Source organism: Burkholderia sp. CCA53 (assembly GCF_001685525.1).
GTDB lineage: Bacteria > Pseudomonadota > Gammaproteobacteria > Burkholderiales > Burkholderiaceae > Burkholderia > Burkholderia multivorans.
Window position 1 is genome coordinate 1249671 of the sequence record NZ_BDDJ01000001.1, and the last position, 107146, is coordinate 1356816.

Below are 107146 nucleotides of genomic sequence, written 5' to 3' on the forward strand. Positions count from 1 at the left end.
AGGCCGACCTGAAACGGCAGTTCCTGCCGGCGTACGACGCGTGGGTCGCCGGCGTCCTGGACGGCGCCGCGGGCGTGCCGGACGACGTGCTGATGACGGTCATGATCTGGCGCGTCGACGTCGGCGACTTCCGCGGTGCGCTGGAGATCGGCTCGTACGCGCTGCGGCACGGGCTGCCGCTTCCGGACCAGTACAAGCGCAGCACACCGTGCCTACTCGTCGAGGAATTCGCCGAGGCCGCGCTGCGCGCGCATCGCGCAGGCGAGCCGATCCAGGTCGAGCCGCTGCTCGAAATCGAGCAGCTGACGACGGGCGCCGACATGCCCGATGAAGTGCGCGCGAAGCTGCACAAAGCAATCGGCTACGGGCTCACCGCCGCCGAGCCGTCGCGTGCCCTTGACCACCTGCGCCGCGCGCTGCAGCTCTTCGCGAACGTCGGCGTGAAGAAAGACATCGAGCGGCTCGAGCGCGAGCTGAAAAACTCTGCCAGCGGGGGCCAGCGCGGCCCCGATGGCTGACACCGAGCGTACCCCGCGCACCAGGCGGCACGGGGCCGTAGCCGGCGCTGCGCGCGCGAAAGCCCCGTCCACCGCCTCATATTTTCAACGTGACGAACACGACCATGTCCTTTGTCTCGACCCCGCCGCTGGCGCAGTCGCCGCAAACGGCGGCGCCGCCGATTGCGAACGACGCGTTCTACCCGGCCGTGTCACTCGAACACGCACGCGACACGATGCGCCTCGACGGATCTGTGACCGATGCCCGTTTGCGGCACGAGCTGCTCGCGGCAATCGCCAGCGTCAATGACGAATTGCGCGCGGCGCGCGCGGCGTGGCGCGATGCCGGCTTCGTGCGGCTCGCCGATGTACCGGCCGACCAGCTCGACGGCGAAAGCGTGCTGCTGCAGCACTACCGGCGCGCCGTGTACTGCCTCGCGAAGGCGACCCTCATCGAGCGGTACCGCGATTACGACACGACCGGCGACGGCGCACGCCGCGCCGACGACCTGGAGCCTCAGAGCGACGAACTACGCCGCGATGCGCGCTGGGCGATCAGCGACATCGTCGGCCGGCCGCGCGTGACCGTGGAGCTCATCTGATGCAAGCAACGTACCGAATCCGTCGCCTGCCGCAGGACCGCGTCATTGATGGCCGACACGTCGCGGCACCGTTTCAAGTTCAGCGCCGCATCGCGGGACTCTTCTGGCGCGAAATCGCTCTGTGCTCCGACCTCGACACTGCGTCGTTGATGGTGCGGGCCGCAGTACGCGCGCGTCAGCTGGCGTCATTGAAACCGCGGCTCGTCGCCCATTACGGTGCGGATGGTCAGGAGCTGTCCTGATGTGGGTGCGCGCGCTCCAGGGCGAAACCGTCGACGCACTGTGCTGGCGCGTGCTCGGCCGCACGCGCGGTGTCGTCGAGGCGGTGCTCGAGCTGAACCGGGATCTCGCGCAGTACGGCCCGATCCTGCCTCACGGGCTGCTCGTCGAGCTGCCCGACGAACCACCGCAAGCGGCGCAATCGGGCGCCGAGCGGCTCCAGTTATGGGACTGAGAATGGCTGAACCTATTTCCACGTCGTCCGCGACGACCGCGGCGCTCGGTGTCGCGACGCTGTCGCTGTTTCCCGGCGTCGACGCCAATGTCGTCATGGGTGCCTTCGCCGGCTCGCTGCTGTTCGTGATGACCGCGGCCGACCCGTCGATCCCGAAACGCGTCGCGTTCTTCGTGATCTCGTTCGTGGCGGGGTGCCTGACCGCAGACCTGTTCGCAGCCGGTCTCCACGCCGTGCTGCCCGCGCGCATCGACGTCCACGCCGGCATCGGCGCGCTGATCTCCTCGGCGCTCGTCGTGAAATTGCTGCTGTGGCTCATCGCGCAGGCTGACGCGCCCGACCGGTTGCTGAACGTGTTCAAGGGGAGGGAAAAGTGATGCTCACGGCCGTCTACGTGCTGTTGTGCGCCGCGCTCGCGCTGCGCCTGGTGATTTTTCGCCGCGGCACGAGCGCCCACCGACCGCTCGCGTCGTGTCTCGCCTACGCACTCGCGGTTGCCGCCGGCGCCGCGCCCATTCGCGCCGCGTTCGGCATGCTGCCGCCGGCAAATGTGGCTGACACCGTCCTCGTCGGCGTCTTGTGCCTGGCCGTGTACGGCGTGCGCGGCAACGTCGTCGAGCTGTTCCACCGCGGCAATCCGCGCGACTCGCTGATCGCGCGTGTGCTGCAGTTCAAACCGTGGGGGCGCCATGTATAAAACCCTGCGCCTAGGCGACCGCGGCGCCGACGTTGCCTACCTGCAGCGCCAGCTCATCGCGGCCGGCGCGCGCATCAACACCGACGCAATCTACGGCAGCGCGACGCGCGTCGCCGTGGTGGCATTCCAGGCGTCGCACGGCCTGGTCGCCGACGGCATCACCGGCCCGAAGACGTGGGCGGCACTGGCAGCCGGCCGGCGCGATCCGCGGCACCTGACTGATGCGGATCTGCAGCGCGCGGCCGATCGGCTGCAGGTCGATCTCGCGGCTGTGCGCGCAGTCAACGAAGTCGAATCGCGCGGCGCCGGCTTTCTGCCGGACGGCCGTCCTGTGATCCTGTTCGAGCGGCACATCATGTATCGGCAGCTCGCGGCCGCCGGCCTGGACGCCGACGCGCTCGCGGCAAAGTATCCGGGCGTCGTCAACTCGAAGCCCGGTGGCTACGCCGGCGGCACGGCGGAATACGCGCGCCTGGCGACCGCGTCGCAAATTTCCGCCGCATGCGCACTCGAAGCGGCGAGCTGGGGCGGGTTCCAAATCATGGGCTTTCACTGGAACCTGCTCGGCTATCCGGACGTATTCGCGTTCGTCGAAGCGATGAAGGTAAGCGAAGCCGAGCACCTCGAGGCGTTCGTGCGCTTCATCCTCGCTGACAAGGCGCTGCTCGCCGCTCTGCGCGGCCGGAAATGGGCGAAGTTCGCCGAGCTGTACAACGGCCGCGATTACGCGGATCACCTGTACGACGTGAAGCTCGAACGGGCCTTCGAGCGCTACAGCCGGGCAGTCGCATGACCGGCGGCGCTCGCATTCTCGTCGCCGGCGCGATCGCGCTCGCCGCGGCCGTCGTCATCGCGATCCAGCATGCGCTCCTGGTCAGCGCCGGCCAGCACGCCGACGATCTCGCGCGCGACGTGCGCGAACGGACAGCCGAGCGCGACGCGGCGCGTCGCGACGTGAAGATCGTTACGCAGTACGTCGACCGTGTCCGCGTTGTCCGCGAAAAGGGCGACACCATCATCAAAGAGGTACCCGTTTATGTGGATCGCGAAGCTGATCGCGCCTGTGTTGTTCCTCTCGGGTTTGTGCGCGTGCACGACGCGGCCGCCGCCAATGTGCCGCTGGGACATCCCGGAAGCACTGATGCGGCCGCCACGGGCGTTGCACTCTCTGCCGTCGCCGCGACCGTCGCCGATAACTACACCACCTGCCACGAAAACGCCGAACAGCTGATCGCCCTGCAGGCACGCGTGCGTGACATCGAGAAGGAGGCGCCGTGAACAAACCGAACAGCCTGCGCGCAGCGCTGACGGCCGCCCTGCCCGAGTTCGCGCGCGATCCGGACCGGCTGCACATCTTCATCGAACACGGGTCGATTGCCGTCACCGCAGCGAATTCGCTGTCGTTCGAGTATGCGTACACTCTTGACATCATCGTGACGGATTACGCCGGACATTCGGATCAGCTGATGGTGCCGATCATCGCGTGGCTGAAGGTTCACCAGCCCGAGCTGCTGCTGAACCGCGACCTCTGCCGCGATGGGTTCAAGTTCCAGGCCGAGTTGCTCGACAATGGGAAGTCCGATGTCGAAATCCTGCTGAAGCTGACGGAGCGCGTCGGTGTCGCCGAGCGGCCGGACGGATTCGAGATCCGCCACTTTGGCGAGCCGCCGATCGCGGGAACGTGATGGCCGATCGTCTCTCGCGCGCTGAGGAATGGGCGTCCGGCCTACTGGGCCAGCTCACGAGTGCGCAGCGTGCGCGCCTAGCGAAGGAACTCGCGGCCGAACTGCGCCGGCGCCAGTCGCGACGCATCGCAGAAGCCCGCAACCCGGACGGCAGCAGATACGCACCGCGCAAGCCGCAGGCGCGGCGCAAGAAGGGCCGCATCCGGCGCGCGATGTTCTCCAAGCTGCGCACTGCCCGCTTCCTGAAAACCGCCTCGAGCGCCGATGCATCGGTGCTGCATTTCACGCGCGACGTCGAGCGCATCGCACGCGTGCATCAGGAGGGCCTGCGCGATCGGGTGCAGCGCGACGGGCCGATCGTGCAGTATCCGGCGCGCGAGCTGCTGGGTCTCGCGGACGCCGACGTCGAGCGAATCGCGGACATCGTCCTCGATTTTCTCTCGCAGTAGAACAAACCATCGGTAGGTATTTAGATGACGGCATGAGTTGGTGGATCCGTTACTCCCGCTCCGTGACTCGATTGTCGGCCGCAATGGCGTCCATCGTTGAAACCAGGCTCGTAAGCAAGTCGGCGTGGTGACGACGCAAGTGAGCCTGGATATTGCCGTTTCGAAGCAGGCGCGCCATGAAGCTTTTTGCAACTACCAACGAAAGCATCGTGTCGCCCATCTCGTCCTCGACGGCTTGACAATCTTGGCGAAGTCTCTCCATTTCGCTTTCCATCTTCGCAAGGTCTTCAGGTGATATTTCGTCTTTTCTCTTCGGTTTCACCGAGTCCATCAGCGCCTCGGTACGCGTCGCAACCAGAATCATTTCGGCATAAGCGGCTGTGAATTTATTGGCCGCGACCATCATTTCGGCTGCCTCTATTTGCCTGTAGGGCTTCATTTTCTTTAAGGTTGAAAAAACCTTCGGGGCAACCTGTCGATTCTTTAAAATCGAGGCAGCCTCCGGGGCAACGCCGTCCAGCAAGGTTGCCCGCTCCCGAATATTTCGAACATCCATTCGTAGCACTTCGGCAATCCTCTGCTCCGACGCCCCCTTAGCCAACGCAGCGCGAATCATCTTATGCTCCTGCACTGCAGATAAACGCGTAACGTGTCTATTAAAGGTGAAGCCCTCATCATCAGTCGAAACCATGCAGGGAGCGGTGTCGTGGCCGAGTTCCTTCAGTGCTTCAAGCCGCAATCTTCCGTCAAGCAGATCGTAATCCCCCAACCGTCGCACGGATCGGAATACCGCTAATGGCTCAACGATACCCAACTCAGCAATGGAGCTGAGTATCGTTTTGTATTTAGAAGATTCAACAGCGCCTTTTTTTAGCAAATCTTCGACGATAATTTTGTTGAGCGGGATATAAACAACCTGAGATTCGAACCCATGTTTCACATTGCTCATGGCATAAGCTCCGCGGGGATACGAGAGGCAACGGCCTCAGGGATATCATTTATGCCCTCTGCCCTCAAAAGCGTCCTGAAATGCTCATCAGCCAGAAAGTGCCGTAACGCCGATGTGATCAGAAGTAACCTCTGCTCTTGTAAGTTAGCGTTCTGCACGATCAGTTTTTGCCGACGTACTTCGTTCTTGTAGGTGCGCAGTAGCTTTTGGGGAGTCGGTCTATCGCCCGGCGCGGGGCGACCATGAAGCTTCTTGCCAGCGACCTCTCGCTTGCTGAGAAGGCGGCGAACCCGCAGCAATTGGTCGCCGGTCAATGTTTTGGATTCGTAAGCGGCGACCATAGCGGCCTGAACCTCATCATTCGACGCGCGTGCGACCTCGACCGCGAGCCAAAGTGGCATAACGCGTTTCTCCACCGCCTGTATTAACCGCTGCTCCCCCTTCTCCAGTAGTTGCAAAATACCGTTGATATAGGATTGGTCTAAGTTCGTTTTTGTTGCAATCTCCTCTGTGCTATAACCTTTTGCGCGCAGCGTCTGTAAGGCACTCAAAAGTTCGGCGTTGGAATGGCGCCTTCGCGCAATATTCTCCGTCAATGTAATGAGGTAACGATCAATCTCACTTGCCTCAATAATGCAGCACGGAATCATCGTCTCGCCGAGAGCCTTGAGAGCCTCCAGGCGGCCTTGTCCACACAACACCTCATACCATTCCCCCTCTGCATCGCACCCACCATGCGCGACCGTGATAGGCCGTTTGAGCCCCACCGACGCTATGTTCTCGACCAGTTGCGAGAAAAAATATGCGTTCCGTGTCCGAGGGTTGAGTACGCGAAGCCGCGCAATTTGAATCAAGGTGATTTCGTCGCTGCGCGACAGCGCCGAATATAACTTGTCAACTCGATCATTCATAGCTGAATCCCTTCAATGGGACACGGCGAGCCAAGTGGCACAGCATGCTGAGGTCGTCGTATCTATATGCCTCAAATCCGAAGTCGTTGTAGTCGTTCAATCGAATGATCTCCGGCGACGTGTCGATAGCTGGCAAGAGGTAATAGTCGCGGATCGTTCTTGCGTCGAACTCCATACGAACTCCAACCGTAATGTCGGGGCACAGTACATTATCGAAGCGAATGATCCATCGATTTGATCCGGCAGCGGTCGGTCTGCAACGCGACAGAGCAAGCGATACTTTGAACTCTTCGTTGACCCACAAAAGACCAGACACGGTGTCTCTTCGGATTCGGGCCCCCGCATCAATCATGGCGTGCTCGGCCTGCGAAACGATTTGTGGATAAAGTTCCCGGAGACGGCGATTGCTCTCCACATAGCTGTAATCTCGACCCGGTCTATAGTCGATCAGATCGTATGTCCGCAGCAAACTACCGAAGCGATTTGCATAAGCACTACTAGACGGGCAACATGGCGCTTCATCGATTATGATTCCGGTAAGGTAGCCAGTGCGCAGCAGAAGCTTACGTAGCGCATCCAGCATGTCTCTATCACTCAGGCGATAAGAGCGCGCCAGAATTATTTGCCGAGCCGCCTGAAACATAATTCGATCAACTATGGGCGCAAACGCATTGTCAGCCCTAATCCATGAGGCTGGCGGATTACGGATTCGCTCCTGCTTGAGCCTAAACGACACACGGTTCCATACGTTGTCGCCCACGTATTTATCGTTGATCAGGATTTGGTGAACGGTTCCCCTAGTCCACTGGGTGCCACGGTCTGTTCGAACGCCTGCCTCATTCAGTGCTACGGCAATCTCCGACTCAGAACACCCATCCTCGACGAACCTCCGATAGATGTCCTGGACGATCGCCACTTCCTCGGCGGGTCCGGGAGCCAAAATGACCCGGTCCGTCTGAATGGCCTTGTGCTCGCCGCGATTCAGCTCACCTTTGATGTTGCCTGCTTCATCCACTCGAACGCGACGCAGCCCGTATCCCGCCGGGCCGCCTTGTCGAAAGCCGTTTCGGATGAGGCGACACTGGCCGGCATGCACTTTCACACTGAGCTCGCGACTATATTCGCCCGCCATCGTCCGCTTAACGCTCTTGATGATGCTGGAGACCGGGCTGCCATCATTCTCAAATTGCTCAGCGCAGTAAAGCACCTTCACACCCGCGTGCTTGCAACGGATTTCGTAGCTAGCGCTCTCATCTGGATCTTGAAATCGTCCCCAGCGGCTGACGTCATACACTAGGATCACCGAGAAGTCCGCCGAACGAGACTCTACATCCTGCAGCAGCGCTTTCAGCGCGTCACGGCCGTCAAGACGCAGCCCGCTTTTTCCTTCATCGGCATAGATGCGAACGACCTCCATGTTTCTGTCTTCCGCAAACGCAAGAATGACATCTTTCTGATTCTCGGTTGAGTATTGTTGATGCTCCGTCGACATCCGTACGTACGCTGCCGCCCGGCTTCGGACGTAAGATCCGCACGTAGCTTCGTTGCGTGATGCCTGTTCCACTCTGCCTCCGTGAATCGCGGGAAATCAGTCCTTGCCACAGGCCGTCAAAGGGGAACGAATCGAACCGAGCCCCTTTTCAGTGCACGCGTTCAGTGAATATAGTTTTGGAGGCGCGAAAAATGTTGCCGACAACACGCAAAAAGTTGCGCGCGAAAAAAGAAGATATTGGCGCTGAGTATCCTTTGGTGATCGCTCTGGCGCTCAAAGAAGAGTTCGGTGGCTCGCGGCAGACGATAAAACGACTTGCCCGTTGGACCGGCGCGAGTGAGCGAACTGTTCAGAACTGGCTCGGCGGTGTTCGCGGCCCAAGCGGGCCTCACTTGGTGGCGCTGGCTAGGCATTCAGATGGGATTCATTTTGCTTACCTGTCCTTGACAGGTAGGGTGGGCGCACCGGATTCAAATGTCAGTACCTCTGTGGAGCTGTTGCGAGAAGCGCTGTCCTTATTGACTGCGCGTCGCACCTCATAACTGAGTCGATCTAGCGACCGACGACCGCCAGCTAGCTCGTCGCACTTGTGGCGCTATAACGTCCAGTTGGACTTTCGATCTTTTGTCGAAATGGGGCTGCGCCTACTGACTTTGCGTTGTGGAGCGGCTCCGTACAACCATTTCCGCGTGATCCCCCTCCCGCGCGCGCGGCATCCTTGCCGCATGGATGATTTTGCTGACCTGAACCGCCGACTCGAAAGCCTGTTGCGCGAGGGCACCGTGATCGACGTCGACCACGGTGCCCGCCGCGTGCGCGTGGAATCGGGCGGACTGCAAACCGACTGGATTCGTTGGCTCGCGCAGCGCACCGGCGACAGCATCGTGTGGGACCCACCGTCGATCGGCGAACCCGGACTGCTGCTGTGTCCGTCGGGTGAACCAACCACCGGTCTGTTCCTGTCTGGCGTGTACTGCGACGGTCACGACGCGCCCAGCTCGAATCCGCACGAACACGTGCGCATGTACGGCGACGGCGCACGTATCGCATACGACTTCGCGGCGCACGCGCTCACCGCCACGCTGCCCGCCGGCGCGACCGTGCATGTCGTCGCGCCGGGCAGCGTCACGGTCGAAACCAACAGCGCAACCGTCAAGGCAAAGACTGTCACCCTCGACGCCGACGATACGACCGTGACGGGCGCGTTGCTTGTGAAGGGACCACTCACATTCGAGTCCGGCGCCACAGGTAAGAACGGAGGCGGCACGGGCTCGCGCGCCGTGATCGAGATCGAGGGCAGCGCCCACTTCACCGGCGTCGTATCAGCAGACGTCGACGTGCAGTCGAATAACGTGAGCCTCGTGAAGCACCCGCACCAGGCGCAAGGCGAATTCGCGCAGACCTCGAAACCGATCGCGGGTGGCGCATGATCGGCATGAACGCACGCACTGGCCGCGCGATCGCCGGCCAGGCCCACATTGAGCAATCCGCCGCGGACATCCTGTTCACGCCGCTCGGCACGCGCGTCATGCGGCGCGACTACGGTTCGCTCCTGCCCGCGCTGATCGACGGGCCGGTCAATCCGCTGATGCGCATGCGGGTGATGGCGGCATCCGTCATGGCGCTGGCACGCTGGGAGCCGCGAATTCAGGTCAATCAGGTGGATTTCACCACCACCGGCGTCGACGGCGGTGCCGTGCTCGAGCTGCATGGCGAGCGCACCGACGGCCCGCGCGCCGGCACGCCGTTCTCCATGCGCCTGCCGACGTCGAGTGGCCGCATTGCAGGTCGAGGTGTGGCATGAGAACGACGCCAATCGACCTGTCGCAGCTCCCCGCGCCGGACATCGTCGAAGAGCTGGACTACGAGACTATCTTCGCCGAGAAGAAGGCCCGGCTCATTTCCCTGTACCCGAAGGAACAGCAGGACGAGATCGCCGCCGCGCTCGAGCTCGAATCCGAGCCGATGGTCAAGCTGCTGCAGGAAGGTGCCTACGAAAAGATGCTGCTGCTCGCGCTGGTGAACGAGAAGGCGCGTGGCTTGCTGCTCGCGTACGCGAAGGGCACGACGCTGGAGCATCTCGGCGCCCTGTTCGATGTCGAGCGTCTGCTGATCTCGGCCGGCGACCCGGACAACGGCATCGATCCGGTCTACGAGGACGATGACAGCCTGCGCGAGCGCATCCAGCTCGCGCCGCGCGGCTTTTCGGTGGCCGGCCCCGACGATGCGTACGTGTTCCACGCACGCGCGGCGGATGGACGTGTGAAGGCGGCGACCGCGTACAGCCCGTCGCCGTGCGTGATGGTCGTCACGATCCTATCGCGCGAAGGCGACGGCACCGCCAGCGAGGAACTGCTCGACATCGTCCGGAAGAACCTCGAAAAGAAGCGCCCGCAGGCCGACGAGGTCATTGTCCAGAGCGCGAAGATCGTGCCGTACGCGATCCGCGCGACGCTGCGCTTCTTCAACGGACCGGACCGCGCCGTTGCGATCGCTGCGTCGCGGAAGAACGCCCAGCAGTTCGCAGATGCCATGCACCGTCCTGGTTCCGAGATCACGCTGGACGGCCTGTATGCATCAATGCGCGTGGCCGGCGTCCAGAAGGTGCTGCTCGACACGCCGGCCAACGGCGTGCCGATCGCGATCGACGAGGCGCCGTACTGCACCGGTATCGAGCTGATCGACGGCGGGGTAGCCGATGAATAAACCGACCCGTTCACTGTTGCCGCCGAACGCGACGGCGCTCGAGCGACGCCTGGCCGAAGCCAATGCGGACCTGCTCGACATCCCGGTCGAGCTCGACACGCTGATGGACCCGGACCGGATCCCGCTGCGCTTTCTGCCGTGGCTCGCGTGGCACATGGGCGTGGACACGTGGCGCGACGAATGGCCCGAGCAGGTCAAGCGCGCGCGTGTGAAATCGGCAATTCGCATCGCCCGCAAAAAGGGCACGGCCGACGCCGTGCGCGACGTCTGCGCGTCGTTCGGCGCGAACGTCGTGATGCGCGAATGGTTCGAGATGACGCCGCGCGGCGTGCCGGGCACGTTCGAGATCGTGATGACGGTAGGCAGTCGTGAAGGCGTGCCGGCCACCGCGCAGTACGTCGCCGACATTCGCGCCGAAGTCGATCGGGCGAAGCGGGGAACCGCGCACTACATCTTCAAGCAAGGCTACAGCGCGATCGGCACGCAGCACGTCGGCGCGGGTGCACGCGCCGCGGTCTATCGCCGGCTGTCCCTCTCGGAAACCTGAACATGGCTGGAAACCTCATCAACATTACCGACGCCGGACGCGCGGCGCTCGTCGCAGCTGGCAATACCGGCACGGTTGCCCGCCGCGTGACCGAAGTCGGTCTCGGCACCGCGGCATTCACCTTCGACAAGGGCATGAAAACCATGCCCGCCGAGCGCAAACGCGTGACCACGTTCGGCGGCGAAAACGTCGCGCCCGATACAGTGCATGTCGTCATCCAGGACGACACCGACGATCAGTATTCGCTGTTCGCGTACGGTCTGTACCTCGACAACGGTGTGCTCTTCGGCGTCTACGTTCAGGACACGCCCATTCTGGAAAAGTCTCCGGCGGCGATGATGCTGCTTGCGAGCGACATCGTATTCAAGTCGATCGACGCATCGCAGCTCCAGTTCGGCCCCGCCACGTTCCTGAACCCACCGGCGACGATGGACCGCAAGGGCGTCGTCGAGCTCGCGACGACGGAAGAGGTCGCCGCAGGCACTGACGCGACGCGCGCCGTGACGCCGGCTACGCTCAAGCCACGGCTCGACGCGAAGGCCAATCTTTCGGGCGCAGACTTCACGGGCCGCGTCAGCACACGGGACGTCGTGCATCTCGCGTCGGCACCGGGCGGAACCGGCGCGATTCTCGGCGCCGGCAATGGTGATGGCGCATCCGCCTCGACGACCAACGTCGCGTTGCGTTCGTGGTATGGCATCGGGTTCGCGCCAACGATCGACGGCATGCCCGTACCGCGAACGGAATTTTCGCACTGGTTCGATACGCGTACCGGCAATACCGGCTTTCGCGGCACGCTCGACGTCGGCGGCCTCATCACGGCTCAAACGCCTCCATCGGGCGACGCATCGAAGCGCGTGCCAACGACCGAATGGGTTGTCGCAGCGATCGCGTCGGCCGGCATCGGCACGATCGTGTTCGAGCCGCGCACCAGCGTGCGCGCCGGCTTTCTGAAATTGAACGGCGCGCTCGTCAACCGCAGCGACTATCCCGCGCTGTGGGCGTACGCACAGGCGAGCGGCGCGCTCGTCGCCGAGTCGGCGTGGGGGCAGAACAATTGGGGATGTTTCTCGACGGGCGACGGCGCGACGACGTTCCGTCTGCCGGAGCTGCGCGGCGAATTCTTGCGCTGCTGGGACGACGGCCGCGGCGCGGATTCTGCGCGCGGGATTGGCACTTTCCAGAGCTTCCAGAACGCATGGCATGCGCACGGGGCATCGTCGGCAGCCGTCGGCGACCATACGCACGGCGCCTGGACGGACGCGCAAGGCTGGCATGGTCACCACGGCTGGACCGGCGGCGGCGGCGGACACAATCACAACAACGGGATTTTCAGCCGCTTACTGCGGCCGCCTTACGGTGGGTCGCTAACCGGTTCCGACCAGGCCGGTAGCGGCTCCGAGCAGGCGGTCGGTGCAGGCGATTCGGCCGACATCGCGTGGTCCGGCGATCACGCACACGAGTTCAATACCGAAGGCTCCGGCACGCACAGCCATAACGTCGGGATCGGCGGCGCCGGCGCACACGCGCATGCCATTACCGTGAACGGGGACGGCGGCAACGAGGCCCGTCCCCGGAACATCGCCATGCTCGCCATGATTCGCGCTTACTGAAACGACACCTATGCTCATCCATCAATACGACGCCGAAACCGGACAGTACATTTCCAGCCATCTCGCCGACGTGGATCCGAAGAACCCGAATCGCTGGCTCGTGCCAGCGTTCAGTACGCTCGATCCACTGCCGGAGCGCACGCCGCGCACCTGGCCGTTTTACCGTAACGGTGCATGGACGCTCCTGCCTGATCACCGCGGACAGGTTCTGTATCGACAGGACACCGGCGAGCCGGCCGAAATCCTCGCGGCCGGCACGACGCCCGAAGCACAGGGGCTCACCGAAATTCCACGTCCGTCGCCGGAGCACGTGTGGCGCGACGGCGGCTGGGTCCTCGATCCCGCGCTCGTGGCTCAACGAGCACGGGAAGCAGCGATGGTCGAGTTCGAATCACGTATGGCGCGCGCGCGTCAGATGAACGCCGGCAAGGCGGACGCGTATGCGGCAGGGCTGTTGTCGATGGAGGAGGTGTATTACTTCCGCGCATGGTCGGCCTATCAACTCGATCTGGTGCGCGCGATTCAGTCGGACGGCTTCCCCGACACCGTGCATTGGCCCGACGATCCGGTCCCCTTCGAAGTCGCGTGCGAACCGGCGCTTGCGGAATTCGAGGCGCGAATGGCGAAGGCAAAGAGCTTTATCGACGGGAAAGCCGACGCGTATGCGGCAGGCGAGCTGTCGGACGAAGAGCAGTACAACTATCGCGCATGGTCTGCGTATGCCGATCGGCTCACGCATACGCTGAATCGCGAAACGTTCCCGAATGTGGTGTGGCCGAAGGAGCCGGCGCCGTATGTTGCGCCGTCGGTGCCGAGTGCGACTGCTGATGATGAAGGCGTGGCGTAAGCGCTCTGGAAGAGAGGCGGTCGGCGAGTGACGCCCCAAGTCGTTATTTGCCGTTCTTCTCCCACAAGCTTGCCCAGGCACGCATCTCTTCGAGGTTTACGCAAACATCGCGCAGCACGCCGTCGGCTCCCCCGGGATGCAACTGATGCTTGCGCACACTGTAGAAGTCGTTGGCGAGGGAAATAATTTTTGTCGTTCGTTCAAAGCAGTAGCCGCAGTGAAGACGCATGCGGCTATGCAGTACCTCGAGCTGAGCCAAAGCGAGAGGATTGGGCTCTGCCAACTCATTGTTGCGAAAAACATTTTCTATTTCGTTTGCGATTTCACGGATAACTTTCGATGTTTTCATTTCCCCTTCCGTTTATTGCGGAACGCTAAGTTTGTGGCCAAATAGCAGGCAATGTCACGGCACGTCGAGCCGACAGTGATTGTACGTTTCGTTAAGGCTCAGCGCATATGTGTCTTAATTCGCAATCGTTTTACGGACACGTTTTTTTTTAACTTTCTATCCCTTTATCTAACGACGACGTCACCACGCAGTAACAACCGCCGCTGGGAGCACATCCAGACTTGCCAGATGGTCAATCGAAGCGCGTGCCCCATACAGGACATCCATTGCGGAAGCTGTAACCGAAAACTCGGAGCCGGCGAGTACATCCGGCTCACCATCAAATGCCCGCGCTGTCGGGCTATGAACGTGTTGAGGGCCGAGCGCCGCTTACCCGCAGGCCGCCGAGTCTCCGCTACGAGGGGTTCGCTCCATGCAACTACTCATTTCCGCTGACCTGATCAACCGCATTCACCAAGCCGACGCACCGAACGTGCTCGCGCGCTACCTGATAGTTGTGTCGATCTGACCTCCACGGATCCGCCCTACTCGTCCGGCGGCACGACCGGCGCCTCGCGCGGCCAGTCGCTGTCGAGCAAGTACATCTGCGGGGCGTGAAGACGATCTACCCGGAGTTCCAGTACGACAGCAAGGTTCAACGGTCGTGGTCGTTCTGGTGCATGACCCGGCCCGCCGAGGTCTATCGCGTCAGTCGCAATGAAACAGAACTGGATCGGATGTGAGCTGGAGCCCACCTACCACCAGGTCGCGACGCCACGCCTTGCCGGGCTCAACAAACCCACCGTCGCTGCATAACGTCATCCCGCTGCGGTTTCGGTTGTGGCCGACCGCTGCACAACCACGCGGGCGTGATCTGCGCGCGCGCGAACGGCAATCTTTTCGGGAGCCTCACTTCCGGGAGATTGCATGCCCTCTGATTACCACCACGGCGTACGCGTCATTGAGATCAATGACGGTACGCGCCCCATCCGCACGGTCAGCACGGCCGTGATCGGTATGGTCTGCACCGGCGACGACGCCGATCCGACCACCTTCCCCGAAAACCGTCCCACCCTCATCACGGACGTGCAGGCCGCGATCGGCAAGGCCGGCACCAAGGGCACGCTCGCGCGCGCGCTCGATGCGATCGCCGCGCAAACTTCGCCGATGATCGTCGCCGTGCGGGTGCCGACCGGCAAGGATGCAGACGCGACGACCAGCAACGTGATCGGCACCACGACGACCGACGGCCAGTACACCGGCATGAAGGCGCTGCTGGCCGCGAAGAGCCGCCTCGGGGTAAAGCCGCGCGTGCTCGGCTGTCCCGGCCTCGACACGCTGCCGGTTGCCGCCGAGCTCGCCACGATCGCACAGAAGCTGCGCGGCTTCGCATACGTCAGCGCGTTCGGCGCGCAGACCAAGGAAGAGGCGGTCGCCCACCGGGCCAATTTCGGTCAGCGCGAGTTGATGACGATCTGGCCGGACTTCGTGAACTGGAACACCGCAACCAACGCCGAGGACATCACGTGGGCGACGGCGCGCGCGCTCGGCATGCGCGCGAAGATCGACGAGGAAATGGGCTGGCACAAGACGATCTCGAACGTCGTCGTGAACGGCGTCACCGGCATCAGCCGCGACGTGTTCTGGGATCTGCAGGATCCGAATACCGATGCCGGCTACTTGAACAGCCACGACGTCACCACGCTCGTGAACTCGGACGGTTACCGTCTATGGGGATCGCGTACCTGTTCCCAGGACAAGCTATGGGCCTTCGAGAACTACGTGCGCACCGCGCAGGTGATCGCCGACACGATGGCCGAGGCGCATATGTGGGCGGTCGACCAGCCGATGAGCCGCACGCTGATCAAAGAGATCGTGGACGGTGTGAACGCGAAGTTCCGCGCATGGAAGACGGCGGGCTACCTCATCGATGGCGAGTGCTGGTTTGATCCCGCCGCCAACGAGAAGGATTCGCTGAAGGCAGGCCAGGGCTTCCTCGACTACGACTTCTGCCCGACCCCTCCGCTCGAAGACCTGACGTTCCGCCAGCGCATCACGGACCGCTACCTGCTCAAGTTCGCGCAAAGCATCGCGGTCTGACGTCACCGCACTCACCATAGGGAAACGCAATGGCTCTGCCATCCAAACTGAAGAATTTCAACGTGTTCGAAGACGGCGTCTCGTTCGTCGGCGAAGTGCCCGAAATCCAGCTGCCGAAGCTGTCTCGCAAGATGGAAGCGTATCGCGGCGGCGGCATGAACGCCGAAGTCGACGTCGACCTCGGCATGGAGAAGATGGAGCTCGGCCTCACGATGGGCGGCTTCATGAAGGAGATGTTCAAGACGTGGGGCACGTCGAAGATCGACGGCGTCACCGTGCGCTTCGCCGGTTCCTACCAGCGCGACGACACCGAAGAAACGGACGCGGTCGAAGTGTATGTGCGCGGCCGCTACAAGGAAATCGACCCCGGTAAGGCCAAGGCCGGCGACAACGCCGACCAGACCGGCACGATGTCGCTGTCGTACTACCGCCTCGTCTGCAACGGCGAGACGCTGATCGAGATCGACATCCCGAACTTCGTCGAGATCGTCGGCGGTGTCGATCGACTCGCGCAGCAGCGCCGCGACATCGGCCTGTAATCCCAATCCATTCCCTCTCTCAGGAAACACACCATGCAATCCAAGCAATCCGCCGTCATTACGCTCGATACGCCGATCAAACGCGGCGAGCAGGAAATCACTGCCGTCACGCTGATAAAGCCGGTCGCCGGCGCGCTGCGCGGCGTCGCGCTCACCGACGTGCTGCAGCTGGACGTGATCGCGTTGTCGAAAGTGTTGCCGCGCATCAGCGATCCTGTTTTGACCACGCAGGATGTGCTGCGCCTGGACCCGGCCGATCTGGTGCAGCTCGGCACGGAGGTGGCTGGTTTTTTGGTGCCGAACTCGTCGAAGGCGGACGTCTCCCTCGAACCGTCGACGACGTGATGGCCGACATCGCGCTCGTGTTCCACTGGTCGCCCGACGTGATGGCCGCCATGCCGCTGTCGGAGCTGATGGACTGGCGCGAGCGCGCACGTGAACGCTACGAGCAGGGTAACGAATGAGCGATCGTTCGCTGCGCCTCGAGGTCGTGCTCAAGGCGCTCGACCAAGCGAGCCGCCCAATTCGCGAGATCACCGGGCGCAACCGCGCGCTGGTGAAAGACCTGCGCGACACGCGCACGCGGCTCAAGGAACTCGGCGACACCCAGAAGCGTATCGGCGAGTTCCGGGAGTTGCGTCGCGGCATGCAGGAAACCGAGGCGAAGGCGCGCGCTGCGCAGGAGCGCGTGCGCCAGCTCGCGCAGCAGATGAAAGCGGCCGAGCCGCCAACACGCGCGCTCACTCGCGAACACCAGCAGGCCGTACGCGCGGCGAAGGCGCTTGCCGGCCAGCTCGATCAGGAACGTCAGCGACTCGACGGCGTGCGCTCGAGTCTCGCCGCGAGCGGCGTCAGTACACGCAATCTTGTCGAACACCAGCGGGCGCTACGCTCGAGCATCGCCGAAACGAACGCGGTGCTGACGGAACATGCGCGGCGCCTGGACGCCATGAACAACCAACAGCAGCGCATCGCGGCCGCACGCACGAAGATGGGCGTCATGCGTGGCGCCGCGGCTGAGATGGCAATCGGCGGGTATGCTGCGCGCGCGACGGGCCAGCACATTCTTGCCGACCTGCGTGAGCCGCTGGCCGAGGCGAAGAAAATCCAGAATGAGCGCGGCCGCATCCTCGGGCTCGGCCTCGGCGAACGTGCGACGCAGGATGCGGAGCGCTACGTACGCGCGATGAAAACGCCGGGCGTGACGATCGCCGACAACATGACGCTGATGCGCGACGCGATGTCGATCTTCGCGGACGAGCATCACGCGCAGATGGTCATGCCAACGCTCGCGAAGATGAAGTTCGCGAACGAGGCGATGTTCGGCGCCGACCAGGGGCACGAGAACGAAGAGAAGTTCATGAACATGCTGAAGGTGATCGAGCTGCGCGGGGGCACGAAATCCGAGGCAGCGTTCATCAAAGAAGCGAACATGGTCCAGCAGGTGCTGACCGCGACGGGCGGGCGTGTCGGCGGCGACGAATGGCGCAACTTCATCCAGACCGGCAAGGTCGCTGCGAAGCAGATGCGCCAGGACGCGTTCTATTACCAGATGGAGCCGCTCATCCAGGAAATGGGCGGTCACGCGGCCGGCACCGGCGTGCAGGCGGCGTACAGCAACCTGATGCAAGGCAAGACGACCGTGCGCGCGGCAAAGCGCCTGGTCGAGCTCGGCCTCGTCGACAAGAAGTCGGTCGAGTACAACGCGATCGGCAATGTGAAGCGGATCAAGCCCGGCGCGCTGATTGGCGGCGACCTCTTCAACGCCTCGCCATTCGAGTGGATGGAGAAGGTACTGCTGCCGAAGCTGAAGGCCAAGGGCATCACGTCGGACGCCAAGATTCTGGAGGAATTCTCCACGATCATGACGAACGGCAACGGCGCGAACCTGTTCGCCACGATGTTCATGCAGCGCGAGCAGATTCACAAGAACGAGCGGCTGAATCGCGGCGCGTACGGGATCGACCAGCTGCATGCACTCGGGCAGCAGCAAACCGAAGGGAAAGAGCTGATCGCGCTGGAGAAGGTCCGCAACCTGCGCACCGTGATCGGCGAGCAGGTTCTGCCCGTGTACAACCGAGCGCTCGAGTTGACCACCAGTGTGCTCGAGCGGCTGCTCGGCTTCGCGAAGGAATATCCGAACTTCACGCGTGCGGTTGCAATCGGCGCGGCCGGCCTCGGCGTGCTGCTCGCCGTGCTCGGCACGCTGACGATCACGCTCGCGGCCGTGCTCGGGCCGCTCGCGATCGTGCGCTTCAGCATGTCGATGCTCGGCATCCAGGGCAGTGTCCTGGTGCGCGCGCTCGGCGCCATCGCGCGGACGTTGCTGTTCGTAGGCCGCGTCGCGCTGACGAGTCCCATCGGCATCGTGATCGCCGGCATCGCGCTTGCCGCGCTGCTCATCGTCAGGTACTGGGAGCCGATCAAGGCGTTTTTCTCGGGCTTCTGGCAAGGGCTCGCAGACGGCCTGAAGCCGCTCGCGCCGCTCGTCAGCCGAGCCTTCGGGATACTCGGCGCCGCGTTCGCACCGCTCAAACCGCTGTTCGTCTGGCTGATGGGCGCTGCGAAGGGTGTGCGGGACTGGCTCACACGACTACTGCCGCCCGTCGACGCAAGCAAGGAAAGCCTCGACGCCGCAACGGGCGCCGGCCGAGCCTTCGGCGCCTGGCTGGCCGACATCATCCGCGGCCTCGCTGATGCGTCGACGCGCTTCGCTGAGTTCGGATCGAACCTTATGTCCGGGCTCGTCGACGGGATCACTAACGGCCTGGGCGCCGTGAAGACCGCGATCCAGCGCGCTGGCGACAGCGTTGTCAGCTGGTTCAAGGAGCGGCTCGGCATCCACTCGCCGAGCCGCGTGTTCGCCGCACTCGGCGGCTTCACGATGGCCGGCCTCGAGCAGGGGCTGCGCAACGGCCAGGACGGGCCGCTCGCGACGGTGCGCGAGCTCGGCAAGCGGATCGTCGCGGCCGGCGCCGGCATCGGCCTCACGGGAGCAGCAATCGCGGGCAGCGCACCGCTTTCCGTCGACAACCGGCCGCCGCTGATCGCCGCAACGGCCGCGCGCTCGCCGGCATCGGCGCCCGCGCCGATCACGATCAACGTTTACGCGTCGCCGGGCATGGACGCGAATGCGCTCGCGCAGAAGGTGCTGCAGGTGATGCGACAGGCGCAAGCGGCGCAGGCCGCGCGCGAGCGCTCGCGCCTGCGCGATCGGGATTGAAGGGGGATTGTCATGATGATGGCGCTCGGGCTGTTCGTGTTCAGCCTGTCGACGCTGCCCTACCAGGAGTTGAAGCGCCGGCGCGGCTGGCGCTACGCGAGCAACAACCGTGTCGGCCGGAAGCCGGCGCGGCAGTACGTTGGCGAAGTTGACGAAACGATCGTCCTCTCCGGCGTGCTGCTGCCCGAACTGACCGGCGGCGATCTGTCGCTGTCGGTGCTCGAGGCGATGGCCGAGCAACACACCGCGTGGCCGCTGATCGAGGGCACCGGCCACATCTACGGCATGTTCACGATCGACGACATCGATACGGCGCGCACGCTGTTCTTCCCGGATGGCGCGGCGCGCCGCATCGACTTCACGGTGGCGCTCACGCGCAACGACGACATCAACATGCTGGGAATTGTCACCGATGCGATCAAGGAGGCGATCTCGCTATGAACCTGGCCGACTTGCCGGGCGCCGAGTTGATGCAGAAAACCGCGCTGGCCGACGATCGCGTGCCGCGCGCGATCTACTCGATCACGCTGGCCGGCAAGGACATTACGCACAAGTTCGACGGTCGGCTGATCTCGATGACGCTGCAGGACAACCGCGGCTTCGAGGCCGACCAACTCGACATCAGCCTGGACGACTCGGACGGCGCGCTGGAGATCCCGAGCCGCGGCGTGAGACTGAAGGTGGCGATCGGCTGGGCCGGCGCTGCGAACGGGCTCGTCGATAAAGGCGAGTTCGTTGTCGACGAGGTGCGGCACACCGGCACACCAGATGTGCTCACCATTCGCGCGCGCAGCGTCGATCTGCGCGCGGGCCTCTCTATCAAGAAGGAGCGGTCCTGGCACCGGCAAACGGTCGGCGCGATCGTGCGCGCGATCGCGAGCCAGAACAAGGTAGAGGCGCGTGTCAGCCGTGCGCTCGACGGCCAGCTCGTCGACCATATCGACCAGACTGCCGAATCGGACGCCAATTTGCTCACGCGCTTGGCCAAAATGTTCGACGCAATCGCAACCGTGAAGAACGGGAAGCTACTGTTCATCAAGGCTGGCGAAGCGACCACGGCGAGCGGCAAGCCGTTGCCGCCCGTCACAATCGCCCGCGACGTCGGCGACCGCCACGAGTTCGGTGTCGCCGATCGCGACGCGTATTCCGGCGTGCAGGCGTTCTACCTGAACACGCGCACCGCAAAGAAGCAGTCGACCACCGTCAAGCGGCGCCGGCGGCGCACCACGAAGAAGAAGCCCATCGATAAGAGCGGCGACGTGCTGTTTGGCACGGCGGAGAACGTGAAGGTGCTGCGGCACACGTACGCGAACAAAAGCAACGCGACGCGCGCGGCGAAGGCGGAATGGGAGAAGCTGCAGCGCGGCGTCGCGGAGTTCAGCATCGTGCTCGCGCTCGGCCGGCCCGAACTCATGACCGAGCTGCCTGTAACCGTGCGCGGTTACAAACGCGTCATCGACGACTGCAAGTGGATCGTCGCCCGTGTTACACATACGCTCGACGGCAACGGCGGATTTACATCAGACCTCGACCTAGAGGTCAAGGCGACCGAGGTGCCGGAGTTCGACACCTCGGATGGAGCATGAACTACTGCATCAGCATGCGGTGGATAGCGGACAGGCTCGCGAGTGAGCTTGTGACGAGCTGCACGAGATCAGCATGCTCGGCAGGGGACAGCGTTCGCAGTCGGCGCCCTGCGCGCTTCTTCCTGGGCGGATCAGCGGAACGCATCCTTTGTGTAGTCGGGTTCGCTTCCGCGCAGCGATCGATGGCCCCGTCGATCGTTGTTTCAATGGCATCGAGTTGGTCTTGCTTCGTGTTACGCACTACGGATACCTCTTCGGATATTGTGAACCACGTTACCGCGTGAAACGACATTCACGCGTCAAATAACGCGGCCCTATTTTCGTGCGTTACGAATGAAAATGAAACGTAGGGAAAAGGCTTTCGAAAGTTAGGTAAAAGCCTACGTCTGCCTCGGTCCCGGCGGCCAGATTGAGCGGTGTTCGCGACACGCTGCTAGATTGCGTCATGCCCACATTGCGCAATCGTATGAATCCGTCCACGAGGCCGATACAATTCAACTGGAACCTTCTCAGGGCCTTTGCGGAGATCGCCCGTTACCGCAGCATCACGGAGGCCGCGCACGCGCTTGGCGTGCAACGGCCGACGGTCAGCCAGAAGATCACCGAGCTCGAAAAGATATTGGGCCTCCCGTTGATGGAGCGGCGTTCCGGTAGCGATGGATTCCGCCTCACTCAGTACGGGAGACGACTGCGCATGATCGTGTCCCGCTTCGATCAGGAGTTAGCGGCGCTGCGCGGGCAGCCGGAGTGCTCGCCATCCATGTTGGATGCGGCAGACATCCTGGGGCACGTGGAAGACGCGATGGAGGCGCTCAAGCGCGCCGCGGATACCCTGCGCCGGTCCTAAGTAAGTCAGTCTTGACTGATCTGACCGCGTTTACGAGATACGCGTTGTCGCTTGGTCTGCTCCACACTGGCTTGTGCCGCCTTCACTTCCTCCTCAACGAACGCGTCCAGCTTCGCCATGCGATTCGCCGCGATTCGTGGAATCCGCTTTGAAGGTTGGCCAGACACGGTCATCTCGCCAATGTGCAGGTAACCGTTGATCGCGCCTTGCACAGCGGCGCGTCCGATGTCGTTCAGTTGCAAAAAGCTGTCTACCAGGTCAGCTACGTCAGGCGGCAATTTCGATTGCGTCGCACGCTCGCCAGTAATCACGTACAGCACGTCAACGCCGATCTTGGCGAGCGCCGCCAGGTAGTTCGCGTCTGGTGATCGCGTACCGGATTCGTAGTTCAGTTGCGCCTGCTTTCCCAGCCCACCCAGCGCAGCGAACTCTGCCTGGCTTAGTCCGATGCGCATCCGTTCCTCCTTCAAACGGTCGCCAATCGTTTTCTCTACCATCTTGAAGTTTCGTTTTGAGTACCCTAAACTTCACTCATCCCTAGTGAAGCACTGTCCAAACTGAGTATAACCGCCATGACAACCCCCCAAGGCCCCCGGCGCGCACCGGCCGGCGTCATGTCCAGCAAGCCGGTTTCCCTGCGCCTTCTGCCCGCCGAGCGCAGCCAGCTCGAACAGCTCGCCAGACGTGAGCCTCGCTCTCTTGCGAGCCTCACGCGCCTGATCTATCTCGAAGGGCTGCCGCACTACCTCGCCAAGGTGTCCTCGTTCGAGGACACGTCCGCCAAAGTTTCCGCCAGCTGACCGGAGGTGATCATCATGTATCCCGATCCCAAGCGCGTCCGCGACAACCGCCTGATGCTGCGGTTCGACGACTACGAATACGCGCTCATCACCGCGCTTGCTAACTATCAGGGCGAGCAAACCGCCACGCTGATTCGCCAGATGGTTCTGCGAGAAGCCGCCGAAGCCCTGTTGCCATCGAGCAATGTAGCTCGCGACCAGGCCCGATAGCAGCAGCCTTGGAGCAGCCGATTCAATGCCCGAACTCGAAATCACCTTCACCGAGCAGGACGCCGAGATTCTCGAGCGCGTACGGCAACAGCAAGGCCTCGCGTCGATTCAGCAAGCGGCGGAATGGCTCGTGAAGCGACGGCTGCGCCTCGGCGCACGTCGCCTCACCGGACGAGACCGGGCGCTCTACGTCGTCCATAACAACAGCCGTAATTGACGCGGCCATTTCCGACAGGAAGTCACGATGAAATTGAAGTGCCATCACTGCGGCAGCCGCGCCGTCATTCGGACCAGCCGTCCGCTGTCCGTCCTCGTCCGGGAGGCGTACTGCCAATGCACCAACATCGAGTGCGCGACGACGTACAAGATCCATATTGCCGCAGTCCACACGATCGCGCCGAGCCTCAATCCGAACCCGATGGTCTACCTGCCCGTCGGCAAGGTTGACCGGCTACCCCAGGATCCGCGCCAGCTCTCGCTGATCGACGCCTAACCCGTAACCGCAGCTAGTTGTTTCACACCCATCGCACCCGCCTCGCGCGGGCGCGGGGGACTCCTTTTGCCTGAAATTCTGGAGAAACCTCATGCAAACGCCGACTTCCGCCCACGTCACCACTCTCAGCTCGTCGCTGGATTTCAACCAGCGCGTCGCCTATCTGCAGAAGCTCTGCGCGACTGACGTCCGTGCCGACGTGTTTGTCGCATCCGCACGCGCACTCGGATTCACCGTGTCGTGGGATCTCTCGCGCGGCACGCCGCTGCTCGCCTGGCTGCACTGAGCCGATGCGCGCGCCGCTCACCGACGTCGACCTGCGCGCGGCATGGCATCGCCTGCGCATGGTCGGCGATTTCGACACGTCGATCCGCCATCGCGCCGTGCGCCTGGTCGTGGAATCCGCGGCGCGCGCGATGCAGGACCGAGAACAAGCCCGGTTGCGGCGCAGCTCCGACGCGAAGCGATGCGCTGCGAATGACTTCGACGAATGACGAATCCGCGCCGACTGCCGGCGCACTCACCTGGAGCCAAACCATGAAACCATACGTTTTCGGCATCAGTGTGCTGCTGATGCTCTCGCTCTCCCTCACCGGCGCCTACTACCTCACCACCGACGTCCTGCGCCTATTCGACGTCCGATACGCACGCCCGATCGCCTTCGTCGGCGGCGTCGCGGTGATGGTTGCGCTCGTCGTCGCGCTCGGATGGTCCGTTCCGCCTCGGGGGTGATGTGATAACGATCGAATCCGCCATCCGCTATGAGCTGCTAACCTCGGCCGGTCTGCGCACCGTCACCGGCGAGCATGTCGTCATTCCGAACGACGTCGGCGCGACTTTCGGCATCCACGCCGAGCCCTATCTTGCCGACGGGCACCCGGAAAAGTGGGTCGTCACGCACCTGGCCTCGGGCATGCAAGCCGGGACGGGCACATCCCGCACCGCAGCCATCACAAACGCGACGACGAACGTCGAACGCAATCGGCCCCGGCTGCGCACCATGCTCGACGAGGCGACTGCGGCCCGCACCGATCTGCAGTTCGCCACCTATCAGCTCGCGCGCAATCGGCTCGCGATCCTGGGGGAAGCCGCATGACCCGCCTCGATGCTTCGTCGCACGATGCGACGCTCCGGGCTGCGATCGCCGCGGCCGCAAATCCTCTGCACTTCAACAACCGCCCCGGCAGCGTCGCTCGCCAGTGCGCGCTCGGCCTGTTCGTCGCGGCGTTGAGCGATCGCCTCGCGCTCGAGTTCCCCGAGTCCGCCGACGCGCTGCGCGCGCTCGTCTTCTCTCCCGCGACGCCGGCCAACCCGGCTGTCAACGCCCCGCAGCAACCTGAACAACAGCAATAACGATGGCCTCGATCGACGAACTGAAACAACGCATCGACCTGCACGACCTCGCCGATCGCCTCGGTCTCAAGCGCGGCCGCGGCGGCAACAAGGCGCTCTACCATTCGCCGCAGCACGAGGACAAAAATCCGTCCCTGTCGATCTACGTGAATCACCCGAAGCATGGCACCGGCTGGCGCGATCACAGCGCCGGCGTCGGCGGCTCGTGCATCGATCTGGTCATATATGCGCGCGGCGGCACCGTCGCGGACGCTGTACGTTACCTGCACGATGCGTACGGCATTCCGCTCGACCGGTCGGCGCCGACCGAGCGCCGTGAGAAAACGACCGTCGAATACATCGCCGACCGGTGCTTCGCGGAGCGGGACCAGGTCCGCGAATACCTCGGCGGCCGCGGCATTTCGGCCGCGGCGATCGACGCCGCGATCGCCGCACGTACGCTAGGGTTCAACACGTGGACGAGCACGAAAGTTGCCGCCGGCGAAGTCGGGCACGGCGGGCCGGCCGCCGCGTTCATCGTGCGGGCGCCGGCCGACGGCGGCGTCGTCGCCGTCGACATGCGCTACGTGGATCCCGCACTGAACGGCGGCGTCAAAACGCAGACGCAGGGCGACAAGGCGGGCTACGGCTGGACCGCGGATCCCCGGCGGCTGGAGAAGGCGAAGCGCGTATTCCTCGTCGAAAGCGCGATCAATGCGCTGTCGATCGACACGTGTGCGCTGCCCGGCGCGGCCGCGCTCGCGCTGCGCGGCCTCGGCAACGTTGACACGCTGGACTTCACGCCGCTGCGAGGCAAGCAGGTTGTGATCTGCTTGGACAACGACGAGCCATTCGCTGACGGCCATCCACGCGCCGGCCACCGTCCCGGCCCCGAAGCAGCGTGGGCGCTCTACGAACGGCTCACCGCCTTGAACATCAGCGCCGTGCTCGTCGACCAGGCTGACTGGCTCGCCGACCTCGCGGACGGGGAGAAGCAGCAGAAGCCCATCAACGACGTCAACGACTACCTGCAGCTGCGCGGCCCGCTCGAACTCGCGCGTGCGCTCGAGCAGCTGGAGCCGTGGCTGATCGCCGGCCTCGCCGGCGACGCCACACGCCGCGGCCGGCCGCGCATCTCTCTGCCGCCGCACGACTTCGCACAGTACTGGCGCTTCCGCGTGCGGCCCGACTTCACCAGCTATATCACGAAGATGGACCGCAACGAGGAATCGGGCGTCGAGACACCGGTGATGACGGATCTGTGCGGTTTCCGCATCGCCGGCATGAGCCGCGTGTCGGTCGCGAGCGCGACATCGACGATGACGGGCGACGCCGACCAGGCGCCGACTGTGTACTTCGCCGTGTCGGTGCAGGCGCCGCGCCACGGCGCGCAGCTCATTCGCCGCGTGATGCTCGACGACCAACTGCACAACGTCGACCAGTGGGGCAAGTTCGGCCCGATCTGGGCGCCGGCGCCGTTCAAGCGCATGGTCAATATCCTCGAACGCGGCGCCGACCTCGGCGCGCGGCAGGCCGCGAACTTCGTGGGGCTCGCGTGGCGCGACGGCCGGCTCATCGTCAACGAAGGCCCGGATTGCTACTTCACCGAAGCGGACAAGCAGTGTCCGTATCACAACCTCACATTCCCGAGCGGCCCGATCAGCGACGCGCGCTGCGTCATCAGGGCCTACCAGACAACGTTCAAACAGAACGCCGCGACGATCCCGCTCGTCTGGGCGCTCGGCGGCCACCTGAAGGCGCTACTCGGCTTCTGGCCGCACATCACGATTCAGGCGAACAAGGGCGCCGGCAAATCGACGCTCATCAAGCGTCTCGAACGGTCGCTCGCGTTCACTATGTTCTCCGGCCAGTCGCTGCAGACCGAGTTCCGCCTGCTGACCAGCATCAGTCACACGAGCCATCCGGTCGGCTGGGAGGAGCTGTCGGCACGCCGGCAGGACGTGATCGACAAGGCGGTCGGCCTGCTGCAGGAGAACTATCAGTACACCGTCACGCGCCGCGGCGCCGACATGACCGAATACCTGCTGTGCGCGCCGGTGATGCTCGCCGGCGAGGACGTGCCCGTGCGCAGTCTGCTCGGCAAGCTCGTACGCACGACGCTCACCGGCAAGCGCGGCCCGCTGCTGCCCGACGACCTGCCGCGCTTCCCGGTACGGCAGTGGCTCGAATTTCTCACCGGGCTCGACAAGCGCGCCGTGCTCGACCAGTACGCGACGCTGCGCGACAAGGCGCTGGCCAACTGCCGCGCGAGCGGCGAGGACGACGGCGCGAAACGCATGGCCGGCAACTACGCGGCCGTCGCGCTCGCGTGGCGCTACCTGTGCGAGTTCGCCGGCATGGATCCGACGGAAGGCGACTTCCCGCGCGATCTGCTCGCTGAAATGAACGGCCACATCGCCGAGACGAGCGCCGATCGGGAACCGTGGGTCTGGATCATGGAAACCGTGCTGTCGGAAATCGACGGCGGCAACTACAAGCACCCGTACACGTTCGACATGGTCGACGGCGAGTTCTGCCTACTGCTGCGCACCGGGCACGTGATGGACCACATCGCGCACACGAGCGCGCTGCGCGACAAATGGAACGCCCTGCCGGTGAAGTCGGACCGCGTGTTCAAGGCGCAACTCAAGCACGCCGGCGTCGTGGTTGGCGAGAAGGAAGTCGAGCGGCGCATCTATACCCGTCGCGTGCCGTACCTCACGCCGATCTCGCTCGAGTGCCTGGCCGGCTACGGGCTGCACGTGTCGGTTCGCGAAGATCTGGCGACCGACGCGGCCGAGCAGCGAGGCCGCGCATGATGCCCTCCCAGCCAATGCGGCCGCCGTGCTGCACGCTGCTCCCCGTCTCCCTCGCGAGTCGAACCTGCCGGGCGAAAGCGCGGGCCTCGATGAAAGCGGGCCGCGCGGGCCGTTTTTTCCATCGGGAAGGGGCAGGCAGCGCACGCGAATCCTGGTTTTCGAGGGCGTCCGTTCGTAAGTCTTTGATTGTTGAGAAGAGTACCGCCATGTGTCGCCCTCCATTCGCCATTAGTCGGGGCGTTTTTGCCACTAGTCCGATTTTCGCGCCGGCGACCATCGCCCCTTCCTCTTTTCTCTCTAATTCATTGAAAAAGAAGAGAAAAGAAAGCAGGGAAGAAGCAATAAAAGGCAGGAATCGAGCGCCACGAGTCTTGGACTTTTTGCCACGGGTTTGCGCCTGTGCCTATTTTTTGAGCCACGAGTTTTCAGGCCCATCCACGGGTAACTCATGGCAATTGGTGGCACAAAATCCCCACAAAAATCAGTGAGTTAAACCAAAAACCAGCGCAAACCACGAATCCACGAGTTGCGCTGCGTGTGGTTCCTTTTCGTAACAGCAATGCGTATGGAAAAATATCTGGGGCGCAGTGAGCTGCGCGAACTGACCGGAACGCCAATCCGCGCGCGCCAAATCCGTTGGCTCGCGCAACAGGGTTGGCCGCACGTCGTGGACGTCCACGGCCGTGTACTCGTAGCGCGCGCTTACCACGACAAACAAATGGGCATCATCGATTCGAGCTCTGCGCTTTCGACGCACGTAGCGACGCAGACATCGCTCAATCTCGGCGCAGTGTGATGGCAGGCAAAGCAAAAACCCCCGGTGCAATTCCGCGCTTCCGCTCGCGCAAAAACGCGAACGGCTCGTTGCGGTACTACTACGATCACGGCCCGGCGAACGGTCGGCGCATTCTCGAACCACTCGGCACGGATCGCGTCGCAGCGCTCCAACGTTGGGCCGAACTCGAGGGTACGCGTGCGCCGTTGTCCGGCGAAAGAACGGTGCACACGTTCACCATGCTCGAGCAGGCTTATCGCGTTCGTGAACTGCCACAAAAGTCGGCGGCGACCCAGCGCATGTACGACCTCTTTCTCTCCAGGCTCGGTGCCGTTATCGGAGAGCGCGAACTGGACACGCTCACACCTGCTGACGTCGCAACGATCTGGCGCGCAACGGCTGAGAAACGCGGCGTCGTGACAGCCAACCGGACGAAAGCCGTGCTGTCTCTCGTCCTAAATTGCGCGCGACTTTGGGGCATGATGACGATAGCGAACCCGTGTGTCGGCGTGCGCGGGAAGAAAGAAACGGGCCGGCAGGGGGTCCTCGTCGATGACGAACTTTACGCCGCCGTCTACGCCGTGGCCGACCAGCCACTACGCAACGCGATGGACCTGGCCGATCTCTGCGCGCAGCGCCCATCAGACGTGCTGCGCGTACAGCGCTCCAATATCGTGCGGGGCAATCTCATCTTCCGCACGCAGAAGACAGGCGCATTCGTCACTGTTCAGATAACGGGCGAGCTGGCGGCGCTGATTGATCGACTCCTCGCTTGGCGTGGTTCAAAGGTCGACGTCTCGCCTTACCTGTTGCGCGACGAGGAAGGCTATCCGCTCACGAAAGGCCAGCTGCGCGCGCGCTTTGACAAGGCGCGCGAGCGCGCGGGCATCGACAAAGCGAAATTTCAGTTTCGCGATCTCCGCGCGCGCGGCGTGACGCACAAGACGATCGATGAAGGACTAGAGGCTGGGCAGCGGCTCGCAGGACACAGCGGCCCCGGCATGACGGCGCGGTACGTGCGCGGGACGCGGCCGGTAAAACCGTCCCGGTGACGCTCATTGGAAACGTGAGCCCGCCATTGGAAACGCGAAGGGGTTACGCAAACATCGCGTAACCCCTTGATTTCATTGGTGCCGGCTGCAGGACTCGAACCCGCCACCTGATGATTACAAATCAACTGCTCTACCAGATGAGCTAAGCCGGCGTAAGCGCGAGATTCTACCTCATTTCACGATCTTGAGGCGAGGCCTGCTGCTGCCTTTCGACCCGTCGCCGTCGCTCTTCGGAGGCTCGTCCGCGCCCTCCGACGGCTCCTCGTTGGCACCTGCATCGCCGACCGGCGTCAGCCCGGCCGACGACTCGCCGCGCTGCGCATCGTCCGCGTGCTCGGCATCGTCGTCGAACGCACCGGAGTCCTCGCCCTCACCGGCCACCGCATCGACCTGAAACGCCATCCCCTGCCCGTTCTCGCGCGCATAGATCGCGAGCACGTTCGCCACGGGAATCTCGATCTTGTGCGCCTTTCCGGAGAACCGCGCAGTGAACTCGACCCACTCGTTGCCCATCTGCAGCTGGCTCGTCGCCTCGAAACTGATATTGAGCACGATCTCGCCGTCACGCACGAACTGACGCGGCACGCGTGTCGAATTGTCGACTCTCACCGCGATATGCGGCGTGTAACCGTTATCGGTGCACCACTCGTACAGCGCGCGCAGCAGATAAGGCTTCGTTGAAATCTCTTGCATCACAATCCTCGAACCCGGGGCGGGCAAGGCGGCATCCCGCACTGCCCGCCCCGTCATGCCTTCATTGCATCATCAGCGACGCATGACCTTTTCGGACGGCGTCAGTGCTTCGATGTACGCCGGACGGCTGAAGATCCGCTCGGCATACTTCATCAGCGGCGCAGCATTCTTCGACAGCTCGATCCCGTAGTGATCCAGACGCCACAGCAGCGGCGCGATCGCGACGTCGAGCATCGAGAATTCCTCGCCGAGCATGTACTTGTTCTTCACGAAGATCGGCGCGAGCTGCGTCAGGCGATCGCGGATCGCGAGGCGCGCCTTCTCGTGGTTCTTCTCCGCCGCCTTGCCCTTCTCGTTCTCGAGCGTGCTGACGTGAACGAACAGTTCCTTCTCGAAGTTAAGCAGGAACAGACGCGCACGCGCGCGCTGCACCGGGTCGGCCGGCATCAGTTGCGGATGCGGGAAGCGCTCGTCGATGTACTCGTTGATGATGTTCGATTCGTACAGGATCAGGTCGCGCTCGACGAGAATCGGCACCTGGCCGTACGGGTTCATCACCGAAATGTCTTCCGGCTTGTTGAACAGGTCGACGTCGCGAATCTCGAAGTCCATGCCCTTCTCGAACAGCACCAGCCGGCAACGCTGGGAGAACGGGCAAGTTGTGCCGGAATACAGAACCATCATATTTGCGTTTCCTCAAAAAAGCCGAGGGCCGGCGCGCGGCGAAACCCGTTGCGCGAGTTCCGCGTTGCGCCGGCCCCACGCCGGTCAGGCGTGATTACTTGATATCTTTCCAGTACGCGGCATTGAGCCGCCAGGCCAGGAAAGTCAGGACACCGAGAAAGATCAGCACCCATACGCCGAGGCGCTTGCGGGTCTGCTGAGCCGGCTCGGCCATCCACGTCATGTACGCCACCAGGTCGGCAACGGCAGCATCATAATCGGGCGGCGACAGCGTGCCCGGCGTGACCTGCTGAAAGCCGACGAGCGTACGCACCTTCTCGCCCGTCTCCTCGTCCGTCTTTTCCTCGAATTTCGCGGCGCGCTGCCCCTGCAACTGCCAGAGCACATGGGGCATGCCGACGTTCTCGAACACCGCGTTGTTCCAGCCGGTCGGCCGCGTATCGTCGCGGTAGAAACTCCGCAGATACGTATACAGCCAGTCGCGGCCGCGCGCGCGCTCCTCGACCGACAGGTCGGGCGGCGTGGTGCCGAGCCAGTTCTTCGCGTCTTCGGGCCGCATCGCGACGGTCATCGTGTTGCCGACCTTGTCGGTCGTGAACAGGAGATTCTTTTCGATCTCCTTCTGGGATATGCCCAGATCCGTCAGACGGTTGTAGCGCATCAGGTTCGCGCTATGGCAGTTCAGGCAATAGTTTACAAACAATTGCGCGCCGTGCTGAAGCGAAACGAGATTTTCCGTGTTATCGGGCGCCCGGTCGAGCGGAAAATTGCCCTCCGCCGACGCGGCGGGCGCGCCCAGCAGCGCACACGCGGTCGCGCCGATCAGCGCGAGCGTCGAAAGCAGTTTCTTCATGTCGTTCTCTCCTCGCTCACGTTAATGGGGCTTGAAGCGCACCCGTTCCGGCGGCTGCTTGAACGTGCCAAGCGGCGTCCAGACCGGCATGCCGAGGAAGAACGCGAAATAGATCAGCGCGCAGCCCTGCGCAATCAGCGTCGCGGCCGGGGATGGCGGCCGTGTGCCAAGGAACGCGAGGGTCAGGAAGGCGGCGACGAAGATCCCGAGGAACACCTTGTGGAACAGCGGCCGGTAGCGGATCGACTTCACCGGACTGCGGTCGAGCCACGGCAGGAAGAACAGCGTGATCACCGCCGAACCCATCACGACGACGCCCCAGAACTTCGATTCCGTCAGATACATGAATACGACGATCGCGGCGGCCAGCACGGGCAGACCGATCTTCCACTTGCCGCGCGCGCGGATCAGCGCAAGCACGCCGAGCAGCGCGATCACGATCATCAGCACGATCTTGAACGGGTCGGTGGTCGCGCGCAGCATCGCGTAGAACGCGGTGAAATACCAGACCGGCGCGATTTCGGGCGGCGTCTGCAGCGGGTTCGCCGGCACGAAGTTGTTCGACTCGAGGAAGTAGCCGCCCATTTCCGGCGCGAAGAACACGATCAGCGCGAACACCATCAGGAACACGCAGACGCCGAAGAAGTCGTGCACCGAGTAGTACGGATGGAACGGGATGCCGTCGAGCGGAATGCCGTTCGCGTCCTTCTTCGCCTTGATCTCGATGCCGTCGGGGTTGTTCGATCCGACCTCGTGCAGCGCGACGAGGTGCGCGACGACGAGCCCGACCAGCACGAGCGGAATCGCGATCACGTGGAACGCGAAGAAGCGGTTCAGCGTGACGTCCGACACGACGTAGTCGCCGCGAATCCACAGCGACAGGTCGGGGCCGACGAACGGGATCGCCGAGAACAGGTTCACGATCACCTGCGCGCCCCAGAACGACATCTGGCCCCACGGCAGCAGGTAGCCGAAGAATGCCTCGGCCATCAGGCAGAGAAAGATCGCGCAGCCGAAGATCCAGACGAGCTCGCGCGGCTTGCGGTACGAGCCGTACATCAGCCCGCGGAACATGTGCAGATACACGACGACGAAGAACATCGACGCGCCCGTCGAGTGCATATAGCGGATCAGCCAGCCCCACGGCACCTCGCGCATGATGTACTCGACCGATGCGAACGCGAGCATCGAGTCGGGCTTGTAGTTCATCGTCAGGAAGATGCCGGTGACGATCTGGTTGACGAGCACCAGCAGCGCGAGCGAGCCGAAGAAGTACCAGAAGTTGAAGTTCTTCGGCGCGTAGTACTCGGAAACGTGCTTCTTCCAGGTGGTCGTCAGCGGGAAGCGCTGGTCGATCCAGCCGGTGAGACCTGTCGTGGAGACTTCCTTGTTGTCGGCCATCACGCTTCTCCTTTCTCGTCCTTGCCGATCACGAGGGTCGTCGCCGACGTGAACATATAGGGCGGGATGTCGAGATTCTGAGGCGCCGGCTTGTTCTTGAACACGCGGCCGGCAAGGTCGTACGTCGAACCGTGGCACGGGCAGAGGAAACCGCCCGGCCAGTCGTCCGGCAGGTTCGGCTGCGGACCCGGCGTGAAGCGCTGGCTCGGCGTGCAGCCGAGGTGCGTGCACACGGCCATCACGACGAGAATGTTCTTGCGATCGGCCCGCGAGCGATATTCGTTCGCGCAGTACGCGGGCAACGGCATCGAATACGGGGATTTCGTGTTGGGGTCGGCGACTTCCTTGTCGGCCTTGACCACGTCGGCCAGCATCGCGTCGGTACGATTGAGGACCCACACGGGCTTGCCGCGCCACGGCACGGTGATCATTTCGCCGGGCTTCAGGCCGCTGATATCGACCTCGACCGGCGCCCCGGCCGCTTTGGCTTTCGCGGACGGCGCCAGCGACGCCGCGAAAGGTATGACGGTGGCAACGCCTCCTACGCCACCTGCTACGGATGTCGCAATCAGCCAGGTACGGCGGCCGCTGTCGACGCGTTTCTCTTCCTTGTCTCGCATCACACGCCCCACTTCTGAGTTGGATTTACCGTCACGACTTTCCATTCCGCCGCTAGTTTGCGCGAATGGAGTCGCCATTTACAAGGCCCGACGGCAAAAATCCCCTCGAAGTGATTGATAGTCAAGGGTTTTCCCCCACTATAGGAGCAGTTAACTCACAGGCGTTTTAAGCGAGTGCTTCATAGACGCTTTTCGATGCGCCGCCGCAATTCCGGCCGTCAGACCGGATTGTGAATATCGATGAACAGGTGTTCGAGGTCGAATTGCTCCGACAAATGCGCACCAAGTGCCTGGATTCCGTAGCGTTCCGTCGCATGGTGCCCTGCGGCAACGTAGGCGACGCCGCTCTCCGCGACCGTATGCGTGACGAATTCGGATACCTCGCCGGTCAGGTACACGTCGGCGCCGGCCTCGATCGCCGCGTCGAAATAGCTCTGCGCCGCGCCGGTGCACCACGCGATGCGGCGCAGCTGCATGTCGCGATCGCCGAGCACGAGCGGTGCGCGGCCGAGCGTGTTCTCGACCTTCGCGACGAAGTGCTCGAGCGTGACGGGCATCGGCAGCGTGGCCATCCAGCCGAGATCGCCGTCGCCGAAATGCGACTCGCCGATCAGGCCGAGCTTCGCACCGAGCTGCGCGTTGTTGCCGAACTCCGGATGCGCGTCGAGCGGCAGATGGAACGCGAACAGGTTCAGGTCGTTCGCCAGCAGCAGCTTCAGGCGCTGGTACTTGCGGCCGGTGATCTGCGGCGCCTCGTTGCGCCAGAAATAGCCGTGATGGACGAGGACCGCATCGGCGCCCCACTCGAGCGCCGCCTCGAGAAACGCGACCGAAGCCGTCACGCCGGTCGCGATCTTCTCGATCTTGCGGCGCCCCTCGACCTGCAGCCCGTTCGGGCAATAGTCCTTGAAGCGCGCGGTTTCGAGGGTATTGTTCAAGTACAATTCAAGTTCGATCCGATCCATATAAACCTCTAATCCATTCAGATGCTTAGACGCTTCTGGCTGTTCTTCGCGCAAGCGGTCACGGTGCTGCTCGCGCTGATGTTCATCGTCGTGACGCTCAAGCCGCAATGGCTGCAACGTCAGGGACAGCTCGGCAAGCAGCTCGCCACGCCGATCGTCGCGCTGCGCGAAGTCGCGCCGGGCAGCATCGGCGGTGCAGCGGCGACCACGTCGTACGCCGATGCCGCGCAAAAGGCGATGCCGGCAGTCGTCAACGTATTCTCGAGCAAAGACGGCTCGCTGCCGCCCGATCCGCGCGCGAAAGATCCGCTGTTTCGCTATTTCTTCGGCGACCGCAACGCGCGCAAGCAGCAGGACGAACCGGCGGCCAATCTCGGCTCGGGCGTCATCGTGAGCCCGGAAGGTTACATTCTAACGAACCAGCACGTCGTCGACGGCGCCGACCAGATCGAAGTCGCGCTCGCCGACGGCCGTACCGCCACCGCGAAGGTGATCGGCAGCGATCCCGAAACCGATCTCGCGGTGCTGAAGATCAACATGACGAATCTGCCGACGATCACGCTCGGCCGCTCCGACCAGGCACGCGTCGGCGATGTCGTGCTCGCGATCGGCAACCCGTTCGGCGTCGGCCAGACGGTCACGATGGGCATCATCAGCGCGCTCGGCCGCAACCACCTCGGCATCAACACGTTCGAGAACTTCATCCAGACCGACGCGCCGATCAACCCCGGCAACTCGGGCGGCGCACTCGTCGACGTGAACGGCAACCTGCTCGGGATCAACACCGCGATCTACTCGCGCTCGGGCGGCTCGCTCGGCATCGGCTTCGCGATTCCGATGTCGACCGCGCGCACGGTGCTCGAGAGCATCATCACGACCGGCTCGGTCACGCGCGGCTGGATCGGCGTCGAACCGCAGGACGTGACGCCGGAAATCGCCGAGTCGTTCGGGCTCCAGCAGAAATCGGGCGCGATCGTCGCGGGCGTGCTGCAGGGCGGCCCGGCCGACAAGGCCGGCATCAAGCCGGGCGACATCCTCGTGACGGTCAACGGCGAGGACATCACCGATACGACGAAGCTGCTGAACGTCGTCGCGCAGATCAAGCCCGGCACGTCGACGAAGGTGCACGTGGTGCGCAAGGGCAAGCAATTCGACGTCAACGTCGTGATCGGCAAGCGTCCGCCGCCGCCGAAGCAGACGCTCGACGATCAGGACAGCGACACCGAGTAACGCGCGCCGCGCGGCCGGCATGGCGCACCGCGGTGCGCGGGCCGGCAGCCGCCGCGATCGCAAACGACGGACACGCAACGAAAAAGGGCAGCCGGCAGGCTGCCCTTTCTACTTTCGAGCGCGACGTGCAAGCGGCGCGGCGCACGTCGGCGGCATGACCGGCCCGCCGCTCAACTCGCGGCGCCGTTCTCCGCTTCGGCCTCGGCGCTCGGCTTCGGCACGAAGAATCGCGCGGCGAGAATGCCGGCCTCGTACAGCACGACGAGCGGCAACGCGAGCATCAATTGCGAGAATACGTCCGGCGGCGTGACGACCGCCGCGACGACGAACGCGCCGACGATCACGTACGGCCGGATTTCCTTCAGCTTCTGCAGCGTCAGCACGCCCATCCGCACGAGCAGCACGACGACGATCGGCACTTCGAACGTGACGCCGAACGCGATGAACATCCCGAGCACGAAACTCAGGTAGTTGTCGATATCGGTCGACATCTCCGCGCCGAGCGGGGCGTTGTAGTGCGCCATCACGCGGAAGATCGTCGGGAACACGAGGAAGTACGCGAACGCCATCCCGCAGAGGAACAGCACGTAGCTGCTGCCGACGAGCGGCGCGACGAGCTTCTTCTCGTGCTGGTACAGCCCCGGCGCGACGAATGCCCAGATCTGGTACAGCACGACCGGCAGCGCGATCACGAGCGCGACGAGCATCGTGACCTTCATCGGCACGAAGAACGAGCCCGTCACGTCGGTGACGATCATCTTGCCGCCCTTCGGCAGATTCTCCATCAGCGGCCGCGCGAGCAGCCGGAAGATGTCGGGCGCCCAGTAGACGAGCCCGAGAAACACGACGATGACGGCCAGCCCCGCGCGGATGATGCGATCGCGGAGCTCGACGAGATGGGAAATGAAGGTTTCTTCCGGAGCGTCGTCCGGATTCTGCTGGGGGTCGCTCACACCGGCCCTCGGTAGGATTGACGAGCGCGCATGCGCTCAGCTCAGAAGAAGCGCGCCGGCCGGCGCAGGCTCGCCGGCTGGTGCCGCGCGACGCGCGCCGCGCCCGATTGCACGTGCGTGCGGCGCGTCGTGGCGCGCTTGTACCAGACCGGCGTCGCGCTCTGCTTCACGCGCCAGTTGCGCCGCTTCGGCGCCGACGCCGCGACGCTGCCGCGCCATGCCGGGGCGGCCGGCTGCGGCTCGGATTCCGACGAAGCCGACGTGCCCAGCACCGCATCGTTCAGACCGCCAATCGCCGCATTCCACGACTCGTTGAGGTCCTTCTCGTGCTCGCGCAGGTTGTCGTGAATCGTCGTCTCGACGTTGCGCGCCGCCGTCTCGAAATCGCTTTTCATCGTGCGCAGCGCATCGAGCTCGATTTCGCGCGAGACCTCGGCCTTCACGTCGTTGATGTAGCGCTGCGCGCGGCCGAACAGCGCGCCGGCCGTGCGCGCAACGCGCGGCAGGCGCTCGGGACCGAGCACCACGAGCGCGACGACGCCGATCAGCGCCATCTTCGAAAGACCGAGATCCAGCATCGCGAATGCCTGTCAGCGCCGGCGTTACGCCTTGTTCGAATCGGAACGCGTCGCTTCCTTCGCGTTCACGTCCACCGTGCCCGAGCGCGGCAGTTGCTGCGCGTCGGCCGGCGCATCGCCGTCCTTCATGCCGTCCTTGAAGCCCTTCACCGCGCTGCCGAGATCGTTGCCGATGTTGCGCAGCTTCTTCGTGCCGAAAACCAGCGCGACGATCAGCAGCACGATCAGCCAGTGCCAAATGCTCAATCCACCCATGATGAAACCTCTCCTCAACCACGCCGCGTGCGGCGCAAATCGCCGGCGACGCGCCGGCTTCGACTGTCAATGCGGAAAATGCCCCGCGCCGTCAACCCATCCGCTGCCACGGACGCGGGCCGGCCAGGATGTGCGCGTGCAGATGGTAAACCTCCTGCCCGCCGCCGGGGCCCGTGTTGATCACGGTGCGGAAACCCGTTTCGCCACCCGTATACGCGACGCCCAGTTGGTCGGCAAGCCGCGCGACGAGCACCATCAGCCGGCCGAGCATCGGCGCGTCGTCGTCGGTCGCCGCCGACAGCGTCGGCAGATGGCGACGCGGGATCACGAGCACGTGCGTGTCGGCCGCCGGGCGGATGTCGCGGAACGCGACGAATTCGTCGTCCTCGTGCACTTTCGTGCTCGGGATTTCGCCTGCCGCGATCTTGCAGAACAGGCAATTCGGATCGTGACTCATGTTGCTCCTGCTGGTGCCCGCACGCGGCCCGTCAGAACCAGGCCTGCGGATCGAGCGCCTTGTTGTCGTTCAGGTACAGCCAACCCTTGATGATACGGTACAGCGTCCAAATCCACGTGACAAACATCACCGCGAACCCGACCGCCACGAACGCGAGCGCGAATCCGATCACGTAGGCGATCAGCGCGCGCCAGAACGTGCGGATCTGCCACTCGAAGTGATCGGCGTACGCCGTGCCGGCCACGTCGCCGCGCTTCACGTAGTTGATGATGATCGCGATGATGCCCGTGATTCCGCCGGTCAGCCAATGGATCGCGTACAGCGCATACAGCACATGCGTGAGCGTGCGCAGCCCCTTCAGGCGTTCGGCCTCCGCCGCGGCGGACACCGCCGGCGGCGGAAACTGGCTCGGCGTATCGGTCATGATGCTACCCCCGTCAGATGACAATTCTTACAGCTTACCGCACGACCGCCATCGGCGCGGGCCGCAGCACGTCAGCCGCCGTTTGCCTCGCGCTCGCGGCGCTTGCGCAGCGCCTTCTCCTCGATCCCCGACAGCCCTTCGCGCCGCTCGAGCTCGGCGATCACGTCGGCCGGGCTCAGATCGAAATGCGACAGCATCACGAGGCAATGGAACCAGAGATCGGCGACCTCGCCGACCAGCGCGGACGGCGCGCCGCCCTGGCGCACGTCCTTCGCGGCCAGCACGACTTCGGTCGCCTCTTCGCCGATCTTCTTCAGCACTGCGTCGTCGCCCTTGTGGAACAGGCGCGATACGTACGATTGTTCGGGATCGCCGCCCTTGCGGCTGTCGATCACGCCGGCGAGGCGCAGCAGCGTGTCTTCGGTCGATTGCGTCATTTGTAGATATGTTCGGGGTCTTTCAGCACCGGATCGACCGCGACCCAGTCGCCTGCGTCGACAGTGCCTTCGAATTTCTGGAAAAAGCACGAATGCCGGCCGGTGTGGCATGCGATGCCCGACACCTGCTCGACCTTCAGCAGTACGACGTCTTCGTCGCAGTCGAGCCGCACCTCGTGCACGTGCTGCACGTGGCCCGACTCCTCGCCCTTGAACCACAGGCGCTTGCGCGAGCGCGAATAATAGACCGCGCGCCGCGTCTCGATCGTCTTCGCCAGTGCTTCGCGGTTCATCCACGCGAACATCAGCACGTCGTTCGTCGACGCTTCCTGTGCGATCACGGGCACGAGGCCGTTGTCGTCCCAGCGGACCTTGTCGAGCCACGTGGGCAGCGGTTTCGTTTCGGTATTCATCACAGCCTCACCGGGATGCCCTGCTCGGCCATGAAGCGCTTCGCTTCGCCGACCGTGTGCTCGCCGTAGTGGAAGATGCTCGCGGCGAGCACCGCATCCGCACGGCCGTCCTTGATGCCGTCGGCCAGATGCTGCAGCGAGCCGACGCCGCCCGATGCGATCACCGGCACCGGCACCGCGTCGGACACACCGCGCGTGAGCGCGAGGTCGAAGCCCGACTTCGTGCCGTCGCGGTCCATGCTCGTGAGCAGGATCTCGCCCGCGCCGAACTCGGCCATCTTGCGCGCCCATTCGATCGCGTCGAGGCCCGTGCCCTTGCGGCCGCCGTGCGTGAACACTTCCCAGCGCGGTGGCTCGCCGTCGGCCGACACGCGCTTCGCGTCGATCGCGACGACGATGCACTGCGAACCGTACTTGTCGGCCGCGTCGCGCACGAGCTGCGGATTCGCGACTGCCGACGAATTCATGCTGACCTTGTCCGCGCCCGCGTTGAGCAGGCGCCGCACGTCCTCGACGGCGCGCACGCCGCCGCCGACCGTCAGCGGGATGAAGACCTGCGACGCGACGGCCTCGATGATCGGCAAGATCAGGTCGCGCTGGTCGGACGTCGCGGTGATGTCGAGGAACGTCAGTTCGTCGGCGCCCTGCTCGTCGTAGCGGCGGGCGATCTCGACGGGGTCGCCCGCATCGCGCAGTTCGACGAAGTTTACGCCCTTGACGACACGCCCGGCAGTCACGTCCAGGCAGGGGATGATGCGTTTAGCTAGAGCCATGATGTTGCGCCAAATGCCGCGACGGGGACGGCCGGTTACGGCCGGTCGGGCGGCCGGTTGCGGACGTCTCGCACGAGACGCCCGGTCGGGCCGCCCGCAGGCGGCCCCGGCGAAAGCGAAGAACGCGCTCAGGCGTCGTCGAGCTCGCCGTTCAGTTCATCGGCACGCCGTTGCGCGGCCGCGAAATCGAGATCGCCGGAGTAGATCGCGCGACCGCAGATCACACCTTCGACACCTTCTTCTTCCACTTCGCAGAGCTTGTCGATGTCTTCGAGGTTCGACAGGCCGCCGCTCGCGATCACCGGGATGCCGACCGCCTGCGCGAGCTTCACGGTCGCGTCGATGTTGATGCCCTGCAGCATTCCGTCGCGGCCGATGTCGGTGTAGACGATCGATTCGACACCGTAATCCTCGAACTTCTGCGCGAGGTCGATCACTTCGTGGCCGGTCAGCTTGCTCCAGCCGTCGGTCGCGACCTTGCCGTCCTTCGCGTCGAGGCCGACGATGATGTTGCCCTGGAACGCCGTGCATGCGTCGCGCAGAAAGCCCGGGTCCTTCACGGCCGCCGTGCCGATGATCACGTACGACAGGCCCGCGTCGAGATACTTCTCGATCGTCTCGAGGCTGCGAATGCCGCCGCCGAGCTGCACCGGGATTTCATCGCCGACTTCGTCGAGGATCGCTTCAATCGCATCGAGATTCTTCGGCTTGCCGGCGAATGCGCCGTTCAGGTCGACGAGATGCAGCCGCCGGGCGCCGAGATCGACCCACTTGCGGGCCATCGCCGCCGGGTCCTCGGAGAAAATCGTGGCCTGGTCCATATCGCCCTGTTTGAGGCGCACACACTGACCGTCTTTGAGATCGATGGCCGGAATCAGCAGCATAGCAATCGGGTGTCGTCGTGGAAAAAGAAAAGAATCCGGCGCGTACCGGCCAAACCGGTGCCGCGCCGTCTCGCTAGTTTAGTACAACTCTTTCGGCGCCTACGCGCGCGAGCCCCGTACGACGGGCGTTTCCGGCCCGTCGACTGTGGCTCGCGCACCACGTTTACGGTTTCCAGTGTACGAAGTTGCGATACAGACGCAACCCGACCTCCGCACTTTTTTCCGGGTGGAATTGGGTCGCGAAGATGTTGTCGCGCGCGACCGCGGACGTAAACGGCGCGCCGTACGCCGTTTCGCCGACCGTATGCGCCGGATCGTCCGGCGTCACGTAATAGCTGTGCACGAAATAGAAATACGCATCGTCGGGCACGCCGTCCCACAGCGCGTGTGCGCGCGACTGGCGCACGCGGTTCCAGCCCATCTGCGGAACCTTGAAGCGCGAGCCGTCGTCCTGCAGCCGGCCGTCGAGTTCGAAGCGCACGACCTTGCCGGGCAGCAGCCCGAGCCCCTTCGTGTCGCCTTCCGCGCTCCAGTCGAACAGCATCTGCTCGCCGACGCACACGCCGAGCAGCGGCTTCGTGCGCGACGCTTCGACGACGGCCTCCTGCAGGCCCGACTCGCCGAGGCAGCGCATGCAGTCCGGCATCGCGCCCTGGCCCGGCAGCACGACGCGGTCGGCCGCGCGAATCGCGGCCGGCGTATCGACGATCGCCACGTCGGCGGCCGGCTCGGCCTTCTTGAGCGCCTGCGCGACCGAGCGCAGGTTGCCCATCCCATAATCCACAATCGCAATCGAAGTTTTCATCTCAGTGCAGGCAGTAGCGCCCTCAGTCCATTGACGATGAATTCCACCGCCAGCGCCGACAGCATCAGACCCATCAGCCGCGTGGCGATGTTGATGCCGGTACGGCCGATCCAGTTCGCGATCGGCTCCGCGAGCCGCATCGCAACGAAACACAGCAGGGCCAGAATCGCGCCGATCGCGACGAGCCCGGCCCGCTCATACCAGTGATGCGCATTCGCCGCATACACGATCGCGGTGCTGATCGAGCCGGGGCCCGTGAGCAGCGGGATCGCGAGCGGCACCACCGCGATGTTGTCCTTCAGTTCGGCCTCGTCGCGTTCCTCGGGCGTCGAGCGCGTGTTGCCGATCTGCGCGTTCAGCATGCTGATCGCCATCAGCAACATGATGATCCCGCCGCCGACTTCAAGCGAGCCGACCGAAATCCCGAAGAAGCGGATGATCTGCTGCCCGAGCAGCACCGTCACCGTCATCATGCAGAACACCGATACCGACGCGATCCGGATCGTGCGGCGCCGTTCCGCTTCGTTCTGCTGTGCAGTCAGGCTCAGGAAGAACGGCACCGCGCCGACCGGATTGATCAGCGCGAGCAGCGAAATGAACGATTTGAGCAGATCCATCGCAAGCCGGCGCGTTGCGCCGAAGCCGTGAGCTTGTCCTTGCCGTCCGTCCGGTCGTCAGTTCAGAGGCTGCCCTTGGTCGACGGAATCTGCCCGGCCGCGCGCTCGTCCAGTTCGACCGCCGCGCGCAGCGCGCGGCCGAACGCCTTGAACACCGTCTCGAGCTGATGGTGCGCGTTGATGCCGCGCAGGTTGTCGATATGCAGCGTGACGCCTGCATGGTTCACGAAACCGCGGAAGAATTCGATCGACAGATCGACGTCGAACGTGCCGATCCGCGCACGCGTGAACGGCACGTGGAATTCGAGGCCGGGACGGCCCGAGAAATCGATCACGACGCGCGACAGCGCTTCGTCGAGCGGCACGTACGCGTGGCCGTAGCGGCGGATGCCCTTCTTGTCGCCGATCGCCTTCGCGACGGCTTGGCCGAGCGTGATGCCGACGTCCTCGACCGTGTGGTGATCGTCGATATGCGTGTCGCCATGCGCTTCGACCTCGAGGTCGACCAGACCGTGTCGCGCGATCTGGTCGAGCATATGGTCGAGAAACGGCACGCCGGTGGCCAGCTTCTGCCGGCCGGTGCCGTCGAGATCGAGCTTCACACGGATCTGCGTTTCGCTGGTATTGCGAACGACTTCCGCCACACGCATGGCAATTCCTTGAATGAGTCTGATGTAAATGGGGATTGATCGTCGCGCGCCGCCGCGCCGTGGCGTCAATCGGGCAGCGCGAGTTTCAGGGCAGCCAGCAGGCGCGCGTTTTCGTCGGGAGAACCGACGGTCAGCCGCACGCATTCGGCCAGCAACGGATGCATTTTACTCACGTTTTTGACGAGCACCCGCTCGGTGAGCAGCGCGTCGAACACGGCAGCCGCGTCGGGCACGCGCACCAGCAGGAAATTGCCGGCGCTCGGGAACACCGTCGCGCCCGGCAGCGCGGCCACCGCCTGCGCGAGCCGCACGCGTTCGGCGCGCAATTCGGCCGCCTGCGCGTCGAGCACGTCGAGATGGTCGAGCAGGAAATCGGCGGTTGCCTGCGTCAGCACGTTGATGTTGTACGGCGGGCGCACCTTGTCGAATTCGTTCAGCCATGCAGGCCGGCCGACCAGGTAGCCGAGCCGGATCCCCGCGAGGCCGAGCTTCGACACCGTGCGCATCACGACGACGTTGTCGAACTCGCCCGCGCGCGGCAGCCAGCTGTGCTGCGCGAACGGCTGGTACGCCTCGTCGATCACGATCAGGCTGTGCGTCGCCGCGCGCAGGATGCGCTCGATGTCGGCATCGTCGTACAGCGTGCCGGTCGGGTTGTTCGGATACGCGAGATACACGATGGCCGGCCGATGCTCGGCGATCGCCGCGAGCATCGCATCGACGTCGAGCGTCAGGTCGGCCTTCAGCGGCACGCCGACGAAGTCGAGCTGCGCGAATCGCGCGGACAGTTCGTACATCACGAAGCCGGGCACGGGCGCGAGCACCTTCGCGCCCGGTTTCGCGCACGCGACCGAGATCATGCTGATGATTTCGTCGGAACCGTTGCCGAGCAGCACGTCGCACGTGCCGGGCACGCCCATCGCATGGCGCAGCTTGTCGAGCAGCGCGGCCGGGCGAGGCGCCGGATAGCGGTTCAGCGCGACCCGCGCGAGCCGTTCGCCGAGCGCCGTGGCGAGCGGCTCGGGCAGCGGGTACGGGTTCTCCATCGCGTCGAGCTTCACGAACCCGCTCGCGTCCGGCACCGGATAGCTCGTCATGGCGAGCACGTCGCGGCGGATGATGTCTTGTGGCGTCGTCATGGTAGGCAAGCCGGCGTGCATCGCGCCGGCGTCAAATGGTCGGCAAGGCGGCGGCTGCCGCCCTGCGCTCGTCTCCTGCGCGGCGCCGGAACGCGGTTCCGGCGGCCGGTCACCCCTTCATCCGGAACTCGGCGCTCTTCGCGTGCGCCTGCAGGCCCTCGCCGTACGCGAGTTCGGCCGCGATTTCGCCGAGCGTATGCGCGCCTTCCGCGCTGACCTCGATCAGGCTCGAGCGCTTGATGAAGTCGTACACGCCGAGCGGCGACGAGAAGCGCGCCGTGCGCGACGTCGGCAGCACGTGGTTCGGCCCCGCGCAGTAGTCGCCGAGGCTCTCGCTCGTGTAGCGGCCGAGGAAGATCGCGCCCGCATGGCGGATCTGCTGGCTCCATTGCTGCGGCTCGAGCGCGGAAATCTCGAGGTGCTCGGGCGCGATGTCGTTGGCGATCCGGCATGCTTCCGTCATGTCGCGCACCTTGATCAGCGCGCCGCGCCCTTCGAGCGACGCGCGGATCACGTCCTGGCGCGGCATCGACGGCAGCAGCTCGGCGATCGCCTTCTCGACGCGCTCGATGAACGACGCGTCCGGGCAGAGCAGGATCGACTGCGCGAGTTCGTCGTGCTCGGCCTGCGAGAACAGGTCCATCGCGACCCAGCTCGGATCGGTCGTGCCGTCGCACAGCACGAGGATCTCCGACGGGCCGGCGATCATGTCGATGCCGACCGTGCCGAACACGCGGCGCTTCGCCGACGCGACGTACGCATTGCCGGGCCCGCAGATCTTGTCGACGGCCGGCACGGTCGCGGTGCCGTACGCGAGCGCCCCGACGGCCTGCGCGCCGCCGATCGTGAACACGCGGTCGACGCCGCCGAGCAGCGCGGCGGCGAGCACGAGGTCGTTCTTCACGCCATCCGGGGTCGGGACCACCATCACGATCTCGCCGACGCCCGCGACGCGCGCGGGAATCGCGTTCATCAGCACCGACGACGGATACGCGGCCTTGCCGCCCGGCACGTAGAGGCCGACGCGATCGAGCGGCGTGATCTTCTGGCCGAGCACCGTGCCGTCGCTTTCCGTGTACTGCCAGCTATGCGTGCCGCATTCGATCTTCTGCTTCTCGTGGTACCCGCGCACGCGCGCGGCGGCCGCTTCCAGCGCGGCGCGCGCCTTCGGCTCGAGGCCGTCCAGCGCGGCCTGCAGCGCGTCCTGCGGCAGTTCGAGCGCGGCGACGCTGTCCGCGTTCAGCCGGTCGAAGCGGTTCGTGTACTCGAGCACCGCGGCGTCGCCGCGCGACTTCACGTCGGCGAGGATCTGCGCGACCGAGCGCTCGATCGCCTCATCTTCGCTCGCTTCGAACGCGAGCACCGCACGCAGCGCGGCGTCGAAGCCTTCGCTCGTCGAATCGAGTTTGCGGATGGTGATGGACATGGGAGTTCCGTTACGGTGATGCGCTCATACGCCATTCTGCGACGCGCGTTCGAACGCGTCGAGGAACGGCTTGAGCGCCGCGCGCTTCAACTTCAGCGCAGCCTGGTTCACGACGAGACGCGACGAGATCGCCATGATCTCCTCGACCTCGACCAGATTGTTCGCCTTCAGCGTGCCGCCCGAGCTGACCAGATCGACGATCGCGTCCGCGAGCCCGACGAGCGGCGCGAGCTCCATCGAGCCGTACAGCTTGATCAGGTCGACGTGCACGCCCTTCGCGGCGAAGTGTTCGCGCGCCGTTTCGACGTACTTCGTCGCGACGCGCAGCCGCGCGCCCTGGCGCACCGCGTTCGCGTAATCGAAGCCGGCCGGCACCGCGACCGACATCCGGCAGCGCGCAATGTTCAGATCGATCGGCTGATACAGCCCCGAGCCGCCGTGCTCGACGAGCACGTCCTTGCCGGCCACGCCGAAATCGGCCGCGCCGTATTCGACGTAGGTCGGCACGTCGCTCGCGCGCACGATGATCACGCGCAGGTTCGGATCGGTCGTCGGCAGGATCAGCTTGCGCGACGTTTCCGGATCCTCGGCAACCTGCACGCCGGCTGCGGCCAGCAGCGGCAGGGTTTCCTCGAAAATGCGGCCCTTCGACAGGGCGAGGGTCAGCGGCGCGCTCATGCTTGGCTCCCGGAGACGCGGCGCACATTCGCGCCGACGGCGGTCAGTTTGGCTTCCATGCGGTCGTAGCCGCGATCGAGGTGATAGATGCGGTCGACGCGCGTCTCGCCTTCGGCGCGCAGCCCGGCGATCACGAGGCTCGCGGAAGCGCGCAGATCGGTCGCCATCACGTTCGCGCCCGACAGCTTGTCGACGCCCGTCACGAGCGCCGTGTTGCCGTCGACCGTGATGTTCGCACCGAGGCGGTTCAGCTCCTGCACGTGCATGAAGCGGTTCTCGAAGATCGTTTCGACGACCTGCGCGGTGCCGGTCGCCACCGAATTGAGCGCCATGAACTGTGCCTGCATGTCGGTCGGAAACGCCGGGTATTCGGACGTGCGGATCGTCACCGCGTTCGGCCGGCGATCCATCTTCACGCGTAGCCAGCGATCGCCTTCCTCGACCGTCACGCCGGCTTCACGGAGCTTGTCGATCACCGCGTCGAGGATGTGCGGACGCACGCCGGTCAGCGTCACGTCGCCGCCCGCCGCCGCGACCGCGCACAGGAACGTGCCGGCCTCGATGCGGTCCGGAATCACCGCGTGGTGCGCGCCGTGCAGGCGCTCGACGCCCTGGATCACGAGGCGGTCGGTGCCGATGCCGTCGATTTTCGCGCCCATCGCGACCAGCAAGTGTGCGAGATCGCTCACTTCCGGTTCGCGCGCCGCGTTTTCGATCACGGTCTCGCCGTCGGCGAGCGTGGCGGCCATCAGCAGGTTTTCGGTGCCCGTCACCGTAATCATGTCGGTCACGATGCGCGCGCCCTTCAGGCGCTTCGCGCGCGCCTCGATGAAGCCGTGCTCGATGCTGATCTCGGCGCCCATCGCCTGCAGCCCCTTGATGTGCTGGTCGACGGGCCGCGCACCGATCGCGCAGCCGCCGGGCAGCGATACCTTCGCCTCGCCGAAGCGCGCGAGCAGCGGGCCGAGCACGAGGATCGACGCGCGCATCGTCTTCACGAGCTCGTACGGCGCGACGAGGTTGTCGACGCGCGACGCGTCGAGCTGCACACGGCAGCCGTCGGTCTCGCTCTTCACGCCCATCTGGCCGAGCACCTTCAGCGTGGTGCGTACGTCCTGCAGATTCGGCACGTTGTCGAGGTGCACAGGCTCGGCGCTCAGCAGCCCCGCGCACAGAATCGGCAGCGCCGCATTCTTCGCGCCCGACACGACGATCTCGCCCGCGAGCCGGCGGCCGCCTTCGATCACGAGCTTGTCCATCCCCTGCCCCTGCGTTTCCCCGTTGGCGGCCGGGTGTGCCGTCGCGACGCTCTGCACGGCGTCGCGCTCGTTGACGGTGACTTGCACTCAGTTTTTCCGGTTATGCGTTCTGCCATTCGGCGGGCGTCAGCGTCTTCATGCTGAGCGCGTGGATTTCCTGCTTCATGCGGTCGCCGAGCGCCGCATACACGAGCTGATGGCGCTGGATCGGCCGCTTGCCTTCGAAGGCCGGCGACACGATCGTCGCGAAGAAATGCTGGCCGTCACCTTCGACTTCCAGATGCGTGCAGGCGAGCCCGCCTGCGATGTATTGCTTGACCTGTTCGGGAGTCGGCAACATGAAAGGCTCCTGTCGGCGCGCGCCGCCTGCGGCGGCCGCTGCCATTCGATATCAATGACGCAGCTTGTAGCCGGTCGCGAGCAGCCGCATCGCGAACATCGCGAGCAGCACGAAGAAACCGGCGACGATCGCGAGGCTCGTGAACGGGTGGATGTCGGACGCGCCGAAGAACCCGTAGCGGAAGCCGTCGATCATGTAGAAAAACGGATTCAGACGCGAGACCTCGCGCCACACGGGCGGCAGCGAGTGCGTCGAATAGAACACGCCGGACAGGAACGTCAGCGGCATGATCAGGAAGTTCTGGAACGCGGCGAGCTGGTCGAACTTCTCGGCCCAGATGCCGGCGATCAGCCCGAGCGTGCCGAGGATCGCGGAGCCGAGCAGCGCGAACGCGACGATGAACAGCGGCGCCGCGAAATGCATGGGGATGAACCAGATCGTCACGACGAACACGCCCGCGCCGACCGTCAGCCCGCGCACCACCGACGCGAGCACGTACGCGCCGAAGATGTCGCGGTACGACAGCGGCGGCAGCAGCACGAACACGAGGTTGCCGGTGATCTTCGACTGGATCAGCGACGACGAGCTGTTCGCGAACGCGTTCTGCAGCACGCTCATCATCACGAGGCCCGGCACGAGAAAGCTCACGTACTCGACGCCTGGATACACTTCGACGCGGCCCGACAGCGCGTGGCCGAAGATCGTCAGATACAGCAGCGCGGTGACGACGGGCGCCAGGACCGTCTGGAACGATACCTTCCAGAAGCGCAGCAGCTCCTTGTAGAACAGCGTGCGAAAGCCGCTTCCGGCGACCTGCCGGGCCGCCGCATCGGCGGGCAGTGCGCGCAGCGGCTGCGTCGGTTGTTGTTTCATGCCAGTCCCTCGATCACCTCGCCGCCGTTCATCACCTGAACGAACACATCCTCGAGGTCGGCCTTGCGGACCTCGATCTCGTCGAACGTGCAGCCGGCCGCGCGGCACTGCGCGAGAATCCGTTCCACATCGTCGTAGCTCGACAGCCTCAGCAGATGCTCGCGCGGCGCGCGCGCGGCCGGATCGGTCTCGAGCCCGCGCAGCTCGGCCGGCAGCGCGCCGGTCGCAAAGCGCAGATACAGCTGCAATCCCGCGAAGCGCCGCAGCAGCGCGTCGGTGCGATCGAGCGCGACCACCTCGCCGCGCCGCAGCATCGCGATGCGGTCGCAGAGCGACTGCGCTTCCTCGAGATAGTGCGTCGTCAGCACGATCGTGTGACCTTCGCGGTTCAGCCGCGAGATGAATTTCCAAAGCGTCTGGCGCAGCTCGACATCGACGCCGGCCGTCGGCTCGTCGAGCACGATCACCGGCGGCCGGTGCACGAGTGCCTGCGCGACCAGCACGCGGCGCTTCATGCCGCCCGACAGTGCACGCATGTTCGCGTCGGCCTTTTCGGTCAGGTCGAGGTTCGCCATCACTTCGTCGATCCAGTCGTCGTTGCGGCGCAGCCCGAAATAGCCGGACTGGATCCGCAGCGTCTCGCGCACGGTGAAGAACGGATCGAACACGAGCTCCTGCGGGACGACGCCGAGCGCAAGACGCGCGCCGCGGAAGTCCTTGACGACGTCGTGGCCGCGCACCGAGATGCTGCCTTCGTCGGCCCGGGCGAGCCCGGCGAGGATGCTGATGAGCGTGGTCTTGCCGGCGCCGTTGGGGCCGAGCAGACCGAAGAACTCGCCCTCCTCGACCGACAGGCTGACGCCCTTGAGCGCCTGAAGCGACTTGTAGCGCTTCTTGACGTGACGGATTTCTATGGCTGACATGACTGTGCGCGGCGCATCGGCCGCGACGCCTATTCTGTGCTTGCTGCGAAAGAAAATGGGGGACGGACGCCGATTGGCAGCCCCGCAAAACGCTTGATTATAGGGCAAACCGGCTGGCGAAGCCGATGCGGCGGGCGCGCCGCGTCGAGCATGCGCGCGCCGGGCGGCGCGGCAGGCTCCGGTCGGACAGCGTCAATGTCGCGCGTTGCCGTCGATCAGGGCGTCGACGCCATAGGCGCGCGCGAGGCTGGCGAGCTTCGGCGGGAGATGGAGGATGTCGAGGGTGGCGCCGCGCGCTTTCGCGGCGCGCTGCCATGCGAGCAGCACCGCGAGCGCGGACGAATCGAACTGCGCGAGCGATGCGCAATCGACCGCGGTGGCGCCCGCGGCGACGTGTGCGAGACCGGCCGCGAGCGCGGTCTTCGCGCTCGCGACGGTCAGCGACGGGCCGGCTTCGAAGCCGCTCACGATGCCTGCTTGCCGGCGGCAAGCTCCTGGTTGCGCTGCGTCAGGAACTTGATCAGGCCGTCGACGCCGCTTTGCTGGATCTTCTCGTTGAACTGCTGTTGATACGTCTGGATCAGCCAGGCGCCCAGCACGTTCAGGTCATACACCTTCCAGCCGTTCGCCGTCTTGTACAGACGGTAGTCGATCTGCACCGGCTGGCCGTTGTTCATCGCGACCGTACGCACGACGACGTCGGTATCGGCCGGATCGGCACGGAACGGCGGGTACTGGATCTGCTGGTCCGGCTTCAGCTGCGCGAGCGCGCCCGAGTAGGTGCGGATCAGCAGCAGCTTGAACTGCTCCTGCACCTGCTGCTGCTGCTCGGGCGTCGCCGTGCGCCAGTTGCGGCCCATCGCGAGCTGCGTGGTACGGCGGAAATCGGTGTACGGCAGGATGTCCTTGTTGACGATCGAGATGATGCGATTCGTGTCGCCCGGCTTGATCGTCTGCTGCTTCACTTCATCGAGGACCTGCTGCGTCGCCGTCTTGATCAGCGCCTGCGGGTTCGACTGGTCGACTTGCGCGTGGGCTGCGCTGCCGAACGAGAACAGCGCCGCGAAAACGGGGATCAGGAACAGTTTTTTCATCATAGTGACCTGCATGAGTGAGTCGATGCGAAGGTTGGAGCCCGTAGCTTACGCGCAAGTTCGCGTGCGCTACCGACTGAATCGTTTCCGGCTGTAACGATTGTAAGCCGGTCAGTGCAGCCGGAAGCTCGGCAGGCGCAGACCGCCGGGCGCCGGCGGCGTCACCTGCATCGGCGGCACCGTCGTTGCGCTGGCCGGGTTCGGCGCGGCTGCGCCGGAGGCCGGCTCGGCAGCCGATGCGCCCGCGGGCGCGGCCGCGCCGCCGACCGCCGCGGCACCCGCGCTGCCTGCTGCGCCGGCTGCCGCCGGGGCCGCCGTGTCGTCCGGCAGCTCGTACTGCGGCAGCGCGTCGTTCGACGCCGGCGCGCCGGCCTCGCCGCGTGCGTTGTTGATCAGCATCTGGCGGCGCTGCAGATAGGCGTTGCGCACGAACGAATACTTGTCGAGCGCCGCGGCATCGAGCACGTCGCCCGCGCCGAGCAGGTTCGCGCGCGTGTTGACGAGGTTCACGCCGTACAGCCCCCAGCTCACGCTGTCCGGCTTCACGTAGGTGAGCGGATTGCCGACGTAGTCGACGCCCAGGCCGGCCGCATCGCGCAGCGTGCTCGGGCCGAGCAGCGGCAGCACGAGGTACGGGCCCGACGGCACGCCGTAGCGGCCCATCGTGATCCCGAAATCGGCCGTGTGCTTCGGCAGCTTCGCGATCGTCGCGACGTCGAACAGGCCGCCGACGCCGAATACCGTGTTGATCACGACGCGCATCAGGTCGCCGACGCCGTCCGCGATGCGCAGCTGCACGAGGTTGTTCGCCGCGATATAGACGTCCCCGATGTTCGAGAAGAAGTTCGTCACGCTGTCGCGCACCGGCTGCGGCACCACGTACTGATAGCCCTTCGCGACCGGCTTCAGCGCGTACGTGTCGACGGTGTCGTTGAACTTGTACATCGTGCGGTTGAAGCCTTCGAGCGGATCGCCCTTGGTCGGCGTCTGCACGGTCGCGCAGCCGCTCAACGCGGCGACGGCCACAGCCGCGAGCGCGGCGTGCCTGATCCGGATCGTCTGCATGTTGGTTACCCTCTTTGTTCTCTTGTGTGTTTATTGTGCGGCCGAACCCGCGACCGCCGACGCCGGCACCGGCACGGGAGCCGGTGCGGCCGGCGCGCCGGGCGCCCCCGCTGCGCCTGCAGCCGGCTTCGAGCCGCCCGCGTCGGCCGCCTTGCTGTACAGGAATTGCCCGATCAGGTTTTCGAGCACGATCGCCGACTGCGTCATCGCGATCGTGTCGCCCGACTTCAGCATCTCGGTGTCGCCGCCCGGATCGAGTCCGATATATTGCTCGCCGAGCAGGCCCGACGTCAGGATCTTCGCGGACGAATCCTTCGGAAACGGATACTGGCTGTCGAGATCGACCGTCACGACCGCCTGATAGGTATTCGGATCGAAGCCGATCGACTTCACGCGGCCGACCACGACACCGGCGCTCTTCACGGCCGCACGCGGCTTCAGCCCGCCGATGTTGTCGAACTTCATCCTCACCGAATACGTCGGCTGAAACGACAGCGAGCTCATGTTGCCGACCTTCAGCGCAAGGAACAGCAGCGCAACGAACCCCACCACCACGAACAGGCCGACCCAGAAGTCGAGAGCAGTCTTTTTCATCGTCATCCCAAAATTTGGCTTGGCTGAGGCTTAGCTGAACATCAGCGCGGTCAGCAGGAAATCGAGACCGAGTACGGCAAGCGATGCGAACACGACGGTCTTGGTCGTCGCACGCGACACGCCCTCGGGCGTGGGCTTCGCCTCGTACCCTTGAAACAGTGCAATGAAGGTCACCGCGAAGCCGAACACGATGCTTTTCAGCACGCCGTTGCCGACGTCGGCCCACACTTCGACGCCGCCCTGCATCTGCGACCAGAACGCGCCCGGGTCGACGCCGATCAGCACGACGCCGACGAAATAGCCGCCGAGCACGCCGACCGCGTTGAAGATCGCCGCAAGCAGCGGCATCGTGATGATCCCGGCCCACATACGCGGCGCGATCACCGTCTTGATCGGATCGACGGCCATCATTTCGAGCGCGGTCAGCTGCTCGCCGGCCTTCATCAGCCCGATCTCGGCGGTCAACGACGTGCCCGCGCGCCCCGCGAACAGCAGCGCCGTGACGACCGGGCCGAGCTCGCGCACGAGCGACAGCGCGACGAGCAGCCCGAGTGCCTGCTCGGAGCCGTAGCGGTTCAGCGTGTAATAGCCCTGCAGCCCGAGCACGAAGCCGACGAACAGCCCCGACACGGCGATGATCACGAACGAGTAGTTGCCGAGGAAGTGGATCTGCTTCGTGACGAGCCGCGGCCGGCGCAGCAACGGGAAGAATTCGAGCACGAGGCGCACGAACAGCCGCGTGCCGTAGCCCGCGCGTTCGAGGCCGCCGATGACGTAACGTCCGATCGCGCTGATCATGCGCGTCCTCCGCCGAGCCCGAAATCCGCCGCCAGCGGCGGGCTCGTGTAATGAAATTTGAACGGGCCGTCCGGCGCGCCGTCGATGAACTGACGCACGCTCGGATCGGTCGAGGCGCGCAGCTCGTCGGGCGTGCCCTGCGCGAGCACGCCGCCGTTGGCCAGGAAGTAGACGTAGTCGGCGATCGCGAACGATTCCGGCACGTCGTGCGTGACGAGGATCGACGTCGCGCCGAGCGCCTGGTTCAGCGTGCGGATCAGGTTCGCGGTGATGCCGAGCGAGATCGGGTCGAGGCCCGCGAACGGCTCGTCGTACATGATCAGTTGCGGATCGAGCGCGATCGCGCGCGCGAGCGCGATGCGGCGCGCCATGCCGCCCGACACCTCGGACGGCATCAGGTCGCGCGCGCCGCGCAGGCCCACCGCGTTCAGCTTCATCAGCACGAGGTCGCGGATCAGCTCTTCGGGCAGGTCGGTGTGCTCGCGCAGCGCGAACGCGACGTTGTCGAACACCGACATGTCGGTAAACAGCGCGCCGAACTGGAACAGCATCCCCATCTTGCGGCGCAGCGCGTACAGGCCGTCGCGCGTCTGCGCGCCGACGTCGGCGCCGTCGAACAGCACCTGGCCGCGACGCGCGCGCACGAGCCCGCCGATCAGGCGCAGCACGGTCGTCTTGCCGCAACCCGACCCGCCCATCACCGCGACCACCTGCCCGCGCCCGAAGCGCATGTTCAGGTTCGACAGCACGAGGCGGTCGCCGTAGCCAAAGTCGACGTCGCGAAGTTCCAGCAGTGTCTCGGTAGGAGAGGGGCTCACGGAGCGGACAGTCCTTTTACGCAGAACGCCGAATTATAGGGCCTGCCTCGGAATGATGTCGTGACGCCTTTCCCGACCGCGCGGTCAACGATTGTCAAATAGGGGGCACAAAGCACCGCTGCAGCGCAGTAATCGCCGCGCGGTAATCGGCCGCGCCGGTCACCGCGCTGACCACCGCGACGCTGCCGACGCCGGTCGCGAGCACGGCCGGCAAGGCGTCGAGCCCGACGCCGCCGATCGCGACGAGCGGCACGCTCGAGCCGGCGAAGCGCGCGTAGCACGCAATCCGCGCGAGCCCCTGCGGCGGCGCCGCAACGGCCTTGGTCGCGGTCGCGAACACGGGCCCGAGCGCGAGGTAGCTCGGCCGTTCGTGCAGTGCGCGCAGCATCTCGTAATAGCCGTGGCTCGACAGCCCGAGCCGCAGCCCCGCGCGTGCGAGCGCGGCGAGATCGGCGGTTTCGAGATCTTCCTGACCGAGATGTACGCCGTACGCGCCCTCATCTGCCGCGATCTGCCAGTAATCGTTGATGAACACGCGCGCATCCGGATAGCGGCGGCCCGCCGCGACCGCGCGCGCGATTTCGCGGCGCAGCGCGTCCGGCGCCGCGCCCTTCACGCGCAGCTGTACCGTCTGCACGCCGCAGTCGAGCACGCGTTCGACCCACTCGGCGTCCGGTACGACCGGATAGAGGCCCAGGCGCGCCGGGCATGGCGCGAATGCCGGCTCGGCGGCGGCCGGCAGCCCGGCGACGCGCGGAAACTGCGCGGCGTCGACGGGCCATGCGTCGTCGGCGCGCGTCTCGTCGCCGTCGCGCCACGCGAGCGCGAGCACCAGCGCGTCGAGCGGCGCGAAACCGCAATCGAGAAACGCGGCGAGCGCCGCGATCCAGTCGTCCGCGAGCGCATGCGCGGCATCGAGCGCGTAGCGCGCGCCGGCCGCGTGCAGCGCCGCGCCGCGCTCGTCGAATTCGATCGCGACGGCGTTCGGCGATGCGGGCCGCGACACGGCCGATGCGCGCGCCTGCCCCGCGCGATCGCCGCGCGACACGATCAGCACGTCGCCGTCGGTCGGCGCGTCGGGCGCGGTCATGCAGAGCCGCCACGGCGCAGCGGCGCGCGGCCAGTCGCCGAGCCGCGCACGGATGCGTTCGGCCGCTTCGGCGAGCTCGTCGGCGGGCGGCCAGAAGGCGTCGGCAAAGCGCGCGCTCATGCGCCGCCTCCGTCCTGATGCCAGAACGGCATGCCGACGACCGGCGTGCTCGCGTGCGCGGTCTCGCGTGCGTCCATCGGGCCGGCGAGATAGGCGGCGCGGCCGGCCTCGACGCCCTGCGCGAACGCGCGCGCCATGATTTCCGGGTGCGTCGCCTGCGACACGGCCGTATTCAGCAGCACGCCGTCGAAGCCCCACTCCATCACCTGACAGGCGTGCGACGGCACGCCGAGCCCCGCGTCGACGATCAGCGGCACGTCGGGCAGCCGCTCGCGCAGCACGCGCAGACCGTACGGATTAACGACACCCTTGCCGGTGCCAATCGGCGCGCCCCACGGCATCAGCGCCTCGCAGCCGACGTCGAGCAGGCGGCGGCCGATCACCAGATCCTCGGTGCAGTACGGCAGCACCTTGAAGCCGTCCTTGATCAGTTGCGCGGCCGCCTCGATCAGCCCGACCGGATCCGGCTGCAGCGTGTAGTCGTCGCCGATCAGTTCGAGCTTGATCCAGTCGGTTTCGAATACTTCGCGCGCCATGTGCGCGGTCGTCACGGCCTCGGCGACGGTCTGGCAGCCGGCCGTGTTCGGCAGCAACGGCACCGCATGGCGCTTCAGCAGATCGAAGAAGCCGGCTTCGGCCGTGCCGCCCGTCATCTGGCGGCGCAGCGCGACCGTGACCATGCCCGGCCGCGACGCGGCGATCGAATCGGACAGCGACTGCAGCGACGGATAGCGCGACGTGCCGAGCAGCACGCGGCTTGCGAAGGTTTCGCCGTACAGCGTCAGCGCGTCGGCGGGGGTGAGGGACGTCATGTCGTTTTCCTGGAAGAGCGGGACGAACCGGCGGCGTTCAGCCGCCCGCGACGGGGTGCACGACGTCGAGCCGGTCGCCCGCCGCGAGCGTGCGCGCCGCGTGCTGCGTGCGCGCGACGAAGTTGCCGTTCACCGCGACCGCGTACGGCGGGCGCGCGCCGTACGCGGCCAGCGCGTCGGCGACCGTCGCGCCGTCGGGCAGCGTCAGGGTCTGTTGGTTGATCTGGATGTCCATGAGGCTTCGTCGGAATCGGGCGGCGGCGTGCGTCAGGCCGGCTGGCGCGCGTCGTCGCGGTGATGAAGGAGCGTCGGCCAGCGCGCCGCGTCGCGCCATGCGGCGAACGCGTCGGGATCGCGCAGCGTGCCGTCGAGCGCGGCCTGCGCGAGCGCGACGGCCGCGTGCGCAACTTCCGGCGCGATCATGAAGCCGTGCCGGTACAGGCCGTTGACGGCCAGCGTCGATGCGCCGTCCCAGATCACGGCCGGGCGATGATCGGGCAGCGTCGGCCGGCACTGCGCGTTCAGCTCGAGGATGCGCGCCTCGCCGAATGCGGGATGCACGGAGAACGCGGCGCTCAGCAGCTCGAGCGCGGAACGCACGCTCACGGGCGACATGTCCTCGCCCTCCACTTCCGTCGCGCCGATCACATAGAGATCGTCCTGCTTCGGCGCGATGTACAGCGGGTAGCGCGGATGCAGCAGCCGCACCGGACGCGTGAGCCCGATGCCCGGCGCATGCACGCGCGCGACTTCGCCGCGGATGCCGCGCAACGCCGGCAGCGCCGGTTTCGCGCCGAGCCCGCGGCAGTCGATCGTGAAATGCGCAGCCGGCAGGTGGGCGTCGTCGACCGCCGCGTGCCAGTGCGTGTCGACGCCGCGTTCGGCGAGCCCCGCGGCGAGCGCGCGCAGCGCCTGCCGGTTGTCGAGCTGACCTTCGCGCGGCAGCAGCAGGCCGCGTGCGAAACGGCCCGCGAGCGCGGGCTCGGCCGCGTCGACTTGCGCACCCGCGAGCGTGACGAAGCCACCGTCGAACAGGTCGGCCGGCGCATTCGCGCGCACGCGGCGCTCGAACAGCGGCGCTTCCGCGCGGTCGGCGTGATGCCAGACGACGAGCGTGCCGTGCTGCTGGAAGAACACCGGTTCGGGCAGTTCGGCGAGCCACTGCGGCCAGCGCGCCAGCGACGCGGCGCCGAGCTCGGTGATCAGCAGTTCGGCGCTGGCCGCTTCGGCGAGCGGCGCGAGCATCGCGGCCGCGATCCACGCCGCCGAGCGCTCGCCGTCCGGGCCGCCGCGCTCGTACAGCGCGACGCGATGCCCGTCGCCCGCGAGCCGCCACGCGATCAGCCGGCCGACGAGGCCGCCGCCGAGGATCGCGAAGTCGGGCCGCGAATCGTGAACGTTCATCGCGCGCCCTCCGCGCCGCCCGCCCGCGCGCGCCCGGCGCACGCCGACGCATGCGGCGAAGCGGCGCGCGAACCCGCGCGACAGACTGAAACAACTGAAGATTGATCGGTCATCGGTTCCTTCCGTAACGCGCGGCGCGCGTACCCAAAAGGACGAAACCGGCAGCAAAGGCCGGCCGGGCGGGACTCGGGCGCTGACAATGGGATGGCAGCCAGCGCGGCCCGGCGGGATCAGAAACTTCCCTCGCCGGTATTACCCGGATCGGGTGCGAAGGGTCTTTCTCAGCCTCGCCGCGCCGCCCGGAACACCGTCGGCCGCGCACGAAGCACCCCTGTTTCGTCGTCGGCCATTAGACCATAAAAGCGGAAAACGTCGCAAACTGTCCCCGTTCGGCAAATCGACGTCGCGCGGCGCCGCTCTGGCACAATGCCCGGCAGGCCGGCCGCGCGAGCGGCCGGTTGTTGCGCCACCGCCGGCCTTTAAGTGCCGTTTAAGACGCGCGGGCCACCATCCGGACGCCCGCCGTCGGCGAGCACTCGTCCCGGCATGCCGTCTCGCGGCGCGCGCCCGGCTTCGCCCGGCCCGTGCGCCGGCCACTCATCAGGAAGCACATGACCCAATCGATCGATCCCGTCCGCTCCGCCTCCGACGCGCCGCAGGACGAGCGCCCGGTATCCGCATGGAGCCTCATCAAGCCCTACTGGGTGTCGTCCGAATGGAAAGTCGCGTGGGCGCTGCTCGTCACGATCATCGCGATCAATCTCTGCGTCGTCTGGATCAACGTCCAGCTGAACAAGTGGAACGCGCAGTTCTATAACGCGCTGCAGACCAAGAACGTGCACGATTTCCCGCATCTGATGATGCAGTTCTCGATGCTCGCGTTCGGCTTCATCGTCCTCGCGGTGTACGGGCTGTACTTGCGGCAGATGCTCGGCTTCCGCTGGCGCCAGTGGCTGACCGACCGCTTTCTCGGCGAATGGCTCGGCGACCGCGCGTTCTACCGCATCGAACGCGACCGCCTCGCCGACAACCCCGACCAGCGCGTGGCCGACGACCTGCAGGCGTTCGCGACGACCACGCTGTCGCTGTCGCTCGATCTGCTCTCGACGGTCGTCACGCTCGCGTCGTTCATCACGATCCTCTGGACGCTCGGCGGCGCGCTGACGCTGTCGCTCGGCGCCACGCCCGTCTCGATCCCCGGCTACATGGTGTGGGCCGCCGCGCTCTACGCGGTGGTCGGCTCGCTCGTGATCCAGAAGGTCGGCCGGCCCCTCGTGTCGATCAACTACCAGCAGCAGCGCGTCGAGGCGGACTTCCGCTTCGGGCTGATCCGCGTGCGCGAAAATGCCGAGCAGATCGCGTTCTACGACGGCGAAGACACCGAAAACCGCAATGCGCAGGGCCTCTTCCTGCGCATCCGCGACAACTGGTGGCGCGTCATGAAATACACGAAGCGCCTGACGTTCGTGAACGCGTTCTACGGACAGATCGCGATCATCTTCCCGTTCGTCGTCGCAGCGCCGCGCTACTTCGCGGGCGCCTTCACGCTCGGCGTGCTGATGCAGATCTCGTCCGCATTCGGCACGGTCAGCGATTCGTTCTCGTGGTTCCTCAACAGCTATCGCACGCTGGTCGAGTGGCGCGCGACCGTCAACCGTCTGCGCGAATTCAAGCGCGTGATGCGCACCTCGCATCTGAAGGAAAGCCTGTCGCCCGCGACCGAGCACGGCGGCATCAACCTGCACTATGTGAATGCCGCGAAGCTGTCGACGTCGTCGCTGAAGCTCGCACTGCCAAACGGCAACGCGCTCGCCAACATCGGCAGCGTGACGATCGAGCCGGGTTCGCGCTGGCTCGTGGTCGGCAAGTCGGGCTCCGGCAAGAGCACGTTCATGCGCGCGCTCGCCGGGCTGTGGCCGTTCGGCGACGGCGCGATCGACGCACCGGTCGGCGCGCGCATGATGTTCGTCCCGCAATCGAGCTATCTGCCGATCGGCACGCTGAAGGCGGCGCTCGCCTATCCGTCGGCGCCCGATGCGTTCGGTGACGACGCGTGCCGCGACGCGCTGCGCGCATGCCACCTCGAAGACTACGTCGACCGGCTCGACGAAACCGCGCACTGGACGCGCGTGCTGTCGCCCGGCGAACAGCAGCGTCTCGCCGGCGCGCGCGTGCTGCTGCACAAGCCCGACTTCCTGTTCCTCGACGAAGCGACGAGCGCGCTCGATGCCGACAACGAGGCGCGGCTCTATCGCCTGTTCGCCGAGCGGCTGCCGAAGGCCGCGATCGTCAGCATCGCGCACCGCGAATCGCTGGCCGCGTTCCACGGCGGTACGATCAACGTCGAGCGCGTGAACGACAGCGACAAGGTGGCCGCGTGAGCGCGCGCGCGGCGCGCATCGCACTGATCACCGGCGCCGGTTCGGGGATCGGCGCGGCGCTCGCGCGCCGGCTCGCCGCACCGGGCGTCGCGCTCGCGCTGCACGCGCGCGGCGCGGACGACGCGTCGCGTACGCGGCTCGCCGACGTCGTGCACGCGTGCACGGCCGCCGGCGCACGATGCATCGCGCTGACCGGCGATCTCGCCGATCCGGGCGTCGCGGCCCGGCTCGTCGATACGGCCGCTACGGAATTCGGCGGGCTCGACCATCTGGTCGCGAACGCCGGCTTCGCGGCGCGGCAGTCCGTGTCCGATCTGTCCGCCGATGCGCTCGCGTCCGCGTTTGCGGCAATGCCGGGCGCATTCGCGGCGCTCGCATCGCGTGCGCGGCCGCTGCTCGAAGCGTCGGCCGCGGCGCGGATCGTCGCGGTCAGCTCGTTCGTCGCACACCGCTATCGCGCGGACGCGCCGTTCGCCGCGACCGCGGCGGCGAAGGCCGCGCTCGAATCGCTGGTACGCAGCGCGGCCGCCGAATTCGCGGCTTGCGCGATCACCGTCAACGCGGTCGCGCCGGGCTTCACGCGCAAGGACCGCGGCCCGAGCGCCGACAACGCCGGTGCGTGGGCGCACGCAGCGCACGCGACGCCGCTCGGCCGGATCGCCGAACCCGACGATGTCGCCGCGCTGATCGCGTTCCTGCTCTCCGACGCGGCGCGACAGATCACCGGTCAGGTCGTGCATGTCGACGGCGGCCTGACGCTCTGACGTGCGCGTGCACCGTTGCGACCGCAACGGTTTGCGTCGCATCCCGCCTTCCCGCCTCGCCGATCGCACCGCCTCGCGTCAGCCTTTTTGGCACACGCGATCCCGACCGTACAATAGCCGCCACACGGCACCACGATGACGAACGGGACGGGAGACAGCGGCATGCAGGCAATCCAGTGGTTTCGAGAACTGTCGTCGCGCGAGCGCCGCACGCTGTATGCGGGCTTCGGCGGCTATGCAGTCGACGCGTTCGACTTCATGATCTACTCGTTCCTGATTCCGACGCTGATCGCGACCTGGGGCATGACGAAGAGCGAGGCCGGCATGATCGCGACGAGCTCGCTGATCTCGTCCGCGATCGGCGGCTGGGTCGCCGGCATCCTCGCCGACCGCTACGGTCGCGTGCGCGTGCTGCAGTGGACGATCGCGACGTTCGCGCTGTTCACGTGCCTGTCCGGCTTCACGCACTCGTTCTGGCAGCTGCTCGCGACGCGTACGCTGCAGGGCTTCGGCTTCGGTGGCGAGTGGTCGGTCGTGACGATCATGATGGCCGAAACGATCCGCTCGCCCGAGCATCGCGCGAAGGCGGTCGGCACCGTGCAGAGCAGCTGGTCGTTCGGCTGGGCCGCGGCCGCGATTCTCTACTGGGCCTTCTTCGCGCTGCTGCCGGAACAGGTCGCGTGGCGCGCGTGCTTCTGGATCGGCATCGCACCCGCGCTGTGGATTTTGTATATCCGCCGCAACGTCAGCGATCCCGACATCTACACGGCCACGCGCCGCGCACGCGACGAAGGCCGCGTGTCGGGCCACTTCCTCGAGATCTTCTCGCCGCCGCATCTGCGCGCGACGCTGTTCGGCAGCGCACTGTGCACCGGCATGCTCGGCGGCTACTACGCGATCACGACCTGGCTGCCCACCTATCTGAAAACCGTCCGGCACCTGTCCGTATTCAACACGAGCGGCTATCTGGTCGTGCTGATCGTCGGATCGTTCGTCGGCTACGTGGTCGGCGCGATCCTGTCCGACCGGCTCGGCCGCCGCGCATCGTTCATCCTGTTCGCGATCGGATCCTTCACGCTCGGGATGGCCTATACGATGCTGCCGATCACCGACACCGCGATGCTCGCGCTCGGCTTTCCGCTTGGCATCGTCGTGCAGGGCATCTTCGCGGGCGTCGGCGCGTATCTGTCCGAACTCTATCCGGGTGCGATCCGCGGCTCGGGCCAGGGCTTCTGCTACAACCTCGGCCGCGGGCTCGGCTCGTTCTTTCCGATCCTCGTCGGCTCGCTGTCGCAGTCGATGTCGCTCGTGAAGGCGATCGGATTCGTCGCCGGCGGCGGCTATCTGCTCGTGATCGTCGCCGCCCTCGTGCTGCCGGAAACGCGCGGCAAGTCGCTGGCCGACGATCCGGCCGTCGCATCGTGAACCGCCGTTTCGCGCCGGGTACCGCATGCATGTGATCGTCCTCGGCGCCGGCGTGATCGGCGTCGCTACCGCCTGGCACCTGCGCGAAGCGGGCTGCGACGTCACCGTGATCGAACGCGAGGCCGACGTCGCGCAGGCGACGAGCTTCGGCAACGCGGGCGTGATCGCGCCCGGCTACGTGACGCCGTGGGCCGCGCCCGGGATGCCGGGCAAGCTCGTCAAATACCTGTTTCGGCCCGCGTCGCCGCTGATCTTCCGCCCGACGCTCGATCCCGCGCAATGGCGCTGGATCGCACGCTGGCTGCGCGAATGCGAATTCGAACGGTTCCGCGCGAACAAGCAGCGGATGCAGCGCATCGCGTATTACAGCCGCGCGTGTTTGCATGCGTTTCGCGAACGGCATCCGTTCGACTACGGCGCGAGCCGCGGCTATCTGCAGCTGCTGCGCAGCGCATTCGACGTCGACATGGTGCAGCCCGCACTGAACGTGCTGCGCGATGCCGGCATCGCGTTTCACGAGCTCGACGCGGCCGGCTGCATCGCGGTCGAACCGGGGCTGCGCTGGGCGCGGCAGGCACCCGTCGGCGGCATCTACCTGCCCGACGACGAAGCCGGCGACTGCGCGCGCTTCACGCGCGAACTGCGGGCGCTCTGCGACGCGAACGGCGTGGCGTTTCGCTTCGGCACCGACGTGCGTGCGCTCGACGTCGCCGGGCGGCGTGCGCGCGGCGTGTGCATCGCGCCGACCGGTCCGCATGGCGGCAACGGCGACGCCCGCGGCGATGCGGTGCTCGCCGCCGATGCGATCGTCGTCGCGCTCGGCGTCGACAGTGCCGATCTGCTGGGCCGCTACGGCATCGACGTGCCGCTGTATCCGGTGAAGGGCTATTCGGCGACGCTGTCCGTCGTCGACGACGAACGCGCGCCTCGGGCCGCGCTGATGGACGAATCGCTGAAGACGGCGATCACGCGTTTCGGCCCGACGCTGCGCGTGGCCGGCACCGCGGAACTCGGCAACCGGCGCGCGGCACTGCGGCAGCGCGCGCTCGACACGCTGATGACCGTGCTCGACGACTGGTTTCCGCATGCGGCGGACCGCGCGTCGGTACGCTTCTGGGCCGGCCGCCGGCCGATGACGCCCGACGGGCCGCCGCTGCTCGGCGCGAGCGGAATCGAGGGTCTCTGGCTAAACGTCGGCCACGGTTCGACCGGCTGGGCAATGTCGATGGGATCGGGCAAGGTGCTCGCGGATCTCGTGACCGGCCGCGAACCGGAGATCGATCTGTCCGGACTGACGCTCGCGCGCTACGCGCGTTAGGTCCACTCGCCGGGCTCGCCGGGCCCGCGGTGCTCGAGGCATGCGATCGGCACCGACACGATCGGCCGATGCGATACGCCTTCGTGCGACAGCCGGCTTTCGAACAGCGTCAGCGCATCGAAGCGCAGCGCGACCGGCCGCCCCGGCGCGCCGCCGTGCGCGGGCTGCCCGACCGCCTCGCGCGGCAATCGCGCGAGCGTCACGTGCGGCCGGAACGGACGCGGATCGGCCGGCAGGCCGAGTTCGGCGAGCGACGCCGTCAGCGCCGCGTTGAGCGCCGCACAGGCGGGCTCGCGCGCGAGTTCGGCGACGATCAGCCGCGCCCGCGGCAGGCTCGGCCACCACGCGATGCGCTCGACCGGCTGCGGCGGCAACGGATGCGCGGCGGCCAGCGCCGGCAGACGCGCCGCGAGCGCGTCGCATCGATCGCGCTCGATCGCGCCGATGAACGCGAGCGTGACGTGCAGTTGCGCGGCGAGCGTGCGCCGCGCGCCGCGTGCGACCGGCAACGCGTGCAGCGCGTCGCGCGATGCCGCATCGGGCATCAGCGCGACGAAAACGCGCAGCCGGTCGCCGTTCATGATTCGCGGACGGCCACGCGCGGCTCGCCGACCGCATCGGCCGCCGGGCGCTGCGGCAGCGGGCCGTGCTCGCCCCATACGTCGGCCGGCAGCACGCGCGCGAGTTCGGGAATCGTGTTGCGCGTGAAGACCGGATCGGCGACGCCTGCCGCACGCTGGCGACGATAGTCTCGCCACGCGGCGTGCACGTACTTGCCGAGCGCGACGATCGCGATCAGGTTGACGATCGCCATCAGCCCCATGCTCGTATCGGCCATCGCCCAGACGAGCGGCAGCTGCCCGACGCTGCCGAACATCACCATGCCGAGCACCGCGACGCGGAACAGCGGCAGCACGCCGCGCCGCTTCGTGATGAAGTCGACGTTGCCTTCCGCATACGCGTAATTGCCGATCACCGACGAGAACGCGAGGAAGAAGATCGCGACGGCCATGTAGATGCCGCCCCAGTCGCCGACGTGGCTCGAGATCGCGCGCTGCGTGAGCGCCGCGCCTTCCATGCCCGTGCCGAGCTCATACTGGCCGGACAGCAGGATCACGAACGCGGTCGCACTGCAGATCACGATCGTGTCGACGAACACGCCGAGCATCTGGATCAGCCCCTGCGTGACCGGATGCCGCGTGCCCGCCGTCGCGGCCGCGTTCGGCGCGCTGCCCATGCCGGCCTCGTTCGAGAACAGCCCGCGCTTCACGCCGATCGCGATCGCCTGGCCGACCGCATAGCCGGTCAGGCCGCCGGCCGCCTGCTCGAGGCCGAACGCGCTCTTCACGATCAACGCGATCACGCCGGGCACCAGCGTGATGTGCGTCGCGACCGCGTAGACCGCGAGCGCGAGATAGCCGATCGCCATCACCGGCACGATCACCTGCGCGACCGACGCGATGCGTCGGATCCCGCCGAAGATGATCGGCGCGGTCAGCAGCACGAGGCCGAGGCCGACGGTCTCGCGGCGCCAGCCGAACGATGTGTCGAACGCGTCGGCGATCGCATTGGCCTGCACCGCGTTGAACACGAAGCCGAACGCGAGGATCAGGGACAGCGAGAACAGCACGCCGAAGCCGCGCGAGCGCAGGCCGGTCTGGATGTAGTACGCGGGACCGCCGCGATACGAGCCGTCCGGATGCGACACCTTGAAGATCTGTGCGAGCGTCGCCTCGACGAATGCCGACGACATCCCGACCAGCGCCGTCATCCACATCCAGAAGATCGCGCCCGGCCCGCCGACCGTCAGCGCGACCGCGACGCCCGCGATATTGCCGGTGCCGACGCGGCTCGCCAGCCCCGTCGCGAACGCCTGGAACGACGAGATGCTGCCCGGCTCGCCCTTGCTGCCGACGAGCCGGATGCTGAGGAACAACGCCTTAAGCTGAATCATCCGGAACCGCAGCGTGAACCACGCGCCCACGCCGAGCAGTAGCGCAATCAGCACGTAGTTCCACAGCACGCCGTTGACGGCGTCGATCAGCCCATGCACGAGTGCTTCCATCCAGTGTCCTTACAAATAGGTCAGTAACATGCGGCGGCCGTCAGCGGCCGGAGGGGCGACATGATATGACAGTTTGCGAGGATCATTACAAACCGAAAGGATTCGCGATCGCGAAAAATAGCCGTCGAATGTGATCAGGTTAGGCGATGCTTCGCGAAAATGCGGCGCTCGTGGCGTCAGGGCGCAGCGTCGATGGCGGCGAGGCGAAGCTTGCCGAAGCCGAAGAAACGCGGTCAAGAAACCGCATGCACGCAGGCGTGCGGCCGAAAAAAAACCGGGCGCCCTCTCGGACGCCCGGCTTCATCGAAACCCGCTCGCGATGCTCAGCGCGGCAGTTCCGAATGCCCCATCAGGTACGCGTCGACCGAGCGCGCGCACTGGCGGCCTTCGCGGATCGCCCAGACGACGAGCGACTGGCCGCGGCGCATATCGCCGGCCGCGAACACCTTGTCGACCGACGTGTAGTACGCGCGATCGCCTTCGGTCGCCGCGCGCGCGTTGCCGCGCGCATCCTTCGCGACGCCGAACGCCTCGAGCACCGGCGCGGCCGGCTGCGTGAAGCCCATCGCGAGCAGCACGAGATCGGCCTTCATCTCGAACTCCGAGCCCGGCACTTCCTGCATCTTGCCGTCCTTCCACTCGACGCGCGCCGCGACGAGCTTCTCGACCTTGCCGTTCTTGCCTTCGAAGCGCTTCGTCGCGACAGCCCAGTCGCGCTCGCAGCCTTCCTCGTGCGACGACGACGTGCGCAGCTTGATCGGCCAGTACGGCCACACGAGCGGCTTGTTTTCCTCTTCCGGCGGCTGCGGCAGCAGTTCGAACTGCGTGACGTGCTTCGCGCCGTGGCGGTTCGACGTGCCGACGCAGTCCGAACCGGTGTCGCCGCCGCCGATCACGACGACGTGCTTGCCCTTCGCGAGCAACTGATCGACGAGCTTGTCGCCGGCATTCACGCGGTTCTGCTGCGGCAGGAAGTCCATCGCGAAATGGATGCCGGCCAGTTCGCGGCCCGGCACCGGCAGGTCGCGCGGCGTCTCCGAGCCGCCCGCGATCACGACCGCGTCGAACTCCTCCTTCAGCGTCTCCGGCGAGATCGTTTCCTTCGCGAGATTGCCGATCGATTCCGGCAGCGGATCCTTGCCGATGAACACGCTCGTGCGGAACGTCACGCCTTCCGCTTCCATCTGGCGCATCCGGCGATCGATCAGCCACTTCTCGAGCTTGAAATCGGGAATCCCGTAACGCAGCAGGCCGCCGATCCGGTCGTTCTTCTCGAACACCGTCACGTCGTGGCCCGCGCGCGCGAGCTGCTGCGCAGCCGCGAGGCCCGCCGGGCCCGAGCCGACGACGGCGACCTTCTTGCCCGTCTTGTGCGCGGCCGGCTGCGGCTTCACCCAGCCTTCGGCCCACGCCTTGTCGATGATCGCGTGCTCGATCGACTTGATGCCGACCGGATCGTTGTTGATGCCGAGCGTGCAGGCGGCTTCGCACGGCGCCGGGCAGATGCGGCCCGTGAACTCGGGGAAGTTGTTCGTCGAATGCAGGACTTCGATCGCCTGCTGCCAGTCCTGGCGGTAAACGAGATCGTTGAAGTCCGGAATGATGTTGTTGACCGGGCAGCCGTTGTTGCAGAACGGGATGCCGCAGTCCATGCAGCGCGCGCCCTGGATCTTCGCGTCCGCGTCGGACAGCGCCGCGACGAATTCCTTGTAGTGCTTCACGCGCGTGAGCGGTGCTTCGTACGCCTCGTGGCGGCGTTCGAACTCCAGAAAACCGGTTGCCTTGCCCATAAGGTGCTCTTCTGTTCGATGTATCGGGTGGGGGAGCCGCGCGCGGCGTTCATGCGCGCGCGGCCTTCGCTATGTCGTTCGTCGCTCAGGCGGCCAGCGCTTCCTTCGCCGCCTTCTTCGCACCGATCTCGCCCAGCGCGCGCTTGTATTCGTGCGGGAACACCTTCACGAACTGGCGCCGCGCCGCGTCCCAGTTTTCCAGCAGCGACTTCGCGCGCGGCGAGCCGGTGAACTGGAAGTGACGCTCGACGAGCCCCTTGAGCAACGCTTCGTCGGTCATGCCCGCATGCCAGAGCGCGCGGTCGACCGTGCGCTCCTGCTCGGCCTGCTGCAGCACCGGATCGAGCGCGACCATCGACTTGTTGCACTTCGCGGCGAACGTGCCGTCCGGGTCGTACACGTAGGCCACGCCGCCCGACATGCCGGCCGCGAAGTTGCGCCCCGTCTCGCCGAGCACGACGACCGTGCCGCCCGTCATGTATTCGCAGCCGTGGTCGCCCGTGCCCTCGACGACCGCCGTCGCGCCCGAGTTGCGCACGCAGAAGCGTTCGCCCGCGACGCCGCGGAAGAAGGCTTCGCCTTCGAGCGCGCCGTACATCACCGTGTTGCCGCAGATGATGTTTTCCTCGGACTTGCCGCGGAAGTCGTTGGTCGGACGAATGATGATGCGGCCGCCCGACAGCCCCTTGCCGACGTAGTCGTTGCCGTCGCCGACGAGATCGAGCGTGACGCCCTTCGCGAGGAACGCGCCGAAGCTCTGGCCGGCCGTGCCCTTCAGCTGGATGTGCACGGCGTCGTCCGCGAGGCCGTCGTGGCCGTGCTTCTTCGCGATCACGCCCGACAGCATCGCGCCGACCGTGCGGTTCACGTTGCGCACCGGCTGGATGAACGACACATGCTCGCCGTTCTCGATCGCGGCCTTCGCCTTCTCGATCAGCACGTGGTCGAGCGCACGCTCGAGCCCGTGATCCTGGCTTTCGACGTGGCGGCGGGCGACCTCCTCGCAGCCTTCCGGCTGGTAGAACACGCGCGAGAAGTCGAGCCCCTTCGCCTTCCAGTGCTCGATGCCCTTGCGCATGTCGAGCAGATCCGCGCGGCCGATCAGATCGTCGAACTTCGCGATGCCGAGCTGCGCCATGATCTCGCGCACTTCCTCGGCGACGAAGAAGAAGTAGTTGACGACGTGCTCGGGCTGGCCCTTGAACTTCGCACGCAGCACCGGATCCTGCGTCGCGACGCCGACCGGGCACGTGTTCAGGTGGCACTTGCGCATCATGATGCAGCCTTCGACGACGAGCGGCGCCGTCGCGAAGCCGAATTCGTCCGCGCCGAGCAGCGCGCCGATCACGACGTCGCGGCCGGTCTTCATCTGACCGTCGGCCTGCACGCGGATGCGCCCGCGCAGGCGGTTCAGCACGAGCGTCTGCTGCGTTTCCGCGAGGCCGAGCTCCCACGGCGTGCCCGCATGCTTGACCGACGACAGCGGCGATGCGCCGGTGCCGCCGTCGTGGCCGGCGATCACGACGTGATCGGCCTTCGCCTTCGCGACACCTGCGGCGACCGTGCCGACGCCCACTTCCGACACGAGCTTCACCGAGATGCTCGCGGCCGGGTTCACGTTCTTCAGGTCGTGAATCAGCTGCGCGAGATCCTCGATCGAGTAGATGTCGTGGTGCGGCGGCGGCGAAATCAGGCCGACGCCCGGCACCGAATAACGCAGCTTGCCGATGTACTCGGACACCTTGTGGCCCGGCAGCTGGCCGCCTTCGCCCGGCTTCGCGCCCTGCGCCATCTTGATCTGGATCTGGTCGGCCGACGCGAGATACTCGGCCGTCACGCCGAAGCGGCCCGACGCGACCTGCTTGATCTTCGAGCGCAGCGAATCGCCTTCCTTCAGCGGAATGTCGGAGACGACTTCGTCGCCGATCACCGACTTCAGCGTCTCGCCGGCCTTGATCGGAATGCCGCGCAGCTCGTTGCGATAACGGTTCTCGTCTTCGCCGCCTTCGCCGGTGTTCGACTTGCCGCCGATCCGGTTCATCGCGATCGCGAGCGTCGCGTGCGCTTCGGTGCTGATCGAGCCGAGCGACATCGCGCCCGTCGCGAAGCGCTTGACGATTTCCTTCGCCGGTTCGACGTCGTCGATCGGGATCGCCTTGGTCGGCTGGACCTTGAACTCGAACAGCCCGCGGAACGTCATGTGACGCTTGGTCTGATCGTTGATCAGGTGCGCGTATTCCTTGTACGTCTGGTACGAATTGCTGCGCGTCGCGTGCTGCAGCTTCGCGATCGAGTCGGGCGTCCACATGTGGTCTTCGCCGCGCACGCGGTACGCGTACTCGCCGCCCGCGTCGAGCATGTCGCGCAGGACCGGGTTGTCCCCGAACGCGTCGCGGTGCAGGCGGATCGCCTCTTCCGCGACTTCGAACAGGCCGATCCCGCCGACCTTCGATGCGGTGCCCTTGAAGTACTTCTCGACGAGGTCGCTCGACAGGCCGAGCGCTTCGAAGATCTGCGCGCCCGTGTACGACATGTACGTCGAGATGCCCATCTTCGACATCACTTTCTGCAGGCCCTTGCCGATCGCCTTCGTGAAGTTGTAGATGGCCTTCTCCGGCGACAAGTCGCCCGACAGCCCTTCGGCCATCTTCGCGAGCGTCTCCATCGCGAGGTACGGATGCACGGCTTCCGCGCCGTAGCCGGCGAGCAGCGCGAAGTGATGCGTTTCGCGCGCCGAGCCCGTTTCGACGACGAGACCCGTGCTCGTGCGCAGGCCTTGCTGGACGAGGTGCGTGTGGATCGCCGAGGTCGCGAGCAGTGCCGGAATCGCGACATGCTCGGCGTCCGTCTTGCGGTCCGACACGATCAGGATGTTGTAGCCGGATTTCACGGCGTCGACGGCTTCCGCGCACAGCGACGCGAGACGCGCCTCGATGCCTTCCTTGCCCCACGCGACCGGGTAGCAGATGTTCAGCTCATACGCGCTGAACTTGCCGCCCGTGTATTGATCGATCGCGCGGATCTTCGCGATGTCCTTGAAGTCGAGCACCGGCTGCGACACTTCGAGACGCATCGGCGGGTTGATGTTGTTCGTGTCGAGCAGGTTCGGCTTCGGGCCGATGAACGACACGAGCGACATCACCATGTTCTCGCGGATCGGGTCGATCGGCGGGTTCGTGACCTGCGCGAACAGCTGCTTGAAGTAGTGATAGAGCGTCTTGTTCTTGTTCGACATCACCGCGAGCGGCGAGTCGTTGCCCATCGAGCCGACCGCTTCCTCGCCCTGCTGCGCCATCGGCGCCATCAGGAACTTCAGGTCTTCCTGCGTGTAGCCGAACGCCTGCTGGCGATCGAGCAGCGACGCGCCCTGCGCGCGGCCGGCCGCGACTTCCTCGGCCTTCGGCTCGATCTCGTCGAGCTTGATGCGCACGGCGTCGATCCAGCTCTTGTACGGCTTCGCGTTCGCGAGGTTGTCCTTGAGCTCCTTGTCGTCGATGATGCGGCCGTGTTCCATGTCGATCAGGAACATCTTGCCCGGCTGCAGACGCCACTTCTTGACGATCTTCGATTCCGGAATCGGCAGCGTGCCGGCTTCCGACGCCATGATCACGAGGTCGTCGTCCGTGACGATGTAGCGCGCCGGACGCAGCCCGTTACGGTCGAGCGTCGCGCCGATCTGACGGCCGTCGGTGAACGCGATCGCGGCCGGGCCGTCCCACGGCTCCATCATCGCGGCGTGATATTCGTAGAACGCGCGGCGGTTCTCGTCCATCAGCGTGTGCTGTTCCCACGCTTCCGGGATCATCATCATCACCGCGTGCACGAGCGGATAGCCGGCCATCACGAGCAGTTCGAGACAGTTGTCGAACGATGCGGTGTCCGACTGGCCCGGATAGATCAGCGGCCAGAGCTTCGGCAGATCGTCGCCGAGCACGTGCGACGCGATCGCGCCGGTGCGCGCGTTCAGCCAGTTCACGTTGCCCTTCACGGTGTTGATCTCGCCGTTGTGCGCGATCATCCGGTACGGGTGGGCAAGCTCCCACGCCGGGAACGTGTTGGTCGAGAAGCGCTGGTGCACGAGCGCGAGCGCCGACACGACGCGCTCGTCCTGCAGGTCGCGGTAGTACACGCCGACCTGGCCCGCGAGCAGCAGCCCCTTGTAGACGACCGTGCGCGCCGACATCGACGGCACGAAGTATTCCTTGCCGTGCTTGAGCTTGAGCGCCTGGATGCGGTGGCTCGCGGTCTTGCGGATCACGTACAGCTTCCGCTCGAGCGCGTCGGTCACCATGATGTCCTTGCCGCGGCCGATGAAGATCTGGCGGATCAGCGGCTCGCTGGCCTTTACGGCCGGCGAAATCGGCATCGTGTGGTCGACCGGCACGTCGCGCCAGCCGAGCACGACCTGCCCTTCGGCCTTCACCGTGCGCTCGAGCTCCTGCTCGCACGCGAGACGCGAGGCGTTTTCCTTCGGCAGGAAGATCATCCCCACCCCGTATTCGCCGGCCGGCGGCAGCGTCACGCCCTGCTTCGCCATCTCCTCGCGATAGAACGCGTCGGGAATCTGAATCAGGATGCCCGCGCCGTCGCCCATCAGCGGATCGGCGCCGACCGCGCCGCGGTGATCGAGGTTCTCGAGGATCTTCAGCCCTTGCTGAATGATCTCGTGGCTCTTCTTGCCCTTGATGTGGGCGACGAAGCCGACGCCGCAGGCGTCATGTTCGTTTTGCGGGTCGTAGAGACCTTGTGCGGCGGGCACCGCGGCGAGCGGCTGCTGGTGGTCGTTCATGGGGACACCGTCGTAAAGGGGCCCGGAGGGCCGTTGAACCATTTTGTTGTTTGCCGCCGATCCAGCTCCCGGCGGGAGACGGCGCGGCCGACGATGGAAGGGCGCGCTTCGCCCGGGCCACCGGAATTCGGAATATACGCGACGAATCAAAGGAATAGCAACAAAAACCGCTTGATCGAACCCCATTTAAAGGCGCGCCTCTATCTGGTGCTGTTTTATTGGGGACGTATCGTTTTGGTGCAAAAAGAAGCGGCGCCCGCAGCGCCGCTTCCCAAGCCGCCGTCGGCCCTTACTGCTGGATCGGCGGCGTGTTCTCGCGCACCTTTCTGGGGCGTCCGCGCGGCAGCGGCGACACGCGCCGATTGGCGGTGCGCGCAGCCCATTCGCGGTAGGTTTCGCCGCCGAGCACCCAGCCCTTCAGCGTCGCCTGCTGCAACTGGTCGGCCTGACGCTCGTCGAGCGGCTGCTCGCACAGCTCCTTGTAGGCGCGCTGCCGCTCGAACGGCGTGTTGCCGAGCGCCCAGTAGAGCGGATGGTCGGTGATCAGGCTGTCGACGGTGAGCCCGACGTGGTGCCGGTAGCTCGACCATCGGTATGCATCGGGCGTCGCGACGAGTTGCGCGCGCACCGGGCTCAATTCGACCACGCGGCTCGCGAGCAGGAAATAGCGTTCGCCTTCGATGACGGTCGCGCGGTAGCGGCCTTCCCACAGCGTGCCGCGCCGCGAGTAGCGCCGGTTGAAATGCGCGACGTAGCGGCGCCCCACCGCCTGCATCGCTTTCGGCAGGCTCGCCTCGTCGCTCGGCGTGACGAGCAGCTGAACCTGACGCGGCAGCAGCACGTAGGCGTGCACCGAGAGGTGATGATCGCGTGCGGCGGCCTTCAGACAATCGATGAAGAGTTCGTAGTCCTGGTCGTCAACGAACGCGGGTTGCTGATCCAGGCCGCGCAGTATCACGTGCTGCGGCTGGTCGGGTACGTAGAGTCGTGCTAACCGTGCCATGCTGAATGTCCGTTTGAACGCGTTAGGAAATACCCGGGGGTCCGAATGTGCGCACCTGCGTAGAATGCCCGCGCGGCGGTGCGCGAAAGCGTACGGTCGTACTAAACCTAGGGAGAAAACTCTAGCTTACGAGCTTGTTTGGTTTTAAACGCAGTCGTCATAATGAGCACGCCTTTGATCGGAGGAGACACAATGAAACGAAAACTGGCCATTACGGGGGCCGCGGCGCTCGCATTCGCACTGGCGGGCGGCACGGCACACGCACAATCTGCAGGTAGTTTTTACGTCAGCACCGGCTGGTTTCACCTGTCCCCGCAGGACAGCAGCGACCCGCTCTTTGTCTATGGCGTCGGCGGCACGCCCGTCAATCAGTCCGTTCCCAACACCGGTGCGGGCATCAACGATGCCGACACGCTCGGCCTGGCGACCGGCTACTTCCTCACCGACCACATTTCCACCGAATTCGTCCTCGGTGTGCCGCCGAAGTTCGACATCACCGGAAAAGGTCAGTTCGCGAACTTCGGCGTGCTCGGCCGCGCGTATCAGTGGAGCCCCGCACTGCTGCTGCGCTACCACTTCAACGACGCGAACGCGAAATTCCGCCCGTATGTCGGCATCGGCGCGACGTACGTCTGGTTCACCGGCGCGAAGATCACGAACACCGCGTTCGAGAACGGCGTGCTCGGCGGCCCCACCAGTGCAACGACGAGCAATCAGTGGGCCCCGGTCTTCAACGCAGGCTTCACGTACAACTTCACGAAGCACTGGTTCGCCGGCCTGTCGATTTCGTACGTGCCGGTGAGCGTCACCGCGACTTTCACCACCGCTCGCCGCACGCAGGTCGGCACGCTGACCGAAACCTCGAAAGCCCACATCTCGCTGAACCCGATCGTCACGTACCTGAACGTCGGCTACCGTTTCTAAGCGTAGTCGAATATTTGGGGAATGGTTAATCCCGCTGCAATTTGTAGCGGAATTTTCCCGCCGTAACGTCTCCGCGATGCAAAACGCCCCGGCCAAACCGCGCCGGGGCGTCGTCTTTTCGCGTCAGGCTCGTTGGCGCGCTAGGCCGCGCCCTGCACGACGTCGTCGAGCGCGTGCGGGCCGATCAGGTCGATCCGGTCCGTGCAGACCGCGTCGACACCCCAGCGCACCAGCTCACGCGCCCGCGCGAGGTCGTTCACCGTGTAAACCAGGATGCGCAGCCCGGCCGCCTTGATCGCGCGCACCTGCGTTTCGTCGAGACGCGTATGGTCGGCGTGCAGCGACACGCAGCCGAGCGCGTCGACGACCTGCGCGTGCCAGTCCGGCGGCACCGTTTCGTACAGCATCCCGCGCGGCAGCTCGGGCGCCGTCTCGCGCGCCTCGCGCAGCGCCTCGAACGAGAACGACGACAGCAGCGGCGGCACCGCCGCGCCGCGCCAGTATGCGGCCGCATCGGCGGCCACGCGCCGCCCGGTGTCGCGCTCGCGGCCCGGGCACGGCTTGATCTCGACGTTCGCCGCGAGACCGAGCGCAATGCAGCGAGCGGCGGCCGCCTCGAGCGTCGGCATCCGCTCGCCGGCAAAGCGCGCGTCGCGCCACGCGCCCGCGTCGAGCGCCGCGAGCGCCGCATAGCGCATGCCTGCAGCGGCGCCCTGGCCGTTCGAGGTGCGCTCGACCGTGTCGTCGTGCAGCAGGAACGTGACGTCGTCGGCCGACAGCTTCGCGTCGAACTCGACCATGCGATGGCCGCGCCGCGCGCCTTCGTCGAGCGCCGCGAGCGTGTTCTCGGGCGCGAGCGTGCCGCCGCCGCGGTGCGCGACCACGCGCGGATAGGGCCAGTCGGAGCGGGAAGTCATCGTCAGCCTCTCTGCGGATTCAGTCGGCGCGCCGGCCGGTTTCGGGATCGAAGAAATGCAGCCGGTGCGCAGGCAGGGCGACCGCCAGCGCGCTGCCGCGCGCCGGACGCTCCGCGTGCGGCAGCCGCACCGCGACGTCGTGACTGCCCCAGCGGCCGTGCGCGAGATTGTCGGCGCCGAGCAGTTCGCACGAATCGACCGGCAGCGTCGCGTGCGGGACGCCGGGCTGCGGCGTCATGTGTTCCGGACGCACGCCGAGCACCCAGTCGCGGCCGGTCGCGATCGCGCCGCCGATGCCGGGCGCGCCGGCCACCGGCAGCGCCGGCCCGCCGCCCGCGACGGTAAACGTCGCGCCGTCGTCCGACAGCCGGCCGTGCAGCAGATTCATCGCCGGCGATCCGATGAAGCCCGCGACGAACATCGTCGCCGGCCGTTCGTACACGTCGACCGGCGCGCCGATCTGCTCGGCGTAGCCGCGGTTCATCACGATCACGCGCTGCGCGAGCGTCATCGCCTCGATCTGGTCGTGCGTCACGTAGACGCTCGTCGTCGCGAGCCGCGCGTGCAGCCGCTGGATCTCGAGGCGCATCTGCACGCGCAGCTTCGCGTCGAGATTCGACAGCGGCTCGTCGAACAGAAACACCGACGGCTCGCGCACGATCGCACGCCCCATCGCGACGCGCTGCCGCTGACCGCCCGACAGCTCGCGCGGCCGCCGCGCGAGCAGCGCTTCGAGCTCGAGAATCTTCGCGGCCGCGGCGACGCGCGCGTCGATCGTCGCGCGGTCGATGCCGCGGATCTTCAGCCCATAGCCCATGTTCTGCGCGACCGTCATGTGCGGATACAGCGCGTAGTTCTGAAACACCATCGCAATGTCGCGATCCTTCGGCTCCAGCGCGTTCACGACGCGCCCGCCGATCGCGATCTCGCCGTCGGTCACGGTCTCGAGCCCCGCAATCATGCGCAGCAGCGTCGACTTGCCGCAACCCGACGGGCCCACCAGCACGATGAATTCGCCGTCGGCGATCTCCACGTCGATGCCGTGCAGCACGTGCTGCTTGCCGTCGTACGATTTCCTGACGCCCTTCAAGCTCAGCGCAGCCATACCCGATCCATCTCCCGTTTGCGTGCGTCGTTCATTTTTCGGAGTCGACGAGGCCGCGCACGAACCAGCGCTGCATCGCCAGCACGACGACGAGCGGCGGCACCATCGCCAGCAGCGTCGCCGCCATTACGTATTGCCATTCGGTCGCCGCGTCGCCGCTCGCGATCATCGTCTTGATTCCGACCACCGCCGTCGACAGCGACGCCTCCGTCGTGATCAGGATCGGCCACAGATACTGGTTCCAGCCGTAGATGAACGTGATCACGAACAGCGCGGCGATGCTCGTCTTCGACAGCGGCAGCACGACGTCCCAGAAAAAGCGCAGCGGGCCCGCGCCGTCGATGCGCGCGGCGTCCATCAGCTCGTCGGGCAGCGTCATGAAGAACTGGCGGAACAGGAAGGTCGCGGTCGCCGACGCGATCAGCGGCAGCGTGAGCCCCGCATAGCTGTTCGTCAGATGCAGCGTCGACACGACCTGCACGGTCGGAAAGATCCGCACTTCGACCGGCAGCATCAGCGTGACGAAGATCAGCCAGAACGCGGCGTTGCGAAACGGAAAGCGGAAATAGACGATCGCGTACGCGGACAGGATCGACACCGCGATCTTGCCGACCGCGATCCCGAGCGCCATCGCGAAGCTGTTCAGCAGCAATCGGCCGAACGGCGCGGTCGTGCCGCCGCTGCCGTGCCCCCAGATGTACGCGACGTTCTCGAACAGATGCGTGCTCGGCACGAGCGACAGCGGCACCGTGAACACTTCCTGCGCGTTCATCGTCGCCGCGCAGAACGCGACGTACACCGGAAACACGATCAGCACGACGCCGGCGATCAGCACCGCGTGGCAGAACAGGTCGAAGCCCTTGCGATTCTCGATCATGCGTATTGCACCCTGCGTTCGACGAAGCGGAACTGGATCACGGTGAGCCCGACCACGATGATCATCAGCACGACCGACTGCGCGCCGGAGCTGCCGATGTCGAGGCCCTGAAAGCCTTCCGCGAAGATCTTGTAGATCAGCGTCTTCGTGCTCTGCGCCGGGCCGCCGCCGGTGGCGGCATCGATCACCGGGAACGTGTCGAAGAACGCGTAGACGAGATTCACGACGAGCAGGAAAAAGCTCGTCGGCGACAGGAGCGGCAGCACGATGTTGAAGAAGCGCCGCACCGGGCCCGCGCCGTCGATCGCGGCCGCCTCGATCAGCGAGCGCGGGATCGCCTGCAGCCCCGCGTAGAAGAACAGGAAGTTGTAGCTGACCTGCTTCCACACCGACGCCAGCACGACGAGGAACATCGCCTGCCCGCCGTTCAATGCATGGTTCCACACGATGCCCTGCTTCGCGAGCGCATACGTGACGAGCCCGATGCTCGGGTTGAACAGGAAGGCCCAAAGCACGGCCGCGATCGTCGGCGCGACCGCGTACGGCCAGATCAGCAGCGTGCGATACGCGCGCGCGCCGCGCGTCACGCGATCCGCACATGCGGCGAGCAGCAGCGACACGATCAGCCCGCTCACCGTGACGAGCGCACTGAACACCAGCGTCGTGCGAAACGAATCGAGATAGAGCGGATCCGCGAACAGGTGCGCGAAGTTCGCGAGGCCGACGAACTCGCTCGACGTGCCGAACGCGTCCTGCATCTGCGTCGACTGCCACAGCGCGACGCCGGCCGGCCAGAGGAAGAACACGGCGGTGATCGCGAGCTGCGGCGCGATCAGCAGATACGGCAGCAGGCTCGTGCCGAAACGGGAACGGGATTGCATCGCGGAGATCCGGTCAGACGAAACGGAAACGAAGCCGCGCCGCGGCGCGCGGCGCATGTGCGACGCGGCCCGCGGCACGGCGCGAGACGGGCTCAGCCGCCCGACTTCTCGAAGCGGCGCAGCAGTTCGTTGCCGCGCGACGCCGCCGCGTCGAGCGCGTCCTTCGGCGACTTCTTCTGCGCCCACACCTGCTCGAGCTCTTCGTCGACGACCGTGCGGATCTGCGGCATGTTGCCGAGGCGCAGCCCCTTCGTATAGGGCAGCGGCGGCTTGTTCAGCATCTGCTTGATCGCGGTTTCGGCGCTCGGATTCTTCGCATAGAAGCCCTGCTGGCGCGTGAGGTCGTAGGCGGCGGTCGTGACCGGCAGGTAGCCCGTCTCCTGGTGCCACTTCGCGGCGATCGGCGGCGACGCGAGGAACGCGAGGAATTTCGCGACCCCCTTGTACGTCGCCGGATCCTTGCCGGCCAGCACCCACAGGCTCGCGCCGCCGATGATCGCATTCTGCGGCGCGCCCTTCACGTTCGCGTCGTACGGCATCATCCCGGTGCCGTAGCTGAACTTCGCGAATTTCTGCACGTTCGCGAGCGCGCCCGACGACGTCGTCATGATGCCGCAGTCGCCGCTATAGAACTTCGCGGACGCCTCGTCCTTGCGGCCCGCGTATGTAAACGTGCCGTCCTTCGCCATCTCTTGCAGGAACGCGACGTGCGCAATCTGCTGCGGCTTGTTGAACTCGAGCACCGCGTCCGAGCCGTCGAAGCCGTTGTTGCGGCTCGCGAACGGCAGCGCATGCCACGCGCTGTAGTTCTCGAGCTGAATCCAGCCCTGCCAGCCCGTCGTGAAGCCGCACGTCATGCCGGCCTTGCGCAGCTTCTCCGAATCGGCCTTCACGTCCGCCCAGGTCTTCGGCGGCTGGTTCGGGTCGAGGCCGGCCTTCTTGAACGCGTCCTTGTTGTAGTACAGCACCGGCGTCGAGCTGTTGAACGGCATCGACACGAGATGGCCCGTCTTCGCGTCGCTGTAGTAGCTCGCGATCGTCGGCACGAACGCCTTTTCGTCGAGCGGCACGCCGGCCTGCCTGAACACGTCGTACACCGGCACGACGGCCTTCTTCGCCTGCATCATCGTGGCCGTGCCGACTTCGTACACCTGCAGGATCGCCGGCGCGTTGCCGCTGCGATAGGCGGCGATACCGGCCGCGAGCGTCTGGTCGTAGGTGCCCTTGAAGACCGGCACGATCTTGTAATCGCTCTGCGACGCGTTGAATTGCGTCGCCAGCTCGTTCACGCGCTCGCCGAGCGCGGCTTCCATCGCGTGCCAGAACTGGATCTCCGTCACCGCGAATGCCGCATGCTGCACACCGAACATCAGCGCGCCGCCGAGCACGATCGAACGAACCACGGTCCCCGCAGGCTTCTTCTTCATCGACCTCTCCTATGAAAACGTTACCAACAGCGTGTGCAAGCTTCCCGTCGCCATTGAACCGGCGAAGTCTAGTGATCGTTTATGACAGTCAGTTGTCGTTGATGACGAACAGCCGCTGGTACTCCTTCAGCGCGAACCGGTCGGTCATCCCGGCGATGTAATGCGCGACGAGACGCGGCTGCTGCGCGCGATCGTCGGACTGATAGGGCGGCGGCAGCAGGCGCGGATCGTCGATGAACGCATCGAACAGCCCGGTGACGACGCGCTGCGCCTTGCTCGCCATGCGCATCACCTTGTAGTGGCGATACAGGTTCTTGAATAGGAAACGCTTGAGCGCGGCCGCCTGCGCGGCCACGGGCTCGCTGTGCGATACGAGCGGCGGCGCCGCGCGCACGTCGTCGATCGATGCGGGCGCGACGCGCGCGAGATTGCGCGTCGTTTCGTCGATCAGGTCGACGATCAGCGTGTTGATGATGCGGCGCACCGTCTCGTGCACGAGGCGGCGGCCTTCGAGATGGGGAAACTCGGCGAGCGCCTGCTCGTAGTGGCGCTGCCACAGCTCGACTTCCGCGAGCTGCTCGATCGTGATCAGCCCTGAGCGCAGACCGTCGTCGACGTCGTGATTGTTGTAGGCGATCTCGTCCGCGATGTTCGCGAGCTGCGCTTCGAGCGACGGCTGCCGCCCCTGCAGGAAACGCTCGCCGAGCGCACCGAGCTTGCGCGCGTTCTCGCGCGAGCAATGCTTCAGGATCCCTTCGCGCGTTTCGAAACACAGGTTCAACCCGTTGAACGCGCCGTAATGTTCCTCGAGCTCGTCGACGACCGCGAGGCTCTGCAGGTTGTGTTCGAAGCCGCCGTATTCGCGCATGCAGGCATTCAGCGCATCCTGCCCGGCATGACCGAACGGCGTATGGCCGAGATCGTGCGCGAGCGAGATCGCTTCGACGAGATCCTCGTTCAGGCGCAGGTTCCGCGCGACCGAACGCGCGATCTGCGCGACTTCGAGGCTATGCGTGAGACGCGTGCGGAACAGGTCGCCTTCGTGATTGACGAATACCTGCGTCTTGTATTCGAGCCGGCGAAACGCGGTGGAGTGAACGATGCGGTCGCGGTCGCGCTGGAATTCGGTGCGTGCCGCGGGCGGCGCCTCCGGGTAGCGGCGGCCGCGCGATTGCGAGGCATGCGCGGCATACGGAGCGAGGTGGGCTTCCAGCGCCGCCAGCGTGGGCGGCTCGACGACGGCGGCGGCTGGGCCACGGCCGGTTTCGGGCAGATTGCGGCTGGATGTCTCGCTCACGTCTCCTCCATGTCAGGGGCGCCGGGCGTCCGGGGCCCGATTACCGGGTCGTATGCGCCAGTGTAGCGAACACCGCTTCGTCGGGCGCCTGCGTGATCAGCGTATCGCCGAAGCGCTTCAGCAAAATGAACTTGATCGCGCCGGCTTCGGCCTTCTTGTCGACGCGCATCAGCTCCATGTAACGCGCATCGCCGAGCGCCGGCCCGCGCGTCGGTAGATGCGCGGCCGCGATCACCGCGTCGAGCCGCTGCCGCGACGCGTCGTCGAGCAGCCCGAGCCGCACCGACAGATCGGCCGCCATCACCATCCCGCAGCCGACCGCCTCGCCGTGCAGCCATTCGCCGTAGCCGAGGCCCGCCTCGATCGCGTGGCCGAACGTATGTCCGAAATTGAGGATCGCGCGCAGGCCGCCCTCGCGCTCGTCGGCCGCGACGACGCTCGCCTTGATCTCGCACGACCGCTTCACCGCATGCGCAAGCGCCGCGGGATCGCGCCGGTTCAGCGCGTCGACGTTCGCCTCGATCCAGTCGAAGAATGCGGCATCGGCGATCGCGCCGGTCTTGATGACCTCGGCGATGCCGGCCGCGAGCTCGCGCTCGGGCAGCGTCGTCAGCGCGCCGATGTCGGCGATCACCGCCTGCGGCTGGTAAAACGCGCCGATCATGTTCTTGCCGAGCGGATGATTGATGCCCGTCTTGCCGCCGACCGACGAATCGACCTGCGACAGCAGCGTGGTCGGCACCTGGATGAACGGCACGCCGCGCATGTAGCAGGCGGCGGCAAAGCCCGTCATGTCGCCGATCACGCCGCCGCCGAGTGCGACGAGCGTCGTCTTGCGATCGGCGCGCTCGCCGAGCAGCCCGTCGAAAATGAGGTTCAGCGTTTCCCAGTTCTTGTAGGCTTCGCCGTCGGGCAGCACGACCGTCGACACGTGCTTGCCGAGCGGCGCGAGCGCCGCGCGCAGCGCGTCGCCGTAGAGCGGATCGACCGTCGTGTTCGTGACGATCGTCACCGACGAACCTTTGATGTGGGGAGCGAACAGCTCGGCGCGGCCGATCAGGCCGGCGCCAATGTGAATCGGGTAGGCGCGGTCGCCCAGATCGACGTTGACAGTAATCATGCTTGTAGCGGCTTGGCGACGACGCCCGCCAGTTCGAGTTGCATCAGCACCATGTTGACGAGACCGTTGACGGACGGGCGGCCCGTTTCGATCACGAAGTCCGCGCATTCGCGGTACAGCGGGTCGCGCACTTCGTAGAGCGCTTCGAGACGGGCCTTCGGATCGTCGGTCTGCAGCAGCGGACGATTTTTGTCCTTGCGTGTGCGAAGCCACAGATCGTGCGGGTTGGCGCGCAGATAGACGACGATGCCGTTGCCTTTCAGGCACGCGCGATTTTCGGCCCGCAGCACCGCGCCGCCGCCCGTCGCGAGCACGATGTTCTCGCGCTGCGTGAGTTCGGCGATCATCTGCGCTTCGCGGTCGCGAAATCCGGCCTCGCCCTCCAGCTCGAAGATCACCGGAATGCGCGCGCCCGTGCGGGCCTCGATTTCGTGGTCGGAGTCGAAGAACGTCCTGTCGAGCCGGCGCGCGACCGCACGGCCCACGGTGGTCTTACCCGCTCCCATAAGGCCGACGAAAAATACGTTTGCATGTGGGTCCCGCGCTTGCAACGGCTTCCTCTGCTTCAATCTTGCTGGTGTGTGGCGCAGCTTACTGGCAAAGCGACTGCCTTGTCGAGCCTGCGCCACCCGCTTCCGGCCCCGATTTCTCGGCATTTTCGTCGGCTGTGCCGGGCGGGCCGCACCCGGCGCTGACGATCGTCGGCGTGATGAATACGACCAGCTCGCTACGCTGCTCGCGCTGCGCGCGATGCCGGAAAAGCGCGCCCAGAACCGGTATTTTGCCCAACAGCGGCACCCGCGTCACATCGTGCCGATGCAGCCGCTCATAGATTCCGCCGATCGCAACCGTGCCGCCGTCGTCGACTTCGACGCGCGTCTGCACGTGTTTCGTATGGATCGCGGGCCCGGCCGCGGTCGGTTCGCCGACGCTGTCCTTCGTCACGTCGAGGTCGAGCACGACGCGCCCGTCCGGCGTGATCTGCGGCTCGACCTCGAGCTTCAGCGTCGCGCGGCGGAACTGCACGCCCGTCACGCCGTTGCCGACCTTTGCCTGATACGGCAGCTCCGCGCCCTGCTCGACGAGCGCCTTCGCGCGATCGGCCGTCACGACGCGCGGGCTCGACACGATCTGGCCGCGCCCCTGCGCCTCCAACGCGCTCAGCTCGACGTCGAGCACGCGGCTGAGCGGCGCGGCGAGCAGCGTGAAGCCGGCCGTCGCCGCATCGAACCCGGCGAGCGGCCGCGCGGCCAGATCGAGCGCCGTGCGTGGGCCGGCCGGGGACGCGGCAGCTTCGGCCGCCGCCGGCTGCCCTTGCGCGCGCAGCGCGAGCCGCGCGCCGAGATGACGCGAAAAGCCCTGCTCGCCCTCGACGATGCGCGCCTCGATGCGCACCTGCCGCGACGGCCGGTCGAGTGCCGCGATCAGATCGGCGATCTGGGCGATGCGCGGCGCAAGATCGGTGACGAACACCAGGTTCGTGCGCGCATCGGCCGCCGCGGCACCGCGCTTCGACAGCAGGCGCTGGCCGGTCGCGCCGGCCAGCAGCCGCTGCACGTCCTGCGCACGCGCGTAGTGCAATTCGAACCGGCGGCTCTCGAGCGGCTCCAGATCGGCGGCACGCGCGTGCGTTTCGAAGCGCTCGCGCTCACGCACCGCCAGTTCGGCGGCCGGCGTCACCCAGACGATGTCGCCGCGCCGGGACATCGCGAGCCCGTGCGTGTCGAGCAGCGTGTCGAATGCATCGCGCCAGCGGACATTGTTCAGACGTAAGGTCACGGTGCCGCGAACCTGCTCGCTCACGACGATGTTCAGGCCCGTGAAGCGTGCGAATGCGTCGAAGGCGGCCGTCAGGTCCGCGCGCTGCAGATTCAGCGAGATGCGGCGCGTATCGTCCGCATCGCCTGCGCGATGCGCGGCTGCGTCGTTCATGCGCGCAGGCGGCGGCAGCGGGATCGGCGGCCCTTCCAGCGCCGGTGCCGGCGCGGCCGGTTGCGCGTGCTGCGCGACGCGGGATGCGTGTTCGAACGGCGGCGGGCTCGCGCCCGGTGAGGCGGCTTCGTGCGTGCGGTCGGATTGGGCGTGCGACGCCGCGCGATCGGCCGCACCGTCGATTGCGTCATCGATCGCGCCGTCCGGCACGCCCGGCGGTAGCGGCGCCTCGCGCGCTTCAGCCATCGTCGAGGCGACCGGCCAGGCCGCAGGCAGCGGCGGCAACCCGGCGTTCGCCGCAGCCGCGCCGAGGCCGACGGCGCCGACTCCGATACCAAACCAGACCACAATGCCGTACCGGTTGAGCTTCGTCACGAGCGGCCTCCGTCTTCGAGTGCGAGCCGCCGCGGGCCGTCCGACGTCGACAGCGTCACGGCGCCCGCATCGACGCGTGCAACGCGCAATGCACCGAGCGCGTCGCCGGCCCGCACGGCCGTGAAGCGGCCATCGCCGTCGTCGAACAGCACCAGCGCCGTGCGCATGTCGCGGATCAGCCCGGCAAGGCGCGGCAACCGCCCGTCGGCCATCGCGAACGCCTCCGCACCGCCGAACGGATCGCCATCCAGCGCAGGCGTTGCCGCGCCGCTGGACGCGATGCCGGGCAACGTCGGAAACACGTCGACCGACATGTCGATCCTCACGCCATCGGGACCGCGTTCGACACGCAGCGTCGCCGGCACCGCGAGCACCGAAAAATCCGCCAGCGCGCCGATTGCGCGCGCGGGCGCCGCCGGTTCGCCGGCTGCGACGAGCCGCACCGTACGGCGACCGTACGCTGCCGCACGGTCGGCCTTCAACGGTTCGATCGATATGACGTGCAGCCCGCGCGATGCAACGAGGTCGGCCAGCTCGAGCATGAGCGCGCCCCACTCGCGCACAGGCGGCGTACGGTCGCCGGCCGCGGCGCCCGGTCTCGCGTTTCGGTTCGGCGCGGCCGTTTCGAGCGCGTGCTCAAGGTCCGCGACACGCGTCCGTGCCGCCTGCAGAAGCGCGCCGCTGCGCGCGAGCCCGCTCCAGTCGGCCGCGTTCGACAGATGAATGCCGCCCGCCAGCACGACGGCGAACGCCAACGCGCAGCCGGCAGCATGCGCAGCGGCCGGCGACATGCGCCGCTTGATACGCGGCCATGCCGCGACGAGCGGGCCGCCTGCGGTCGCGATCGTCGTCATGCGCCGTCTCCCGGCGTCGCGCGCCGCGGCGTCGCATCGCGCCAGCGCACGTGCGCGGAAAACGCGATCGGCGCGCCCGCCGCAACGGGCGCCGCCGCCGACGCCGGTTTCAATGCATCGACGTCGATTCGCGCGTCGCGCTGCTCGCGCGCGACGCTGGCGAGCCAACGCGCACCCGCGCGGTAGCTCGCCGCGCGCACGTCGAGCACGACGCCGGAACGCGTCGCATGCAGCGCGTCGATGCGCACCGTGTCGTCGCGCACGTGCGCGAGTGTCGCGAGTAGCGCGCTCACGCGCCGGTGTGGCTCCGCCAGCTCGACTGCCTGCGCGTCGCGCTGCGTGACGGCGCCTGCCGTACGCGCGGCGCGCTTCGCCGCAGCGGCCTGCGGCTCCAGTTGCCGCAACCGTACGTCGAGACGCAGGCGCTCGGCGTCCATGTCGAGCCGCCGCCATGTGCAGCCGGCTGTCCATAGGCCGACGCCGAGCGCGGCGAGCAGGATCGCCGCACCGCACTGCGCCGCCTGACGCCGCCGCAGCGCACGCGCAACGCGCTCGCGGTACGGCAGCAGGTTGAAGCCGTCGAGCCGAAGCGGGCCGGCCGCACGCAAGCGCTTCGCGATCATTCCCACACCCCGCGCAGCGCAAGCCCGAACGCGACCGCGAACGCCGGCGCGCTCGGCACCCCGGCCGGCGCGATCGGACGCCCGTCCCACCCGGTACAGTCGAACGGCACCGACGTCGCGCCGAGCGCGTCGCCGATATCGGCCAGCGACAGGCCGAAGCGCGCGACACATCGCTCATCGCCGGCTACCAGCACGCAGCCGACCCGCTCCTGCGCACCTGCGCGCAACGCATCGGCCAACGCGCCCGGCATGTCGGCGGCCAGCGCGAGCATCGGCGCGGCGAGCGCGCCGTCGATGCGCCAGCCGCGCACGCCCGCGTCGGAGAACCACAGCGCCGCGTACGGCCCCTGAGCGTCGAGCTCGAACTGCGCCGCGTAGCGCAGCGCGCGCAGTGCGGCGGCCGATTCGCTGTCGACGGCCGTCAGGTCGATCCCCGCTTGCGCGGCGACGTCGATCCGCCGTTCGAGCAACGCCAGCGGTGCGGCCGCGACCGCGATCTCCTGCGCGCACGCGCCGTCGTCGTGCCGCCAGTCGAACGCGATGCTGTCTGGCGCAAGCCCCGAGATGCGCTCGGCAGCCTGCCGCGCCGCATCGGCGATGTCGTCGCGCCCCGCCAGATCGAGCGTGGCCGTGCGCATCTCGTCGTCGCGCAGCGCCATCACGCCGCGCGTGTCGCAGCGCACGCCAGCGCCGGTGAGCCGCGCGACGGCAGCCGACAGCGCGCGCGCGACTGCCGCCCAGCGCGCATCGGCGCCCTCCGGCAGTGCGAGCGGTTCCCGCTCGAGCGCTTCGATCCGCACGTCGGCCACGCGGCCGCGCCGGCTCAGCACCACGATCCTGACCTCGCCCGCGCCGACGTCGATACCCGTCGATCGGTGCCTGCCCGGCACGAAGCGCGCCGCCGCCCATCGTCCTGTCATTCCAGCCTCCCGCGATCGTCGCAGCCCATGCCGCGATCCGAGGCCCGATTCTGGCGAGCAGTGCGCGCCGCCGACAGTCGACCGAACGGCCAATGGCGCACGAGCCGGCCGCCGGGCTATGCTGATCTCGGCACGGTCGCGCGGTTGCCCGGCCGCTTCCCCCGCGCCGGGGCCGCCTCCGGCGGGCAGCTATAATCGCGGGACTGTTTTCCGGTATGCCTATGCAATCCACGTCTCCTACGCCCCCGCCTCCGTCCCCGGAGCCGAAGAAGCGCCCCTGGTGGCAAAAAGCGCTGTTCGGCTTCGCCGCGATGTGCGTGGCGCTCGTCGTGGCCGGCGGCCTCGTGCTCGGCTATGCGCTCGTCGTCGCGTGGCCGAACATGCCGTCGCTCGACGCGCTGACCGACTATCGGCCGAAGGTGCCGCTGCGCATCTATACGTCCGATCACGTGCTGATCGGCGAATTCGGCGAGGAACGCCGCGACATCGTCCATTTCAAGGACGTCCCCGATTCGCTGAAAAAGGCGATCCTCGCGATCGAGGACGCGCGCTTCTACGATCACGGCGGCGTCGACCTCACCGGCATCCTCCGCGCAGGCGTCGTCGCGCTGACGAACGGCCACGCGACACAGGGCGCGAGTACGATCACGATGCAGGTCGCGCGCAACTTCTTCCTGTCGAGCGAGAAGACGTACACGCGCAAGATCTACGAGATGCTGCTCGCGTACCGGATCGAGCGCGCGCTCACGAAAGATCAGATTCTCGAGGTCTATATGAATCAGATCTATCTCGGCCAGCGCGCGTACGGCTTCGCGAGCGCCGCGCGCGTCTATTTCGGCAAGGACCTGAAAGACATCACGCTCGCCGAAGCGGCGATGCTGGCGGGGCTGCCGAAGGCGCCGTCCGCGTACAACCCGGTCGTCAATCCGAAGCGCGCGAAGGTGCGCCAGGAGTACATCCTGCAGCGGATGCTCGAGCTGAACTTCATCACGCGCGAGCAGTACGACGAAGCCGTCGCGCAGCCGCTCGTCGTCAAGGGCGCGGGTCGCGAGTACAGCGTGCATGCCGAATACGTCGCGGAAATGGTGCGTCAGATGATGTATGCGCAATACCGCGAGGAAACCTACACGCGCGGCTTCAACGTCATCACGACGATCGATTCCGCCGATCAGCAGGTTGCGTATACCGCGCTGCGCAAGGGCATCATGGATTACGAGCGGCGCCACGGCTATCGCGGGCCGGAAGGTTTCATCGAGCTGCCTTCGGCCGCGGACGAGCGCGAACAGGCCATCGACGACGCGCTGCTCGAGCACCCGGACAACGGCGAGCTGATCGCGGCCGTCGTCACGGCCGCGAGCCCGCGCCAGATCACCGTCGCGTTCATCGACGGCAGCAGCGCGACGATCGAAGGCGAGAACCTGCGCTTCGCGGCCGGCGCACTGTCGGCGAACGCGCAGCCGAACCGTCGCATTCGTCCGGGCGCAATCGTTCGCGTCGTGAAAAACGACGCGGGCAAATGGTCGATCACGCAGTTGCCGCAGGTCGAAGGCGCGTTCATCTCGATCGTGCCGCAGGACGGCGCGATCCGCTCGCTGGTCGGCGGCTTCGACTACAACAAGAACAAGTTCAACCACGTGACGCAGGCGTGGCGGCAACCCGGTTCGTCGTTCAAGCCGTTCATCTACTCGGCATCGCTCGACAAGGGGCTCGGGCCGGCCACGGTCATCAACGACGGGCCGCTCTATTTCAGCGCGGCCGAAACCGGCGGCCAGCCGTGGGAACCGAAGAACTACGGCGGCGGCTTCGAAGGGCCGATGTCGATGCGCACCGCGCTGCAGCGCTCGCGCAACCTCGTGTCGATCCGGATCCTCAATCACATCGGCACGAAGTATGCGCAGCAGTACATCACGCGGTTCGGCTTCGACGCCGATCGCCATCCGGCCTATCTGCCGATGGCGCTCGGCGCCGGCCTCGTCACGCCGCTGCAGATGGCCGGCGCGTATTCGGTGTTCGCGAACGGCGGCTATCGCGTGAACCCGTATCTGATCGCGGAAGTCACCGATCCGAACGGTGCGATCGTCGCGCGTGCACAACCGCTCATCGCAGAGCAGAATGCGCCGCGCGCGATCGATGCGCGCAACGCGTACGTGATGAACAGCCTGTTGCAGAGCGTCGCGCAGCGCGGCACCGGCGCGAAGACCAACGTGCTCAAGCGCACCGATCTCGCGGGCAAGACCGGCACGACCAACGATTCGCACGATGCGTGGTTCGCCGGCTATCAGCACACGCTCGCCGCGATCGCATGGATCGGCTACGACAATCCGCGCAGCCTCGGCGATCGCGAAACCGGCGGCGGCCTCGCGCTGCCGGTGTGGATCGACTACATGGGTGCGGCGCTCAAGGGCGTGCCCGACTTCAAGCCGATGATGCCCGACGGCGTCGAATCGCTCGGCGGCGAGCTGTATTTCACCGACTTCACGCCCGGCCACGGCTTCGTGTCGACGGTCGGTGTGCCGCAGGCGCCCGCATCGCAAGAGGTCGACGATGCCGTGCCGCATGTCGACGAGCAGGAAAAGCAGGACATCATGAACCTGTTCCGCGGCCACTGATCGGCGGCCCCGGCATGAGAAAAGCGCCCCGCGGGGCGCTTTTTTCTTATCCGGCGATGCACGCACGCACCGGCGGCGCCGGCGCCTACCGCGTCACGCGGTGAACGTGATCGGCAGCCCGGCCTGCTGCGTCGCGTACTCGCTCAGCGCGGCGAAGAATTCGGTGCCGGTGCGCGTATCGCGCCATGCGCCGTCGACGTAGCGATAGTGGAAACCACCCGCCTTTGCGGCGATCCACACTTCCTTCATCGGCGGCTGCAGATTCACGATGATCTTCGAGCCGTTCTCGAAGGTGAGCGTCAGAACGCTGCCGTTGCGTTCCAGATCGATGTCGTGATCGCCGTCGTTCGCGGCGTCGACGGTACGCTCGACGGCCGCCAGCACGGCCTCGGCACGGGTCAGGTATTCGGTATCGGACATGCTAAACTCTATCGGTTCAATTGTTCAGGGACGATCATGCGAGTCGTTTTCCGGATGAGCGCGATTGTAGCGGCTTTGGCGATTCTTGCCGGCTGCGGCCAACGCGGCCCGCTCTATCTGCCTACCGTGCCGCCGCTGCCGCAGAAGCCGATCCAGCAGCAAGACACGCCGCCGTCGGACGTCGCACCGACCGACGAAAACGCGTCCGACACGCCCGACTCGTCCGGCACACCGCTGACGCTGTCGCCGGAGCTGTCCGACGGCACCGCGAAAGCGCCCGCCGCCGCTTCGGGCACGTCCGTGCAATAAAAGCGTCTGCGCGGCGCGCTCGCTACAGAAGGCGATGACGTTCCGTCATCGCCTTTCGTCTTTCTGCGCATCGCGCGCCGCATGCAAGCGCCGCACGGCCCACGCAATCAGCCGCCAGCCGAGCAGCGCCGCGACGATCGCCGCATAGAGTTTCGGCTGCGCGAGATCGTGCTTGCCGGCCCGCATCCACCAGAAGTGCAGCACCGCGCACGCAGCGATCGCATAAATCGCACGGTGCAGCGTCGCCCAGTGCCGGCCGAGCCGGCGCACCATCGCGCGCGGCGACGTCGCCGCAAGCGGGATCAGCAGCACGAACGCGGCGAAGCCGACCGTGATGAACGGCCGCTTGCCGACGTCCTTCAGAATCGCCGCCACATCGAACCACTTGTCGAACCACAAGTAGGTGGCGAAGTGCAGCGTCGCGTAGAAGAACGCGAACAGGCCGATCATCCGGCGAAAGCGCAGCAGCGCAGTCACGCCCGTCACGCGCCGCAGCGGCGTGATCGCGAGCGTCACGCAGAGCATCACGAGCGTCCACAGGCCCGTCGAGCGCGTGACGAATTCGATCGGATTCGCGCCGAGGCGGTCCGTCATCCCGAACAGCACGAGCCGCGCAAGCGGATAAAGGCCTGCCGCGAAAACCAGTACCTTGGCCGCAGCGAGCCAGCGCGGCACGGCCGTACGCGCGGCGCCGGACGCCACGCGCGAGCGCGCGGTATGCGAAGACGAAAGAGGTGTCGGCGTCATGTCCTGTCGCACCCGTGCACTCAGAAGTTCTTCTTCAGGTCCATGCCCTGATACATCGACGCGACAAGATCGCCGTAGCCGTTGAACATCAGCGTCTTGCGCTTCGGCGTGAAAAAGCCGTCTTCGCCGATACGACGCTCGGTCGCCTGACTCCAGCGCGGATGGTCGACGTCCGGATTGACGTTCGAATAGAACCCGTATTCGTTCGGCGCGTACGTGTTCCAGCTCGTCTTCGGCTGCTTGTCGACGAAGCGGATCTTCACGAGCGATTTCGCGCTCTTGAAGCCGTACTTCCACGGCACGACGACGCGCACCGGCGCGCCGTTCTGGTTCGGCAGCACCTGGCCGTAGACGCCCATCGTCAGCAGCGTCAGCGGATGCATCGCCTCGTCCATCCGCAGCCCTTCCGAGTACGGCCAGTCGAGCACCGGCGTCGACAGCCCCGGCATCTGCGACGGATCGGCAAGCGTGACGAACTGCACATATTTCGCGTTGCCGGTCGGCTGCACGCGCTTGATCAGCTCCGACAGCGGCACGCCGATCCACGGAATCACCATCGACCATCCTTCGACGCAGCGCAGCCGGTACACGCGCTCCTCGAGCGGCGCGAGCTTCAGCAGCTCGTCGATGTCGAACACCTTCGGATGCAGCACGTCGCCCTCGACGCTCACGCGCCACGGACGCGGCCGTAGCGTGCCGGCGTTCTGCGCGGGATCGCCCTTGTCGGTGCCGAATTCGTAGAAGTTGTTGTAGGAGGTGATGTCCTTGAACGGCGTGACCTTGTCGGCCGCGACGAACTTCGCGTTCGTTTTCGCCGCGAGCTTGGCCGCACGCGCGTCGGGCGACGCGTACGCGGCGAACGCCGCGCCGCTGCCGCCGAGCAGCCCGCCCGCCGCCGCGGCGCCGGCGGCCTGCAGCACGCGCCGGCGATGCTCGAACAGCGCGCGCGGCGTGATCTCGCTGCGCGCGATATCGTCGCCCGTCAGCAGGTGACGGAAAGAACGTTTGATCCACATCGTGCTGCTCCTTTGCGCGCGCTGGCGCACGCCTCATCCGCATTCGACCGGCGCCGCCGGGCGCCGTTCTGCACGCGCTGCGCGCGCGCATTACAAAAGAAAACCGCCGGGCACGCGGTGCGCCGGCGGTCTTTTGTCTGACGAGCGTCGAAACCCTTACAGCTTGCCGTAGCTATGCAGCCCGGACAGGAACATGTTGACGCCGAGGAACGCGAACGTCGTCACGAGCAGGCCCGTGAGCGCCCACCACGCAGCCACCGCGCCGCGCAGCCCCTTCATCAACCGCATGTGCAGCCACGCCGCGTAGTTCAGCCACACGATCAGCGCCCAGGTTTCTTTCGGATCCCAGCTCCAGTAGCCGCCCCAGGCTTCGGCCGCCCACAGCGCGCCGAGGATCGTCGCGATCGTGAAGAACGCGAAGCCGACCGCGATCGACTTGTACATCACGTCGTCGAGCACCTCGAGCGTCGGCAGACGATCGGCGAGCACGCCGCGCTCCTTCATCAGATAGGCGACCGACACCATGGCCGACAGCGCGAAGCTGCCATAGCCGATGAAGTTCGCCGGCACGTGGATCTTCATCCACCAGCTCTGCAGCGCCGGCACCAGCGGCTGGATCTGCTGCGCATCGCGCGCGACCGAGTACCACATCAGGAAGCCGACCGCCGCGCTGATGACCAGCAGCACGAACGCACCGAGCGCACGCGTGCCGTAGTGGCCTTCGTAATAGAGATAGAGCAGCGCGGTGATCAGGCTGAACAGCACGAATACTTCGTACAGGTTCGACACGGGGATATGTCCGACGTCGGCGCCGATCAGGTAGGACTCGTACCAGCGCACCATCAGGCCCGTGAAGCCCATCAGCACCGCGACCCACGTAAGCTTCTGGCCGATCGCCGACCCCGACGCCGAGCGCGCGAGCAGGCCGATCCAGTAGAACAGCGTCGCGAGCACGAACAGCGCGCTCATCCACAGGATCGCCGACTGGCTCGACAGGAAGTACTTGAGGAAGAACGCTGAATCGGCGCGCGCGAGATCGCCCTGATAAATCTGGATCGACAGCAGCGACAGCACGGCGATCGACGCCATCATCAGCCGCGCCGGCTTCCACCGCCAGCCGAGCGCGACGAGCGCCGGCACGGTGCCGATCAGCACGGCCTTGTCGTAGTAATCCATGTGCGCGTTGTAGTGCACGAGCGCATAGCCCGCGCCCACGACAAGCGCCAGCGCGAACAGCCAGTCGAGCGGCGACAGGCGCGCGAGGAACGGACGGTCGTCGAACGACGCGGCCGGAGCCGGCGCCTTGGCCGGCGCCGGACGGGAAGAGGAGACTTGAGTGAGATCCATGATGTTACCGGGTGGAATTCTCGGAATCGGAATCGCCGCCGACGGGCGGACGCGCGGCTGAAGCGGCACCGGCCGGCGCGGCATCGCGCGGTGCGGCGTGCAACGCGGCGCCCGCCGCATCGCGCGTCTGCACGAATTCTTTCTCGAAATCGAAGGTCTTGCGGGCCGTGGACATCGCCATCACCACGTCGACGCCGGAGCCGGCGTCCTTCAGCCAGAACCACAGACGCCGCTCGCGCACATAGAACATCGCGAAGATGCCGGCGACCAACAGCAGGCTGCCAAGATACACCAGATTCTTGCCGGGTGCGCGCGTCAGCTGAAATACCGAAGCTTGCACCTGCTTGAAGGAGTCGAGCTGCAGATAGACGGGCGCGCCATACAAAAAGCTGTCGGACAGCGCGTTGAGCGCGTTCTGCACGAAGCGGAGCGTGTCGTTGCCCTGCTGCGCGGCCGGCTCGCCGGCGCGCTCGCGCGCGATCTGCCAGACCTCCCACATCGAGCCTTCGAGCATGCGCAGCATCAGGTTCGCGGCCTTCTCCTGCTCGGCCTTCGGCACCGAACGGTCGATGAACGTCGCGACGGCCTGGAAGCCGCCGATCGGCTGGCCGTCCGCGCCGCGGCCGACGCTGTCGTCGCTCGCCGCGAAAAGGGTCAGCACCTTCTGCGCGCTGTCCTGCAGGCGCGCGCGCAGCGGCGCGTCCGTGCCCGGCAGCGAACGCTGCGCGAAGCGCGCGGCCGCTTCCGCGCGCACGGCCGGATCCTCGAGCGCCGCGCGCAGACGCATCCATTCGCCGATCGAATCCTGGCTGTCGGCCGGAATGCGCATGTAGCGGAACGGATCGTTCGGGCTCGAGCGCACGCCCGCGAGGAACACGCGCTCGCCGCTCATGTCGACGGGCAGCATGTAGTTGTTGAATTCGCGCGCCTGACCGTCCTTGCCGCGGATCTTGTACTGCACCGACGGCCCGATGTTGTGGAGCTGCATCGGCTTCGACGTCTTCGCGCCCGAGCCGAGCCGCTCGTCGAACGCCTCCTTCAGCGATGCGGTCTTCGCGACGCCGCGCACGTCCGGCTTGCCGTTCGCGTCCGCCATGTTCTCGACGTTGATCGCGCGGAAATCGGCGAACTCGATCGTGTCGCCGTCGACGCCGGGCATCTGCAGCGGCGTCGAGCTGCCGATCGTGCCCTGCACCGCGAACGGCTTCGCGCTGCCGCCCGTCATCGGATAGGCCGTCATCTGCATCTGCGAGCCGCCGTCCTGGAAGCTCGACTGATAGATCGACACGCCCTTGTACGTGAACGGCTTGTTGACCTCCACGCGCGCCGGAATCTTGCGGCCCGTCTCGCGATCGATCACGACGATGTCGCTCGCGAACAGCTTCGGCATGCCGGTCGAGTAGTAGTCGACGATGAACTTGTTCAGCTGGATCGAGAACGGCAGATCCTGGATCAGCGAGCCGCTCGGCTGGTTCAGGATCGCGGTCGACACGAACTGGCCCTCGGGCACCCAGGCGTAGCCGCGGAACGTCGGGTTCGATGCGGACAGCCGGTGATCGGCCGAAATCTCGCTGATCGTCGCGCTCGTGTTGACGGGGCTCTTGCCGAACATCCACATCTGGAATTTGATGGGCAGATTGCTGTCGAGCAAGCCGCCGATACAGATCACGACGATCGCGAGGTGCGCGGAGATGTAGCCCCACTTCGTCATCGCGCCGCGCTTCGCGGAGATCAGCGTCGCGCCGTCGGTTTCGCGCACGACGTGCTTGTAGCCGGCCTTCGCGACGAACGCGGCGAGCGCCGCCGCCGCGGCCGCACGCGTGCCGCTCGCCGAATACTCGGCCTTGTGATGGAACGCACGCAGGCTGCCTTCACGGACCTTGTCCTTCCAGCTTTTCGCGTCGGCGAGCATCTTCGGCGCATTGCGGATCACGCACAGCGAGATCGACACGACGAGGAAGATCAGGATCAGCATGAACCACCATGCGCTGTACACGTTGTACAGGCCGAGCGCGCGGAAGATGTCGGCCCAGAACGGGCCGAACTGGTTCACGTAGTTCGGATAAGGATCGTCCTGGGTGAGGACGGTGCCGATGATGCTCGCGATCGACAGCACGACCAGCAGCGCGATCGCGAAGCGCATCGAGCTGAGCAGCTCGACCGCGCGTTTCGACGCACCATGACCCGACTTCGACTGCAACCCCGACGTGGTAACGCTCATTCAAACTCCGACTGACAACAAAAAAGGGCAAGGCGGCCGCAACGACGCGGCGCCCCACCCTTTTCTTGTTCTGACTCCGGCCGCCCTTCGGACGCCCGGTCACTCCGTTCGCATCGAACCGCTCAATGCAGGCCGGCGATGTAATCCGCGACGGCCTTGATCTCGCTGTCCGACAGACGCGATGCGATCTGATGCATCGCCTCGTTGTTGTTCCGCGCGCCGGCACCCTGCTGGAACGCGGTCAACTGGGCCACCGTGTAGTCGGCCCATTGCCCCGACAGACGCGGATACTGAACCGGAATGCCTTGCCCGGTCGGCCCGTGGCAGCTCGCGCAGGCGGGCACGCCCTTGTCCGCGATGCCGCCGCGATAGATCTTCTGGCCGAGCGCTACGGTGGCCGCGTTGCGCGCGGTGCCGGGCTTGGCCGCTTGCGATCCGTAATACGCGGCGACGTTGCGCATGTCGTCCGGACTCAGCGCGCTGGCGAATCCGACCATCACCGCGTTGTTGCGCGCCGGCCCCTTCGCGCCCGGCTGCGCCTTGAAGTCGTTCAACTGCTTGACCAGATATTCGGGATGCTGACCGGCAAGCTTCGGGAAATTGCCCGAGGCGCTGTTGCCGTCGGCGCCGTGGCACGACGCGCATACCTGCCCGGCGATCGCCTTGCCGCGCTCCAGATCCGGCTTGGCCGCATCCGCCGCGCTTGCCTCTGCTACGAAACCTACGAACCCTGCTGCAACCTGAAGCACCATCAGAGACTTGCACAGTCGATTCATTCGCACACCCTGTTTCGTCTTGTGGGAATTTGAGGTTCTGCAAAAAACGACGGCGTTCAGTCTACCGCAGAAGCCGCATAAAAGTGCGACGCAGGCGCCCCGGGGCCTTCGGTAAAACCGCCGTATTGTACAATATCGCGCTGAAAGCCCCCGCGCCTATCGGGGCTACCCCGCCTCCACCAAGCGGCTCGCGCCGCCCGTCCGTCCGGTTCCCATGGCCTTTCTGCTCCATCAAGCCCGCTTCTATACGACCGTCAATCACCTGCGCGATCTGCCGCCCACGGTGCAGCCGGAAGTCGCATTCGCGGGCCGCTCGAACGCCGGCAAGTCGACGGCGATCAACGTGCTGTGCAACCAGAAACGGCTGGCATTCGCGTCGAAAACGCCCGGCCGCACGCAGCACATCAACTACTTCTCGGTCGGGCCGGCCGCGGAACCCGTCGCGAATCTCGTCGATCTGCCCGGCTACGGCTACGCCGAAGTGCCCGGCGCCGCGAAGGCGCACTGGGAGATGCTGCTGTCCACCTATCTCGCGACGCGCTCGCAGCTCTGCGGGCTGATTCTCATGATGGACTCGCGCCGTCCGCTGACCGAACTCGATCGCCGGATGATCGAATGGTTCGCGCCGACCGGCAAGCCGATCCATACCTTGCTGACGAAGTGCGACAAATTGACGCGGCAGGAAAGCATCAACGCCCTGCGCACCACGCAAAAGGGGCTGGATGCCTATCGCGATCAGGGTGTCCAGGGCAAGCTGACGGTGCAGCTGTTCTCGGCGCTCAAGCGCACGGGCCTCGATGAAGCGCATGCGTTGATCGAGAGCTGGGTGCGGCCGTCCGTCGCCGACGAAAAAAACGAGCCTGTAGCACAATGAACGGCAACGCGCGGCGGGATCGGCCGCGCGCACCTGAGAGCGCCTGCGATTCGGACGGCTCATAAAAAAACCCGCCGTCGAACGGCGGGTCAAACAGCCTAATCGAAAAACGACAGGCACCCGCTCAGGGAGGAGAAGCGGGGAGCGCCGCGCATCGCGCGTCGCCCGATCGCTATCATATACCAACGCCCCCGAAAATGACCTAAGGGTTCCGTAAGGTCTTATTGCCCTGATTTCTGCCAATTCGTCATGAGTTTCCATCCGCTTCATCGTCCGCGCCGGATGCGCCGCGACGATTTCTCCCGGCGCCTGATGCGCGAAAACCGCCTGACCACCGACGATCTGATCTACCCCGTGTTCGTCGTCGAAGGCACGAACGAGCGGCAGCCCGTGCCGTCGATGCCCGGCGTCGAGCGCGTATCGGTCGATCTGCTGATGCATGTGGCCGAGCAATGCGTCGAACTCGGCGTGCCGGTGCTGTCGCTGTTCCCCGCGATCGAGCCCGCGCTGAAGACGCCGGACGGCCGCGAGGCGGGCAATCCCGAAGGCTTGATTCCGCGCGCGGTGCGTGAACTGAAGAAGCGCTTCCCCGAACTCGGCGTGCTGACCGACGTCGCACTCGATCCGTACACGAGCCACGGCCAGGACGGCGTGCTCGACGAGAACGGCTACGTGATCAACGACGACACGATCGAGATCCTCATCGAGCAGGCGCGCGCGCAGGCCGAAGCCGGCGTCGACATCGTCGCGCCGTCGGACATGATGGATGGGCGCATCGGCGCGATCCGCGAGATGCTCGAAAGCGACGGGCATATCCATACGCGCATCATGGCGTACTCGGCCAAGTTCGCGTCCGCGTTCTACGGCCCGTTCCGCGATGCGGTCGGCTCGGCGTCCAATCTCGGCAAGGGCAACAAGATGACCTACCAGATGGATCCCGCGAACACCGACGAAGCGCTGCGCGAAGTGCGTCTCGACATCGACGAAGGCGCCGACATGGTGATGGTCAAGCCCGGCATGCCGTATCTCGACATCGTGCGCCGCGTGAAGGACGAATTCCGCTTCCCGACTTACGTCTATCAGGTGAGCGGCGAATACGCGATGCTGAAGGCCGCCGCGATGAACGGCTGGCTCGACCACGACAAGGTCGTGCTCGAATCGCTGCTCGCGTTCAAGCGCGCGGGCGCCGACGGCGTGCTCACGTACTTTGCGCTCGACGCCGCGCGTCTGCTGAAAGCGCAACGCTGATCGGCGCGCCCTGCGCGGCTGCAAAACGAAACGGCGGAACACTTCGGTGTTCCGCCGTTTTTTTGTGCGCGCCCGATCGCGTGCGGCGACATCGCCTGGCGTGCGGTTCGTTCGTTATACGGTCGGCACGGCCGCGCGATCGAGGCTGCGCAGGAACGTCTCCGCGGCCTGATAGCCGACCACGCGCGCGATTTCCTTGCCGTTGCGATCGAAGAAGATGATGCCCGGCGGCCCGAACAGGCCGAAGCGCTTGAGCAGCGCCTGATCGTCCGCATTGTTGGCCGTCACGTCCGCACGCACGAGATGCAGCTGCGCGAGCCGCGCCTGCACGCGCGCGTCGGTAAACGTCAAGTGCTCCATCTCCTTGCAGCTCACGCACCAGTCGGCGTAGAAGTCGAGCATCACCGGCTGCGCGGAACTCTTCAGCAGCGCATCGAGCTCGCCGCTCGAGCGCACTGACGCGAATGCCGGACCCTCGTGCGCCGCGGCCGCCGCTGCATCGTTGCCGGTCGCCGCCGCGCGCGACGCGAGCACCGCGAGCGGCTTCACCGAATCGGTCGAACCGGCGGCGAGGCCGACGAGCAGCGTCGCGGCCCAGATCGCGAGCGCCGCGCCCAGACCGCGTCCGAGCCGGCGCCAGATCGAGGCGGCACCCGCATTCGGCGTGAACAGCCCGAGCGCCGCCGCGGCGACGAGCAGCCACAGCGCGGCCAGCATCATCTTCAATCCGCCGCCGAGCACCGGCCATACGATCCACAGCGCGGCCGCGAGCAGCACGATCCCGAAGAACACCTTCACGCCGTCCATCCACGCGCCCGCGCGCGGCAGCAGCGTACCGGCACCCACGCCGACGACGAGCAGCGGCACGCCGAGCCCCATCCCCATCGCGAACAACGCGGCGCCGCCGAGCCATGCGTTGCCCGTATGCGCGATGAACGCGAGGACCGCGAACAGCGGCGCCGTCATGCATGCGCCGACGACGAGCGCCGACAGCGCGCCCATCGCCGCGACCGCCGCGAAGTGACCGCCCTGACGCGCGCCGGACGCTTCGGCCGCACCGTTCTGCCAGCGCTGCGGCAACGCGATGTCCTTGCCGGAGATCAGCGATACCGCGAACGCGGTCAGCAGCACGGCGAAGGCGCCGAGCACCCACGGGTTCTGCAGCCATGCACCGAGGCTCTGGCCGATCAGCGCCGCGGCGATCCCGAGCACCGTATAGACGAGCGCCATGCCGACCACGTACGTGAGCGACAGCGCGAAGCCGCGTGCGTGCGTCGCCCGCGTGCCCTGGCCGATGATGATCGCCGACACGATCGGGATCATCGGATACGAACACGGCAGCAGGCTCAGCACGACGCCTGCGACGAAGTACAACGCGACGATCGTGAAGAAGCCCCGCCCTTCGAGCAGCGACTGCGCGAAATCGGCGCTCGTGACCTTGTCGAACCAGCTGCCCTGCGCGGCCGTATTGCCCGCCGCATTCGACGCAGTGCCGAGCGCGGCGCCGTCGATCTTCACGACATGCTCGGCGGGCGGATAGCAGATGCCTTCGTCCGCGCAGCCCTGCGACGTGACGGCGAGCTCGAACGGCCCGGCCGCCTGCTTCACCGGCACGTGGATCACGACGTCGCCGCGATACGTCTCGACGTTCTTTCCGAAGGTCTGGTCGAACTTCACATGGCCGGCGGGCAGTTGCGGCTCGCCGAGCGTCGCCTGGCCGCTTTTCACCGCGAACGCGAATCGCTCGCGGTAGAGGTAGTAGCCGTTCGCGACCTTGAAGCGGACGTCGACCTGCCCCGGCGCTTCGCTGGCGCTGAACTTGAACGCGACCGCCGGATCGAGGAAATCGTCGGCCGCGCGTGCGATCGACATGCCGCCCAGCATGCACAGCACCGACAACAGGAATGCGAGGAATTGCAGCGCACGCGCGCGCACGGGAAGCGCCATACCGTTAAACATGAAAGAGACGTTGAGTTTCGCCGGCCACCCACTGACCGTAGGCGTCCGATGCGGTCGCCTGCCACGACAGGATTTCGGGCGTGTCGTACGGATGATGCGCGACGATAAACCGCTCCAGTTCGAGCGCGCGAACGGCGCTCGTCTTGAACAGCAGCTGGATCTCGTCGGCGGTCTCGACCTTGCCCTGCCAGTGATAGCGCGACTTGATCGCGCCGAGTTCCGACACGCACGCGGCAAGCCGCGCACCGAGCGCACCGTCGGCCAGCGTCGCGGCGGTCGCGGCATCCGGCACCGTCGTCAGCATCAGTACTACCACCATTCGCGCCCTCCTGATTCGCTCGCGGGGCCGGCGCGCATCCGGCGACGGCAACTCGCCGCACGCCGCGGCCCACGCTTGTCGCCCCGTATCGTAGCGCAGCGCGAGCGCGGCTGCCGGCGGCACGCTGCGACAATCGATCGCAGCCGGCGCCCGAAAAACAAAAAGGGCCAAGCAATCGCTCAGCCCTTTCGGTTACTGCTTCGTACCGAAGCTTATTCCGCTTCTTGCACGTTTTCCGTTTCGTCGACTTCCGGACGATCCAGCAGTTCGACCAGTGCCATCGGTGCGTTGTCGCCGACGCGGAAGCCGAACTTCAGGATACGCAGGTAGCCGCCCGGACGGTTCGCGAAACGCGGACCGAGCACGTCGAACAGCTTCGCGACCGAATCGCGATCGCGCAGGCGGTTGAACGCCAGGCGACGGTTCGCGAGCGACGGCTTCTTGCCGAGCGTGATCAGCGGCTCGACGACTTTACGGAGTTCCTTCGCCTTCGGCAGCGTCGTCTTGATGACTTCGTGCTCGATCAGCGAGTTGGACATGTTGCGGAGCATAGCCAGACGGTGGCTGCTCGTGCGGTTCAGTTTCCGCAGACCATGACGATGGCGCATTTCAGTTTCCTTGATTCAAAGTTTTGATCCAGCTCTTCTATCGCACCCCGAACGGGCGCACGGGCCGGTAATGAAAAAAAGCAAGATGCGGATTTTAAAGGAAAATCCGCATCTTTGCCAGCTTCAGCAACTACCGCGCTTACTTGTCGAGACCAGCCGGCGGCCAGTTCTCGAGCTTCATGCCCAGCGTCAGGCCGCGCGATGCGAGCACTTCCTTGATCTCGTTCAGCGACTTGCGACCGAGGTTCGGCGTCTTCAGCAGCTCGTTTTCCGTGCGCTGGATCAGATCGCCGATATAGTAGATGTTCTCGGCCTTCAGGCAGTTCGCGGAACGGACCGTCAGCTCGAGATCGTCCACCGGACGCAGCAGGATCGGATCGATCTGCGGTGCGCGCGACGGTGCCTCGGCAGCGGTTTCCGTGCCTTCCAGCGCCGCGAACACGGACAGTTGGTCGACGAGGATGCGCGCCGATTGACGGATCGCCTCTTCCGGCGTGATCACGCCGGTCGTTTCGATGTTCATCACGAGCTTGTCGAGGTCGGTACGCTGCTCGACACGCGCGCTTTCGACCGCGTAACTCACGCGGCGAACCGGCGAGAACGATGCGTCGAGCACGATGCGGCCGATGATCTTGGCCGTGTCTTCGCCATAGCGACGGACGTTGCCCGGCACGTAGCCGCGACCCTTCTCGACCTTGATCTGCACGTCGAGCTTGCCGCCCTTCGACAGATGCGCGATCACGTGATCCGGGTTGATGACTTCGCAATCGTGCGCCAGCTCGATATCGCCGGCGGTGACGACGCCCTCACCTTCCTTGCGCAGGGTCACCGTCACTTCGTCGCGGTTGTGCAGCTTGAACACCACGCCCTTCAGGTTCAGCAGCAGGTTGACGACGTCCTCTTGCACACCATCGAGCGTCGAATACTCGTGCACCACGCCCGCGATCGTGACTTCCGTCGGCGCGTAACCGACCATCGACGACAGCAGCACGCGACGGAGCGCATTGCCCAAGGTGTGGCCGTAGCCGCGCTCGAACGGCTCCATGACCACCTTCGCATGGTTCTCGCCCAGCGATTCCACGGCGATGATCTTGGGTTTCAACAAACTGGTTTGCATAGGTTTTCCTTTTCAATACCCTCGGCTCGTTACACCGATAAGGCTGACCGGTAACACCCTGAAAATAAACAGCCGAGGTCACCCCTTGCTGCACGCAATCGGGGTACCTCGGCCGTCAATCGGATTAACGCGAATACAATTCGACGATCAGGCTTTCGTTGATGTCGCCGCCGATGTCGGCGCGTTCCGGCACTTGCTTGAACGTACCTTCGAACTTCTTCGCATCGACTGCAACCCAGCTCGGCATGCCGCCTTGCTCGGCCAGCGACAGCGCTTCGATGATACGTGCCTGCTTCTTCGCCTTTTCGCGGATCGCGATGACGTCGCCTGCCTTCACTTGCTGCGACGGCACGTTCGCGACGATGCCGTTCACCGTGATCGACTTGTGGCTGACGAGCTGACGCGCTTCAGCGCGGGTCGAGCCGAAGCCCATGCGATACACGACGTTGTCGAGGCGCGATTCGAGCAGTTGCAGCAGGTTTTCACCCGTGTTGCCCTTGCGGCGGTCGGCTTCGGCGAAGTAGCGGCGGAACTGACGCTCCAGCACGCCGTAGATACGCTTGACCTTTTGCTTTTCACGCAGCTGCGTGCCGTAGTCGGACGTACGTGCGCCCGAGGTACGGCCGTGCTGACCCGGCTTGCTGTCGAGCTTGCACTTGTCGGCGAGCGAGCGACGCGCGCTCTTCAGGAACAGGTCGGTGCCTTCACGGCGGGACAGCTTGGCTTTAGGGCCGATATAACGTGCCACTTTGCATTCCTTTTATCAATCGGTCACGCGGATCGGAATCCGCGCTAGTCCGCTCCCTTTGGGGCGAACGGTGGGCTTAGTCAATCAAAAAAGCAACGCCCGTCGACGCGGCGCGGCGACAGGCAATGCGCCAGCACGAACGTGCCAGCACATCCTTAGATACGACGACGCTTCGGCGGACGGCAGCCGTTGTGCGGAATCGGGGTGACGTCCGAAATCGCGGTGATCTTGATGCCGAGGCCGTGCAGCGCGCGCACTGCCGACTCGCGACCCGGGCCCGGGCCCTTGATCCGCACTTCCAGATTCTTCACGCCGTATTCCATCGCGACGCGGCCAGCCGACTCGGCTGCGACCTGAGCAGCGAACGGCGTCGATTTGCGCGAGCCCTTGAAGCCCTGACCGCCCGACGTCGCCCATGCCAGTGCGTTGCCTTGGCGATCGGTGATCGTGATGATCGTGTTGTTGAACGACGCGTGAACGTGAACCACGCCTTCAGCGACGTTCTTCTTAACCTTCTTGCGAACGCGTTGCGCCGCGGTGTTCGAAGCCTTAGCCATTACGTTTTCCTGTAACTGTCAGTTCCGCTTACTTCTTCAGCGCTTGCGCTGCACGACGCGGACCCTTGCGGGTACGTGCGTTCGTACGCGTACGCTGACCGCGCATCGGCAGGCCCTTGCGATGACGAACGCCACGGTAGCAACCGAGATCCATCAGGCGCTTGATGTTCATCGTCACTTCACGGCGCAGATCGCCTTCGACGACAAACTTGCCCACTTCTTCACGCAGCTTTTCCAAGTCTGCGTCGGTCAGATCCTTGACCTTCTTCGAAAAATCGACGCCAGCTGCCACGCAGATGCTGCGCGAACGGGTGCGGCCGATACCGAAGATTGCCGTCAGGCCGATCTCGGTATGCTGGTGATTCGGGATGTTAACCCCTGCGATACGAGCCATTGTTTTTCCTCAAACAAAAAGCGCAAACAAACGCGCGGTCAGCCTTGGCGCTGCTTGTGGCGCGGATCCGAGCTGCAGATCACGCGAACGACGCCTTTGCGCTTGATGATCTTGCAATTGCGGCAAATGCGCTTAACCGATGCCATCACTTTCATGATAATACCCTTTTTTCCAAATCACTTCGCCCGGAACACGATCCGCGCACGAGACAGATCGTAAGGCGTCAATTCAACCGTCACCTTGTCGCCCGGCAGGATGCGGATGTAGTGCATCCGCATCTTTCCGGAGATATGCCCCAACACGACATGGCCGTTTTCCAGCTTCACGCGGAAGGTCGCATTCGGGAGGTTTTCGATCACCTCACCCTGCATCTGGATTACATCGTCTTTGGCCATAGTCCTTTTAACGCATTGGGATGTTGCCGCCCTTGAAGTTGGCCTTCTTGAGCAGCGACTCATACTGTTGCGACATAACGTACGACTGCACCTGCGCCATGAAGTCCATCGTGACGACGACAATGATCAGCAGCGACGTTCCACCAAAATAAAACGGCACGTTCCAGCGCAGCACCAGAAATTCCGGCAGCAGACACACGAAGACGATGTAGATCGCACCGGCCAGCGTCAGACGCGTGAGGATGCGGTCGATATATCGCGCGGTCTGGTCGCCCGGACGGATGCCCGGCACGAACGCGCCGCTCTTCTTCAGGTTGTCCGCGGTTTCCCTGCTGTTGAACACCAGTGCGGTGTAGAAGAAGCAGAAAAACACGATCGCCAGCGTGTACAGCAGCACATAGACCGGCTGGCCCGGCTTCAGCGCCTCCGCGACGTTATGCAACGTGTTGGAGATCCAGCTTCCCGACGGCTGACCCGTGCTGAACCAGCCGAGAATCGTGGCCGGGAACAGGATGATCGACGACGCGAAGATCGGCGGAATCACACCCGACATGTTCAGCTTCAGCGGCAGGTGCGACGACTGCCCGCCGTAGATCTTGTTGCCGACCTGACGCTTCGCGTAGTTCACGAGGATCTTGCGCTGACCGCGTTCGATGAACACGACCAGGTAAGTCACCGCGGCAATCAGAACGACGATGATGATCGCCGAAATGATGCTCATCGAACCCGTGCGCACCAGCTCGAACAGACCGCCCACGGCATTCGGGAACCCTGCTGCAATCCCGCCGAAGATGATGATCGAGATACCGTTGCCCAGACCGCGCTCGGTGATCTGCTCGCCGAGCCACATCAGGAACATCGTACCGGTGACCAGCGTCACGACCGTCGTCAGCCGGAACAGCATGCCGGGGTCGATCACGAGGCCCGGCTGGTTTTCCAGCGCAGCCGCGATACCGAACGCCTGGAAGGTCGCGAGCACCACGGTGAAATACCGCGTGTACTGCGTGATCTTCCGTTGCCCCGCCTGCCCTTCCTTCTTCAGCGCCTCAAGCTGCGGCGACACGATCGCCAGCAGCTGCATGATGATCGACGCCGAGATGTACGGCATGATCCCCAGCGCGAAGATCGTGAAACGCGACAGCGCGCCGCCCGAGAACATGTTGAACATGCCCAGGATGCCGCCCGCCTGACTCTGGAACAGCTTCGCCAGTTGATCCGGATCGATGCCCGGCACGGGGATGTGCGCGCCGATGCGATAGACGATCAGCGCCAGGAGCAGGAACATCGCTCGCCGGCGCAGATCGCCGAATTTCGCCGTGCTTCGACCGGGTTTTGCAAGACTCGGGCTGTTAGCCAAGTACCTTCTCCGATGAATGCAAGTGACGACGCGCTACGCGTGTCACTCGGCGAACGAACCGCCAGCCGCTTCGATCGCAGCGCGCGCACTCTTCGTGGCGCCGAGACCCTTCACGACGATCTTGCGCTTCAGTTCGCCCGTGGCGATGATCTTCGCGCTCTTCGTCAGCTCGCCGACCAGGCCGGCTTGCTTCAGTGCGAGCAGATCGATTTCATCGACCGGCAGCTTCTCGAGGTCGCCCAGACGCACTTCACCGACGAATTCCTTCGTCAGCGACGTGAAGCCGCGCTTCGGCAGACGACGTTGCAGCGGCATCTGACCGCCTTCGAAGCCGACCTTGTGGAAGCCGCCCGAACGCGATTTCTGACCCTTGTGACCACGGCCAGCCGTCTTGCCGAGGCCCGAACCGATGCCGCGGCCGACGCGACGCTTGGCGTGCTTGGCGCCAGCGGCCGGCTTCAGGTTATTCAATTCCATATCAACTCCTTGATCCGTAGGGCCGCTTACGCGATGACCTTAACGAGGTACGAGACCTTGTTGATCATGCCGCGGACCGCCGGCGTGTCCTGAAGCTCGCTGACCGAGTTGAGTCGGCGCAGGCCCAGGCCACGCACGGTCGCGCGGTGCGATTCGCGGGTCCCGATCAGGCTCTTGACGAGCTGAACCTTGACAGTTTTTTCAGACATGGTGACCACCCGGGCTTAGCCCAAAATTTCTTCGACGGACTTGCCGCGCTTCGCCGCGATGTCTGCCGGGGTCGACTGCTTGCGCAGGCCGTCCAGCGTCGCACGCACGAGGTTGTACGGGTTCGTCGAACCGTGGCTCTTGGCCACGACGTTCTGAACGCCCATCACGTCGAACACGGCGCGCATCGGGCCGCCGGCGATCACGCCGGTACCGTCCTTCGCCGGAGCGAGGAGAACCGTCGATGCGCCGTGCTTGCCGTGCACTTCGTGCTGCAGCGTGCCGTTCTTCAGCGGCACCTTGAACATGTTGCGGCGAGCCTGCTCCATCGCCTTCTGGACAGCGACCGGCACTTCCTTCGCCTTGCCCTTGCCCATACCGACGCGGCCATCACCGTCGCCTACCACGGTCAGTGCGGCGAAGCCGAGAATACGGCCACCCTTCACGACCTTGGTCACGCGGTTGACCGAAATCATCTTTTCGCGAAGGCCGTCGTCGCGCTCGTCAGCCTGAACTTTCGCTTGCATCTTTGCCATGACGAATTCCTTCCTTAGAACTTGAGCCCAGCTTCACGAGCTGCCTCAGCCAGCGCCTTCACGCGGCCGTGGTAGCGGAAGCCCGAGCGGTCGAAGGCGACGGATTCGATGCCGGCGGCCTTGGCCTTCTCGGCAATACGCTTGCCGATCAGCGTCGCGGCGGCGACGTTGCCACCCTTGCCCGACTTGTCTGCGAGCTCGGCGCGCACTTCAGCTTCCAGCGTCGACGCGCTAGCGAGCACCTTGGTGCCGCACGGCGAGAACACCTGAGCGTAGATGTGCGTGTTCGTGCGATGCACGGCGAGACGCGCGACCTGCAGCTCAGCGATCTTGATACGCGTCTGGCGAGCGCGGCGCAGGCGAGATTGAGTCTTATCCATGATTGCGCACCCTTACTTCTTCTTCGTTTCTTTGAGGATCACAACCTCGTCGGCATAGCG

The 107146-nt window shown here is 65.7% G+C and carries 126 protein-coding genes, 1 tRNA gene, 1 pseudogene and 1 riboswitch (2 of these 129 only partly in view); of the genes and pseudogenes, 49 read left to right on the top strand and 79 right to left on the bottom strand.

The genetic code is table 11. The annotated features are described in order from the left end of the window. From BCR55_RS05715 to BCR55_RS05760, 10 genes are all read left to right on the top strand, one after another. Nucleotides 1-518: the 3' portion of a terminase endonuclease subunit gene (locus tag BCR55_RS05715; RefSeq protein WP_065494311.1), read on the top strand. It extends 169 nt beyond the left edge of the window; the window shows 518 of its 687 coding nt (coding positions 170-687); its start codon lies beyond the left edge, outside the window; it ends in the stop codon at nucleotides 516-518. Between the two features lie 104 nt (nucleotides 519-622). Further along, complete coding sequence (locus tag BCR55_RS05720; RefSeq protein ID WP_065494312.1) at nucleotides 623-1099, top strand: head completion/stabilization protein; 477 nt, start codon at nucleotides 623-625, stop codon at nucleotides 1097-1099. Next, nucleotides 1099-1341, top strand: coding sequence for a hypothetical protein (locus BCR55_RS05725; RefSeq protein ID WP_065494313.1), 243 nt, complete (start codon nucleotides 1099-1101; stop codon nucleotides 1339-1341). Before BCR55_RS05720 ends, BCR55_RS05725 begins: the two co-directional genes overlap by 1 nt. Next, nucleotides 1341-1553: a tail protein X gene (locus BCR55_RS05730; RefSeq protein WP_006401822.1), complete on the top strand. Its 213-nt coding sequence runs from the start codon at nucleotides 1341-1343 to the stop codon at nucleotides 1551-1553. The genes BCR55_RS05725 and BCR55_RS05730 overlap by 1 nt, the downstream gene beginning before the upstream one ends. A gap of 2 nt (nucleotides 1554-1555) precedes the next feature. Then, nucleotides 1556-1930, top strand: a complete 375-nt coding sequence (locus BCR55_RS05735; RefSeq protein ID WP_065494314.1) for a putative holin — start codon at nucleotides 1556-1558, stop codon at nucleotides 1928-1930. Then, nucleotides 1930-2250: a phage holin family protein gene (locus BCR55_RS05740; protein WP_006401820.1), complete on the top strand. Its 321-nt coding sequence runs from the start codon at nucleotides 1930-1932 to the stop codon at nucleotides 2248-2250. Before BCR55_RS05735 ends, BCR55_RS05740 begins: the two co-directional genes overlap by 1 nt. Next, nucleotides 2243-3043, top strand: coding sequence for an N-acetylmuramidase domain-containing protein (locus BCR55_RS05745; protein WP_065494315.1), 801 nt, complete (start codon nucleotides 2243-2245; stop codon nucleotides 3041-3043). Before BCR55_RS05740 ends, BCR55_RS05745 begins: the two co-directional genes overlap by 8 nt. Continuing rightward, nucleotides 3040-3528 carry a hypothetical protein gene (locus tag BCR55_RS05750; protein WP_065494316.1) on the top strand — a complete coding sequence of 163 codons (489 nt, stop codon included), beginning with the start codon at nucleotides 3040-3042 and terminating at the stop codon, nucleotides 3526-3528. The genes BCR55_RS05745 and BCR55_RS05750 overlap by 4 nt, the downstream gene beginning before the upstream one ends. Next, on the top strand, nucleotides 3525-3935 hold the full coding sequence (locus tag BCR55_RS05755; protein WP_065494317.1) for a phage tail protein: 411 nt from the start codon (nucleotides 3525-3527) through the stop codon (nucleotides 3933-3935). The genes BCR55_RS05750 and BCR55_RS05755 overlap by 4 nt, the downstream gene beginning before the upstream one ends. Beyond that, entirely contained in the window at nucleotides 3935-4384 is a 450-nt protein-coding gene (locus BCR55_RS05760) for a phage virion morphogenesis protein (protein WP_065494318.1), read from the top strand. Before BCR55_RS05755 ends, BCR55_RS05760 begins: the two co-directional genes overlap by 1 nt. Before the next feature lie 49 nt (nucleotides 4385-4433). Here the strand turns inward: BCR55_RS05760 and BCR55_RS05765 are convergent, their stop codons facing one another. The 3 genes from BCR55_RS05765 to BCR55_RS05775 are packed head-to-tail and all read right to left on the bottom strand — an operon-like array spanning nucleotide 4434 to nucleotide 7808. Beyond that, entirely contained in the window at nucleotides 4434-5333 is a 900-nt protein-coding gene (locus BCR55_RS05765) for a plasmid partitioning protein RepB C-terminal domain-containing protein (RefSeq protein ID WP_065494319.1), read from the bottom strand. Beyond that, the gene (locus BCR55_RS05770) at nucleotides 5330-6244 is read right to left on the bottom strand and encodes a ParB/RepB/Spo0J family partition protein (protein ID WP_065494320.1); all 915 of its coding nucleotides are present in this window, start codon (nucleotides 6242-6244) and stop codon (nucleotides 5330-5332) included. The genes BCR55_RS05765 and BCR55_RS05770 overlap by 4 nt, the downstream gene beginning before the upstream one ends. After that, complete coding sequence (locus BCR55_RS05775) at nucleotides 6237-7808, bottom strand: recombinase family protein (protein ID WP_302622062.1); 1572 nt, start codon at nucleotides 7806-7808, stop codon at nucleotides 6237-6239. Before BCR55_RS05775 ends, BCR55_RS05770 begins: the two co-directional genes overlap by 8 nt. Nucleotides 7809-7927: 119 nt before the next feature. On the opposite strand from BCR55_RS05775, the gene BCR55_RS30255 reads away from it, so the two are divergent. The 7 genes from BCR55_RS30255 (at nucleotide 7928) to BCR55_RS05805 (ending at nucleotide 13449) form a co-directional block, all read left to right on the top strand. Then, nucleotides 7928-8278, top strand: a complete 351-nt coding sequence (locus BCR55_RS30255) for a hypothetical protein (RefSeq protein WP_081073199.1) — start codon at nucleotides 7928-7930, stop codon at nucleotides 8276-8278. A 183-nt stretch (nucleotides 8279-8461) separates the two neighbouring features. Beyond that, nucleotides 8462-9166 carry a phage baseplate assembly protein V gene (locus tag BCR55_RS05780; protein ID WP_065494322.1) on the top strand — a complete coding sequence of 235 codons (705 nt, stop codon included), beginning with the start codon at nucleotides 8462-8464 and terminating at the stop codon, nucleotides 9164-9166. Beyond that, entirely contained in the window at nucleotides 9163-9540 is a 378-nt protein-coding gene (locus BCR55_RS05785) for a GPW/gp25 family protein (protein ID WP_039220618.1), read from the top strand. The genes BCR55_RS05780 and BCR55_RS05785 overlap by 4 nt, the downstream gene beginning before the upstream one ends. Then, nucleotides 9537-10442, top strand: coding sequence for a baseplate J/gp47 family protein (locus tag BCR55_RS05790; protein WP_065494323.1), 906 nt, complete (start codon nucleotides 9537-9539; stop codon nucleotides 10440-10442). The genes BCR55_RS05785 and BCR55_RS05790 overlap by 4 nt, the downstream gene beginning before the upstream one ends. Then, nucleotides 10435-10989 (top strand): phage tail protein I, encoded by a 555-nt coding sequence (locus BCR55_RS05795; protein ID WP_006416657.1) that lies wholly within the window; start codon nucleotides 10435-10437, stop codon nucleotides 10987-10989. Before BCR55_RS05790 ends, BCR55_RS05795 begins: the two co-directional genes overlap by 8 nt. A gap of 2 nt (nucleotides 10990-10991) precedes the next feature. Continuing rightward, nucleotides 10992-12602: a phage tail protein gene (locus tag BCR55_RS05800; RefSeq protein WP_006416637.1), complete on the top strand. Its 1611-nt coding sequence runs from the start codon at nucleotides 10992-10994 to the stop codon at nucleotides 12600-12602. Nucleotides 12603-12612: 10 nt separating this feature from the next. Beyond that, on the top strand, nucleotides 12613-13449 hold the full coding sequence (locus tag BCR55_RS05805; protein ID WP_006416672.1) for a tail fiber assembly protein: 837 nt from the start codon (nucleotides 12613-12615) through the stop codon (nucleotides 13447-13449). A 43-nt stretch (nucleotides 13450-13492) separates the two neighbouring features. On the opposite strand, the gene BCR55_RS33355 is transcribed toward BCR55_RS05805, so the two are convergent. After that, nucleotides 13493-13798: a hypothetical protein gene (locus BCR55_RS33355; protein WP_227747583.1), complete on the bottom strand. Its 306-nt coding sequence runs from the start codon at nucleotides 13796-13798 to the stop codon at nucleotides 13493-13495. Nucleotides 13799-14026: 228 nt separating this feature from the next. Between BCR55_RS33355 and BCR55_RS30265 the strand changes: the two genes are divergently transcribed. The 10 genes and pseudogenes from BCR55_RS30265 to BCR55_RS05850 all read left to right on the top strand — a co-directional run bounded on the left by BCR55_RS30265 (nucleotide 14027) and on the right by BCR55_RS05850 (nucleotide 22072). Next, nucleotides 14027-14233, top strand: coding sequence for a Com family DNA-binding transcriptional regulator (locus BCR55_RS30265; protein ID WP_209016906.1), 207 nt, complete (start codon nucleotides 14027-14029; stop codon nucleotides 14231-14233). Continuing rightward, a pseudogene (locus BCR55_RS33860) lies at nucleotides 14211-14508 on the top strand (site-specific DNA-methyltransferase); the annotation flags it as partial. The gene BCR55_RS30265 and the pseudogene BCR55_RS33860, both read left to right, overlap by 23 nt. Nucleotides 14509-14704: 196 nt before the next feature. Next, a complete protein-coding gene (locus BCR55_RS05815) occupies nucleotides 14705-15877 on the top strand; it encodes a phage tail sheath protein (RefSeq protein ID WP_065494324.1) in 1173 nt (390 codons plus the stop codon). A 29-nt stretch (nucleotides 15878-15906) separates the two neighbouring features. Beyond that, nucleotides 15907-16416 carry a phage major tail tube protein gene (locus BCR55_RS05820; protein ID WP_006401805.1) on the top strand — a complete coding sequence of 170 codons (510 nt, stop codon included), beginning with the start codon at nucleotides 15907-15909 and terminating at the stop codon, nucleotides 16414-16416. Between the two features lie 33 nt (nucleotides 16417-16449). Then, on the top strand, nucleotides 16450-16761 hold the full coding sequence (locus BCR55_RS05825; protein ID WP_065494325.1) for a phage tail assembly protein: 312 nt from the start codon (nucleotides 16450-16452) through the stop codon (nucleotides 16759-16761). Next, a complete protein-coding gene (locus BCR55_RS30270) occupies nucleotides 16761-16880 on the top strand; it encodes a GpE family phage tail protein (protein WP_035947244.1) in 120 nt (39 codons plus the stop codon). The genes BCR55_RS05825 and BCR55_RS30270 overlap by 1 nt, the downstream gene beginning before the upstream one ends. Beyond that, nucleotides 16877-19639 carry a phage tail tape measure protein gene (locus BCR55_RS05830; protein WP_065494326.1) on the top strand — a complete coding sequence of 921 codons (2763 nt, stop codon included), beginning with the start codon at nucleotides 16877-16879 and terminating at the stop codon, nucleotides 19637-19639. Before BCR55_RS30270 ends, BCR55_RS05830 begins: the two co-directional genes overlap by 4 nt. Nucleotides 19640-19651: 12 nt before the next feature. Beyond that, a complete protein-coding gene (locus BCR55_RS05835) occupies nucleotides 19652-20080 on the top strand; it encodes a phage tail protein (protein ID WP_006401801.1) in 429 nt (142 codons plus the stop codon). Beyond that, nucleotides 20077-21225, top strand: coding sequence for a phage late control D family protein (locus tag BCR55_RS05840; RefSeq protein ID WP_065494327.1), 1149 nt, complete (start codon nucleotides 20077-20079; stop codon nucleotides 21223-21225). Before BCR55_RS05835 ends, BCR55_RS05840 begins: the two co-directional genes overlap by 4 nt. A gap of 466 nt (nucleotides 21226-21691) precedes the next feature. Then, nucleotides 21692-22072: a LysR family transcriptional regulator gene (locus tag BCR55_RS05850; RefSeq protein ID WP_065494329.1), complete on the top strand. Its 381-nt coding sequence runs from the start codon at nucleotides 21692-21694 to the stop codon at nucleotides 22070-22072. A gap of 5 nt (nucleotides 22073-22077) precedes the next feature. Here the strand turns inward: BCR55_RS05850 and BCR55_RS05855 are convergent, their stop codons facing one another. Next, entirely contained in the window at nucleotides 22078-22569 is a 492-nt protein-coding gene (locus tag BCR55_RS05855) for a helix-turn-helix domain-containing protein (protein ID WP_059940148.1), read from the bottom strand. 117 nt (nucleotides 22570-22686) lie between these two features. Here BCR55_RS05855 and BCR55_RS05860 point away from each other — a divergent pair, with 117 nt between their 5' ends. The 12 genes from BCR55_RS05860 to BCR55_RS05915 all read left to right on the top strand — a co-directional run bounded on the left by BCR55_RS05860 (nucleotide 22687) and on the right by BCR55_RS05915 (nucleotide 29553). Continuing rightward, entirely contained in the window at nucleotides 22687-22872 is a 186-nt protein-coding gene (locus BCR55_RS05860) for a hypothetical protein (RefSeq protein ID WP_006401796.1), read from the top strand. Between the two features lie 15 nt (nucleotides 22873-22887). After that, nucleotides 22888-23082, top strand: a complete 195-nt coding sequence (locus BCR55_RS05865) for a hypothetical protein (RefSeq protein WP_006401795.1) — start codon at nucleotides 22888-22890, stop codon at nucleotides 23080-23082. A 25-nt stretch (nucleotides 23083-23107) separates the two neighbouring features. Beyond that, nucleotides 23108-23299, top strand: coding sequence for a hypothetical protein (locus BCR55_RS30275; protein ID WP_006401794.1), 192 nt, complete (start codon nucleotides 23108-23110; stop codon nucleotides 23297-23299). 27 nt (nucleotides 23300-23326) lie between these two features. After that, nucleotides 23327-23575 (top strand): ogr/Delta-like zinc finger family protein, encoded by a 249-nt coding sequence (locus BCR55_RS05875; RefSeq protein ID WP_006401793.1) that lies wholly within the window; start codon nucleotides 23327-23329, stop codon nucleotides 23573-23575. Nucleotides 23576-23666: 91 nt separating this feature from the next. Continuing rightward, complete coding sequence (locus BCR55_RS05880) at nucleotides 23667-23861, top strand: hypothetical protein (protein ID WP_065494331.1); 195 nt, start codon at nucleotides 23667-23669, stop codon at nucleotides 23859-23861. A gap of 4 nt (nucleotides 23862-23865) precedes the next feature. Beyond that, the gene (locus BCR55_RS05885) at nucleotides 23866-24069 is read left to right on the top strand and encodes a hypothetical protein (RefSeq protein ID WP_060139847.1); all 204 of its coding nucleotides are present in this window, start codon (nucleotides 23866-23868) and stop codon (nucleotides 24067-24069) included. Between the two features lie 43 nt (nucleotides 24070-24112). Next, nucleotides 24113-24307, top strand: a complete 195-nt coding sequence (locus tag BCR55_RS05890; protein ID WP_012217445.1) for a hypothetical protein — start codon at nucleotides 24113-24115, stop codon at nucleotides 24305-24307. Between the two features lie 4 nt (nucleotides 24308-24311). After that, entirely contained in the window at nucleotides 24312-24671 is a 360-nt protein-coding gene (locus tag BCR55_RS05895) for a hypothetical protein (protein WP_006416680.1), read from the top strand. Then, a complete protein-coding gene (locus BCR55_RS05900; RefSeq protein ID WP_065494332.1) occupies nucleotides 24668-24928 on the top strand; it encodes a hypothetical protein in 261 nt (86 codons plus the stop codon). The genes BCR55_RS05895 and BCR55_RS05900 overlap by 4 nt, the downstream gene beginning before the upstream one ends. A gap of 2 nt (nucleotides 24929-24930) precedes the next feature. Next, complete coding sequence (locus BCR55_RS05905) at nucleotides 24931-27726, top strand: toprim domain-containing protein (protein ID WP_065494333.1); 2796 nt, start codon at nucleotides 24931-24933, stop codon at nucleotides 27724-27726. Between the two features lie 565 nt (nucleotides 27727-28291). Beyond that, nucleotides 28292-28522 (top strand): DUF4224 domain-containing protein, encoded by a 231-nt coding sequence (locus tag BCR55_RS05910; protein ID WP_230949205.1) that lies wholly within the window; start codon nucleotides 28292-28294, stop codon nucleotides 28520-28522. Next, a complete protein-coding gene (locus BCR55_RS05915; RefSeq protein ID WP_065494334.1) occupies nucleotides 28522-29553 on the top strand; it encodes a tyrosine-type recombinase/integrase in 1032 nt (343 codons plus the stop codon). The genes BCR55_RS05910 and BCR55_RS05915 overlap by 1 nt, the downstream gene beginning before the upstream one ends. A 76-nt stretch (nucleotides 29554-29629) precedes the next feature. Here BCR55_RS05915 and BCR55_RS05920 read toward each other — a convergent pair. The 7 genes from BCR55_RS05920 to BCR55_RS05950 all read right to left on the bottom strand — a co-directional run bounded on the left by BCR55_RS05920 (nucleotide 29630) and on the right by BCR55_RS05950 (nucleotide 34769). Continuing rightward, a tRNA-Thr gene (locus BCR55_RS05920) sits at nucleotides 29630-29705 on the bottom strand. A gap of 19 nt (nucleotides 29706-29724) precedes the next feature. Further along, the gene (locus tag BCR55_RS05925; protein WP_006406974.1) at nucleotides 29725-30246 is read right to left on the bottom strand and encodes a ClpXP protease specificity-enhancing factor; all 522 of its coding nucleotides are present in this window, start codon (nucleotides 30244-30246) and stop codon (nucleotides 29725-29727) included. Nucleotides 30247-30318: 72 nt separating this feature from the next. Further along, the gene (locus BCR55_RS05930) at nucleotides 30319-30930 is read right to left on the bottom strand and encodes a glutathione S-transferase N-terminal domain-containing protein (protein WP_006400565.1); all 612 of its coding nucleotides are present in this window, start codon (nucleotides 30928-30930) and stop codon (nucleotides 30319-30321) included. A gap of 94 nt (nucleotides 30931-31024) precedes the next feature. After that, nucleotides 31025-31783 (bottom strand): cytochrome c1, encoded by a 759-nt coding sequence (locus tag BCR55_RS05935; RefSeq protein ID WP_006400566.1) that lies wholly within the window; start codon nucleotides 31781-31783, stop codon nucleotides 31025-31027. Nucleotides 31784-31804: 21 nt separating this feature from the next. Next, a complete protein-coding gene (locus tag BCR55_RS05940; RefSeq protein WP_088930118.1) occupies nucleotides 31805-33187 on the bottom strand; it encodes a cytochrome bc complex cytochrome b subunit in 1383 nt (460 codons plus the stop codon). Continuing rightward, nucleotides 33184-33804: a ubiquinol-cytochrome c reductase iron-sulfur subunit gene (gene petA, locus BCR55_RS05945; RefSeq protein ID WP_006400568.1), complete on the bottom strand. Its 621-nt coding sequence runs from the start codon at nucleotides 33802-33804 to the stop codon at nucleotides 33184-33186. The genes BCR55_RS05940 and petA overlap by 4 nt, the downstream gene beginning before the upstream one ends. 218 nt (nucleotides 33805-34022) lie before the next feature. After that, nucleotides 34023-34769: a Nif3-like dinuclear metal center hexameric protein gene (locus BCR55_RS05950; protein ID WP_006406975.1), complete on the bottom strand. Its 747-nt coding sequence runs from the start codon at nucleotides 34767-34769 to the stop codon at nucleotides 34023-34025. A 21-nt stretch (nucleotides 34770-34790) separates the two neighbouring features. Here BCR55_RS05950 and BCR55_RS05955 point away from each other — a divergent pair, with 21 nt between their 5' ends. Continuing rightward, the gene (locus BCR55_RS05955) at nucleotides 34791-35999 is read left to right on the top strand and encodes a Do family serine endopeptidase (protein WP_065494335.1); all 1209 of its coding nucleotides are present in this window, start codon (nucleotides 34791-34793) and stop codon (nucleotides 35997-35999) included. A gap of 170 nt (nucleotides 36000-36169) precedes the next feature. Here BCR55_RS05955 and tatC read toward each other — a convergent pair whose 3' ends face one another. The 29 genes from tatC to BCR55_RS06100 form a co-directional block, all read right to left on the bottom strand. After that, nucleotides 36170-36952, bottom strand: a complete 783-nt coding sequence (gene tatC / locus BCR55_RS05960; RefSeq protein ID WP_006400571.1) for a twin-arginine translocase subunit TatC — start codon at nucleotides 36950-36952, stop codon at nucleotides 36170-36172. 41 nt (nucleotides 36953-36993) lie between these two features. Beyond that, entirely contained in the window at nucleotides 36994-37530 is a 537-nt protein-coding gene (tatB, locus tag BCR55_RS05965) for a Sec-independent protein translocase protein TatB (protein ID WP_065494336.1), read from the bottom strand. 24 nt (nucleotides 37531-37554) lie between these two features. Continuing rightward, complete coding sequence (gene tatA, locus BCR55_RS05970) at nucleotides 37555-37785, bottom strand: Sec-independent protein translocase subunit TatA (protein ID WP_006400573.1); 231 nt, start codon at nucleotides 37783-37785, stop codon at nucleotides 37555-37557. A 91-nt stretch (nucleotides 37786-37876) separates the two neighbouring features. After that, nucleotides 37877-38242 (bottom strand): histidine triad nucleotide-binding protein, encoded by a 366-nt coding sequence (locus BCR55_RS05975; protein ID WP_006400574.1) that lies wholly within the window; start codon nucleotides 38240-38242, stop codon nucleotides 37877-37879. 31 nt (nucleotides 38243-38273) lie between these two features. Further along, a complete protein-coding gene (locus BCR55_RS05980; RefSeq protein ID WP_059937852.1) occupies nucleotides 38274-38666 on the bottom strand; it encodes a hypothetical protein in 393 nt (130 codons plus the stop codon). 71 nt (nucleotides 38667-38737) lie between these two features. Next, on the bottom strand, nucleotides 38738-39103 hold the full coding sequence (locus BCR55_RS05985; protein WP_006400576.1) for a phosphoribosyl-ATP diphosphatase: 366 nt from the start codon (nucleotides 39101-39103) through the stop codon (nucleotides 38738-38740). Then, nucleotides 39100-39516, bottom strand: coding sequence for a phosphoribosyl-AMP cyclohydrolase (gene hisI / locus BCR55_RS05990; protein WP_065494337.1), 417 nt, complete (start codon nucleotides 39514-39516; stop codon nucleotides 39100-39102). The genes BCR55_RS05985 and hisI overlap by 4 nt, the downstream gene beginning before the upstream one ends. After that, nucleotides 39516-40289 carry an imidazole glycerol phosphate synthase subunit HisF gene (gene hisF / locus BCR55_RS05995; RefSeq protein ID WP_006406979.1) on the bottom strand — a complete coding sequence of 258 codons (774 nt, stop codon included), beginning with the start codon at nucleotides 40287-40289 and terminating at the stop codon, nucleotides 39516-39518. The genes hisI and hisF overlap by 1 nt, the downstream gene beginning before the upstream one ends. A 128-nt stretch (nucleotides 40290-40417) precedes the next feature. Continuing rightward, nucleotides 40418-41173: a 1-(5-phosphoribosyl)-5-[(5-phosphoribosylamino)methylideneamino]imidazole-4-carboxamide isomerase gene (gene hisA / locus BCR55_RS06000; RefSeq protein WP_006400579.1), complete on the bottom strand. Its 756-nt coding sequence runs from the start codon at nucleotides 41171-41173 to the stop codon at nucleotides 40418-40420. Between the two features lie 163 nt (nucleotides 41174-41336). Further along, nucleotides 41337-41978 (bottom strand): imidazole glycerol phosphate synthase subunit HisH, encoded by a 642-nt coding sequence (hisH, locus tag BCR55_RS06005; protein ID WP_006406980.1) that lies wholly within the window; start codon nucleotides 41976-41978, stop codon nucleotides 41337-41339. Continuing rightward, the gene (locus tag BCR55_RS06010; RefSeq protein WP_065494338.1) at nucleotides 41975-42595 is read right to left on the bottom strand and encodes a YchE family NAAT transporter; all 621 of its coding nucleotides are present in this window, start codon (nucleotides 42593-42595) and stop codon (nucleotides 41975-41977) included. Before BCR55_RS06010 ends, hisH begins: the two co-directional genes overlap by 4 nt. 62 nt (nucleotides 42596-42657) lie before the next feature. Further along, nucleotides 42658-43245 carry an imidazoleglycerol-phosphate dehydratase HisB gene (hisB, locus tag BCR55_RS06015; RefSeq protein ID WP_006400582.1) on the bottom strand — a complete coding sequence of 196 codons (588 nt, stop codon included), beginning with the start codon at nucleotides 43243-43245 and terminating at the stop codon, nucleotides 42658-42660. Between the two features lie 65 nt (nucleotides 43246-43310). Continuing rightward, the gene (gene hisC, locus BCR55_RS06020) at nucleotides 43311-44384 is read right to left on the bottom strand and encodes a histidinol-phosphate transaminase (RefSeq protein WP_065494339.1); all 1074 of its coding nucleotides are present in this window, start codon (nucleotides 44382-44384) and stop codon (nucleotides 43311-43313) included. A gap of 109 nt (nucleotides 44385-44493) precedes the next feature. Continuing rightward, nucleotides 44494-45810 carry a histidinol dehydrogenase gene (gene hisD, locus BCR55_RS06025; protein WP_006400584.1) on the bottom strand — a complete coding sequence of 439 codons (1317 nt, stop codon included), beginning with the start codon at nucleotides 45808-45810 and terminating at the stop codon, nucleotides 44494-44496. Nucleotides 45811-45834: 24 nt separating this feature from the next. Beyond that, nucleotides 45835-46488 carry an ATP phosphoribosyltransferase gene (gene hisG, locus BCR55_RS06030; RefSeq protein ID WP_006406982.1) on the bottom strand — a complete coding sequence of 218 codons (654 nt, stop codon included), beginning with the start codon at nucleotides 46486-46488 and terminating at the stop codon, nucleotides 45835-45837. Beyond that, the gene (murA, locus tag BCR55_RS06035; protein ID WP_006400586.1) at nucleotides 46485-47834 is read right to left on the bottom strand and encodes a UDP-N-acetylglucosamine 1-carboxyvinyltransferase; all 1350 of its coding nucleotides are present in this window, start codon (nucleotides 47832-47834) and stop codon (nucleotides 46485-46487) included. The genes hisG and murA overlap by 4 nt, the downstream gene beginning before the upstream one ends. A gap of 13 nt (nucleotides 47835-47847) precedes the next feature. Further along, nucleotides 47848-48087 carry a BolA family protein gene (locus BCR55_RS06040; RefSeq protein WP_006406983.1) on the bottom strand — a complete coding sequence of 80 codons (240 nt, stop codon included), beginning with the start codon at nucleotides 48085-48087 and terminating at the stop codon, nucleotides 47848-47850. Between the two features lie 51 nt (nucleotides 48088-48138). Continuing rightward, nucleotides 48139-48960 (bottom strand): ABC transporter permease, encoded by an 822-nt coding sequence (locus BCR55_RS06045; protein ID WP_006400588.1) that lies wholly within the window; start codon nucleotides 48958-48960, stop codon nucleotides 48139-48141. Next, complete coding sequence (locus BCR55_RS06050; RefSeq protein ID WP_006406984.1) at nucleotides 48957-49883, bottom strand: ABC transporter ATP-binding protein; 927 nt, start codon at nucleotides 49881-49883, stop codon at nucleotides 48957-48959. Before BCR55_RS06050 ends, BCR55_RS06045 begins: the two co-directional genes overlap by 4 nt. A 192-nt stretch (nucleotides 49884-50075) precedes the next feature. After that, nucleotides 50076-50351, bottom strand: a complete 276-nt coding sequence (locus tag BCR55_RS06055; RefSeq protein ID WP_006400590.1) for a lipid asymmetry maintenance protein MlaB — start codon at nucleotides 50349-50351, stop codon at nucleotides 50076-50078. Next, on the bottom strand, nucleotides 50348-50977 hold the full coding sequence (locus tag BCR55_RS06060) for a phospholipid-binding protein MlaC (protein WP_012467727.1): 630 nt from the start codon (nucleotides 50975-50977) through the stop codon (nucleotides 50348-50350). Before BCR55_RS06060 ends, BCR55_RS06055 begins: the two co-directional genes overlap by 4 nt. A 111-nt stretch (nucleotides 50978-51088) precedes the next feature. Further along, on the bottom strand, nucleotides 51089-52042 hold the full coding sequence (locus BCR55_RS06065; RefSeq protein WP_006406985.1) for a VacJ family lipoprotein: 954 nt from the start codon (nucleotides 52040-52042) through the stop codon (nucleotides 51089-51091). A gap of 30 nt (nucleotides 52043-52072) precedes the next feature. Next, nucleotides 52073-52642 carry an outer membrane lipid asymmetry maintenance protein MlaD gene (mlaD, locus tag BCR55_RS06070; RefSeq protein WP_006400593.1) on the bottom strand — a complete coding sequence of 190 codons (570 nt, stop codon included), beginning with the start codon at nucleotides 52640-52642 and terminating at the stop codon, nucleotides 52073-52075. A 24-nt stretch (nucleotides 52643-52666) separates the two neighbouring features. Continuing rightward, nucleotides 52667-53434 carry a lipid asymmetry maintenance ABC transporter permease subunit MlaE gene (gene mlaE / locus BCR55_RS06075; protein ID WP_006400594.1) on the bottom strand — a complete coding sequence of 256 codons (768 nt, stop codon included), beginning with the start codon at nucleotides 53432-53434 and terminating at the stop codon, nucleotides 52667-52669. Next, entirely contained in the window at nucleotides 53431-54252 is an 822-nt protein-coding gene (locus tag BCR55_RS06080; RefSeq protein ID WP_006400595.1) for an ABC transporter ATP-binding protein, read from the bottom strand. The genes mlaE and BCR55_RS06080 overlap by 4 nt, the downstream gene beginning before the upstream one ends. 94 nt (nucleotides 54253-54346) lie before the next feature. After that, nucleotides 54347-55462 (bottom strand): thiamine phosphate synthase, encoded by a 1116-nt coding sequence (gene thiE / locus BCR55_RS06085; RefSeq protein ID WP_065494340.1) that lies wholly within the window; start codon nucleotides 55460-55462, stop codon nucleotides 54347-54349. Further along, a complete protein-coding gene (locus BCR55_RS06090; protein WP_006400597.1) occupies nucleotides 55459-56274 on the bottom strand; it encodes a thiazole synthase in 816 nt (271 codons plus the stop codon). The genes thiE and BCR55_RS06090 overlap by 4 nt, the downstream gene beginning before the upstream one ends. A 37-nt stretch (nucleotides 56275-56311) precedes the next feature. Then, nucleotides 56312-56509 carry a sulfur carrier protein ThiS gene (thiS, locus tag BCR55_RS06095; RefSeq protein WP_006400598.1) on the bottom strand — a complete coding sequence of 66 codons (198 nt, stop codon included), beginning with the start codon at nucleotides 56507-56509 and terminating at the stop codon, nucleotides 56312-56314. Nucleotides 56510-56541: 32 nt separating this feature from the next. Beyond that, nucleotides 56542-57678, bottom strand: a complete 1137-nt coding sequence (locus BCR55_RS06100) for an FAD-dependent oxidoreductase (RefSeq protein WP_053296763.1) — start codon at nucleotides 57676-57678, stop codon at nucleotides 56542-56544. Nucleotides 57679-57899: 221 nt separating this feature from the next. Further along, a riboswitch (TPP riboswitch) is annotated at nucleotides 57900-58021 on the bottom strand. Nucleotides 58022-58289: 268 nt separating this feature from the next. Between BCR55_RS06100 and BCR55_RS06105 the strand changes: the two genes are divergently transcribed. From BCR55_RS06105 to BCR55_RS06120, 4 genes are all read left to right on the top strand, one after another. Beyond that, the gene (locus tag BCR55_RS06105; protein WP_059937861.1) at nucleotides 58290-60059 is read left to right on the top strand and encodes an ABC transporter ATP-binding protein/permease; all 1770 of its coding nucleotides are present in this window, start codon (nucleotides 58290-58292) and stop codon (nucleotides 60057-60059) included. Further along, nucleotides 60056-60823 carry an SDR family NAD(P)-dependent oxidoreductase gene (locus BCR55_RS06110; RefSeq protein ID WP_065494341.1) on the top strand — a complete coding sequence of 256 codons (768 nt, stop codon included), beginning with the start codon at nucleotides 60056-60058 and terminating at the stop codon, nucleotides 60821-60823. Before BCR55_RS06105 ends, BCR55_RS06110 begins: the two co-directional genes overlap by 4 nt. 162 nt (nucleotides 60824-60985) lie before the next feature. After that, a complete protein-coding gene (locus BCR55_RS06115; protein ID WP_006400603.1) occupies nucleotides 60986-62248 on the top strand; it encodes an MFS transporter in 1263 nt (420 codons plus the stop codon). A 25-nt stretch (nucleotides 62249-62273) separates the two neighbouring features. After that, the gene (locus tag BCR55_RS06120) at nucleotides 62274-63566 is read left to right on the top strand and encodes a D-amino acid dehydrogenase (RefSeq protein ID WP_065494342.1); all 1293 of its coding nucleotides are present in this window, start codon (nucleotides 62274-62276) and stop codon (nucleotides 63564-63566) included. Here BCR55_RS06120 and thpR read toward each other — a convergent pair. The 5 genes from thpR to BCR55_RS06145 all read right to left on the bottom strand — a co-directional run bounded on the left by thpR (nucleotide 63563) and on the right by BCR55_RS06145 (nucleotide 73213). After that, nucleotides 63563-64147, bottom strand: a complete 585-nt coding sequence (gene thpR, locus BCR55_RS06125; protein ID WP_065494343.1) for an RNA 2',3'-cyclic phosphodiesterase — start codon at nucleotides 64145-64147, stop codon at nucleotides 63563-63565. The two genes, BCR55_RS06120 and thpR, sit on opposite strands and share 4 nt — an antisense overlap. After that, nucleotides 64144-65631, bottom strand: a complete 1488-nt coding sequence (locus tag BCR55_RS06130) for a sodium:alanine symporter family protein (protein ID WP_053296735.1) — start codon at nucleotides 65629-65631, stop codon at nucleotides 64144-64146. The genes thpR and BCR55_RS06130 overlap by 4 nt, the downstream gene beginning before the upstream one ends. Before the next feature lie 323 nt (nucleotides 65632-65954). Continuing rightward, the gene (locus tag BCR55_RS06135) at nucleotides 65955-67421 is read right to left on the bottom strand and encodes a glutamate synthase subunit beta (RefSeq protein ID WP_006400608.1); all 1467 of its coding nucleotides are present in this window, start codon (nucleotides 67419-67421) and stop codon (nucleotides 65955-65957) included. Nucleotides 67422-67506: 85 nt separating this feature from the next. Beyond that, the gene (locus BCR55_RS06140) at nucleotides 67507-72210 is read right to left on the bottom strand and encodes a glutamate synthase-related protein (RefSeq protein ID WP_006400609.1); all 4704 of its coding nucleotides are present in this window, start codon (nucleotides 72208-72210) and stop codon (nucleotides 67507-67509) included. 289 nt (nucleotides 72211-72499) lie between these two features. Next, a complete protein-coding gene (locus tag BCR55_RS06145) occupies nucleotides 72500-73213 on the bottom strand; it encodes a transposase (RefSeq protein WP_006400610.1) in 714 nt (237 codons plus the stop codon). Nucleotides 73214-73405: 192 nt separating this feature from the next. Between BCR55_RS06145 and BCR55_RS06150 the strand changes: the two genes are divergently transcribed. Continuing rightward, on the top strand, nucleotides 73406-74137 hold the full coding sequence (locus BCR55_RS06150; protein WP_006406998.1) for an OmpW family protein: 732 nt from the start codon (nucleotides 73406-73408) through the stop codon (nucleotides 74135-74137). Nucleotides 74138-74277: 140 nt separating this feature from the next. Here BCR55_RS06150 and ugpQ read toward each other — a convergent pair whose 3' ends face one another. From ugpQ to BCR55_RS06210, 12 genes are all read right to left on the bottom strand, one after another. Next, nucleotides 74278-75054 carry a glycerophosphodiester phosphodiesterase gene (gene ugpQ / locus BCR55_RS06155; protein WP_053296734.1) on the bottom strand — a complete coding sequence of 259 codons (777 nt, stop codon included), beginning with the start codon at nucleotides 75052-75054 and terminating at the stop codon, nucleotides 74278-74280. A 19-nt stretch (nucleotides 75055-75073) separates the two neighbouring features. Then, nucleotides 75074-76159 carry a sn-glycerol-3-phosphate import ATP-binding protein UgpC gene (locus BCR55_RS06160; RefSeq protein ID WP_045593833.1) on the bottom strand — a complete coding sequence of 362 codons (1086 nt, stop codon included), beginning with the start codon at nucleotides 76157-76159 and terminating at the stop codon, nucleotides 75074-75076. 31 nt (nucleotides 76160-76190) lie between these two features. Next, nucleotides 76191-77036, bottom strand: a complete 846-nt coding sequence (gene ugpE, locus BCR55_RS06165; RefSeq protein WP_006407001.1) for a sn-glycerol-3-phosphate ABC transporter permease UgpE — start codon at nucleotides 77034-77036, stop codon at nucleotides 76191-76193. Continuing rightward, entirely contained in the window at nucleotides 77033-77917 is an 885-nt protein-coding gene (ugpA, locus tag BCR55_RS06170) for a sn-glycerol-3-phosphate ABC transporter permease UgpA (protein WP_035947782.1), read from the bottom strand. Before ugpA ends, ugpE begins: the two co-directional genes overlap by 4 nt. Nucleotides 77918-78009: 92 nt before the next feature. Beyond that, nucleotides 78010-79344 (bottom strand): sn-glycerol-3-phosphate ABC transporter substrate-binding protein UgpB, encoded by a 1335-nt coding sequence (gene ugpB, locus BCR55_RS06175; RefSeq protein WP_006411272.1) that lies wholly within the window; start codon nucleotides 79342-79344, stop codon nucleotides 78010-78012. A gap of 88 nt (nucleotides 79345-79432) precedes the next feature. Next, nucleotides 79433-80617, bottom strand: coding sequence for a deoxyguanosinetriphosphate triphosphohydrolase (locus tag BCR55_RS06180; RefSeq protein ID WP_088927976.1), 1185 nt, complete (start codon nucleotides 80615-80617; stop codon nucleotides 79433-79435). A 64-nt stretch (nucleotides 80618-80681) separates the two neighbouring features. Beyond that, complete coding sequence (gene aroB / locus BCR55_RS06185; protein WP_006400618.1) at nucleotides 80682-81761, bottom strand: 3-dehydroquinate synthase; 1080 nt, start codon at nucleotides 81759-81761, stop codon at nucleotides 80682-80684. Then, on the bottom strand, nucleotides 81758-82312 hold the full coding sequence (locus tag BCR55_RS06190) for a shikimate kinase (protein WP_012467729.1): 555 nt from the start codon (nucleotides 82310-82312) through the stop codon (nucleotides 81758-81760). Before BCR55_RS06190 ends, aroB begins: the two co-directional genes overlap by 4 nt. 40 nt (nucleotides 82313-82352) lie before the next feature. Beyond that, nucleotides 82353-84068 carry a type IV pilus secretin PilQ gene (locus tag BCR55_RS06195; RefSeq protein WP_065494344.1) on the bottom strand — a complete coding sequence of 572 codons (1716 nt, stop codon included), beginning with the start codon at nucleotides 84066-84068 and terminating at the stop codon, nucleotides 82353-82355. Continuing rightward, nucleotides 84065-84922, bottom strand: a complete 858-nt coding sequence (locus BCR55_RS06200) for a hypothetical protein (protein WP_006411969.1) — start codon at nucleotides 84920-84922, stop codon at nucleotides 84065-84067. The genes BCR55_RS06195 and BCR55_RS06200 overlap by 4 nt, the downstream gene beginning before the upstream one ends. After that, nucleotides 84919-85545 carry a hypothetical protein gene (locus tag BCR55_RS06205; RefSeq protein ID WP_006411967.1) on the bottom strand — a complete coding sequence of 209 codons (627 nt, stop codon included), beginning with the start codon at nucleotides 85543-85545 and terminating at the stop codon, nucleotides 84919-84921. The genes BCR55_RS06200 and BCR55_RS06205 overlap by 4 nt, the downstream gene beginning before the upstream one ends. Then, nucleotides 85542-86465 (bottom strand): hypothetical protein, encoded by a 924-nt coding sequence (locus BCR55_RS06210; RefSeq protein ID WP_006407008.1) that lies wholly within the window; start codon nucleotides 86463-86465, stop codon nucleotides 85542-85544. The genes BCR55_RS06205 and BCR55_RS06210 overlap by 4 nt, the downstream gene beginning before the upstream one ends. A gap of 215 nt (nucleotides 86466-86680) precedes the next feature. Here BCR55_RS06210 and BCR55_RS06215 point away from each other — a divergent pair, with 215 nt between their 5' ends. After that, on the top strand, nucleotides 86681-89074 hold the full coding sequence (locus tag BCR55_RS06215; protein ID WP_059937896.1) for a penicillin-binding protein 1A: 2394 nt from the start codon (nucleotides 86681-86683) through the stop codon (nucleotides 89072-89074). A 93-nt stretch (nucleotides 89075-89167) separates the two neighbouring features. Here BCR55_RS06215 and cyaY read toward each other — a convergent pair whose 3' ends face one another. Next, nucleotides 89168-89494 carry an iron donor protein CyaY gene (cyaY, locus tag BCR55_RS06220; RefSeq protein ID WP_006400626.1) on the bottom strand — a complete coding sequence of 109 codons (327 nt, stop codon included), beginning with the start codon at nucleotides 89492-89494 and terminating at the stop codon, nucleotides 89168-89170. A gap of 36 nt (nucleotides 89495-89530) precedes the next feature. Here cyaY and BCR55_RS06225 point away from each other — a divergent pair, with 36 nt between their 5' ends. Further along, the gene (locus BCR55_RS06225; RefSeq protein WP_012212565.1) at nucleotides 89531-89803 is read left to right on the top strand and encodes a lipoprotein; all 273 of its coding nucleotides are present in this window, start codon (nucleotides 89531-89533) and stop codon (nucleotides 89801-89803) included. A 45-nt stretch (nucleotides 89804-89848) separates the two neighbouring features. Here BCR55_RS06225 and msrQ read toward each other — a convergent pair whose 3' ends face one another. From msrQ to BCR55_RS06250, 5 genes are all read right to left on the bottom strand, one after another. After that, complete coding sequence (gene msrQ / locus BCR55_RS06230) at nucleotides 89849-90550, bottom strand: protein-methionine-sulfoxide reductase heme-binding subunit MsrQ (RefSeq protein WP_065494345.1); 702 nt, start codon at nucleotides 90548-90550, stop codon at nucleotides 89849-89851. Nucleotides 90551-90570: 20 nt separating this feature from the next. Further along, nucleotides 90571-91566, bottom strand: a complete 996-nt coding sequence (gene msrP, locus BCR55_RS06235) for a protein-methionine-sulfoxide reductase catalytic subunit MsrP (RefSeq protein WP_065494346.1) — start codon at nucleotides 91564-91566, stop codon at nucleotides 90571-90573. A gap of 156 nt (nucleotides 91567-91722) precedes the next feature. Continuing rightward, on the bottom strand, nucleotides 91723-92913 hold the full coding sequence (gene ccsB / locus BCR55_RS06240) for a c-type cytochrome biogenesis protein CcsB (RefSeq protein ID WP_006407014.1): 1191 nt from the start codon (nucleotides 92911-92913) through the stop codon (nucleotides 91723-91725). A 4-nt stretch (nucleotides 92914-92917) separates the two neighbouring features. After that, on the bottom strand, nucleotides 92918-95134 hold the full coding sequence (locus BCR55_RS06245) for a cytochrome c biogenesis protein ResB (RefSeq protein WP_065494347.1): 2217 nt from the start codon (nucleotides 95132-95134) through the stop codon (nucleotides 92918-92920). 122 nt (nucleotides 95135-95256) lie between these two features. Then, a complete protein-coding gene (locus BCR55_RS06250) occupies nucleotides 95257-95910 on the bottom strand; it encodes a cytochrome c (protein ID WP_012212561.1) in 654 nt (217 codons plus the stop codon). 214 nt (nucleotides 95911-96124) lie between these two features. Here BCR55_RS06250 and yihA point away from each other — a divergent pair, with 214 nt between their 5' ends. Together yihA and hemB are read left to right on the top strand one after the other, a co-directional pair. Then, a complete protein-coding gene (yihA, locus tag BCR55_RS06255) occupies nucleotides 96125-96784 on the top strand; it encodes a ribosome biogenesis GTP-binding protein YihA/YsxC (protein ID WP_006407016.1) in 660 nt (219 codons plus the stop codon). A gap of 249 nt (nucleotides 96785-97033) precedes the next feature. Beyond that, nucleotides 97034-98032 (top strand): porphobilinogen synthase, encoded by a 999-nt coding sequence (hemB, locus tag BCR55_RS06260; RefSeq protein WP_006407017.1) that lies wholly within the window; start codon nucleotides 97034-97036, stop codon nucleotides 98030-98032. A 114-nt stretch (nucleotides 98033-98146) separates the two neighbouring features. On the opposite strand, the gene dsbD is transcribed toward hemB, so the two are convergent. The 15 genes from dsbD to rplF form a co-directional block, all read right to left on the bottom strand. Continuing rightward, nucleotides 98147-99991, bottom strand: a complete 1845-nt coding sequence (gene dsbD, locus BCR55_RS06265) for a protein-disulfide reductase DsbD (protein WP_065494348.1) — start codon at nucleotides 99989-99991, stop codon at nucleotides 98147-98149. Then, nucleotides 99984-100310, bottom strand: coding sequence for a divalent-cation tolerance protein CutA (gene cutA, locus BCR55_RS06270; protein WP_006400637.1), 327 nt, complete (start codon nucleotides 100308-100310; stop codon nucleotides 99984-99986). The genes dsbD and cutA overlap by 8 nt, the downstream gene beginning before the upstream one ends. A gap of 212 nt (nucleotides 100311-100522) precedes the next feature. Next, nucleotides 100523-100918: a 50S ribosomal protein L17 gene (gene rplQ, locus BCR55_RS06275; protein WP_006400638.1), complete on the bottom strand. Its 396-nt coding sequence runs from the start codon at nucleotides 100916-100918 to the stop codon at nucleotides 100523-100525. A 139-nt stretch (nucleotides 100919-101057) separates the two neighbouring features. Then, on the bottom strand, nucleotides 101058-102035 hold the full coding sequence (rpoA, locus tag BCR55_RS06280) for a DNA-directed RNA polymerase subunit alpha (RefSeq protein ID WP_006400639.1): 978 nt from the start codon (nucleotides 102033-102035) through the stop codon (nucleotides 101058-101060). Nucleotides 102036-102159: 124 nt separating this feature from the next. Continuing rightward, entirely contained in the window at nucleotides 102160-102783 is a 624-nt protein-coding gene (gene rpsD, locus BCR55_RS06285) for a 30S ribosomal protein S4 (RefSeq protein WP_006400640.1), read from the bottom strand. A gap of 155 nt (nucleotides 102784-102938) precedes the next feature. Beyond that, nucleotides 102939-103340 carry a 30S ribosomal protein S11 gene (gene rpsK, locus BCR55_RS06290; RefSeq protein WP_004197937.1) on the bottom strand — a complete coding sequence of 134 codons (402 nt, stop codon included), beginning with the start codon at nucleotides 103338-103340 and terminating at the stop codon, nucleotides 102939-102941. Nucleotides 103341-103368: 28 nt separating this feature from the next. Beyond that, a complete protein-coding gene (gene rpsM / locus BCR55_RS06295) occupies nucleotides 103369-103734 on the bottom strand; it encodes a 30S ribosomal protein S13 (protein ID WP_006400641.1) in 366 nt (121 codons plus the stop codon). Between the two features lie 38 nt (nucleotides 103735-103772). Then, complete coding sequence (gene rpmJ / locus BCR55_RS06300; RefSeq protein WP_004199844.1) at nucleotides 103773-103889, bottom strand: 50S ribosomal protein L36; 117 nt, start codon at nucleotides 103887-103889, stop codon at nucleotides 103773-103775. Between the two features lie 21 nt (nucleotides 103890-103910). Then, nucleotides 103911-104129, bottom strand: coding sequence for a translation initiation factor IF-1 (gene infA, locus BCR55_RS06305; protein ID WP_004521905.1), 219 nt, complete (start codon nucleotides 104127-104129; stop codon nucleotides 103911-103913). 7 nt (nucleotides 104130-104136) lie between these two features. After that, on the bottom strand, nucleotides 104137-105486 hold the full coding sequence (gene secY / locus BCR55_RS06310) for a preprotein translocase subunit SecY (protein WP_006400642.1): 1350 nt from the start codon (nucleotides 105484-105486) through the stop codon (nucleotides 104137-104139). Nucleotides 105487-105528: 42 nt separating this feature from the next. Then, entirely contained in the window at nucleotides 105529-105963 is a 435-nt protein-coding gene (rplO, locus tag BCR55_RS06315; RefSeq protein ID WP_006400643.1) for a 50S ribosomal protein L15, read from the bottom strand. Between the two features lie 26 nt (nucleotides 105964-105989). Then, nucleotides 105990-106172, bottom strand: coding sequence for a 50S ribosomal protein L30 (gene rpmD, locus BCR55_RS06320; RefSeq protein WP_006400644.1), 183 nt, complete (start codon nucleotides 106170-106172; stop codon nucleotides 105990-105992). A gap of 15 nt (nucleotides 106173-106187) precedes the next feature. After that, nucleotides 106188-106706 carry a 30S ribosomal protein S5 gene (rpsE, locus tag BCR55_RS06325; protein WP_004197945.1) on the bottom strand — a complete coding sequence of 173 codons (519 nt, stop codon included), beginning with the start codon at nucleotides 106704-106706 and terminating at the stop codon, nucleotides 106188-106190. 14 nt (nucleotides 106707-106720) lie between these two features. After that, nucleotides 106721-107086, bottom strand: coding sequence for a 50S ribosomal protein L18 (gene rplR, locus BCR55_RS06330; protein WP_006400645.1), 366 nt, complete (start codon nucleotides 107084-107086; stop codon nucleotides 106721-106723). Nucleotides 107087-107098: 12 nt separating this feature from the next. Continuing rightward, nucleotides 107099-107146: the 3' end of a 50S ribosomal protein L6 gene (rplF, locus tag BCR55_RS06335; RefSeq protein WP_006400646.1), read on the bottom strand. Its footprint extends 483 nt past the window's final position; 48 of the gene's 531 nt are visible here — the last part of the coding sequence; the start codon falls outside the window, past its right edge; it ends in the stop codon at nucleotides 107099-107101.

What these genes read in the sequence shown, in the direction of transcription:
- BCR55_RS06200 (WP_006411969.1), bottom strand. Translation starts at nt 84,922, where the DNA reads ATGACGACGATCGCGACCGCAGGCGGCCCGCTCGTCGCGGCATGGCCG.
- BCR55_RS06160 (WP_045593833.1), bottom strand. Translation starts at nt 76,159, where the DNA reads ATGGCTGCGCTGAGCTTGAAGGGCGTCAGGAAATCGTACGACGGCAAG.
- BCR55_RS30255 (WP_081073199.1), top strand. Translation starts at nt 7,928, where the DNA reads ATGTTGCCGACAACACGCAAAAAGTTGCGCGCGAAAAAAGAAGATATT.
- ugpB (WP_006411272.1), bottom strand. Translation starts at nt 79,344, where the DNA reads ATGAAGAAGAAGCCTGCGGGGACCGTGGTTCGTTCGATCGTGCTCGGC.
- tatA (WP_006400573.1), bottom strand. Translation starts at nt 37,785, where the DNA reads ATGGGTGGATTGAGCATTTGGCACTGGCTGATCGTGCTGCTGATCGTC.
- BCR55_RS05925 (WP_006406974.1), bottom strand. Translation starts at nt 30,246, where the DNA reads ATGCAAGAGATTTCAACGAAGCCTTATCTGCTGCGCGCGCTGTACGAG.
- BCR55_RS06065 (WP_006406985.1), bottom strand. Translation starts at nt 52,042, where the DNA reads ATGCAGACGATCCGGATCAGGCACGCCGCGCTCGCGGCTGTGGCCGTC.
- BCR55_RS33355 (WP_227747583.1), bottom strand. Translation starts at nt 13,798, where the DNA reads ATGAAAACATCGAAAGTTATCCGTGAAATCGCAAACGAAATAGAAAAT.
- BCR55_RS06150 (WP_006406998.1), top strand. Translation starts at nt 73,406, where the DNA reads ATGAAACGAAAACTGGCCATTACGGGGGCCGCGGCGCTCGCATTCGCA.
- BCR55_RS05735 (WP_065494314.1), top strand. Translation starts at nt 1,556, where the DNA reads ATGGCTGAACCTATTTCCACGTCGTCCGCGACGACCGCGGCGCTCGGT.
- BCR55_RS05730 (WP_006401822.1), top strand. Translation starts at nt 1,341, where the DNA reads ATGTGGGTGCGCGCGCTCCAGGGCGAAACCGTCGACGCACTGTGCTGG.
- BCR55_RS05720 (WP_065494312.1), top strand. Translation starts at nt 623, where the DNA reads ATGTCCTTTGTCTCGACCCCGCCGCTGGCGCAGTCGCCGCAAACGGCG.
- msrP (WP_065494346.1), bottom strand. Translation starts at nt 91,566, where the DNA reads ATGTGGATCAAACGTTCTTTCCGTCACCTGCTGACGGGCGACGATATC.
- BCR55_RS05820 (WP_006401805.1), top strand. Translation starts at nt 15,907, where the DNA reads ATGGCTCTGCCATCCAAACTGAAGAATTTCAACGTGTTCGAAGACGGC.
- hisF (WP_006406979.1), bottom strand. Translation starts at nt 40,289, where the DNA reads ATGGCTCTAGCTAAACGCATCATCCCCTGCCTGGACGTGACTGCCGGG.
- BCR55_RS06140 (WP_006400609.1), bottom strand. Translation starts at nt 72,210, where the DNA reads ATGAACGACCACCAGCAGCCGCTCGCCGCGGTGCCCGCCGCACAAGGT.
- BCR55_RS06250 (WP_012212561.1), bottom strand. Translation starts at nt 95,910, where the DNA reads ATGAATCGACTGTGCAAGTCTCTGATGGTGCTTCAGGTTGCAGCAGGG.
- BCR55_RS05795 (WP_006416657.1), top strand. Translation starts at nt 10,435, where the DNA reads ATGAATAAACCGACCCGTTCACTGTTGCCGCCGAACGCGACGGCGCTC.
- BCR55_RS05910 (WP_230949205.1), top strand. Translation starts at nt 28,292, where the DNA reads ATGGAAAAATATCTGGGGCGCAGTGAGCTGCGCGAACTGACCGGAACG.
- BCR55_RS05770 (WP_065494320.1), bottom strand. Translation starts at nt 6,244, where the DNA reads ATGAATGATCGAGTTGACAAGTTATATTCGGCGCTGTCGCGCAGCGAC.
- BCR55_RS06115 (WP_006400603.1), top strand. Translation starts at nt 60,986, where the DNA reads ATGCAGGCAATCCAGTGGTTTCGAGAACTGTCGTCGCGCGAGCGCCGC.
- BCR55_RS06060 (WP_012467727.1), bottom strand. Translation starts at nt 50,977, where the DNA reads ATGAAAAAACTGTTCCTGATCCCCGTTTTCGCGGCGCTGTTCTCGTTC.
- BCR55_RS05985 (WP_006400576.1), bottom strand. Translation starts at nt 39,103, where the DNA reads ATGACGCAATCGACCGAAGACACGCTGCTGCGCCTCGCCGGCGTGATC.
- BCR55_RS05790 (WP_065494323.1), top strand. Translation starts at nt 9,537, where the DNA reads ATGAGAACGACGCCAATCGACCTGTCGCAGCTCCCCGCGCCGGACATC.
- hisA (WP_006400579.1), bottom strand. Translation starts at nt 41,173, where the DNA reads ATGCTGCTGATTCCGGCCATCGATCTCAAAGACGGTCAGTGTGTGCGC.
- BCR55_RS05935 (WP_006400566.1), bottom strand. Translation starts at nt 31,783, where the DNA reads ATGAAGAAACTGCTTTCGACGCTCGCGCTGATCGGCGCGACCGCGTGT.
- rplR (WP_006400645.1), bottom strand. Translation starts at nt 107,086, where the DNA reads ATGGATAAGACTCAATCTCGCCTGCGCCGCGCTCGCCAGACGCGTATC.
- BCR55_RS05900 (WP_065494332.1), top strand. Translation starts at nt 24,668, where the DNA reads ATGACCCGCCTCGATGCTTCGTCGCACGATGCGACGCTCCGGGCTGCG.
- BCR55_RS05860 (WP_006401796.1), top strand. Translation starts at nt 22,687, where the DNA reads ATGTCCAGCAAGCCGGTTTCCCTGCGCCTTCTGCCCGCCGAGCGCAGC.
- BCR55_RS06145 (WP_006400610.1), bottom strand. Translation starts at nt 73,213, where the DNA reads ATGGCACGGTTAGCACGACTCTACGTACCCGACCAGCCGCAGCACGTG.
- BCR55_RS05885 (WP_060139847.1), top strand. Translation starts at nt 23,866, where the DNA reads ATGCGCGCGCCGCTCACCGACGTCGACCTGCGCGCGGCATGGCATCGC.
- BCR55_RS05950 (WP_006406975.1), bottom strand. Translation starts at nt 34,769, where the DNA reads ATGGATCGGATCGAACTTGAATTGTACTTGAACAATACCCTCGAAACC.
- tatB (WP_065494336.1), bottom strand. Translation starts at nt 37,530, where the DNA reads ATGCTGGATCTCGGTCTTTCGAAGATGGCGCTGATCGGCGTCGTCGCG.
- BCR55_RS05725 (WP_065494313.1), top strand. Translation starts at nt 1,099, where the DNA reads ATGCAAGCAACGTACCGAATCCGTCGCCTGCCGCAGGACCGCGTCATT.
- hisB (WP_006400582.1), bottom strand. Translation starts at nt 43,245, where the DNA reads ATGCGTGTGGCGGAAGTCGTTCGCAATACCAGCGAAACGCAGATCCGT.
- BCR55_RS05835 (WP_006401801.1), top strand. Translation starts at nt 19,652, where the DNA reads ATGATGATGGCGCTCGGGCTGTTCGTGTTCAGCCTGTCGACGCTGCCC.
- ugpQ (WP_053296734.1), bottom strand. Translation starts at nt 75,054, where the DNA reads ATGACTTCCCGCTCCGACTGGCCCTATCCGCGCGTGGTCGCGCACCGC.
- rplO (WP_006400643.1), bottom strand. Translation starts at nt 105,963, where the DNA reads ATGGAATTGAATAACCTGAAGCCGGCCGCTGGCGCCAAGCACGCCAAG.
- BCR55_RS05830 (WP_065494326.1), top strand. Translation starts at nt 16,877, where the DNA reads ATGAGCGATCGTTCGCTGCGCCTCGAGGTCGTGCTCAAGGCGCTCGAC.
- BCR55_RS05765 (WP_065494319.1), bottom strand. Translation starts at nt 5,333, where the DNA reads ATGAGCAATGTGAAACATGGGTTCGAATCTCAGGTTGTTTATATCCCG.
- rpoA (WP_006400639.1), bottom strand. Translation starts at nt 102,035, where the DNA reads ATGCAAACCAGTTTGTTGAAACCCAAGATCATCGCCGTGGAATCGCTG.
- mlaE (WP_006400594.1), bottom strand. Translation starts at nt 53,434, where the DNA reads ATGATCAGCGCGATCGGACGTTACGTCATCGGCGGCCTCGAACGCGCG.
- BCR55_RS05840 (WP_065494327.1), top strand. Translation starts at nt 20,077, where the DNA reads ATGAACCTGGCCGACTTGCCGGGCGCCGAGTTGATGCAGAAAACCGCG.
- ccsB (WP_006407014.1), bottom strand. Translation starts at nt 92,913, where the DNA reads ATGGATCTCACTCAAGTCTCCTCTTCCCGTCCGGCGCCGGCCAAGGCG.
- petA (WP_006400568.1), bottom strand. Translation starts at nt 33,804, where the DNA reads ATGCGAGACAAGGAAGAGAAACGCGTCGACAGCGGCCGCCGTACCTGG.
- BCR55_RS05800 (WP_006416637.1), top strand. Translation starts at nt 10,992, where the DNA reads ATGGCTGGAAACCTCATCAACATTACCGACGCCGGACGCGCGGCGCTC.
- BCR55_RS06050 (WP_006406984.1), bottom strand. Translation starts at nt 49,883, where the DNA reads ATGTCAGCCATAGAAATCCGTCACGTCAAGAAGCGCTACAAGTCGCTT.
- rplQ (WP_006400638.1), bottom strand. Translation starts at nt 100,918, where the DNA reads ATGCGCCATCGTCATGGTCTGCGGAAACTGAACCGCACGAGCAGCCAC.
- rpsM (WP_006400641.1), bottom strand. Translation starts at nt 103,734, where the DNA reads ATGGCTCGTATCGCAGGGGTTAACATCCCGAATCACCAGCATACCGAG.
- hisC (WP_065494339.1), bottom strand. Translation starts at nt 44,384, where the DNA reads ATGACGACGCCACAAGACATCATCCGCCGCGACGTGCTCGCCATGACG.
- BCR55_RS05975 (WP_006400574.1), bottom strand. Translation starts at nt 38,242, where the DNA reads ATGAGTCACGATCCGAATTGCCTGTTCTGCAAGATCGCGGCAGGCGAA.
- rpmD (WP_006400644.1), bottom strand. Translation starts at nt 106,172, where the DNA reads ATGTCTGAAAAAACTGTCAAGGTTCAGCTCGTCAAGAGCCTGATCGGG.
- rpsK (WP_004197937.1), bottom strand. Translation starts at nt 103,340, where the DNA reads ATGGCTAAGGCTTCGAACACCGCGGCGCAACGCGTTCGCAAGAAGGTT.
- aroB (WP_006400618.1), bottom strand. Translation starts at nt 81,761, where the DNA reads ATGATTACTGTCAACGTCGATCTGGGCGACCGCGCCTACCCGATTCAC.
- hisD (WP_006400584.1), bottom strand. Translation starts at nt 45,810, where the DNA reads ATGTCCATCACCATCCGCAAACTCGATTCGACGAGCGAAGGCTTCGAC.
- BCR55_RS06245 (WP_065494347.1), bottom strand. Translation starts at nt 95,134, where the DNA reads ATGAGCGTTACCACGTCGGGGTTGCAGTCGAAGTCGGGTCATGGTGCG.
- msrQ (WP_065494345.1), bottom strand. Translation starts at nt 90,550, where the DNA reads ATGACGCCGACACCTCTTTCGTCTTCGCATACCGCGCGCTCGCGCGTG.
- BCR55_RS05780 (WP_065494322.1), top strand. Translation starts at nt 8,462, where the DNA reads ATGGATGATTTTGCTGACCTGAACCGCCGACTCGAAAGCCTGTTGCGC.
- BCR55_RS30275 (WP_006401794.1), top strand. Translation starts at nt 23,108, where the DNA reads ATGCCCGAACTCGAAATCACCTTCACCGAGCAGGACGCCGAGATTCTC.
- hisI (WP_065494337.1), bottom strand. Translation starts at nt 39,516, where the DNA reads ATGAATACCGAAACGAAACCGCTGCCCACGTGGCTCGACAAGGTCCGC.
- BCR55_RS06100 (WP_053296763.1), bottom strand. Translation starts at nt 57,678, where the DNA reads ATGAACGTTCACGATTCGCGGCCCGACTTCGCGATCCTCGGCGGCGGC.
- dsbD (WP_065494348.1), bottom strand. Translation starts at nt 99,991, where the DNA reads ATGTTTAACGGTATGGCGCTTCCCGTGCGCGCGCGTGCGCTGCAATTC.
- thiE (WP_065494340.1), bottom strand. Translation starts at nt 55,462, where the DNA reads ATGAGCGCGCGCTTTGCCGACGCCTTCTGGCCGCCCGCCGACGAGCTC.
- BCR55_RS05980 (WP_059937852.1), bottom strand. Translation starts at nt 38,666, where the DNA reads ATGACCGATACGCCGAGCCAGTTTCCGCCGCCGGCGGTGTCCGCCGCG.
- BCR55_RS06120 (WP_065494342.1), top strand. Translation starts at nt 62,274, where the DNA reads ATGCATGTGATCGTCCTCGGCGCCGGCGTGATCGGCGTCGCTACCGCC.
- thpR (WP_065494343.1), bottom strand. Translation starts at nt 64,147, where the DNA reads ATGAACGGCGACCGGCTGCGCGTTTTCGTCGCGCTGATGCCCGATGCG.
- BCR55_RS05930 (WP_006400565.1), bottom strand. Translation starts at nt 30,930, where the DNA reads ATGATGGTTCTGTATTCCGGCACAACTTGCCCGTTCTCCCAGCGTTGC.
- rpmJ (WP_004199844.1), bottom strand. Translation starts at nt 103,889, where the DNA reads ATGAAAGTGATGGCATCGGTTAAGCGCATTTGCCGCAATTGCAAGATC.
- BCR55_RS05745 (WP_065494315.1), top strand. Translation starts at nt 2,243, where the DNA reads ATGTATAAAACCCTGCGCCTAGGCGACCGCGGCGCCGACGTTGCCTAC.
- ugpE (WP_006407001.1), bottom strand. Translation starts at nt 77,036, where the DNA reads ATGATCGAGAATCGCAAGGGCTTCGACCTGTTCTGCCACGCGGTGCTG.
- BCR55_RS05760 (WP_065494318.1), top strand. Translation starts at nt 3,935, where the DNA reads ATGGCCGATCGTCTCTCGCGCGCTGAGGAATGGGCGTCCGGCCTACTG.
- BCR55_RS05850 (WP_065494329.1), top strand. Translation starts at nt 21,692, where the DNA reads ATGAATCCGTCCACGAGGCCGATACAATTCAACTGGAACCTTCTCAGG.
- BCR55_RS06135 (WP_006400608.1), bottom strand. Translation starts at nt 67,421, where the DNA reads ATGGGCAAGGCAACCGGTTTTCTGGAGTTCGAACGCCGCCACGAGGCG.
- BCR55_RS06215 (WP_059937896.1), top strand. Translation starts at nt 86,681, where the DNA reads ATGCCTATGCAATCCACGTCTCCTACGCCCCCGCCTCCGTCCCCGGAG.
- thiS (WP_006400598.1), bottom strand. Translation starts at nt 56,509, where the DNA reads ATGGACATCCAGATCAACCAACAGACCCTGACGCTGCCCGACGGCGCG.
- cutA (WP_006400637.1), bottom strand. Translation starts at nt 100,310, where the DNA reads ATGGTGGTAGTACTGATGCTGACGACGGTGCCGGATGCCGCGACCGCC.
- BCR55_RS05875 (WP_006401793.1), top strand. Translation starts at nt 23,327, where the DNA reads ATGAAATTGAAGTGCCATCACTGCGGCAGCCGCGCCGTCATTCGGACC.
- BCR55_RS06090 (WP_006400597.1), bottom strand. Translation starts at nt 56,274, where the DNA reads ATGACGTCCCTCACCCCCGCCGACGCGCTGACGCTGTACGGCGAAACC.
- BCR55_RS05825 (WP_065494325.1), top strand. Translation starts at nt 16,450, where the DNA reads ATGCAATCCAAGCAATCCGCCGTCATTACGCTCGATACGCCGATCAAA.
- ugpA (WP_035947782.1), bottom strand. Translation starts at nt 77,917, where the DNA reads ATGCAATCCCGTTCCCGTTTCGGCACGAGCCTGCTGCCGTATCTGCTG.
- BCR55_RS05890 (WP_012217445.1), top strand. Translation starts at nt 24,113, where the DNA reads ATGAAACCATACGTTTTCGGCATCAGTGTGCTGCTGATGCTCTCGCTC.
- BCR55_RS30265 (WP_209016906.1), top strand. Translation starts at nt 14,027, where the DNA reads ATGGTCAATCGAAGCGCGTGCCCCATACAGGACATCCATTGCGGAAGC.
- BCR55_RS05815 (WP_065494324.1), top strand. Translation starts at nt 14,705, where the DNA reads ATGCCCTCTGATTACCACCACGGCGTACGCGTCATTGAGATCAATGAC.
- BCR55_RS06205 (WP_006411967.1), bottom strand. Translation starts at nt 85,545, where the DNA reads ATGATCGCGAAGCGCTTGCGTGCGGCCGGCCCGCTTCGGCTCGACGGC.
- rpsE (WP_004197945.1), bottom strand. Translation starts at nt 106,706, where the DNA reads ATGGCAAAGATGCAAGCGAAAGTTCAGGCTGACGAGCGCGACGACGGC.
- BCR55_RS06105 (WP_059937861.1), top strand. Translation starts at nt 58,290, where the DNA reads ATGACCCAATCGATCGATCCCGTCCGCTCCGCCTCCGACGCGCCGCAG.
- cyaY (WP_006400626.1), bottom strand. Translation starts at nt 89,494, where the DNA reads ATGTCCGATACCGAATACCTGACCCGTGCCGAGGCCGTGCTGGCGGCC.
- BCR55_RS06130 (WP_053296735.1), bottom strand. Translation starts at nt 65,631, where the DNA reads ATGGAAGCACTCGTGCATGGGCTGATCGACGCCGTCAACGGCGTGCTG.
- BCR55_RS05880 (WP_065494331.1), top strand. Translation starts at nt 23,667, where the DNA reads ATGCAAACGCCGACTTCCGCCCACGTCACCACTCTCAGCTCGTCGCTG.
- yihA (WP_006407016.1), top strand. Translation starts at nt 96,125, where the DNA reads ATGGCCTTTCTGCTCCATCAAGCCCGCTTCTATACGACCGTCAATCAC.
- BCR55_RS05865 (WP_006401795.1), top strand. Translation starts at nt 22,888, where the DNA reads ATGTATCCCGATCCCAAGCGCGTCCGCGACAACCGCCTGATGCTGCGG.
- BCR55_RS05740 (WP_006401820.1), top strand. Translation starts at nt 1,930, where the DNA reads ATGCTCACGGCCGTCTACGTGCTGTTGTGCGCCGCGCTCGCGCTGCGC.
- BCR55_RS05855 (WP_059940148.1), bottom strand. Translation starts at nt 22,569, where the DNA reads ATGGTAGAGAAAACGATTGGCGACCGTTTGAAGGAGGAACGGATGCGC.
- BCR55_RS05915 (WP_065494334.1), top strand. Translation starts at nt 28,522, where the DNA reads ATGGCAGGCAAAGCAAAAACCCCCGGTGCAATTCCGCGCTTCCGCTCG.
- BCR55_RS05750 (WP_065494316.1), top strand. Translation starts at nt 3,040, where the DNA reads ATGACCGGCGGCGCTCGCATTCTCGTCGCCGGCGCGATCGCGCTCGCC.
- BCR55_RS06210 (WP_006407008.1), bottom strand. Translation starts at nt 86,465, where the DNA reads ATGACAGGACGATGGGCGGCGGCGCGCTTCGTGCCGGGCAGGCACCGA.
- mlaD (WP_006400593.1), bottom strand. Translation starts at nt 52,642, where the DNA reads ATGACGATGAAAAAGACTGCTCTCGACTTCTGGGTCGGCCTGTTCGTG.
- BCR55_RS05955 (WP_065494335.1), top strand. Translation starts at nt 34,791, where the DNA reads ATGCTTAGACGCTTCTGGCTGTTCTTCGCGCAAGCGGTCACGGTGCTG.
- BCR55_RS05785 (WP_039220618.1), top strand. Translation starts at nt 9,163, where the DNA reads ATGATCGGCATGAACGCACGCACTGGCCGCGCGATCGCCGGCCAGGCC.
- BCR55_RS06225 (WP_012212565.1), top strand. Translation starts at nt 89,531, where the DNA reads ATGCGAGTCGTTTTCCGGATGAGCGCGATTGTAGCGGCTTTGGCGATT.
- BCR55_RS05805 (WP_006416672.1), top strand. Translation starts at nt 12,613, where the DNA reads ATGCTCATCCATCAATACGACGCCGAAACCGGACAGTACATTTCCAGC.
- BCR55_RS06040 (WP_006406983.1), bottom strand. Translation starts at nt 48,087, where the DNA reads ATGTTGCCGACTCCCGAACAGGTCAAGCAATACATCGCAGGCGGGCTC.
- hisG (WP_006406982.1), bottom strand. Translation starts at nt 46,488, where the DNA reads ATGAGCGCGCCGCTGACCCTCGCCCTGTCGAAGGGCCGCATTTTCGAG.
- infA (WP_004521905.1), bottom strand. Translation starts at nt 104,129, where the DNA reads ATGGCCAAAGACGATGTAATCCAGATGCAGGGTGAGGTGATCGAAAAC.
- BCR55_RS30270 (WP_035947244.1), top strand. Translation starts at nt 16,761, where the DNA reads ATGGCCGACATCGCGCTCGTGTTCCACTGGTCGCCCGACGTGATGGCC.
- BCR55_RS06045 (WP_006400588.1), bottom strand. Translation starts at nt 48,960, where the DNA reads ATGAAACAACAACCGACGCAGCCGCTGCGCGCACTGCCCGCCGATGCG.
- BCR55_RS06010 (WP_065494338.1), bottom strand. Translation starts at nt 42,595, where the DNA reads ATGGATCTGCTCAAATCGTTCATTTCGCTGCTCGCGCTGATCAATCCG.
- hisH (WP_006406980.1), bottom strand. Translation starts at nt 41,978, where the DNA reads ATGAAAACTTCGATTGCGATTGTGGATTATGGGATGGGCAACCTGCGC.
- BCR55_RS05905 (WP_065494333.1), top strand. Translation starts at nt 24,931, where the DNA reads ATGGCCTCGATCGACGAACTGAAACAACGCATCGACCTGCACGACCTC.
- hemB (WP_006407017.1), top strand. Translation starts at nt 97,034, where the DNA reads ATGAGTTTCCATCCGCTTCATCGTCCGCGCCGGATGCGCCGCGACGAT.